Origin of the sequence: Erythrobacter sp. NE805, assembly GCF_046452355.1 — a bacterium.
Lineage (GTDB): Bacteria > Pseudomonadota > Alphaproteobacteria > Sphingomonadales > Sphingomonadaceae > Erythrobacter.
The window spans coordinates 1-95,446 of record NZ_JBKFDI010000006.1 but is presented as its reverse complement, the minus strand read 5'-3'; the positions used below and the strand labels follow the sequence as shown (position 1 = coordinate 95,446).

Annotated in this window: 78 protein-coding genes, 3 tRNA genes and 1 other RNA gene; 46 read left to right on the top strand and 36 right to left on the bottom strand. The window is 70.3% G+C overall.

Going from position 1 to position 95,446, the window contains the following annotated elements; genetic code table 11:
* Positions 1-145: 145 nt before the first annotated feature.
* Positions 146-1,438 carry an HD-GYP domain-containing protein gene (locus tag ACLBKU_RS17350; RefSeq protein WP_410180822.1) on the bottom strand — a complete coding sequence of 431 codons (1,293 nt, stop codon included), beginning with the start codon at positions 1,436-1,438 and terminating at the stop codon, positions 146-148.
* Between the two features lie 55 nt (positions 1,439-1,493).
* Here ACLBKU_RS17350 and ACLBKU_RS17345 point away from each other — a divergent pair, with 55 nt between their 5' ends.
* The 5 genes from ACLBKU_RS17345 (at position 1,494) to ACLBKU_RS17325 (ending at position 14,060) form a co-directional block, all read left to right on the top strand.
* Positions 1,494-2,093 carry a hypothetical protein gene (locus tag ACLBKU_RS17345; RefSeq protein ID WP_410180821.1) on the top strand — a complete coding sequence of 200 codons (600 nt, stop codon included), beginning with the start codon at positions 1,494-1,496 and terminating at the stop codon, positions 2,091-2,093.
* Between the two features lie 123 nt (positions 2,094-2,216).
* A complete protein-coding gene (locus tag ACLBKU_RS17340; protein ID WP_410180820.1) occupies positions 2,217-3,248 on the top strand; it encodes a response regulator in 1,032 nt (343 codons plus the stop codon).
* Positions 3,249-3,540: 292 nt separating this feature from the next.
* Positions 3,541-3,927, top strand: coding sequence for a hypothetical protein (locus ACLBKU_RS17335; protein ID WP_410180819.1), 387 nt, complete (start codon positions 3,541-3,543; stop codon positions 3,925-3,927).
* A gap of 146 nt (positions 3,928-4,073) precedes the next feature.
* On the top strand, positions 4,074-11,015 hold the full coding sequence (locus ACLBKU_RS17330; protein ID WP_410180818.1) for an autotransporter-associated beta strand repeat-containing protein: 6,942 nt from the start codon (positions 4,074-4,076) through the stop codon (positions 11,013-11,015).
* Positions 11,016-11,291: 276 nt separating this feature from the next.
* Complete coding sequence (locus ACLBKU_RS17325) at positions 11,292-14,060, top strand: TonB-dependent receptor (protein WP_410180817.1); 2,769 nt, start codon at positions 11,292-11,294, stop codon at positions 14,058-14,060.
* Between the two features lie 73 nt (positions 14,061-14,133).
* Here the strand turns inward: ACLBKU_RS17325 and ACLBKU_RS17320 are convergent, their stop codons facing one another.
* The 11 genes from ACLBKU_RS17320 to hisD form a co-directional block, all read right to left on the bottom strand.
* Positions 14,134-16,002 carry a CshA/CshB family fibrillar adhesin-related protein gene (locus ACLBKU_RS17320; RefSeq protein ID WP_410180816.1) on the bottom strand — a complete coding sequence of 623 codons (1,869 nt, stop codon included), beginning with the start codon at positions 16,000-16,002 and terminating at the stop codon, positions 14,134-14,136.
* Between the two features lie 68 nt (positions 16,003-16,070).
* Positions 16,071-21,215, bottom strand: a complete 5,145-nt coding sequence (locus ACLBKU_RS17315) for a hypothetical protein (RefSeq protein ID WP_410180815.1) — start codon at positions 21,213-21,215, stop codon at positions 16,071-16,073.
* A gap of 27 nt (positions 21,216-21,242) precedes the next feature.
* The gene (locus ACLBKU_RS17310) at positions 21,243-22,292 is read right to left on the bottom strand and encodes a hypothetical protein (RefSeq protein WP_410180814.1); all 1,050 of its coding nucleotides are present in this window, start codon (positions 22,290-22,292) and stop codon (positions 21,243-21,245) included.
* Between the two features lie 71 nt (positions 22,293-22,363).
* Positions 22,364-22,855 (bottom strand): hypothetical protein, encoded by a 492-nt coding sequence (locus ACLBKU_RS17305; RefSeq protein ID WP_410180813.1) that lies wholly within the window; start codon positions 22,853-22,855, stop codon positions 22,364-22,366.
* Between the two features lie 45 nt (positions 22,856-22,900).
* A complete protein-coding gene (locus ACLBKU_RS17300; protein ID WP_410180812.1) occupies positions 22,901-23,893 on the bottom strand; it encodes a hypothetical protein in 993 nt (330 codons plus the stop codon).
* Positions 23,894-24,104: 211 nt separating this feature from the next.
* Positions 24,105-25,343, bottom strand: coding sequence for an MFS transporter (locus ACLBKU_RS17295; RefSeq protein WP_410180811.1), 1,239 nt, complete (start codon positions 25,341-25,343; stop codon positions 24,105-24,107).
* Positions 25,340-26,110, bottom strand: coding sequence for an HpcH/HpaI aldolase family protein (locus ACLBKU_RS17290; RefSeq protein ID WP_410180810.1), 771 nt, complete (start codon positions 26,108-26,110; stop codon positions 25,340-25,342). Before ACLBKU_RS17290 ends, ACLBKU_RS17295 begins: the two co-directional genes overlap by 4 nt.
* A 2-nt stretch (positions 26,111-26,112) precedes the next feature.
* Positions 26,113-27,267 (bottom strand): cobalamin-independent methionine synthase II family protein, encoded by a 1,155-nt coding sequence (locus tag ACLBKU_RS17285; RefSeq protein ID WP_410180809.1) that lies wholly within the window; start codon positions 27,265-27,267, stop codon positions 26,113-26,115.
* Positions 27,268-27,271: 4 nt separating this feature from the next.
* A complete protein-coding gene (locus ACLBKU_RS17280) occupies positions 27,272-28,009 on the bottom strand; it encodes an alpha/beta fold hydrolase (RefSeq protein WP_410180808.1) in 738 nt (245 codons plus the stop codon).
* Positions 28,006-29,046: a LacI family DNA-binding transcriptional regulator gene (locus ACLBKU_RS17275; protein ID WP_410180807.1), complete on the bottom strand. Its 1,041-nt coding sequence runs from the start codon at positions 29,044-29,046 to the stop codon at positions 28,006-28,008. The genes ACLBKU_RS17280 and ACLBKU_RS17275 overlap by 4 nt, the downstream gene beginning before the upstream one ends.
* Positions 29,024-30,313, bottom strand: a complete 1,290-nt coding sequence (gene hisD / locus ACLBKU_RS17270; RefSeq protein WP_410180806.1) for a histidinol dehydrogenase — start codon at positions 30,311-30,313, stop codon at positions 29,024-29,026. Before hisD ends, ACLBKU_RS17275 begins: the two co-directional genes overlap by 23 nt.
* Positions 30,314-30,573: 260 nt before the next feature.
* On the opposite strand from hisD, the gene ACLBKU_RS17265 reads away from it, so the two are divergent.
* Positions 30,574-33,228: a TonB-dependent receptor gene (locus ACLBKU_RS17265; RefSeq protein ID WP_410180805.1), complete on the top strand. Its 2,655-nt coding sequence runs from the start codon at positions 30,574-30,576 to the stop codon at positions 33,226-33,228.
* Positions 33,229-33,312: 84 nt separating this feature from the next.
* Here ACLBKU_RS17265 and ACLBKU_RS17260 read toward each other — a convergent pair whose 3' ends face one another.
* Genes ACLBKU_RS17260 through ACLBKU_RS17245 form a run of 4 tightly spaced genes read right to left on the bottom strand, consistent with a single transcriptional unit; the run spans position 33,313 to position 37,105 of the window.
* The gene (locus tag ACLBKU_RS17260; RefSeq protein WP_410180826.1) at positions 33,313-34,368 is read right to left on the bottom strand and encodes an ester cyclase; all 1,056 of its coding nucleotides are present in this window, start codon (positions 34,366-34,368) and stop codon (positions 33,313-33,315) included.
* An 11-nt stretch (positions 34,369-34,379) separates the two neighbouring features.
* The gene (locus tag ACLBKU_RS17255; RefSeq protein ID WP_410180804.1) at positions 34,380-35,105 is read right to left on the bottom strand and encodes an SDR family NAD(P)-dependent oxidoreductase; all 726 of its coding nucleotides are present in this window, start codon (positions 35,103-35,105) and stop codon (positions 34,380-34,382) included.
* Positions 35,106-35,108: 3 nt separating this feature from the next.
* The gene (locus tag ACLBKU_RS17250; RefSeq protein WP_410180803.1) at positions 35,109-36,089 is read right to left on the bottom strand and encodes a cupin domain-containing protein; all 981 of its coding nucleotides are present in this window, start codon (positions 36,087-36,089) and stop codon (positions 35,109-35,111) included.
* Positions 36,086-37,105: an ester cyclase gene (locus ACLBKU_RS17245; RefSeq protein ID WP_410180802.1), complete on the bottom strand. Its 1,020-nt coding sequence runs from the start codon at positions 37,103-37,105 to the stop codon at positions 36,086-36,088. Before ACLBKU_RS17245 ends, ACLBKU_RS17250 begins: the two co-directional genes overlap by 4 nt.
* Before the next feature lie 224 nt (positions 37,106-37,329).
* Between ACLBKU_RS17245 and ACLBKU_RS17240 the strand changes: the two genes are divergently transcribed.
* A complete protein-coding gene (locus tag ACLBKU_RS17240) occupies positions 37,330-38,700 on the top strand; it encodes an L-serine ammonia-lyase (RefSeq protein ID WP_410180801.1) in 1,371 nt (456 codons plus the stop codon).
* 356 nt (positions 38,701-39,056) lie between these two features.
* Here the strand turns inward: ACLBKU_RS17240 and ACLBKU_RS17235 are convergent.
* The 4 genes from ACLBKU_RS17235 to ACLBKU_RS17220 all read right to left on the bottom strand — a co-directional run bounded on the left by ACLBKU_RS17235 (position 39,057) and on the right by ACLBKU_RS17220 (position 42,196).
* Positions 39,057-39,133: transfer RNA gene (locus ACLBKU_RS17235), tRNA-Pro, on the bottom strand.
* A 34-nt stretch (positions 39,134-39,167) separates the two neighbouring features.
* Positions 39,168-39,240: transfer RNA gene (locus ACLBKU_RS17230), tRNA-Ile, on the bottom strand.
* A gap of 94 nt (positions 39,241-39,334) precedes the next feature.
* Positions 39,335-40,336 (bottom strand): polysaccharide deacetylase family protein, encoded by a 1,002-nt coding sequence (locus ACLBKU_RS17225; RefSeq protein WP_410180800.1) that lies wholly within the window; start codon positions 40,334-40,336, stop codon positions 39,335-39,337.
* Positions 40,337-40,372: 36 nt separating this feature from the next.
* Positions 40,373-42,196 carry a histidine kinase dimerization/phospho-acceptor domain-containing protein gene (locus tag ACLBKU_RS17220; protein WP_410180799.1) on the bottom strand — a complete coding sequence of 608 codons (1,824 nt, stop codon included), beginning with the start codon at positions 42,194-42,196 and terminating at the stop codon, positions 40,373-40,375.
* Positions 42,197-42,393: 197 nt separating this feature from the next.
* On the opposite strand from ACLBKU_RS17220, the gene ACLBKU_RS17215 reads away from it, so the two are divergent.
* From ACLBKU_RS17215 to ACLBKU_RS17200, 4 genes are read left to right on the top strand one after another with little or no spacing between them, the layout of a single operon-like run.
* On the top strand, positions 42,394-42,855 hold the full coding sequence (locus ACLBKU_RS17215; RefSeq protein WP_068862764.1) for an Lrp/AsnC family transcriptional regulator: 462 nt from the start codon (positions 42,394-42,396) through the stop codon (positions 42,853-42,855).
* Positions 42,856-42,881: 26 nt separating this feature from the next.
* Positions 42,882-43,223, top strand: a complete 342-nt coding sequence (locus tag ACLBKU_RS17210; RefSeq protein ID WP_410180798.1) for a hypothetical protein — start codon at positions 42,882-42,884, stop codon at positions 43,221-43,223.
* Positions 43,224-43,266: 43 nt separating this feature from the next.
* Entirely contained in the window at positions 43,267-43,728 is a 462-nt protein-coding gene (locus ACLBKU_RS17205) for a GFA family protein (RefSeq protein ID WP_410180797.1), read from the top strand.
* Positions 43,729-43,751: 23 nt separating this feature from the next.
* On the top strand, positions 43,752-44,138 hold the full coding sequence (locus ACLBKU_RS17200) for a hypothetical protein (protein WP_410180796.1): 387 nt from the start codon (positions 43,752-43,754) through the stop codon (positions 44,136-44,138).
* Between the two features lie 214 nt (positions 44,139-44,352).
* On the opposite strand, the gene ACLBKU_RS17195 is transcribed toward ACLBKU_RS17200, so the two are convergent.
* Both ACLBKU_RS17195 and ACLBKU_RS17190 read right to left on the bottom strand, forming a co-directional pair.
* A complete protein-coding gene (locus ACLBKU_RS17195) occupies positions 44,353-45,663 on the bottom strand; it encodes an NAD(P)/FAD-dependent oxidoreductase (RefSeq protein ID WP_410180825.1) in 1,311 nt (436 codons plus the stop codon).
* Between the two features lie 142 nt (positions 45,664-45,805).
* Entirely contained in the window at positions 45,806-46,171 is a 366-nt protein-coding gene (locus ACLBKU_RS17190; RefSeq protein ID WP_410180795.1) for a hypothetical protein, read from the bottom strand.
* Between the two features lie 69 nt (positions 46,172-46,240).
* On the opposite strand from ACLBKU_RS17190, the gene ACLBKU_RS17185 reads away from it, so the two are divergent.
* Complete coding sequence (locus tag ACLBKU_RS17185) at positions 46,241-46,825, top strand: TetR family transcriptional regulator (protein ID WP_410180794.1); 585 nt, start codon at positions 46,241-46,243, stop codon at positions 46,823-46,825.
* A gap of 9 nt (positions 46,826-46,834) precedes the next feature.
* Here the strand turns inward: ACLBKU_RS17185 and accC are convergent, their stop codons facing one another.
* The 3 genes from accC to ACLBKU_RS17170 all read right to left on the bottom strand — a co-directional run bounded on the left by accC (position 46,835) and on the right by ACLBKU_RS17170 (position 49,257).
* Complete coding sequence (gene accC / locus ACLBKU_RS17180) at positions 46,835-48,184, bottom strand: acetyl-CoA carboxylase biotin carboxylase subunit (RefSeq protein ID WP_410180793.1); 1,350 nt, start codon at positions 48,182-48,184, stop codon at positions 46,835-46,837.
* Positions 48,185-48,188: 4 nt separating this feature from the next.
* Complete coding sequence (accB, locus tag ACLBKU_RS17175; protein WP_410180792.1) at positions 48,189-48,710, bottom strand: acetyl-CoA carboxylase biotin carboxyl carrier protein; 522 nt, start codon at positions 48,708-48,710, stop codon at positions 48,189-48,191.
* Positions 48,711-48,816: 106 nt separating this feature from the next.
* Positions 48,817-49,257, bottom strand: coding sequence for a type II 3-dehydroquinate dehydratase (locus ACLBKU_RS17170; RefSeq protein WP_410180791.1), 441 nt, complete (start codon positions 49,255-49,257; stop codon positions 48,817-48,819).
* A 90-nt stretch (positions 49,258-49,347) separates the two neighbouring features.
* Here ACLBKU_RS17170 and ACLBKU_RS17165 point away from each other — a divergent pair, with 90 nt between their 5' ends.
* A complete protein-coding gene (locus ACLBKU_RS17165; protein ID WP_410180790.1) occupies positions 49,348-49,791 on the top strand; it encodes a hypothetical protein in 444 nt (147 codons plus the stop codon).
* On the opposite strand, the gene ACLBKU_RS17160 is transcribed toward ACLBKU_RS17165, so the two are convergent.
* The 3 genes from ACLBKU_RS17160 to ACLBKU_RS17150 all read right to left on the bottom strand — a co-directional run bounded on the left by ACLBKU_RS17160 (position 49,772) and on the right by ACLBKU_RS17150 (position 53,337).
* Positions 49,772-50,185: a holin family protein gene (locus tag ACLBKU_RS17160; RefSeq protein WP_410180789.1), complete on the bottom strand. Its 414-nt coding sequence runs from the start codon at positions 50,183-50,185 to the stop codon at positions 49,772-49,774. The genes ACLBKU_RS17165 and ACLBKU_RS17160 overlap by 20 nt on opposite strands.
* A gap of 75 nt (positions 50,186-50,260) precedes the next feature.
* On the bottom strand, positions 50,261-51,163 hold the full coding sequence (locus tag ACLBKU_RS17155; protein WP_410180788.1) for an HpcH/HpaI aldolase/citrate lyase family protein: 903 nt from the start codon (positions 51,161-51,163) through the stop codon (positions 50,261-50,263).
* Between the two features lie 59 nt (positions 51,164-51,222).
* A complete protein-coding gene (locus tag ACLBKU_RS17150) occupies positions 51,223-53,337 on the bottom strand; it encodes a TonB-dependent receptor plug domain-containing protein (RefSeq protein ID WP_410180787.1) in 2,115 nt (704 codons plus the stop codon).
* A 250-nt stretch (positions 53,338-53,587) separates the two neighbouring features.
* Between ACLBKU_RS17150 and ACLBKU_RS17145 the strand changes: the two genes are divergently transcribed.
* The 3 genes from ACLBKU_RS17145 to ACLBKU_RS17135 are packed head-to-tail and all read left to right on the top strand — an operon-like array spanning position 53,588 to position 56,954.
* Positions 53,588-54,070: a (2Fe-2S)-binding protein gene (locus ACLBKU_RS17145; protein WP_410180786.1), complete on the top strand. Its 483-nt coding sequence runs from the start codon at positions 53,588-53,590 to the stop codon at positions 54,068-54,070.
* On the top strand, positions 54,070-56,349 hold the full coding sequence (locus tag ACLBKU_RS17140) for a molybdopterin cofactor-binding domain-containing protein (protein ID WP_410180785.1): 2,280 nt from the start codon (positions 54,070-54,072) through the stop codon (positions 56,347-56,349). Before ACLBKU_RS17145 ends, ACLBKU_RS17140 begins: the two co-directional genes overlap by 1 nt.
* Positions 56,346-56,954: an NTP transferase domain-containing protein gene (locus ACLBKU_RS17135; RefSeq protein WP_410180824.1), complete on the top strand. Its 609-nt coding sequence runs from the start codon at positions 56,346-56,348 to the stop codon at positions 56,952-56,954. Before ACLBKU_RS17140 ends, ACLBKU_RS17135 begins: the two co-directional genes overlap by 4 nt.
* Here the strand turns inward: ACLBKU_RS17135 and ACLBKU_RS17130 are convergent.
* Positions 56,867-57,871 carry an XdhC family protein gene (locus ACLBKU_RS17130; RefSeq protein WP_410180784.1) on the bottom strand — a complete coding sequence of 335 codons (1,005 nt, stop codon included), beginning with the start codon at positions 57,869-57,871 and terminating at the stop codon, positions 56,867-56,869. The two genes, ACLBKU_RS17135 and ACLBKU_RS17130, sit on opposite strands and share 88 nt — an antisense overlap.
* A 335-nt stretch (positions 57,872-58,206) precedes the next feature.
* Between ACLBKU_RS17130 and ACLBKU_RS17125 the strand changes: the two genes are divergently transcribed.
* From ACLBKU_RS17125 to ACLBKU_RS17065, 13 genes are all read left to right on the top strand, one after another.
* On the top strand, positions 58,207-59,145 hold the full coding sequence (locus ACLBKU_RS17125; RefSeq protein ID WP_410180783.1) for a sigma-54 interaction domain-containing protein: 939 nt from the start codon (positions 58,207-58,209) through the stop codon (positions 59,143-59,145).
* Between the two features lie 144 nt (positions 59,146-59,289).
* Positions 59,290-59,706, top strand: a complete 417-nt coding sequence (locus ACLBKU_RS17120) for a DUF3467 domain-containing protein (RefSeq protein ID WP_410180782.1) — start codon at positions 59,290-59,292, stop codon at positions 59,704-59,706.
* A gap of 3 nt (positions 59,707-59,709) precedes the next feature.
* Entirely contained in the window at positions 59,710-62,352 is a 2,643-nt protein-coding gene (locus ACLBKU_RS17115) for a papain-like cysteine protease family protein (RefSeq protein ID WP_410180781.1), read from the top strand.
* A 12-nt stretch (positions 62,353-62,364) separates the two neighbouring features.
* Positions 62,365-63,459: a hypothetical protein gene (locus tag ACLBKU_RS17110; protein ID WP_410180780.1), complete on the top strand. Its 1,095-nt coding sequence runs from the start codon at positions 62,365-62,367 to the stop codon at positions 63,457-63,459.
* Positions 63,456-63,716 carry a hypothetical protein gene (locus ACLBKU_RS17105; protein ID WP_410180779.1) on the top strand — a complete coding sequence of 87 codons (261 nt, stop codon included), beginning with the start codon at positions 63,456-63,458 and terminating at the stop codon, positions 63,714-63,716. Before ACLBKU_RS17110 ends, ACLBKU_RS17105 begins: the two co-directional genes overlap by 4 nt.
* Entirely contained in the window at positions 63,713-64,519 is an 807-nt protein-coding gene (locus tag ACLBKU_RS17100; protein ID WP_410180778.1) for a hypothetical protein, read from the top strand. The genes ACLBKU_RS17105 and ACLBKU_RS17100 overlap by 4 nt, the downstream gene beginning before the upstream one ends.
* On the top strand, positions 64,516-65,970 hold the full coding sequence (locus ACLBKU_RS17095; RefSeq protein ID WP_410180777.1) for a S8 family peptidase: 1,455 nt from the start codon (positions 64,516-64,518) through the stop codon (positions 65,968-65,970). Before ACLBKU_RS17100 ends, ACLBKU_RS17095 begins: the two co-directional genes overlap by 4 nt.
* 56 nt (positions 65,971-66,026) lie before the next feature.
* Positions 66,027-68,051 (top strand): hypothetical protein, encoded by a 2,025-nt coding sequence (locus ACLBKU_RS17090; protein ID WP_410180776.1) that lies wholly within the window; start codon positions 66,027-66,029, stop codon positions 68,049-68,051.
* Between the two features lie 26 nt (positions 68,052-68,077).
* Positions 68,078-69,130, top strand: coding sequence for a hypothetical protein (locus ACLBKU_RS17085; protein ID WP_410180775.1), 1,053 nt, complete (start codon positions 68,078-68,080; stop codon positions 69,128-69,130).
* Positions 69,131-69,163: 33 nt separating this feature from the next.
* The gene (locus ACLBKU_RS17080) at positions 69,164-70,495 is read left to right on the top strand and encodes a hypothetical protein (RefSeq protein WP_410180774.1); all 1,332 of its coding nucleotides are present in this window, start codon (positions 69,164-69,166) and stop codon (positions 70,493-70,495) included.
* Positions 70,496-70,498: 3 nt separating this feature from the next.
* Positions 70,499-71,707 (top strand): hypothetical protein, encoded by a 1,209-nt coding sequence (locus ACLBKU_RS17075; protein ID WP_410180773.1) that lies wholly within the window; start codon positions 70,499-70,501, stop codon positions 71,705-71,707.
* Complete coding sequence (locus ACLBKU_RS17070; protein ID WP_410180772.1) at positions 71,704-72,660, top strand: hypothetical protein; 957 nt, start codon at positions 71,704-71,706, stop codon at positions 72,658-72,660. The genes ACLBKU_RS17075 and ACLBKU_RS17070 overlap by 4 nt, the downstream gene beginning before the upstream one ends.
* Positions 72,661-72,663: 3 nt before the next feature.
* Positions 72,664-74,130, top strand: a complete 1,467-nt coding sequence (locus ACLBKU_RS17065; protein ID WP_410180771.1) for a hypothetical protein — start codon at positions 72,664-72,666, stop codon at positions 74,128-74,130.
* Between the two features lie 58 nt (positions 74,131-74,188).
* On the opposite strand, the gene ACLBKU_RS17060 is transcribed toward ACLBKU_RS17065, so the two are convergent.
* Positions 74,189-74,265: transfer RNA gene (locus tag ACLBKU_RS17060), tRNA-Pro, on the bottom strand.
* Positions 74,266-74,524: 259 nt separating this feature from the next.
* Between ACLBKU_RS17060 and yajC the strand changes: the two genes are divergently transcribed.
* Genes yajC through secF form a run of 3 tightly spaced genes read left to right on the top strand, consistent with a single transcriptional unit; the run spans position 74,525 to position 77,497 of the window.
* Positions 74,525-74,854, top strand: a complete 330-nt coding sequence (gene yajC, locus ACLBKU_RS17055) for a preprotein translocase subunit YajC (RefSeq protein WP_410180770.1) — start codon at positions 74,525-74,527, stop codon at positions 74,852-74,854.
* A 53-nt stretch (positions 74,855-74,907) separates the two neighbouring features.
* Entirely contained in the window at positions 74,908-76,506 is a 1,599-nt protein-coding gene (gene secD / locus ACLBKU_RS17050; RefSeq protein WP_410180769.1) for a protein translocase subunit SecD, read from the top strand.
* A 13-nt stretch (positions 76,507-76,519) separates the two neighbouring features.
* The gene (secF, locus tag ACLBKU_RS17045; protein WP_410180768.1) at positions 76,520-77,497 is read left to right on the top strand and encodes a protein translocase subunit SecF; all 978 of its coding nucleotides are present in this window, start codon (positions 76,520-76,522) and stop codon (positions 77,495-77,497) included.
* Between the two features lie 45 nt (positions 77,498-77,542).
* Here the strand turns inward: secF and ACLBKU_RS17040 are convergent, their stop codons facing one another.
* Positions 77,543-78,721 carry a glycosyltransferase gene (locus ACLBKU_RS17040; protein WP_410180767.1) on the bottom strand — a complete coding sequence of 393 codons (1,179 nt, stop codon included), beginning with the start codon at positions 78,719-78,721 and terminating at the stop codon, positions 77,543-77,545.
* Between the two features lie 17 nt (positions 78,722-78,738).
* On the bottom strand, positions 78,739-79,326 hold the full coding sequence (locus ACLBKU_RS17035) for a helix-turn-helix domain-containing protein (RefSeq protein ID WP_410180766.1): 588 nt from the start codon (positions 79,324-79,326) through the stop codon (positions 78,739-78,741).
* Between the two features lie 91 nt (positions 79,327-79,417).
* Between ACLBKU_RS17035 and ACLBKU_RS17030 the strand changes: the two genes are divergently transcribed.
* A complete protein-coding gene (locus ACLBKU_RS17030) occupies positions 79,418-79,900 on the top strand; it encodes a DUF6456 domain-containing protein (protein WP_410180765.1) in 483 nt (160 codons plus the stop codon).
* Here ACLBKU_RS17030 and ACLBKU_RS17025 read toward each other — a convergent pair.
* Both ACLBKU_RS17025 and ACLBKU_RS17020 read right to left on the bottom strand, forming a co-directional pair.
* The gene (locus ACLBKU_RS17025; RefSeq protein WP_410180764.1) at positions 79,893-80,489 is read right to left on the bottom strand and encodes a uracil-DNA glycosylase family protein; all 597 of its coding nucleotides are present in this window, start codon (positions 80,487-80,489) and stop codon (positions 79,893-79,895) included. The genes ACLBKU_RS17030 and ACLBKU_RS17025 overlap by 8 nt on opposite strands.
* Positions 80,486-82,330, bottom strand: a complete 1,845-nt coding sequence (locus tag ACLBKU_RS17020; RefSeq protein ID WP_410180763.1) for an ABC-F family ATP-binding cassette domain-containing protein — start codon at positions 82,328-82,330, stop codon at positions 80,486-80,488. Before ACLBKU_RS17020 ends, ACLBKU_RS17025 begins: the two co-directional genes overlap by 4 nt.
* Before the next feature lie 99 nt (positions 82,331-82,429).
* On the opposite strand from ACLBKU_RS17020, the gene ACLBKU_RS17015 reads away from it, so the two are divergent.
* The 7 genes from ACLBKU_RS17015 to ACLBKU_RS16985 all read left to right on the top strand — a co-directional run bounded on the left by ACLBKU_RS17015 (position 82,430) and on the right by ACLBKU_RS16985 (position 87,872).
* Positions 82,430-83,173 (top strand): SIMPL domain-containing protein, encoded by a 744-nt coding sequence (locus ACLBKU_RS17015; RefSeq protein ID WP_410180762.1) that lies wholly within the window; start codon positions 82,430-82,432, stop codon positions 83,171-83,173.
* Positions 83,174-83,221: 48 nt separating this feature from the next.
* Positions 83,222-83,530, top strand: coding sequence for a PepSY domain-containing protein (locus ACLBKU_RS17010; RefSeq protein WP_410180761.1), 309 nt, complete (start codon positions 83,222-83,224; stop codon positions 83,528-83,530).
* Positions 83,531-83,650: 120 nt separating this feature from the next.
* Positions 83,651-84,328 carry a response regulator gene (locus ACLBKU_RS17005; RefSeq protein WP_410180760.1) on the top strand — a complete coding sequence of 226 codons (678 nt, stop codon included), beginning with the start codon at positions 83,651-83,653 and terminating at the stop codon, positions 84,326-84,328.
* Between the two features lie 127 nt (positions 84,329-84,455).
* The gene (locus tag ACLBKU_RS17000; protein WP_410180759.1) at positions 84,456-85,799 is read left to right on the top strand and encodes a sensor histidine kinase; all 1,344 of its coding nucleotides are present in this window, start codon (positions 84,456-84,458) and stop codon (positions 85,797-85,799) included.
* Positions 85,800-85,833: 34 nt separating this feature from the next.
* Entirely contained in the window at positions 85,834-86,481 is a 648-nt protein-coding gene (locus tag ACLBKU_RS16995; RefSeq protein WP_410180758.1) for a sigma-70 family RNA polymerase sigma factor, read from the top strand.
* A complete protein-coding gene (locus ACLBKU_RS16990) occupies positions 86,478-87,410 on the top strand; it encodes a hypothetical protein (protein WP_410180757.1) in 933 nt (310 codons plus the stop codon). Before ACLBKU_RS16995 ends, ACLBKU_RS16990 begins: the two co-directional genes overlap by 4 nt.
* Before the next feature lie 72 nt (positions 87,411-87,482).
* Complete coding sequence (locus tag ACLBKU_RS16985; RefSeq protein ID WP_410180756.1) at positions 87,483-87,872, top strand: hypothetical protein; 390 nt, start codon at positions 87,483-87,485, stop codon at positions 87,870-87,872.
* Between the two features lie 6 nt (positions 87,873-87,878).
* On the opposite strand, the gene ACLBKU_RS16980 is transcribed toward ACLBKU_RS16985, so the two are convergent.
* Positions 87,879-88,199, bottom strand: coding sequence for a chorismate mutase (locus tag ACLBKU_RS16980; RefSeq protein WP_410180755.1), 321 nt, complete (start codon positions 88,197-88,199; stop codon positions 87,879-87,881).
* Between the two features lie 68 nt (positions 88,200-88,267).
* On the opposite strand from ACLBKU_RS16980, the gene ACLBKU_RS16975 reads away from it, so the two are divergent.
* From ACLBKU_RS16975 to ffs, 4 genes are all read left to right on the top strand, one after another.
* A complete protein-coding gene (locus tag ACLBKU_RS16975; RefSeq protein WP_410180754.1) occupies positions 88,268-89,278 on the top strand; it encodes a polyprenyl synthetase family protein in 1,011 nt (336 codons plus the stop codon).
* Positions 89,279-89,298: 20 nt separating this feature from the next.
* Positions 89,299-91,734, top strand: coding sequence for an ATP-dependent helicase HrpB (hrpB, locus tag ACLBKU_RS16970; protein WP_410180823.1), 2,436 nt, complete (start codon positions 89,299-89,301; stop codon positions 91,732-91,734).
* 15 nt (positions 91,735-91,749) lie between these two features.
* A complete protein-coding gene (locus ACLBKU_RS16965; protein WP_410180753.1) occupies positions 91,750-92,028 on the top strand; it encodes an ETC complex I subunit in 279 nt (92 codons plus the stop codon).
* Between the two features lie 35 nt (positions 92,029-92,063).
* An RNA gene (gene ffs, locus ACLBKU_RS16960) (signal recognition particle sRNA small type) lies at positions 92,064-92,158 on the top strand.
* A gap of 11 nt (positions 92,159-92,169) precedes the next feature.
* On the opposite strand, the gene ACLBKU_RS16955 is transcribed toward ffs, so the two are convergent.
* Positions 92,170-92,664: a DUF4188 domain-containing protein gene (locus ACLBKU_RS16955; protein ID WP_410180752.1), complete on the bottom strand. Its 495-nt coding sequence runs from the start codon at positions 92,662-92,664 to the stop codon at positions 92,170-92,172.
* A 125-nt stretch (positions 92,665-92,789) separates the two neighbouring features.
* On the opposite strand from ACLBKU_RS16955, the gene ACLBKU_RS16950 reads away from it, so the two are divergent.
* Positions 92,790-94,589 (top strand): DNA polymerase III subunit gamma/tau, encoded by a 1,800-nt coding sequence (locus ACLBKU_RS16950; RefSeq protein ID WP_410180751.1) that lies wholly within the window; start codon positions 92,790-92,792, stop codon positions 94,587-94,589.
* Positions 94,590-94,602: 13 nt separating this feature from the next.
* The gene (locus tag ACLBKU_RS16945) at positions 94,603-94,944 is read left to right on the top strand and encodes a YbaB/EbfC family nucleoid-associated protein (protein ID WP_410180750.1); all 342 of its coding nucleotides are present in this window, start codon (positions 94,603-94,605) and stop codon (positions 94,942-94,944) included.
* Positions 94,945-95,446 lie beyond the last annotated feature (502 nt).

Sequence of the window (95,446 nt, the reverse complement as noted above, 5' to 3'; positions counted from 1 at the left end):
AGCCAAAACGCGCAGGGGCCGGGCGCGCTTCAGCTTCAGGCCCCGGCGGCAGCCGCCTTGCGGTCTCGCCGGGCCGTGCCCGCTTCTCGCGTTGCGCTGCGTATGTTTCCGCAGGCTCGGGCGCTGCCTGCCGGGGTCAGGGTCCTCAGGCGTGGACGATGTTGCGGCAGGCGCTCAGGAACACCAGCTCGCGCAGCTGGTCGTCGGCGGGCAGGTCGTGCCCGGCAAGGTCGGCGATGCCCACGATGCGCTCCTTCTCCGAGGGCTCGGCGAGCGCGACGCGGTGGGGGAGGATCCGCTCGCGGGTCTCGAGCGAGTAGAAGGCCTGCACCACCGGGCGCAGCGGGTCCTTGCGATCCTCGTCGATCACCATCGCGATCTTGCGGCTGGCAAGCTCGACGAAGGCACCGACGGGGTAGAGGCCGACCGTCTCGACGAACAGGCGGAGGATCTCCTCGTCGAAGGCGCCGGTCTGGGCGCGCAGCGCGTCGACCGCGGCGGCCGGGTCCATCGGCGGCTGGCCGAGGCTGCCGGCGAGCAGGAACTCGAAGCTGTCGCACACCGCCGCCATGCGTGCGATCAGCGGGATGTCCTCGCCCGCGCGGCCCTGCGGATAGCCGCGCCCGTCGATCCGCTCGTGGTGGAGCAGGCAGGCATCGAGCACCGCCGGGGGCAGGTTGTCGTCGTTCTGGAGCGCGCGGTAGCCGAGCAGCACGTGGCTCTGCCACAGCCGCTCGTCGCGCGCGCGGTAGTCGCCGCCCGCCAGGCCCTCGGTCTGGGGGAGGTAGTTGACCCCGATGTCGAGCAGCAGGCCTGCCAGCCCGCTGCCGTAGATCTCCGGCCCGCTCAGCTTCATCCGGTCCGCGAGCGCCACCATCAGCGCGCTCACCGAGAGCGCGTGGCGGAAGATCGCCTCGTTCTTGAGCTTGCAGCGCATCAACCCGCTGAAGGCCTGCGGGTTGCGGCGCACCGAGGCGAGGATGTCGCTCACCACCGGCTCGACCTTGCGCACGTCGAGCGCCTTGCCGAGCCGCGCGTCGATGAACACCTTGCCGAGCCGCTCGCGGGCCTGCTCTGCGATCTGGGCGGCGGTCTCGACCTCCTGCGCAAGCGACACGGGCTGCGCAGCGACGAGCTGGGCGTCGGTGCGGCGCTTGATCGAGCGGATGCGCCGGGCGGCAGGCGAAGGCGCGCGCTCTGCCGCCTCCGCCGCCTCGCCGGGCTCGGCGGCGGCGGCGACAGCGGGAGGCGTCAGGTCGCGCCCCTTCGCGGTGTCGATCACCACGCCGCGCAGCCGGCTCTCGCGGATCGCCGCGAGCTTCTCGTCGTCGTCGACGACGAACTTCGCCTTCCAGAAGGGATGGTCGAACCAGCCGCCCTCGAACTTGTGGACGAACATGCCGATCTCGAGCTGCGAGACGGGGATCTGCTTCAACATGACGAGGCCCTGCTCCGCGAATGTGCGGCGAATCTAGGGGCTTGCGTCTTTGCATTTGGCGGAACACCGCATCGGGGAAATCCCCTATCCGCTGGCCGACCGCGCGAACGCCTCGCCTAGAATTCGCTCCGATCTCGTTGACCTGCGCGGTGACCGCGCCGACCTGCGCCACGACCTCGGCGAGCAGCGTGCCCGTCTCGTGCGCATTCGCGGCGATCCCGGCCTTGACCCGATCGTCGACTTCGCTCTGCGCCCAGCGCCGCTCGGCCTTCCAGAACACGGCCTCGAGCTTCGCCAGCGGCTTGTCGTCGATGTCGTAGGCATCGCGGTGGATGGTCATGATGCTGGCATTGGCGAAAGGTTCGACCAGGAACATCGGCGGCGGCAGGATGTCCGCGCGGAACGTGGACAGCAGTTCCTCCTTGCCGTCGAGCGCGCCGCCGTTGCGGATGGGATTCATGCCGATGCCCGCCACCAGCAGGATGGCTGCCACGAACCCGGCGAGCGCCATCGCGCCCGGCCGGGACATTGTCTCGATCGTCATGATGCCTGGTTCTCTTCGGCTGCGACGCGTCCTGCCGATCGTCCCACGCTGCGATTTCTACGTGTGAAGCGCAAGAAGGCTCTTGGCCGCCCTCTATGCGCAAGCCCCTAGGGCAGGGGCACGGATTTGTTCGCCGCTGCCCGCCTATCCCGATCGCCAACATCCACGCCCGCGAGCGTCCTTTGCAGGCCCCAGGCGGCCTCCTCGCGCGCGCACCGAGAGGCTGAGCGAACCATGGCCAATGTCAGAGTGCTGGTAGTCGACGATTCCGCCGCGATGCGCGCGCTTTTCTGCGACATCCTCGACAATGCCAAGGGCGTCACGGTGTGCGGCACGGCCAAGAATGCCGACGAGGCGCGCGGCCAGCTCGAGGCGCTGAGGCCCGATGTCCTCACCCTCGACGTCGAGATGCCGGGGATGAGCGGGATGGAGTTCCTCGAGGAGGTCATGGAGACCCGGCCGATGCCTGTCATCATGCTCTCCTCGATCACCCAGGCCGGGACCGGCACCGCGCGGCGCGCGCTCGAGCTGGGCGCGGTGCACTGCTTCCCCAAGCCGCTCCACACCTCGCGCGAGGAGTTCGACGCGACGGTGCGCACGCTCGGCGACATCGTGCTGAAGGCGGCCTCGGGCGAGCTCCAGCCCGGCGGCGGCGAGGGCGGGGAGGGCGGCGCGGGCGGCGCGCGCTACCGCAGCGACGGGCGGATCGTCGCGCTCGCCTGCGGGGCGGCCGGGATCGAGACCGCGCGCCAGGTGCTCGCCGCCTACGACGCCGCCTGCCCGCCGACGGTGGTGCTGTTCGACGCCGATCCGGCCGCAGTCGAGAACGCGATGCGGGCGATGCGCGCCTCGCTCGCCTGCCAGCTCGACAATGCGGTCGACGGCGTCTCGCTCGAGATCGGCAAGGTGTGGCTCGCGGCCGATCCGACCCGCCACGTGATCGTCGAGGCGGGCGAGCCGCCGCGCCTCAGGCTCGTCGAGCGCGATGCGGTGAACGGCGCGCGGCCTTCGGCGGACCTCCTGTTCGGAAGCCTTGCGCGCACCGGCCTGCCTGCGCTCGGGGGCCTTCTCACCGGCGGCGGCAGCGACGGGGTGCGCGGCCTCGGGATCCTCGCCGAGACCGGCAAGGTGTTCGTCCAACGCCCCGCCGACTACGCCCCGCGCGACCGCTACGACGCGGTGCGCGCGCAGGGGCTGGAGGCGGCGGATCTCAGGCAGGAGGCGATCCCGGAATGGATCCTCGGGCAGACCAATGCAGAGAGCTGATATGCAAACGATTTTCGCGGGATATCTCCTGATCGGAGCAAAATCCCGCTTGGCCGTGTGGATATCATAAGATAACAACTCCTCCGATTGGAAATCTGAGGGGGGAGTCGACTCATGGTCGAACTGCGTTCGCGTAAGCTTGTCGCTGGCAATGGTATTTCGTTCGGCAAGCTGGCGGCATCGGGGTTGTTGAGCTCGACGGCGCTCCTTCCCGCAATCACCGCAGTGGCGACGGCGGGCGTGTTGCTCGCACCTAGCGCTGCTTACGCGCAGGATGTAGGTTCTGGCGGCGATGGCGGCGGTAGCGGCGGCGCTGGCGGCACAAGCAGCGGCCCTGGCCTTGCTGGCGTTGCAGGCGCGGATGGCGTGGCCCCCGGTGCAGGCGGCGGTGGCGGCGGCGCGGGTCTTCCTGCCGGAGCTGGAGGATCAGGGTCGGGCGGTGCGGCGGGAGGTGCCGGCGCTCCAAGTTTTACCGCTGCTGGCGGTAATGGTGCAGATGCTGTCGTTGTCGATTCTGGCGGCGGTGGTGGCGGTGCCGCGCAGCTTTCGAGCTTTGGCACAGTCACAACCGCAGGTTCCAACTCCTTGGTTGCTTATGGGCGAGGAGGCGATGGCGGCGCCGGGCTTGGTAGCGGGTCGGGCGGCGGCGGCGGGGCAGGTGGCTCGCGCGGCGGGGTAAGTACGGTAAGTATCGTCTTCGGCGCGTCAACCAATCTTCGTGGCGGTGACGGCGGTAATGGTGGAGCGGGCGGTGCAACCGGCAACGGCGGCAACGGCGGCTCTGGCGGTCCTGGCTTCGTTATCAATCAGCTTGGTGTCACTGACATGGCCGCTGGATCCCAATTCACGGGGGGTAACGGCGGAAATGGCGGCGCAGGCGTCATTGCTGGTCTGGGCGGGGGAGGCGGAGCCGGTTATGTCCAGACCGGCGGCTTCCTCAACCATGCCGGCACTCTCACTGGCGGTAACGGTGGCACCGGTTCGGTTGCTGGTTTCGGCGGCGTCGGTCTCAATGCCACCAACATCACCCTCAACAACACCGGCACCATTATCGGGGGTCTGTCGGGCGACTTCTCGTCGCGCGCTCCGGCAATCCGCTTCTCGGGCACCAACACCGTCAACGCGATCGGCACGACGATCGGCGGGATCGAGATCGCCTCGGGCACGACCACTTTCAATCCCGGCGCCGGCTTCTTCAGCATCGACAACCTGCGGGGCACCGGCAACCTCGTCGTCACCTCGGGCGACCTCATCATCGGCAACGCCACCGGGGCGGTCGCCTATAGCGGGATCATCTCGGGCGACGGGCGGCTTGTGAAGACCGGCGCCAGCGTCCAGGTGCTGTTCGGCAACGCCCACACCTACACCGGCGGCACGCTAGTCGATGCGGGCTTCCTCAGCGTCTTCAACGGCAGCATCCAGGGCCCGGTGGTCAACAATGCCGGCCTCGCGATCGGCGGCGACACGCCGACGGGCGGCGCGATCTTCGGCGAGTTGACCAACAACGGCGTCACCACCCTGTTCGGCACCATCGACGGCAACGTGGCGAACAACAACCGCATCGTCCTGCTCGGCCTCAGCAGCATCACCGGCGTGCTGACGCAGCAGACCCTGCCGGGCGCGAGCTTCGAACTCGGCGGCTTCAATGCCAGCGTCGGCGGCCTTTCAGGTGGCGGTATCGTCGATCTCGGTTCGGGCTCGCTGTCCATCATCGCGACCGGCTCCAACGGCTTTTTCGGCACGATCACCGGGACCGGCGGGCTGAACCTGCAGGGCGGGGGCCAGCAGACCCTCAGCGGCGCCCAGACCTACACCGGTATCACCCAGATCGTCGACGGCTCGCTGACCATCTTCGATGGCAGCCTCGCGGGCTCGGTGGTCAACAGCGACGCGTTCTTTCTCGGCGGCTCGACCGCGGCGGGCAGCCGGATCTTCGGCGACTTCAGCAACACCGCGGGCGCGACCGCCGAATTGAAGGGCCAGATCGACGGGGGCGTGCTCAACGACGGCTCGATCAAGAACACCGGCGAGATGATCTTCCTCGGCCGGTTCACGCAAGGGTCGACCGGCAGCTACAATCTCGACGGGTTCAATGCGAGCGTCGGCAGCCTCGCCGGCTCGGGCACGATCACCCTCGGCAGCGCGACGCTTACCCTCGGCGGGGACGACACCAGCGATGCGATCTTCTCGGGCGTGATCTCGGGGAGCGGCGGGCTGACCAAGACCGGTCTCGGCTCGCAGTCGCTCTCGGGCGTCAACACCTATACCGGTCTGACCCAGGTCAACAGCGGCGAGCTCTGGCTGCGGATCGGCGGCGAGCTGGCGGGCAATGTCACCATCGACACCTCCGGCGCCTTCGCCAATGACGGCACCGTCAACGGACTGGTGACCAACGGCGGCATCTTCGCCAATGGTGCCAGCGGCAACGCGGCGATCCTGCTCGGCGGCCTGACCCAGCTCGCCGGGTCGACCGGCTTCGTCTCGGGCACGATCAACGGTGCGATCAACAACGCCGGCGATCTGCTCGTCGAGGGCAACCTGTCGAGCAACGGCGTCCTCAACAACACCGGCGCCGGGCGGGTCAGCGTCGGCTCAGGGCTCTCGTGGACCGGGCTTACCGGGATCGACAACTCGAGCACCAGCAGCCAGGGCCTCGAGATTCTCGGCAATCTGAACGTCAGCGGCAACCTGACCAACTTCGGCGGCGCGACCACGATCGTCCGCGCGCAGGGCGTCCTCACCGCCAATTTCATCAACAACTTCGGCACCTTCACCAACCAGCTCGGCGGGACCGTCAACTCGGATGCCTTCAACGTCGGCACGCTGACGAATGACGGCACCTGGAACGGCAACATCACCGAAGGCGCCTCCACCACGACGATCAACAACGGCACGTGGAACGGCCGCTTCGCGATCGACCCGGGCGGCAACATCATCAACAATGCGACCGGCACCTGGAACAACAACACCTTGCTGGTGTCGACCATCAATGCCGGGACCTTCACGAACTTCGGCGCGCTGAACGGTCTCGGGGTTGAGGTGGGCGGCACGGGCGGCCTGCTCGCCAACCGCGCCGCTGCGACCATCACCCTCGATTCGGGCGAGCGCCTGGTCTCCTTCAACGGCGGCCAGATCACCAACGCGGGCACGGTCAACGGCGAAGGCGTCGCGGACTTCAACAGCACCATCGCCAACCTCTCGGGCGGCATCTGGAACGGCTTCCTCGGCGCCTACAACAGCGGCCTCGTCACCAACGCGGGCGAGGTCAACGGCAACGTGACCGCGGGAACGGGCGGCACCGTCCAGAACCTCGCCGGGGGCGCGATCAACGGCACGCTGTTCGTCGTCAACGTTGCGTCCAACGCGGGCACGATCACCGGCTCGGTCGAGAACAGCGGCAGCTTCACCTCGACCGGCACGATCAACGGCACGCTCAACAACGCGGAGACCGGCACGGTCCTCCTCGAAGGGGCGATGAACGGCAACATCAACAATGATGGGCTGATCACGCTCACCGGCATCACGACCGGGATCACCAACCTCAACCAGAAGACCCTGCCTGGCGCGGTCTTCGACATGGCGGGCTTCAACACCGCCATCGGCAGCCTGACGGGCGGCGGCGAGGTTCGGCTCGGCTCTGGCACTTTGACGATTGGCACGGCTGGGGGTTTTTACGGTTTCTTCGGTGTGATTTCGGGGAGCGGCGGGGTTACGAAGGTTGGGACGAGCCAGCAGACGTTGTTCGGCGACCAGCTTTACACTGGTCTGACGCAGGTTGATGGCGGGTTCCTGACGGTGTTCAACGGGAGCCTTGCGGGCTCGGTGGTGAACAATGCGAGCTTTGCGCTGGGTGGGGACACGCCGGCGGGGAGCCGGATTTTCGGGGACTTCACCAATCTTGCCACCACCAGCTTCGCCTCGATCTTCGGGCGGATCGAGGGTGCGACGCTCAACAATGGCGAGATCGTGCTGTTTGGCGACAGCACCTTTGCCGGGCGCTTCACCAATGGCGCTGTCGGCAGCTTCCGGCTCGAGGGCTTCGCCTCGAGCGTCGGCAGTCTTGCGGGGGGCGGGACGGTTACGCTGGGCAGCGGTCTGCTGACGGTCGGCACTGACGGGACGAGTGCGGACTTTGCCGGGGTGATCTCTGGCGACGGCGGCCTGACCAAGGTGGGCGCGGGCACGCAGACGCTCTCGGGCGCGAACACCTATACGGGGCTGACGACGGTCGACGGGGGCATCCTGGCGGTGACCGGCAGTCTTGCGGGCAATGTCGTCAACAACGCGATCCTCACCAACGGCGGGACGCTGGGCGGGACGGTGCTCAACAACGACAGCTTCACCAACGGCGGCACGGTCGTGGGCCTGGTGACCAATGCCGGGGGGCTTGTCTCGTCGGGTTCGCTGCTGGGCGGGCTGACCAACACCGCGAGCGGCACGGCCTTCGTGCAGGGCACGCTCAACGGGGCGATCGGCAATGCGGGCGCGCTGACGGTCGACGGCAACCTGTCGAGCGACGGGTTCCTCACCAACACCGGCACGGGCACGGTGCAGGTGCTGGCCGGGGTGACCTGGACGGGTCTGACGGGCCTCGACAATGCGAGCACGTTCCCGACCGGCGGGGTGCTGATCGGCGGCACGCTGACCACGGCGGGCACGGTGACCAACCGCGCGGGCGCGACCTTCGGGGTGGTGGCCGCGGGCACGCTCAATGCGGGCAACATCGCCAACGCCGGCAGCCTGGTCTCGCTGGGGACCGTCAACGGCACGCTGACCAACCAGACGGGCGGCACCGCCCAGCTGGCGGGCGCGCTGAACGGTCCGATCGGCAACGACGGGACGATCACGCTGGTGGGCACCACCACCGGGATCGGCGCGGTGACGCAAGGGGCGGGCGGGGTGTTCAACCTCGGCGGGTTCGACACTGTCTTCGGCAGCCTTGCCGGGGCGGGCACGGTGAACCTCGGCGCAGGGCTCCTGACGCTCGGCGGCAACAACGCCTCGACCACCTTCGGCGGGGTGATCGCCGGGGCGGGCGGCCGCCTCACCAAGGTCGGGACGGGGACCTTCACGCTCACCGGCGTCAACACCTACACCGGCCTCACCACGGTGAGCGCGGGCACGCTGGCGGTGACCGCGAGCGGGGCGATCGCGGGCTCGGTGACCAATGACGCGACCTTCACCAATGCCGGCAGCGTCGGCGGCAGCGTCACCAACACTGCGAGCTTCACCAACACCGGCACGGTGGCGGGCTCGCTCGTCAACAATGCGAGCGGCACGGCGAGCAACAGCGGCACGATCGGCGGCAACGTCACCAACGCGGGCAGCTTCACCAACACCAGCACCGGCACGGTGACCGGCGCGCTGTTCAACAATGCGACCGGCACCGCGACCAACGGCGGGACGATCGCGGGCGGGGCGAGCAACGCCGGGACCCTCACCTCTACGGGCACGATCGGCACGGGCCTCGAGAACACCGGCACGGCGCGGGTCCAGGGGGCGGTCAACGGCTTCGTGACCAACGCGGGCTCGCTCACGCTGACCGGGACCACCACCGGGATCACCGCCTTCAGCCAGACCGCGGCGGGCACCTTCGACCTTGCCGGGTTCAACACCACGGTGGGCTCGGTGGCGGGCGCGGGGAGCATCACGCTCGGCAGCGCGGTGCTGACCACCGGCGGGCTCAACACCAACACGCTGTTCAGCGGGGTGATCGGCGGCACGGGCAGCCTCGTGAAGGTCGGCACCGGGCGGTTCACCCTGACCGGCGCCAACACCTACAGCGGGGGCACCACCATCAGCGGCGGCGCGCTGCAGCTGGGTGACGGCGGGACCTCGGGCGCGATCGTCGGTCCGGTGCTCAACAACGGCATGCTGATCGTCAACCGCTCGGATGCCTACACCTTCGCGGGCGTGATCTCGGGCACGGGGATGTTCGCGCAGATCGGCACCGGCACGACCACGCTGACCGGGGCGAACACCTACAGCGGGGGCACGCTGGTCACCAATGGCCGCCTGGTGGGCAACACCACCGCGCTGCAGGGCGCGATCCAGATCGACGCCCCGGGCGTGCTCGAGTTCGCGCAAGGCACGGCCGGCACCTATGCCGGCGCACTGCTTGGCAATGGCCGCTTCGAGAAGACCGGGGCGGGCCTCCTCACCCTGACCGGCAACTCCAGCACCTTCACCGGCGGCAGCTTCGTCGTCGGCGGGGAACTGCGGGTCAACGGCGACCTCCGGCGCTCGGTGGTGACGGTGCAGACCGGCACGACCCTGTCGGGCACCGGGATCATCGGCGGGCTGGTCGCGCAGAGCGGCAGCACGATCGCGCCGGGCACCAGCCCGGGCACGCTGACGGTCAACGGCAATGTCAGCCTCGCGGCGGGCAGCAACGTGGTCTACGAGATCGCCGCGAGCGCCCCGTGGGACCGCATCCTTGCGACCGGCACCGCCTCGCTCGCCGGCAATGCCTCCTTCATCAACCTCTCGGGCGCCAATGCCTACGCCTTTGGCAGCGAGTACCTGCTGCTGCAGGCCGACGGCGGGCGGACCGGGACCTTCGCGAACGCCGCCGGGCTCGCCGGGTTCGGGATCATCTACCGGCCCGAGCTGGTCTACACCGGCACCCAGGTGCGGCTGCGCTTCGCGCCGAACCTGCTCACCAACATCGTCGGCAACACCCCGCTCACGCCCAACCAGCGCTCGGTGGTGACCCGCATCGATACCGCGGTGACCGCCGGCTACAACCCGCAGCCGCTGTTCAACATCTACATCCTGCCCAATGCCCAGCTTCCCGGCGCCTTCGACCAGCTCTCGGGCGAGGTCTATGCGACCGCGGCGGGCGTGGGGATCGAGCAGGAGCGGCTGTTCAAGGAAGCGGTGCTCGGGCGGATCGCCTCGGTTGCGGCCGATGCGCGCGCCGACGGGGCGACCGCCAAGCGCTTCGGCGCCTGGGGCCAGCTGTTCGGCGGCTGGGGCGATGGTGACAGCGACGGCAATGCCGCGAGCTTCGAGAGCGATCGCACCGGGTTCATCACCGGGATCGACTTCGGCGGCGGCAACGACACCGGCAGCTGGCGCCTCGGGGCCTTCGGGATGCACGTGCAGAGCGACGTCACGGTCGCGGCGCGCGTCTCGCGGGCCGAGGTCAGCCAGTCGGGCGGCGGCGTCTACGGGGCGTTCAACTCGGGGAGGCTCGGGATCGCGGTGGGCGGCTACCTCGCCGACGTCGACCTGCGGGCGTTCCGCGACATCGCGCTGCCGGGCTTTGCCGAGACCGACGTGGGCAAGACCGAGGGCACCGCGCGCCAGGCCTTCGCCGAGCTGTCCTACAGCTTCGGCTCGGGCAAGAGCCAGATCCGGCCCTTCGTCAACGGGACGATCGGCAGCTTCAAGCTCGACGCGCTGACCGAGGTCGGCGGGCCGGCGGCGCTGGTGATGCGCAAGCAGAGCTACTCGACCGGCACGGTGACGGGCGGGATCGACGGGGTGGTCGAGGTCGGCAAGAGCCTGAAGCTCGCCGGCACGCTCGCCGCGCGCCACCAGCTCGGCGACCGCGACCCCGAAGCGAGCCTCGCGCTCGCCGCGGCCCCCGCCTCGGCCTTCGCGATTGCGGGCACCCAGATCGACAAGACCGCGCTCGCCGCCCGCCTCGACGCCACCCTCGCCCTCGGCAAGAACCTCTCCATCGCCGTCGGCTATACAGGCCTCATCGGCGACACCGTCACAGACCACGGCGCCAGAGCTACCGTCCAAGTGCGGTTCTGAGCCGCGGCTCACGCCACGAGAGGGCCCGTCCCTGCCGACCGGCAGGGGCGGGCCTTCCGCGCTTCAGGGAGAAGTCGGCCGAAGTCTTCTCGCGAGATTTGAAGTTGTGTCCGAAAAGCGACACCGGACAACGAAATGCGCCAAGTCCCGCAGGGCGATTTCAAGTCAACAAAGCGTAACAGAGCCCGCTTAGCGCCAACGGCACAAACCCAGCCAAAGGGGGCTACCTTGTCTTACTCGAATTCCCTGGGCTTGCGCCTGTCGCGCAAGGCCCTGATGCTTGCTGCCGTCGCCGCGCTTCCGCAGGTTGCTTTCGCCCAGGAACAACAGAAGTCTGAGACGGAAGAAGAAACCACCGAAATCATTGTCGACGGAACGCGCCCGATCGCCGAGTCCGAGGCCGAGGCGCTGCGCATCCAGCGGCTTTCGGACAATCTCGTCTCGGTTCTCTCGGCAGACTCGGTGGGCCGCCTGCCCGACCAGAACATCGCCCAGGCCACCGGTCGCCTTCCCGGCCTCGCGGTCGAGCGTGACCAGGGCCAGGCGCGCTACATCTCGATCCGCGGTGCGCCCAACTACTGGACCTCGCTGAGCTTCGACGGGATCAACGTCGTCAGCCCCGAAGGGCGTGACGCGCGCTTCGATTCGATCCCCTCGGCAATCGCCTCGCAGATCATCGTCTCCAAGGCCGTGACCCCGGACATGCCGGGCGAGACGGTGGCGGGCAACGTCAACATCATCACCCGTTCGGCCTTCGACTATCCTGGCCTCAAGGTGCTCGCCAAGGCGGGCGGCGGCGTCGTCGAACTTGGTGACCGCCGCGAGTACGAAGGCAACCTCGTGCTCTCCGACCGCTTCGAGGCCGGCGGTCTCGGCGAGATCGGCCTGCTGTTCTCGGGCAGCTATTACGAGCGCAACATGGTCACCGACAACTTCGAGACCGACTGGGAGCGCGTCACCCGCGACGCCCGCCCTGGCAATGCCACCCGCTTCTGGGCGCGCGAGACCGAGAACAAGCTCTACCGCCTGACCCGCAAGAACTGGTCGGTCTCGGGCCGGCTCGACTGGCGCCCGGACGACGACAACCAGATCTCGCTGCGCTCGGTCTACACCATCTTCACCGACGACGAGGCGCGCGACAACTACATCTTCGACCTCGACGATCGCGAGGGCGACCTCAGCAACAGCGCCGACGCCTGCACGATCACCCCCAACAGCACCCCGACCACGACCGGCTATGCCGACGTCTGCATCGGCAACACGCCGCTGCTGGGCACGGTCTATGGCATCGACATCAACCAGCGATCGACCCTGCGGGCCTTCGAGCAGTCGATCTTCACGAACACGATCGAGGGCAAGCACACCTTCGGCGACAGCGGGGTGCGGCTCGAGTGGCTCGGCAACTACACGCGTTCGCGCGACGACCGCTCGGTGGTCGGCGAGGCACGCTGGAACAGCCCGGGCACCCGCACGCTGCGGCCCACGGTCGCATATGACTTCACCGATCCGCAGCTCGCCCGCGTGCAGCTCTTCAACACGGTCCAGCTAGCCAGCCCGACCCGCTTCCAGCGCGGCACGGCGGTGACCGCGATCGACACCTTCAACAAGCCGCTCGCGGACCTGCGCGTCAGCGACCTTGTCGACGATACCGACGCCTATACCGGCCGAGCGATCCTCGCCTACGACACGGGTTTCCTCGGCAGCGAGGCGACCTTCAAGGTCGGCTTCCAATACGACCAGCGCACCAAGATTTCGGTCAACGAGCGCATCACCGTCGGCGCCTCGGACGCCGGGCGCATCAACCTGTCGACCGATTTCAACCAGTTCGCGCTCGACATCCCGTTCCAGGGCGAGATCCCGCTCGGCTACACCTTCCGCTACTTCGATACCGAGAAGATGCGGGCAGCCTCGGCGGCGGCGCGGGCCAACTTCCCGCTCGTCCGGCTGACCGACGAAGACTACAACGTGCGCGAGACCATCTATGCCGGTTTCGTGATGGGCACGCTGCGCTACGACTGGGGCAGCATCCTCGGCGGCGTGCGCGTCGAGCGCGTCGAGAACCGCGGCATCGCCAACATTCCCGGAACCACCACGACGCTCACCGTCGAAAACGCCGACACCTTCTTCTTCCCCAGCCTGCACGTGAACTACAATGTGACGGACAACGGGAAGCTGCGCGTCGGCTACACCAGCGGCGCGGCGCGTGCCGATTATGACCAGCTGCGTCCCAACGTGCAGATCGACGACGTCAACGACACGATCTCGGGCGGCAACCCGTTTGCACGGCCCGAGCGTTCCTGGGGCCTCGATGCCTACCTTGAATGGTACATCATGCCCCAGGGCTTCATGTCGATCGGTGTCTTCTACCGCGACGTGCGCGACGTGCTCTACACCGACCGCCGCACCTTCGGCTCGACCGCGCTGAACTTCGGCGGTGTCGATCGCTCCGACTATGCCTTCAACGGCATCGCCAATGCCGGTGAGGGCCGGATCTACGGCGTCGAGATGGCGGCCCAGCTCCAGCTCGAACCCTGGACCGACGATCTCGGTCTGCCTTCGTGGATGGGCGGCTTCGGCATCACCGCCAACCTGACTCTGAACGACAGCAAGGCAACCAAGCCCGCCTTCCGCAACGCCGTGACCGGGGCGATCATCGTTCCCGAGCGCGAGGTGCGCCTGCCGGGCACCTCCGACACGGTCTACAACATCGGCGCCTATTACGAGAAGTACGGCTTCTCCGCGCGGCTCCAGTATCAGCGCCGCAGCGCCTGGCTCGACGGGATCGCCAACGACCTGACCGACGCGGGCGACACCTACTGGGCGGCGGACGAGGAACTCGACCTCTCGGTGCGCTATGCCATCACCCGCAATGTCGAGGTCTACTTCGACGCGTCGAACCTGACCAACCAGCCGGGCCGGCGCTTCTCCGATCCGGGCAACCTGCTCACCGCGACGGGCACCCCGACGCCCTTCACCGACAACCTGACGATCGAGTGGGAGCGCTTCGGCCGCCGCTATACCGGGGGTGTGCGCGTCAACTTCTGATCGCGCTGGTCTGCAATGACAGCGAAGGCCCGGCGGGACTGCTCCCGCCGGGCCTTTTGCTTTGCGCGCGGTGCTATTCGACCTGTGCGCGGAAGCGGATCGTGAAGCTCGGCTGCGCGGTCGCGCTCGTAGCGGCGGCCATCGTGCCGGTGGGTGCGATGCGGATGCCGGTCACCCGCCCGTCATAGGTGCCGGTCGGGGTGTAGGTGTAGGGCGCCGCCCCGCCCGCCGCCTGCGAGTAGGTCACCATTGTCGCCGCGTTGAAGGTGTTGAGCCCGCTCGCGGTGGTGCCGTTGGTGAAGGTGACCGGGGTGGTCACCGCGAAAGCCATCTCGGTCGGCATGACATCGAGGATCACGATCGAGCTCGAATCCACCGTCCCGGTCCCGGTGTTGCGCACCGTGATCGTGTATTCGACGACCGCGCCCGGGATGAGCTTGGGGTTGGTCGTGCCGTTGACCGGGTCGGAGATGACCGCGCTGGTCTTCTCGATCACGAGGAAGGCCGCGGAGCGGCGGGTGTTGGTGATGACGCAGGTGATCGTGTCGCCGGGCCTGAGCGTGATCGTTCCGCCGACCGCGGTAGGAAGGGTCGTGGTGCTGGTGACCGTGTTCGTGCAATTCATCGTCGCGGTATAGTTGCCGAGTACGGCAGTGCCCGCGGCGACCTCGTCGACCCGGTAGCTCTGGCCCGTCACGACCTGGACCAGGCCCGTATCGCCGGTGCCCGCGTTGATCGTGCCGGAGCTGCCCGTCGTCGTCGAGGAGGCGACCACCGTCGTGCCGTTCATGATCCTGACGGTGAACTGGTCGGTCCCGAACCGCCGCCCGCCGCTCCCCAGGGCCTTGCGCACCCTCAGGCGCGGCTGGGAGCCGATCGAATAGGTGCACACCAGCGCTTCGCCGAACTGCAACTGGCCGATATCGGCGCTGGTGGCCGCGAGGTTGCTGGGCAGCCCGGACCGCGTTGCGCCCGCGTTGTTCACGCAGGTCAGCGTCGCGGCGTATTGCGACAGGGTGCTTGTGCTGCCGGAGGCCATCGCGATGCGCAGGGTCAGCGCCTGCCCGGCCGACATATTGAGCGGTGCGACCGAAAAAGGGCCGGTGCCGGTTCCGCTGGTCACGCCGGTGCTCAGCGCCGTGCCGGTCGCGGTCGAGGCGATCTGGAACTGGAACTGGTCGGCGCTGTTGACGCGGCTGCCGAAGATCGTCGCATCGAGCCGGATCGATGCGAAGCGGATCGCGAACATCACCCCCTGGAGACCGCCCGCCTGGGTCTCCACCGTCACCGTGGTAGGGCTGTTGCTCCCGAGGATATAGGCTCCCACCGTTCCCGGCGTGCCGGCGATGTTGGCCGAGGCGGTTCCGGTGCCGGTGAGCGTGGGGAAGGCCGATCCGCTGCTCGGCGGCACCGAATCGAGGAGCTGCCAGCCCCCGCCATTGGTAGTCATGCGCAGGTATTCGTTGTCGTTCGAGCTCTCGCCGTCGGCGACCACGAAGGAATAGACCGTCGCGCTCGCGCCGGCGGGGGGCTGGACCGCAATGTTCGACAGGGTGATGGTGCGGTTGCCCGCGGCGGCGGTGTAGAGCACCGGGCGTCCCGGGATGCCGATGAAGGCGGTGTTGCCGACCGCCGAGCCGCTCCACGAGGGCGCGGTCACCGCGTTGTAGGCGGTGCCCGTGCCGGTCACCCGGGCGTTGAAGGTCAGCACCGAACCGTCGGGCAGCGTGAAGCTCAGGTTCTGCCCCGAGGCGCTGCGGGCGGTTGCATCGTTGTAGTCGGTGAGATCGAGCCAGCAATAGGTCTGCCACGTCGCCGGAGCGGTGCCCTGGCTGGCCGCCTGCGCGCAGTCCTGCGCCTGGGCCCCGGCGCTCCACATCAGCCCGCAGATCATCAGCATCGCCGCCAGCCAGCGGCGCAGGTCGAAGCGCAAGCCCGTCATGCGAGGGGGATAGCCCGCCATGGTAAACAGCCGGTTAGCCAAAAGCTTCTCACGCGCGCTCGCCATCCTCAGCGCCCCAGTCCGAGGAAGCCGAAGGTGTCGGCATCGATCTTCATGCGCACCGCAGCGAAGACCCCCTTGTCGGTGTTGCGCGCCGGACCGAAGTCGCGATCGCGGAAGCCCTCGATGTTGTAGCCGACGGTCACGAGCACGCCCTTCGCCGGGACCACGCCGAGGGTCGGGCCGAAGGCGAAGCGGGTCTCGCCGTCGGTGAGGTTGCTGCGCACGGTGGCGCTCGCGCCGAGTTCGAAGCGCTCGCCGATGCCGATCCGCCCGTCGGCGCCGACCAGCACCGAGGTGCCCTTGAACTCTTCGCCCTCGAGCTCCTCGAGGTTGTGGCGCGCGCCGAGGAACAGCGCGAGCTCGTGGCGGCGCACTTCGGCGCCGTCCTCGTCCTCGCCGCGAGGCGACCAGTTCGCCGAGAGGCTCGCGACGAGGCGGCGCGAGGTGGCGTTGCCGTCGACCGTCAGTGCGGTGCGGCCAGCGCCGCCGACCTCGCCCGCGACAGCGCCGGTGACCCGGTCGCTGCGGAACTCGAGCCGCCCGAGCATGGCGAGCGGCGAGGTGTCGGGGCGGTGCGCGAAGGCGATGCTCGCGTCGAGGATTTCGGTGGTCGCGCCGCCGAGAGTGGTGGCCCGCGTCCAAGTCGTGCCCGAGCCGACGATGCTGCCCGCGCCCAATTGCCGGATCGCGCCGAAGGTGAGGCCCTTGCGGTCGGCGCTCTCACCGTCGCGCAGCTCACCACGTGCGGCGATGCTCCACAGGTCCTTGCGCCAGGCGACGCCGAAGGTCGCTGCGGTGAAGTCCTCGAAGGACAAGCCGCCGGTCAGCTGACCGCCGCTCGCCGGGGGCTGGGCGGGGTTGACGATGCCGCCGCTGCCCGGATTGCCGCCGAGCGTGCGGCTGCCGTCGAGCGTCGCGTCGATGGTCAGCGCCGGGGTGAGCTGGAGCGTCTGGGCGAGGCCGAAGGCGGCGAAGCTGCGATTGCCGTTCTCGCCGATCGTCTCCTGCCCGAGGCTGGTGACCACGCGCCCGCCCTGCCACGGCGCGACCTCGATCCCGCCGCGCAGCTGGCGGGACTTGAGGTTGGCGCCGTCGGCAATCTCGTAGGTGCCGACCAGCCGCACGTCCTGGGTGATCGCATAGCGCGCGCCGAGGCGGTGCCTGGCGGGGAGGTCGAGGCTCTCGGCCTTCCCGAGCGCGATCGCCGTGCCCGCCGACAGCTCGAGCTTGTTGTCGAACAGGCGCTGCGTCGCCCCCGCCTCGAGCACGGTCGAGGTCGCGCTGCCGCCGTTCGCGAGGCGGTCGTCGAAGCGCACCAGGCCGATCTTGAGGTCGGTGCTCTGGCGGGTCAGCACGAACTGGCCCTGCGCGGCGCGGCGGCGCGCGGCGTCGGTGAGGCTCTCGTCCTGCCACAGGCTGCCGACGAAACTGAGGCTCTGGGTGATGAGCACCCGCCCGTCGGCGCCGATCTTGCGGCGCCCGCGCTCGGCGGCGTTCTGCTGGCCGATGCCGTAGTCGGCGTCGACCTGGCGGGCGTAGGCGATGAGGTCGACCGTGCCGGTCTGGTGCTGCGCCTCGACGAGCCAGCCGGTCGCCTGCTGGCCCTCGCGGCGGCTGATGCCGAATTCGGCGCGGATCTCGGTGCTGTCGCCCACCTTGGCGAGGAGGTCGACCGCCCCGATATCGGTGCGCTGCACCTCGCCGCTGCGGCCCTCGGTGCCGGCGTCGGTGATCGCGCTCGCGCCGATGCGCAGGCGGCCATCGGCAGTGGTAAAATCGGCGCGCACCCCGGCATTCAGCTCGGCCTTGCCGTTGCCCTCGGCCTCGAACTCGATGACGATGAACTGGGGGTTGAGCGCCTCATCGCGGCTCAGCACGGGCTGGGCGAAGCGGATCGTGCCCGAGAGGAGGTCGATGTCGTAGTCGGTGAAGCGCACCAGCTCGCGCACCGAGACGATCAGCTCGGGACGGAAGCGGTCGCGCACCTCGATGGTGACGCGCTCGGAATTGGGGAGAATGCGGCGGCTCGCGAGGGCATAGGGGCCGGTAATGCCCTGGCCCTGGATTTCCTGGCGCTGGAAGCGGCTTGCGATGTTCGCGGCAAAGGCCTCGGCGCGCAGGCGGCCGAGGCGCGCCTCGCCCTTCACGCCGGTTGCGGTGCGGTTGTAGGCGGCGAGGCGGCTCTGGTTCATCGCCGTCTGGAAGTCGCCGTAGATCGCGTAGAAGCTCGCCGTCTCGATGCGCACGTAGAGCTTCTCGCGGCTCGCGGCGTCGAACTGGCGGGCCGAGCCGTCGCCGAAGACGGTGTAGTAGGCGGCCGGGTCGATCGCGCCGAGCATGCGGTTGTCGCGGCGCTCCTTGGCGCTGTCATAGGCGAGGGTGAGGAGGTATTTCCCCAGCACCCGGCCTTTGGCGTAGAGCGCGACGCGGGCATTGTCGCCGAGGTCGCTGTCGAAGTGGCCGGCGCGTTCCATGTTCTTCGCCACCGAGCGGGCGCCGACGGTGCCCTCGGCGAGGCCGACGATGGTCCATTCGACCGCGCCCGGCTCGATCCAGCCCTCGAGTTCCTGGCGGCGGGTGATCTCGCCGTCGTCGAAGGTGAAGCCGAGGCGCAGCGAGCCGCTGACCATGGTCGGGGCGAGCTCGATCTTGGCGATCCCCTCGTTGCCCTCGACCGTCCAGCGCGCCGCCATCGGGGCCATGCCGGTGAGCTGGTTGAGCTGCTGGCGGTCGATCTGCTCGGCGCTCTGATAGGGCGCGTTGAGGGTGAAGCTGCCCGAAATGCCCTCGCGCAGCGGGCGGCCGTTGCGGTCGAGCACGCGGATCGCGACCACCGGGCGCGTGCGCCCGTCGGCGACCAGCCTGGAAAGCCCGGGGAGCAGCTCGACCTTGGCGGGGTTGCGGGTGAACCACACGTCGCGGGTGACAGTCTTGGAGACCTCGCCGAAGGAGTTGATGATCCGCGCCTCGAGCACGGTCTTGTCGTTGACGAGCGGCACGCCGCGCCAGGCGCTCACGGCGAACAGGCCGTCGGGGTTCTGGACGCCGTCGAAGGCGAGCGGATCGACGGGCTTGCCGTCGACGAAGAGCTGCACGCTCTGGCCGCCGCGGTGGCGCACCGCGACCTTGATCGACGGTGCGCGGGGGTTGGCGTCGGGGGCGGGGACGAGGAAGCCGTCCTCGCCGTCGCCGAGTGCGATGTAGTCGGTGATGGCGGGTGCCGTGGCCGCGGGCTCGGCCTTCGCGTCCTCCACGGTGGGCGCGACGTCCGCGGTGGCGGGGGCCTTCACCGGGACCACGGGGAGCGCGGTGCCCTCGCGCAGCACGGCGTGGAAGTCGGCGACGACGAGGCTCCCGCCCTGGCCGATCGCGAAGCGCGAGGAGGCGCTGCGGGCATTGCGGGTCGAGCGCGAGCAGTCGACCATCCGCGCGCCCTCGGGCAGGGTGATGCGCGAGACCTGCACGACGTGGGTGCCGGGAACGACGCCCTCGAAGTGGTAGCGACCGTCGGCGTCGGTCACCGCGAAGCTGCCGTCCTCGAGCATCACCCGCACGCCGGGGATGCCCTGACGCTCGGCCTCGGGCAGGCGGCAGCCGCCCGCGGTGATGCGGCCGATGATGGTCATGCGGTCGGCGATCGAGTCCCGCTCGATGTCGAGCGCGGTGCTGGCGCGGAAAGCTCGGCCGAGCGCGTCGCGCGCGACCGCCTCGTTGAGCACGCGGCCGGCGGGCGCGTCGGGGCGCACGCTCATCGCATAGGTGACGCGGACCGCGGCGCCGGCGTTCAGATCGCCCAGCGCAACGCTGAATTGGCGACCATCAGGAGAGATTGTAACCGCATTGGCAACTTTGTTCCCGTCGATCCGCACACTTCCCGCGCGCAGCCGCAGCCAGCGCGAGGGCGTGTCGACCAGCGTCACCCCGCGCCGGATCCGCGCGGGGTCGTCGTTGCGCAGGGTCACGGTGTAGAACACGACGTCGCCGGGCTCGGCCCGGTCGCGCGAGGCGCTCTTGCGGACGGCGAGGTCCTGCCCCGGCTGGTCGACGGGGATGTCGACCTCGAAGGGCGCAGGGTCGTCGAGCACGAAGTCATCGGCGAAGGAGCCCTCGCGGATCACGTAAGGTCGCCCGTCGGGCCGCCTGACCTGCGCGAGCAGCTCGCGCGGCGCCGCCGAGGGCGCGGTGAAGGGCGCGGGCGGGTCGACCACCAAGCGGAAGCGCCCTTGGGTGGTGAGCGGAAACCAGAACTCGCCGGGGCCCATGCGCGCCGTCCGGCCGGCGGCGTCGGTAATTGGCTGGCCCGAGATGACGGCGGAAGGCCAGCGCGTGACGCCGTCCTCTGCGAAGACGGTCGCGAGCGCACCTGTGTCGGCATTGACCAGCGCGACGCGGGCGCCGTCGACGGGCGCGCCGGTCTCGCTGTCGAAGATCACACCGAAGGGGTCGACGAGGACGGTGATGTCGGCGGAGATCATCACGTCCTCGCTGCCCGGGCGCATCGCGGCGATGGTGATGCGCGAATCCTTGCCGACGCTGAGGCGGCAATCCTCCTTGACGGGGTCGGGGGGGATGCGGGTGGTCTCGATGACGCCGGCGAAGATGCCGCTGTCGGGCGCGGTCTCGAAGACCGTCATCGTCTCGTGGTCGCCCTCCTCGCTGGTCAGCACGACGGCGATCGTGTCGATTGCGGTGCGGTCGCGGTTGGCGGCAGGGGCGATGATCTCGAAGAACAGCGGCTCGCCGCCGCGCAGCTTGTCGGTCTGCTGGACGACGGCGGTGGACACGGTGGAGACGGCGGGCCCGCCGGGCGCGACCGCGGTGGCGGTGCTGCGCAGCTGCTGGACGGGGCCTGGCGCGACGCCGCATCGGGGCGCGCGGAACACCAGTTCCGAACCGCCCGCGGCGCGGCGGTATACCTTGATGGAGGGCGGCGAAGGGGGGAGGGTGCTGACGTCGAACCTGACGGGATTGCTCGACACCCGGCGGGTCGAACCGTCAGCACTCCAGCTTGCCTCGGCAATATTGGTGACGGTGCGCACGCCGGCGCCGTCACCGCTTTGTGCGTTCGCCCCCTCCTGCGGCGCACCGAGGCACAGCACTGCTGCGAGCAGTGTCGCCGTCAGGCGCCGCAGGGAGGGGGCTACACGCAAGACCTAAGTCCGTTTCAGATCAGTGGATTACTTGATCGTGACCCGGAAATATGCCGAGCGAGTCTGGCTCGCGGCGACGTCGCTGAGCGAGCCGGTGATGCGGTCGCGGCCGCTCGCGCCCGCGCCCGCGGCGAAGGTCCCGCCGGCGGTGCCGTTGGCGCAGGTCGAGTCGCCGTTGACGAAGATCCCGAAGGACGAGAGGTAAGTCACGTCCGCCGGCAGATCGTCGAGGATCCCCACGTTGGTCGCCGTCGCCGCACCCGCGGCGTTCGCCACGGTGATGCAGTACTCGATCACCGCACCCGGGATCGCCTTGCGGGCGGCGCCGGTGCCGTTCACGGGATCGCTGATGATGCGGCTCGTCTTGGAGACGGTCAGCACCGCGCCCGCCACCGAGTAGCGGCCCTGCGCCGAGAAGGCGCCGTCATTGGCCGAATCCGAGACGCCCGCGCCGTCGAACAGCACGGTGTCGATGCCCGAGGTGTTCGCGCCCGCGGTCGCCGTCAGCCTGGTGCCGAGCGAGCCGGTCGTGCCCGCCCCGTGCGCCGCGGCGGTCAGCGCGACGTCAAAGTTGTCGCCGTTGCGCGCGTTGATGCTGATGTCGGAGACGACCAGCACCGCGACGGTCGCATCCTCGGCGACTTCGTCGAGATAGGTAATCGCCCCGGCCGACAGTTCGCCCGCATCAAGCACACGGTTGCCGTTGGTGTCGCGGAACACGCGGAAATTGCCGATGTTCGCGGCAGTCCCGGCGCGCAGCGCGACCGACAGGTTGAGGTCGACCGTGTTGTTCGACGAGTTGGTGACGTCGAAGGCGAGGACGCGGTTGGTCTGGTTCGGCGCCACGCTGGTCGCGCTGCCGACGTTGGTGACGGTGACGTTCACGCGCTGGTCGACGGTGAAGGTGTCGCTCGCCGTCGCGTCGGTCTGGCTCACGCCCGAGACGTTGTAGCTCACGGTCACGTTGTTGGTGATGGTATTGCCGGCCCGGGTCCCTGCGGCCATGGCCGGCGTGCTGGACATGGCGACGAGCGCAAAGACGCTCACCGCACCCAGCAGCTGCTTGGTGGTCTTCATTGGTCTGGTCCTGAGTGTATGCCCCGCGTGATGGTCGCCGCCCGCGGAACGTGGCGGTTATCTCCCGCCGGTCAGCGGATGATGGCTGGATAGGTGAGCCGGCCGCTCGCACCCGGCGCGATGGCGGGCAGCACCCAGCGGACGTGTGTCACGTCGCCGTGGGTGGCGGGACGCGTGGTCCCGTCGGGATTGGTCGCCGTCAGCTTCGCGAGCACGCCCCAGGTCTTGCCGCCGTCGACCGACAGCTCGAGCGCCGGATCGGCGTCGGGGGCGAGTTGCACCGCGGCGGGGAGGGGGTTGGTGACCACGAAGTTGGTCACCGGCTCGGTGCCCTTGTTCGTGTAGTCGGTCCCGAACACCAGGCGGTCGCCGGGCACAATCGTGTCCGGCTCGACCAGCTCGGTGCGCTGCTTGCCGTCCTTGTCGGTGACGATCTTCACCGCCTTGACGTCCCCGTTGAGGGCGATCGGGCTGGGCGTCGCTTGCGCCGCGAGCGGCAGGGCGGGCCCGGCAAGCGCCACGGCGGCGGCGAGGGAGAGCACCAGCTTGTTGATCGGCTTCATGGTCTTTGCCCCTGTTCTTTCTGTGTTTTTTGGTTGCTAGAGAAGTCAGTCGATGGTCACGTCGAAGGTGATCGAGCGGTTCGTTCCGGCGGCGATGTCGCCGAGCCCGACGGCGATGCCGCTGGCGTTGGTGGCGGTGCCGGCGTCGCTGTCGGCGGCGTCGGTGAGGCTCGTCCCGTCGAGCTTCAGCGTGCCGGGCGCGTAGGTCGTGCCGGTCGGAATGGCGTCGGTGACGTTGAGATTGCGGACCGTGCCGCTGCCCGAGACGCGCGCCTCGATGGTGAAGGTCGCGACCGTGCCGGGGACCGCCGAGGTGCCGCCGAAGGGATCGCGCAGGACCACCGACTTGACGAGCTGGACGCTCGCGACTGCGGAGGCGAGCGTGCCGCGCGCCGTTGCCTGTGCGCCGGTCATGCCGACGATCGCATCGCCGCCGCCTGCGCCCGCGTCCGCGAAGACGGTGCCCGCGGTGCCGCTGCCGGTCACCGCCGCGGCGGCGAGCGCGACGTCGCTGCGCTTTGCGTCGGCGACATTCTGCGGGACGGCGACCAGCACGAAGACCGTCAGACGCGCGTCGGCGGCGAGGACCGGGGTGGTCTCGGGGCCGGCGAGGATCTGGTCGACGCCCGCGTCGTAGGTGCCGTTGGCGTTGCTGTCGATGGCGATCGACTGGAGGGTCGTGTCGAAGTCGTTGCCCGCGACCGCGGGGTTGGCGGTGAGGCGGAAGGCCTCGGGGCCGTTACCGGTGTTGGTGAGCTCGAAGGTCAGCACCGCGGTGCCCGGGCGGACGGTGACGGGGCCCGGATCGAGCGAGGCGAGGGTCACGTCGAGCAGTTCGTCGACGCGCACGGTGACCGTGTTCGAGGCGATGTTGCGCGGGCCGCCGGCATCGTCGAAACTGGCATTGGCCGTGTTCTCGATCAGCGTCCCCGCGCTGACCCCCCCGGCATGGGCCGGTGCGGCAGCAACCAACCCGCCGAGCAGGGCGGGGCCGAGGAGGGTGGTGAACGAGGCGTAAAGGCGGGCATGGGTTTTCATGCCCCGGAGAACTACGCAGGAATGGTTAGCATTCCGTTAGCCAACCTTTTTTGGCACGTCCTTTGCCATCTTTCTTGCTTCCGGGACCATGGCGCTCGCGGCGATGTTTCAGGTGAAACGTCACCGCATCGCCCGGCTGAGAGGGGTCTGGAAGGGTCTAAGGGGGGTCTAACCGGGCGCGAAGCGAGGCTGCCGCGACCCTGGAACCGCGCTAGGCGACCTGCGCCGCCGCGCGCCCCGCGGTCTCCGGCAGCCGGAACCAGATGATCGCCCCCAGCAGGAAGCTCACCGAGGCGAGCGACATCACCGGCCCCAGCCCCGCCGCCTCGGCGAGCGGGGCGGTAATCAGCGGCGCGGTCATGCTGATCACGCGGCCCCAGTTGTAGATCGAGGCCGCGGTCGAGCGCAGGTGCGGCGGGTAGAGCTCGGACAGCCACGGCCCCCAGATCGCCGAGGCGCTGAGCATGATGCCATAGGCGAAGCCCAGCGCCTCGAGCAGGCCCAAGGGCAGCTGCACGAACAGATAAACCGGGATGATCGCCGCCGCGAGCACGAAGCCCGCCGCCCCGCTCCTCCGCCCGAGCCGGTCGCTGATCCAGCCCCACAGGAGGCCGCCCAAGGCCGCGCCGATGAACTGCCAGCCGAGCACGTCGCCGATCACCGTGTCGGGGATGCCGCGCTCGTCCCTCAGGTAGGTGCTCGCCCAGCCGGTGAAGGCCTGGTAGGCGAAGAAGTTGAGCCCCGACATGGTCGCGAGCAGCAGCGTCTGGCGCGCGACGCCGGGCCGGAACAGCTCGGCGATGGGAAGCTTCGAGGCGGCGGTGGTGCTGCCGCCCGGCGCGCCGCCGAAGGGGATGATCCGCCGGTCGTCGGGCACCACGAGGAAGGCGAAAAGCGCCAGGACCACCGGCACCGCGCCCGCGTAGAGCAGCGCCTTCCAGTCCGCCCCAGCGCGGAACGCCGCCGCCGAAAGGAACCCGAGCGCCGAGACCGCGACATTGTAGGTGCCGAGCACTATCCCTGCGATCAGTCCGCGCCGGTTCGCCGGGAAGAGCCCTGAATAGATGCCGACCGCGATCGGATACATCGCGCCCATGAAGAAGCCCATCAGCACCCTCTGGCCGACCAGCGCGGCGTAGTCGGCGACCACCAGCCCCGAGAGCAGCATCGTGCCGTAGCCGATCATCGCGATCACCAGCGCATTGCGCCGCCCGATGGTGTCGGCGACCTGCCCCATCACCACCGCCCCGAGGATCGCGCCCACCGCCTGCACGGTGTAGAGCGAGCCCGACTGGGTGAGGGTCAGCCCGAGATCGTCCTTGATATAGGGCCGCAGGATGTCGACCGTGTTCCAAGACCAGGCGTAGAAGAAATAGCCGATCAGCAGGAAGCCGAGCGCGGCGATGCGGCGGGTCTGACTGATGTCCTCGGCGCGGGTCACCGCGGTCATGCGGCGAAGCCCGCCGCGCGCGCGAGGCTCGCGGCGCCTTCGCGCAGGAAGCCGTGGTCCGAGCCGAGCAGGAACAGGCTCGCGCCTTTCTCGCGCCACATCGCCGCGTCGGCGGGCCTGCCGGTGAACATACCGCAAGGCCGTCCCGCGGCGCGGCAGGCGGCGAGGATGCGTTCCACCGCGTCCAGCACCTTCGGGTCGTCCGGAGAGGTGCAGCCCAGAGCTATGGTGAGGTCGATCCGGCCGATGAAGAGGGCGTCAATGCCGGGGACGGCGGCGATTGCGTCTATCGCGTCGAGCGCCTCGAGGTCCTCGATCTGGGCGATCACCACCGAGCGCGCGGCGCTGGCGGCGAGGTGGTCGGGGATGCTTCGCGTCCCGTATCCCGCCGCCCGGCTGGAGCCCGCATAGCCGCGCCGGGCAAGGCCGCCGCCGGGGCCGTAGTGGACGCTCGCCGCGACCGCTTCGGCTTCCTCCGCCGAGCGCACGTGGGGCACCAGCACCCCGTTCGCCCCGCAGTCGAGCGCATTGAGGATCTCGTGCGCGGCCGAGGAGGCGGGGCGCACCAGCACCGGCATCCCGCCCGCGCGCGCCGCCATGATGCCGAGGTCGAGGTCGCGGCGGTCGAAGGGGGCGTGCTCGGCATCGAGGCACAGGCAGTCGAGCCCGGTCGAGGCGAGCACCTCGACCACGTGCGGGTGCGGCGTCTTGACGAAGGTGCCGAGCAGCGGCGCACCGCTCGCGAGGCGGGTCTTGAAGTCGCCCATGCTCAGGCCGCCGCCCCGCGCCACAGGCGCTCGCTGGCGAGCGCCGCGCCCTCGGCGAGGGTCGCGAGCTTGGCCCAGACGATCTCGGGGTCGACCACCCCGAAGCCCGCGAAGGTCGAGAAGCCGCAGTCGGTCCCCGCGATCACCCGCTCGCGGCCGATGATGTTCGCATAGCGCTCGATCCGTTCGGCGACGACGCGGGGGTGCTCGATGAAGTTGGTGGTGCTGTCGATCACGCCGGGGATCAGGACCTTGTCCTCGGGGATGAGGTGCGCCTGCTCGACGAAACAGGTCCAGTCGGCCTGGTGGCGGGGGTTGCTGGTCTCGAACAGGAGCCCGGCGGGCTTGGCCTGCATCAGGGTGGGGAGGATCACCCCCATCTCGACATCGCAGCAATGCGGGCCCTCATAGTTGCCCCAGCACACGTGCATCCGCACGCGGTCGGCGGGGACGTTGCGCAAGGCGTGATTGAGCGCCTCGACATGGCCGCCGATGAGCCTGAGGTATTCCTCGTCGGAGCGGTCCTTGTACATCATGTGCCGCCCGAGCCCGAGGTCCGGGCTGTCGAGCTGGAGGATCAGGCCGGCGGCGACGATCGCCTCGTATTCGGGCCGCATCGCCTCGGCGAGCGCCTCGAGATAGGCGTCCTGCGAGGGGTAGTGCTCGTTCGGCTGGAACAGCGCGATGACGCCGGGGGAGGCGGAATTCATGAAGCCGCCGACCGGGGTGTGCTTGGCAATAGCGGCGGCCATGTGCGCGAGATCGGCCTCGAGCGGTGCCATCGACTTGACTGCGATGGGGCCGACGCACTTGGGACGCCGGTAGGTGGGGGTGCCGCCGCCCTTGGCCTGCCGCTCGAGGAAGCTCGGGAACATCTCGAGGTCCGCAGGGGGAGTGCGCGGGCTGTCGCCGTCGAAGCCGGTGATGCGGTCCTTGATGTAGGTCGCGTAGCTGATCTTCGACATCTCGCCGTCCGAGACGAGGTCGATCCCGGCCTCGACCTGGCGGCGCACCACCTCGTCGACCGCCGCGCCGATCACCGCGTCGAACTGCGCCTGGTCGATGGCCTCGCCGCGTTCCTGCGCGAAGACGAGGTCGGTCACGGCCGCGGAGCGGGGGAGCGAGCCCACATGGGTGGTCAGGATGTGGTCGGGCATGGGGTCAGGCGGTCCTCTCGTGAAGGGCGTGTGTCGCGGCGAGCCACGTGGTCAGCCGCTCGGCGAGCGCGCCGGGCGCCTCGAGCGGGAGCATGTGGCCGGCAGGCTCGATATGGAGCTGCGCATCGGGGACCAGCCCCTGCCAGCGGCGGTGCCACTCGGGCGGGCAGAGCGCGTCCTCCGCGCCCGCCATCAGCAGCACGGGGCAGCCGAGGCGGGCGAGCGCGCCGCGCCGGTCCTCGCGCCGTCGCAGCGCCTCGGACTGGCGGATGAAGACATCGGGGCCGAGCGCCATTCCCATGTCGCGCAGCAGGGCGAGGAGGGGCAGGTTGCCGCGGTTGGCGGCGGCGAGGTAGTTGGGCTTCAGCTCCTCGACGAGCACCCGCTCGAGGCCGCCTGCTCGCACCTCGGCCTGCTGGGCGGGGCGGTGCGCGGCCCGCTCGGGCAGGTCGGCGGTCGCGTTGTAGCCGATGAGGACGAGGCCCGCGATGCGCTCGGGGGCCTGCACCGCCATCTCGACCGCGACGATCGCGCCCATCGAGAAGCCGACCGCGAGGAGCGGGCCTTGCGTCGCTGCGAGTGCGCGCGCGGCCATCGCGGCGACGGTCTCGTCCTGCGTCGTGTCAGCATCGACCGGCGCGCGTCCGGTCGCCGACGCGAGGCTCTCCCGGACCTCCCCCGTCCACAGCCGCGCGTCGCACATGTTGCCGGGGATCAGCAGCGGGAGGGGGCGCTCGCTCATCCGAGCCTTGCCGAGCGGCCGGGGAGGAATTCACCGCCGAACAGGCGCTGCTCGGGGATCATGCCGGGCTGCTCGATCCGCTCGATCAGCATGTCGACCGCGGCCTGCGCCATGCGCCGCACCGGCTGGCGGATGGTGGTGAGCTGGTAGCCGCCCCAGGTCGCCGGGCCGACGCCATCGAAGCCCACGATCGAGAGCCGTTCGGGGATCGCGAGGTCGTAGGTCGCGCGCGCGCAGTCGATCGCGCCCATCGCCATTGCGTCGTTGGTGCAGATCACCGCGTCGAGCGCCCCGCCCGAGGCCTCCATCAAGGCGCGCAGGCCTTCTTCGCCCGAGCGGTAGTCGAAGCCGCCGCGGTAAAGGAAGGGCTCGATGTCGGCCGCGGCGAGGTGCCGGCGGGCGGATTCGAGGCGCTCCTCGCCGACATAGCTGTCCTCGGGTCCGGCGATGATGCCGAAGCGGCGGTGCCCGGCGGCGAGCAGCTGGCGGACCAGCTCGCGGGTCCCCGCCGCGCTGTCGCAGCACACGCTCGCGGCGGGCTCGGCCTCGCCGACGCGGTTGTAGAGGATGATCGGCACGCCGCGGTCGTTGAACTGGCGGATCTGCTCGTCCTTGAGCCGTGCCGCGACGATCGCCCCGTCGACGCGGTAGGGCCAGATCAGCCCGAGCACCGCGTCGACCTCGCTCTCCGAGGAGAGGCTGAACAGCAGCACCCGATGCCCGGCCTCGGAGAGGCGCTGCGTCAGCTCGGCGAGCACCTCGGGGTAGTAGAGGTTGGTGAGGTTCGAGATCACCACCGCGACGAGATTGGTGCGCCGGGTGATCAGCCCGCGTGCGAAGGCGTTGGGCTGGTAGCCGAGCTGGCTCGCCGCGCGCATGATCTTCTCGCGCGTCTTGGGCGCGATCGAGGCACCCTTGCGGAACGCGCGGCTGACCGCCGATTGCGAGACCCCGGCGAGCTCGGCGACGTCGTAGGACGTGGCGCCCTGGGCCCCCGCGCCCGTCGGTGCCGCCTCAGGCAGCTTCTTCTTTGGCATAGCGCCTCACCCGGATGTCCGCCTGTTCCTTGTGACCGGCAAAGCCCTCGATGGCGCACAGGCGCGAGCAATATTCCCCCACCATCGCGCTCGCCGCATCGGTCAGCACGCGCTGATAGGTACACGTCTTGATGAACTTGCCAACCCACAGCCCCCCGGTGAAGCGGGCGTTGCCGCGGGTGGGGAGGGTGTGGTTGGTGCCGATCACCTTGTCGCCGTAGGAGACATTGGTGCGCTCGCCGAGGAACAGCGCGCCGTAATTGGTCATGTGCTCGAGGAAGTAGTCGGGATCGCGGGTCATCACCTGGACGTGCTCGGAGGCGATCCGGTCGGCGATTGCGACCATCTCCTCGTAGCTGTCGGCGACGATCACCTGGCCGTAGTCCGCCCAGGCCTTGGCGGCGATCGGCGCGGTCGGGAGGATGGTGAGCTGGCGCTCGATCTCGGCCATGGTGTCGCGGGCGAGCTTTTCCGAGTTGGTGAGCAGCACCGCGGGCGAGTTCGGCCCGTGCTCGGCCTGACCGAGGAGGTCGGCGGCGCACAGCTCGCCGTCGACCGTCTCGTCGGCGATCACCAGCGTCTCGGTCGGGCCGGCGAGAAGGTCGATCCCGATCTTCCCGAACAGCTGGCGCTTGGCCTCGGCGACATAGGCGTTGCCCGGGCCGACGATCATGTCGACGCCGGCGATGGTCTCGGTGCCGAGCGCCATCGCCGCGACCGCCTGCACCCCGCCGACGCAGTAGATCTCGTCGGCGCCCGCCATGTGCATCGCGACGACGATCGCCGGGTTTGGCTGGCCCTGGTAGGGCGGGGCGACCGAGACGATGCGCTTGACGCCCGCCACCTTGGCGGTGACGACGCTCATATGCGCCGAGGCGACCAGCGGATACTTGCCGCCGGGGACGTAGCAGCCGACCGAATTGACCGGGATGTTGCGGTGGCCGAGCACCACGCCGGGCAGGGTCTCGACCTCGACGTCCTTCAGCGCGTCGCGCTGGATCTGCGCGAAATTGCGCACCTGCGCCTGGGCGAAGCGGATGTCCTCGATCACCTGCGGGTCGAGCGCGGCATAGGCGGCGTCGATCTCGGCCTGCGAGAGGCGGAAATCGGCCGGGTTCCAGCCGTCAAACTTCTCGGACCATTCGCGCATCGCCGCGTCGCCGCGGGCCTTAATGTCGGCGATGATGGTCTCGACCGTGGCGCGGACCTGCGCATCGGCTTCGGCGGCGGCATCCTCGGTGATGCCGGTCTTGAGGTAACGTGCCATGTCGCTCTCTCCGTGCGCGGGACGGGCAGCGGCCCTGTCCCCGATTGCGCTTAAGCCTATGTGCTTGTGACTTCGGATGCAAGAGCAAGCATGGCGGCTCTGGTGCACTCGCGAGCAGAAATTGCCACGAACTGTTGGCATTTGTGCAACATCTGACAATTGATGTGCGTCAAGATGCACTGGCCAGCACGATTCATGTTGCATCCGAAGTCAAAACGCGCATTCCTGCTCGCCGGCAAAGCAAACTCAGGGGAAACCACATGGCCGGTCAGTTCAAATCCGCCTTCGCCATCGGCGTCAGCACCATCGCGCTCGGCATCGCGGTGCCCGCCGCCGCGCAGGACAGCGCCGCGGGCGCCGAAGCAGCAGCAGATGCCACCGTCGATCAGGGCATCGGCGAGATCATCGTCACCTCGCAGCGGCGCGAGGAAAACCTCCAGGACGTGCCGATCTCGGTCTCGGCCTTCACCGGCGAGCAGATCCTCGCGCGCGGCACCACCGACATCGGCCGCCTCGAAGGTCTCGTCCCGGGCTTCACCTTCGGCCGTTCGGGCCAGGACGCGCGGCCCTCGATCCGCGGCGTGCGCACCGAGAACGTCGGCGTGAACGGCGACACCACGATCGGCTTCTTCATCGACGGCGTCTACCAGTCGCGCGCCGCGCAGGCGACGCAGGGCTTCGTCGACATCGAGCGGCTCGAAGTCCAGCGCGGTCCGCAGGGCACGCTCTACGGGCGCAATACCTTCGGCGGCAACATCGCCATCACCACCGCCCAGCCCAAGCTCGGCGAGACCCTCGCCGGGCTCGACGTGACGGTCGGCCAGTACGGGCGCTTCCGCACCGATGCCTTCGTCAACCTGCCTGTCAGCGACACCCTCGCGGTGCGCGTCGCGGGCTCCTTCGAGCGTTCGGACGGCTGGGTGGAGAACGTCAACCCGCTCGGCAACAACCTCTTCGACGACAAGAGCGAGTTCATCCGCGGCACGCTGCTGTGGGAGCCCAACGACCGGTTCTCGGCCGCGATCAAGGTCGAGCACGCCTCGCGCGGCGGGGCCGGGGGCTCGGCCTTCGGCTACAAGATCATCGGCAGCTATTTCGATGTCGGCTCGCGCCAGCAGCTTTACAATGCGACCCCGGTGCGCAACCTCAACACCCGCGGCGGCAACCGCGACGGGGTGAACGACGCGCTTCCCGGCAGCAGCGTAGCGACGAGCGACCTCGGCATCCCGATCTTCGCGCCGGGCGACGGCTACCGGATCGACACCGACCAGCCGACCATCCTCGACCTCGAGAACACCGCGCTGACCGCCAACCTTGCCTATGACTTCGGCGGCGTCACGCTGCGCTCGATCACCGGCTACACCGATTTCGGCGCGGTCCGCACCTCGGACTCGGACTTCTCGGGCAACCAGATCGCGATCGACTACCAGAACACCGAGGCCAAGACCTTCAGCCAGGAGCTCCAGCTGCTCTCGAGCGACAGCACCAGCCGGCTCCAGTGGGTGCTGGGTGCCTACTACTTCCACGACGAACTGCGCGGCGTGTTCATCAACCAGCAGCTCCCGCGCATCATCCGCAACGTGACGCCCAACCTCAACCTCGCGCAGAACGGCGCGGGCTTCTACGACGAGCAGCGCGCGACGACCGAGAGCATCGCCTTCTACGGCCAGGCGACCTACGAGCTCGCCGACGGCCTGCGCGTGACCGGCGGCCTGCGCTGGACCGAGGACACCAAGGACTTCGCCTTCGCCAACGCCAACGCGATCCTGCCCACGTCGGGCACGCCCCCGGTGCCGCAGGGCAGCGCGATCACGCTCGCGACCGGCCCGGTCCCGGCGAGCGCCTTCGGGGTCAAGGGCGCGCAGACCAACTGCACCTACACCAGCTTCCCGCCGCCGCGCGCGGGCTTCCAGTGCCTCGCCGCCAACACCACGGTGCTGACCGGCGCGACCTACGACACCGCCAAGTTCCGCAAGGCGACCTGGCGCCTCGCGGTCGATTACGACGTGACCCCCGACAACCTGCTCTACGCGAGCGTCTCGACCGGCTTCCGCTCGGGCGGGTTCAACTCGGGCCAGGGCCCCGCCGCGCTCCAACCCACCTTCGATCCCGAAGAGGTGACCGCCTACGAAGTGGGCTCGAAGAACCGCTTCGCGGGCGACACCGTCCAGCTCAACCTCTCGGCCTTCTACAACCGCTACAACTCGCTCCAGGAACAGCGCCAGGTGCCGCAGGGCTCGACCACGCTGTCGATCATCGAGAACAGCGGCAAGGCGCGCGCCTATGGTGCCGAGGCCGAGGCGCTGTGGCGCCCGGTGCCGGGGCTCGAGATCGGGGCGAACCTCGCTTACCTCAACGCCAAGTACACCGAGTACGATCAGGTCCCCGCGCCGTTCGGCACCAGCATCCTCGTCAACGATGCGAGCGTGACCGCGCCGACCATCGTCAACGGCGTGCAGATCGCCGCGGCCGGTCAGCGCCGGGTGTTCGCGCCGGGCTACAGCTGCGGCCTCATCCCCGGCACCGGCGGCACCGGCCAGGCGGCGGCGGCCTTCGGCTGCGACATCAGCGGCAACCGCATCCCGCACTCGCCGCAATGGACCGGCGCGGTCTTCGCGAGCTACGAGATCGACCTCGGCAGCCTCGGCAAGCTGACGCCGTTTGCGATCATGAACTTCTCGTCGAGCTTCTTCGGCCAGCCGTTCAACTCGATCCTCGAGCGGCAGGAATCCTTCCAGAAGCTCGACCTGCGCCTGACCTATGCGCCGAGCGAGAACATCTCGGTGCAGGCCTTCGTCAACAACGTCACCGACGAGCGGACCATCAACCGCTTCGTGTGGGGCGGGGGCGGGGCGCTCCAGGCGAGCTACGCGCCGCCGCGCCAGTGGGGCGCGCTGCTGAGCGTGCGGTTCTGAGGCCACCATTCAGGTCAAAAGGAAAGGGGCGGGAGATCACTCCCGCCCCTTTTGCTTTGCCTGCCGTCGGCGCGGGACTGAAACCTAGCGAACGGCTCCCACGATCTGGCGCAGCACGGCGATGTCGTCCCAGACCGTGACTTCCTCGCGGGCCCGGCCCTCGATCACCCGGAAGTGGCTGACCGCCATGACGAGCAGCGGCGCCCCCGTCGGCGCGCCGTAGCGTCCGTCGCCCTCGTGCCAGCCGGCGAGCGACCAGCGCACCGCGACGTCGCGCGCCTCGCCGAGGTAGGGCACCTCGGCGATGTGCTCGATCCTGAGCCGCGCGCGCGGGCCGAAGGCGGCGCGGATCGGGGCGGACCATTCGGCGAGCTGGTCGGGACCATAGAGGAAGCGCCCGCCCGGCATCCAGGCATTGCAGCGGAAGTCCGAGAGCGCGGCGGCGCGGGCCGCGTCGCCCGCCTGCCAGCGGGCGCGCAGCAGGTCGGTGGCGATCCGCTGCGCCTCGCTCTGCGGCGCGGCATCGGCGCCCGCGAGCGCCTCGGCATGATAGGGCGCGAGCACTTCGGTGAGCGGCCTGCCCTTCTCGGCATCGCGGGCGGCCTGCCGCGCGGCGACCTCCTGCGCATCGAAGCCGAGCTGTTCGACCAGCGCGAGATTGTCGCGCACCAGCCATTCCTCGACGATGCGGTTGTCGCGGCACAAGCAGTCGGCGATGGTCCGCACCAGCACCTTCTCGCCGGTTGCCGGGCCGAAGTCGCTGTCGCCGAGGTTGGTCATCTTCGAGGTGATGAGGTGCGAGGAGAGGAAGCTGCCGTCCCCCTCGTCGGACCAGATCACGTTGTCCCCGTCGAGGCGCCGGTCGGGGAAGGCCGCGAGGGTCGCCCAGGTGTTGTCGACGACGGTCTGCGCCCCGGTGATCGGCCCCGCGAGCGTATGGATCGCGCAGTCCTCGGAGTACCACTTCAAGCACAGCTCGACCTCGCGGTCGTGCCAGATGCGCTCGGTGATGCGGATGATGTAGTGGGGGAAGTCGACGAACTCGGGGTCGAAGCCCGGCAGGTCCATGCGCCGCTCGGGGCCGGGGTTCATCATCTCGGTAATGTCGGTGGTGGCGACGCGCATCACGGGGGGCGGCATCACGGGGTCTCCTATTGCGCGGTCCAGCCGCCGTCGATCAGCAGGCTGTGCCCCGTTATCATGCCGGCGGCGGGCGAGGCGAGCCAGACCACCGCCGCGGCGACCTGCTCGGCCGTGGCGAGTTCGCGCATCGGGATCATCCGCTCGACGAAGGCGGCGAAGGCGGGGTCGGCGAACATCGTCTCGGTGAGCGGCGTCTTCACGAAGGTCGGGGCGACGCAATTGACCCGGATCCCGGCGGGAGCGAGCTCGACCGCCATCGCCTTGGAGAGCCCCTCGAGCGCGTGCTTGGTCATGCAGTAGACCGTGCGGTTCGGCGAGCCGACATGGCCCATCTGGCTCGTCATGTGGATGATCGCCGCGCCGCGCTCCATCCTGCGGGCGACCGCGCGGGCGATGCGGAAAGGCGCCCGGACGTTGAGACCCAGCATGAGGTCGAGCGCCTCGTCCTCGACTTCGGCGAAGGGCTGGGGGCGGTTGGTCCCGGCGTTGTTGACGAGGATGTCGAAGGGCGGCGCGGCGTCGATCGCGGCGAGCACCGCCTCGCCGGTGACGTCATGGGGCCACGGCTCGAAGTCCGGGCCGAGTTCCCCGGCGAGGCTGTCGAGTTCGGGCGAGGGGCGGGCGACGCCGCTGATATGGGCACCCTCGGCGGCGAGGGCTCGGGCGATCGCGCGGCCGAGGCCCTTGCTCGCGCCGGTGACCAGCGCGCGCTTGCCCTCAAGCACCCCGGTCATCGCTCAGGCCGGCAGGAGCGCCGGAAGCGCGTCGCCCCCGCGCACCTGCACCACCTTGGCCGCGCCGCTCCCGCGGTTGGCGAGGCCGCGCGTCATGCCGACCGGCACGGTGATCGTGTCGCCGGGGCCGCACAGCGCAGTCTCGTCGCCGATGGCGACCTCGACCGCGCCCTCAGCCACGAACCACACGTCGGGCACCTCGAGCCGGTGCCGGGCGAGCGCCGCACCCTCGGCGAGCGTCACCTCGGCGAGGGTGAAACCATGCGCCCAGTCGATCGGCGCGGGGCCGATCAGCCAGCGCTCGGTCACGCCGGGGGTGGCCGGATGGAGCGCCGCAGGGCAGGGCGTGTCGGCGGGGATCACGCACTTCGCCAGCGCTGCCGAATCCGCGCGGGTCAGCGCCGCGACCTGCGCCGGCGTGGTCTCGGGCATGGGCCGCGCGCCCGCGGGCACCGCCTCGCCCTTCGCGGTGTCGATCAGCATCCCGTCCTCGAGCAGCACGAGGCCGTAGTCGCGCGCCATGTCGAAGACATAGGGCGCCCACAGCACGTGCCCGGCATCGTCCCCGCCGAGCACCGCCCACAGGAAGCCCTCCTCCGTGCCGACGTTCTCGAAGCCGCGGAACAGCCGCGTCGGGATCGAGATGAGGTCGCCCGGCCCCATGAACACCTCGCCGTCGGTCCCGCGCTCGCCGGTCATGAAGCGCCAGCGGCCCGAGTGGACGTAGAACACCTCGACCGTCTCGTGGCTATGCTGCGAGTTGAGGCAGCGCGGCGGCTGGCGCGCGCCGCCGATGTTGAAGCCGTGGGGCTCGGAAATGTGCACGTGCTGGTTGGGGTTCTCGGCCACCCCGGGCCCGATGATCGTGAAGTTCTCTTTCCGGTCCGACCCTGGCGAGCGGGTGTCGATGAAAGCGTCTCGGCAGGGCACGAGATCGGCATAGCGCACGATCCGGCTCGCGATCGAGGGGAGGGCGCTCGTCACAGGCTGGTCCGCGGATTGCCGCCGAGATGGGCGAGCCGGGCGAAGATGTCGTAGCCCATCTGGAGCAGCAGGTGGGTGATGTCGAGCGGCACCCAGTTCTCGGCGATGAGCCCCCCCTCGCAGCGGTAGAAGTCCATCACCCGCATGCCCACCCGGCGCCCGGTCGCGGGCATGCCGCAGAAGCCGTTTCCGGTGTGGGTCGCGGTGACGCTCGGCCAGCCGCCGGTGACGACGAACTCCCCGTCGCCGATGCGCCCGATGTGCTGGCCGCCCTGGCGGTCGGGAAAGGCGGTGAGGAAGGGGATCTGGTGGACGCTGCGGAAGCCGTCGAGGCCGAAGGCGGTGCCGATCCCGGCGGGGCCGTACCAGGCGAAATCCTCGGTCCAGTAGGGCGCGAGGTCCATGCTCTCGAGGCTCTTGCCGTCGAAGGTGCCGAGCGCCGCGTGCATCGCCCGCACCAGCGCGAGGTTGGCATGGCCCGCGTCATGGTCCGTCGGCGAGAGCGCGCGGGCGTTGCCGCCGGGCGTGGGCCACTGGTGCTCGGCGCCGAGGCTCGGGGCGAGCGGCCAGAGCCCGACCTGGCGGATCAGATCGAGCATATCGGGCAGCATCCAGCTCTCGGCGATGCGCCCGTCCTCGATGCGGTGAATCTCGCCGAAGCGGATCCACACCGGCTTGTGATGCGCGGGGATGCCGACGAGGTCGCGGGTGAGGGTGCCGTGGTAGTGGCCCATCACCGCGACGAGCCGCGCACCCTCGAACAGGTCGGTCGCGACGATCGCGTGGGTGCGGCCGGCATGGTCGAGGCTCGCGAGCAGCGGGTCGAAGAATCCCGCGAGGGCCTCGCTCAGCCCTGCGAAGTCGTTGAAGGGATGCGCAACGTGGAAGCGGCAGCCGGGCGCGAAGACCTCCGCCGCCACGGTGGCGCGCGCGGCGGGCGGGGCGGCGGCGAGGCGGCGCAGCCCCGCATCGACCGCCTGCTTGGCGGCGTCGCCGTCGATGCTGTGAGCTGCCACGATCATCCCTCCTTCAAACCCTCACGAATAAGGCCTGTTTTGCATTCGCAGTCAATGGAAATCCCGCGGCTTCTGCAATTTGCCGCTGCCGCCGCGGCCCGGCTTTCGCAAGGATCAACCTCGGGAAAACGCAGCGGCTTGAGGGGCGGCCGCTTTGCGCCTAGGGTCACAGGGCGTGCCGGTGTGACGGCGCTTCCTTGCATTCGCATTCATCGGGCCGCCCCATGCTCTCCATCCTCCAGCTGTTCCGCATCGGCATCGGGCCGTCGAGTTCGCACACCGTCGGGCCGATGCGCATCGCTCGGCGCTTTGTGGTCGCTCTCGCCGACGGGGGCAAGCTCGCGCAGGTGCGCCGGGTGGCGATCGAGCTCCAGGGCTCGCTCGCGCTGACCGGGGTCGGCCACGGCTCGGTCGATGCCTGCGTGCTCGGCCTCCTCGGCCTCGATCCCGAGGCGGTCGACCCCGACGCGGTGCCGGGCCTGCTCGCCGCGGCGGGCGGCGGGACGATCGCGCTGTTGGGGCAGCACGCGGTTCCCTTCGAGCGCGCCCGCGACATCGTGCTCGCCTGCGATATCGTGCCCGAGCTTCACCCCAACGGGATGCGCCTCAGGGCATGGGGCGAGGGCGATATCGTGATCGCCGACGAGACCTGGTATTCGACCGGGGGCGGCTTCATCGCCTCGGCCCGCCAGTTGGCGACGCCCAAGGCCGACGACCTGGTCGCGAGCCCGGTGCGCGCGGTCCATCCTTTCGCTTCGGGTGCCGAGCTGCTCGCGCTGTGCGAGGCGCACGGCACCGACATCGCCGCGCTGGTGCTCGCCAACGAGGGCGCGTGGCGGCCCGAGGCCGAGACCCTCGCGGGGATCGACCGGCTGGTCGCCGCGATGCTCGCCTGCATCGCGCGGGGCCTCGCGCAGGAGGGGCACCTGCCCGGCGGCCTCCAGGTGCGCCGCCGCGCGCCCGAGCTGTGGCGCAAGCTCCTCGCCGCGCCCGCCAACGAGACCGAGGTGCTGCTCGACCGATTGAACCTCTTCGCGATGGCGGTGAACGAGGAGAACGCTGCCGGGGGCCGCGTCGTCACCGCGCCCACCAACGGCGCGGCGGGGATCATCCCGGCGGTGCTGCGGCAATACTGCAGCGAGGGCGAGCAGGCCGCCGAACAGGCGCGGCGCTTCCTGCTGACGGCGGGGGGCATCGGGCTCCTCTACAAGCAGCGCGCCTCGATCTCGGGGGCGGAGATGGGCTGTCAGGGCGAAGTGGGCGTCGCCTGCTCGATGGCGGCGGCGGGCCTCGCGGCGGTGTGGGGCGGCACCCCCCAGCAGGTCGCGGCGGCGGCCGAGATCGGGATGGAGCACAACCTCGGCCTCACCTGCGATCCGGTCGGCGGGCTGGTCCAGATCCCCTGTATCGAGCGCAACGCGATCGGCGCGGTCAAGGCGGTCAACGCCGCGCGGCTCGCGCTGCACAGCCACGAGGTGCCCAAGGTCTCGCTCGACCAGGTGATCGAGACGATGCGCCAGACCGGGATCGACATGTCCTCGAAATACAAGGAGACGAGCCTCGGCGGGCTGGCGGTGAACGTCGCCGCCTGCTGAGCGGGTCGAGCACCATCCCCGTTCGTGTCGAGCCCTTGGCAGGCCCGGGATGAACTGCCGACTTCGTCGTCCGCGCCCCGAAGCGTGACCGCCAGCCGATCGAGGCGATGCGCGTCAAGGCCGACCTCCAAGAGCGCCGCAACCAGCTGCCCGAGAGCCTTGCCGCCGCCGAGGTCACGCCGGAAATCCCGTGTTCGACGGGTTGCGCGCGAAGACCTTGTCGAGTGTCACGCTGAGGTGTCCTCAACCGGCCCTTGAGGACACAGCGGAATCGCGCTGCCTCCATTCGAAACGCTAACGCGCGCGAGGGGTGATCGGGGCGCGCGGCCGGAGGCGGGGGCATGGACGGGGACGAATGGTCGGGGAGACAGGATTCGAACCTGCGACCCTCTGCTCCCAAAGCAGATGCGCTACCAGGCTGCGCTACTCCCCGACGCTTCTCGTTCCGCCCCTCCGCGCCCGCCCGGTGGGCCCGGCAGGATTCGAACCCGCGACCTAGCCGTTATGAGCGGCCAGCTCTAACCGCTGAGCTACAGGCCCCTTGGGTGCGGGCGCCGGAGGGCAGGCGATTGCCAGCCCCTACTCCGCAGGGCGGGACGGGGCAAGCGCGTTCGCTTCGCCGTTCCCGGGGGGCTCACCCGCCGGTCGCGGCGATGACCTCGGCGATGGTGCAGGGGCGCACCCCCTGCTCGGCGAGGCGGGCATAGACCGCCGCGAGCCAGGCATAGAGGCCGTCGACCGCCGCCGGGGTGGCGGCATAGGGGGTGTGGCCGGGGGCGAGCGAGGGGCTGTGGAGCGAGAGCACCAGCACCGGCAGCCCGCTCGCCACGGCGATGTCCACGCCGCGCAGCGCCTCGCCGATCGAGACGCCCTCCGGGGTCAGCGGGATGCGCTCGAGCAGCCCGAGCCGCGACAGCGCCCCGAGCGCACGCGGCAGCCGCGCCGCGGGGCGGCGCAGCCGGCGGCCGAGCGCGCTGAGCGCCCCGGCGTGCACGCTCGTCACGGGCAGTTCGAGCAGCGTGCGGTCCTCGTCCGCCCAATAGGGGTCGAGCGGGTGGCCGATATAGTCGGGGCCGCCTTGCGGGCTGTAGTCGAACAGCGGCCGCACCGAGGTGTCGATGCGGATGCCGTGGCGGGTCAGCAGTTCGGCGGTGTGGGGCCCGAGCCCGTAGCGTCCGGCGCGGTAGACCAGCGGCGCCGTGCCGAAGGCCGCGCAGATCGCGCCGTGCAGCGCCCCGAACTTGGCCGCCTCGAGCGCGCGGGGCAGGTTCCCGGCGAAGGAGTTGGCCATCGTCACCTCCTCCTCGAAAGGGGGATTGACCCAGGGGTGGAGCTGGATGCCGACCTCGGCCCTGCCGCGGCCGATGGCGTCGCGGATGATCTCGACCGCGCGGGGCTCGTGCACCACCGGCCAGTCGACGAGGTAGACGGGCACGACGCCGAGCCCCTCGCAGAAGGCCTGGAAGCGCGGGATTGCGGCGACGTGGCTGAGGCCGTGGCCCTCGCGCCGGAAGGGCCCGCGCCAGTCGAATTCCTCCTCGGTGTCGACCGTCAGCAGCACGCGCTGGCCGAAGGCGGGGGCAAAGCCCGCGCGGCGCCCGGGGGGCGGCACATCCAGCATCGAATTGGCGATCATGATCCCCCAGAGTTCCCCGGCGCCCGCGTCTCGGCGCTATCCGCCAAGGGCGCCGGGCAGCACCGGGCTATCGCCGAGCAGCGGCAGGGTCAACTCCAGCGCCCTGTCGCTGCGCCTGAGGTCGCCCCCCGCGGCGCGCGCCTCGGCCCGGGCGAGGCGCAGCGCGAAGCCGGTGCCGAACAGGCCGGCGTTGATCGTGCCCTGTGCAGGCCTGATGGTGGCGGCGAAGAGGTTCTCCTCGGCCGCGAGCCGCGCCGGGAGCGCCGCGCGCAGCCGCACCACCGCGCGCCCGCTGCCGCCGATCAGCGGGTCGAGTGCGACCGCGATCCGCTCGCCCGGGGCGCAGGCCGCCGCGAGGCTCGCGAGCAGGCGCCAGACCAGCGCCTCGGCATCCTCGGCGTCGATCGCGACGATGAGGCTCGGTGCCTCGCCGAGAGCAAGGGCGAGGCCCGCCTGCTGGCCCCCCAGCACCGCGTCGAGTTGCACGGCGGTGCGGCGCACCAGCGCGGCGAGGTCGCTCTCGCCCGGCGCGATCGCCAGCGCCCCGGTCTCGAGCCGCGCCAGCCGGTCGAGCTCCTCGAAGCCCGCGAGGATGCGCGCGGCATCGGCAGCGATCGCGGCGGCGAGCGCGCGGTATTCGTGCGGGGCGGGGCCGAACAGCTGCTGCTGGATCACCTCGGCATAGCCCTGCACCGCGGTGACGGGGGTGCGCAGCTCGTGGAGGAGCTGGCGGATCCGGTCGGCCTCGCGCGCCGCGCCGCCCGCTGCTCCGACGGCGGCGTCCGCGGGACGGCGGAAGCGCCCGACATAGCCCGCGAAATGGCCTTCCTCGGAGAAGCGCGGCTCGGCATCGACGATCCACTCCCCGGAGATCGCCGGCGCGCCCTCGAGGCGGACGGCGCCGCGCGCGATCGGCTGGCGGCGGGCGAAGGCGCGGGCGAGCGGGTCATCGCTCCCGGCGGCCGAGGCGACGAAGAGCCGCGTGCCGATCACCATCGGCGCGACCTCGGCCGCGGCCCAGGCGATGCGGCCCGCGGTGTCGGCGGCGAAGCCGAATCCCGACAGCGCGCGCGCCGGGCGCTCGGCCACCTCGCCGAGCGGCAGGCGGGGCGAGCGCTCGAGATCGGCCGGGCTCTCGCCGCGCTCGCGCCGGAACTGGGCGATGCGCTCGACGAGCGCGGAGATCTCGGTGCGCCCGGTCTCGTCGGCGCTGCGCGGCGGGACGGGCGCCGAGGCGGCGGGGGCGGGGACGCGGCGCAGCGGGATCGGGGCGGGCGGGTCCGCAGGCGGGGGCGCTGCGGGCTCCGAGCGGGGCGCCTCGGAGCGGGGCGCCTCGGCGGGGGGCGGCAGCCCGCGATCGTGGACCCCGAGCCGGGTCAGCAGCGCCTCGACATCGAGCGGCAGGTCGCGGCGCAGGCGCAGGAAGCCGCGCGCGCGCACCGGCAGGCGCGGGATCAGCGCGTTCCAGTCCTCCACCGCGAGGTCGGCGCGGGCGAGTGCGGCGGCGGCGACCTCGGGCTCGTGATCGGCGAAATGCGCGGCGAGATCGGGGTTGCGGAACCGCCAGCCCGGCTCGCGGATCAGCCGCGCGCGGGTCGCGGCGGGGATCGCGTCGGCGAGCGCCTCCATCCGCAGCCACGCCGCCGCGATGAGGCTCGCATCGCTCCCCGTCCCCTGCGCGCGGTCCCTGCCGAGCAGGTCGAGCAGCTGCCGGAACTGGGTGCGCAGGTTCGCCTCGCCGGTGGCGCGCTGGCGCAGCACGGTGGCAAGGCGATCGTCGAAGAACAGCGGAAAATCTCCCTTGGCGCGAAGCGCGCGCGCGAATCGGCGGGGCTGCGGTGATCGGATGATAACCCGCACCAAGCTCCGTGTCTTATCAGGCTCTTGCAATTGTCACAGTCTGACGCAAATGGCGCGTTGCAAAGCGGGACAATTGCTGGCAGACCTAATAATATTAGCCTGGCGAGCCGTCCGGCGCGCTGCTTGTTTCTTGGGATCATGTTGCACGCGCGCCGCCCCGGCCGGACGGGGCCGCTCGCGAGAGGAGTTTCAGCCACGTGGCCAATCTCGACGATATCGACCGCCGCCTGCTCGCGGAACTGCAGGCGGAGGGCCGCGTCACCAATGTCGAACTCGCCCAGCGCGTCGGCCTGACTGCGCCGCCGTGCCTGCGCCGGGTGCGCGGCCTCGAGGAGGACGGGGTGATCCGCGGCTACCATGCCGATCTCGACCCCTCGAAGCTCGGCTTCGCGATCACCGTCTTTGCGATGGTCAGCCTCAAGAGCCAGGCCGAGAGCAGCTTGCGCGAGTTCGAGGAGCACATGCGCGCGCTCCCCGAGGTGCGCGAGTGCCACATGCTCAACGGCGAGATCGACTTCATCCTGAAGATCGTCAGCAAGGACCTGCAGAGCTTCCAGGAGTTCCTGACCGGCAAGCTCACGCCCGCGCCCAATGTCGAGAGCGTGAAGACCTCGCTCACGATCCGCACCGCCAAGCAGGAGCCGGGGGTTCCCCTCTGAGGGCGCGGCTCGCGGGACTGCTCTCCGTGATGGCGGGGGTGGCGGGGTGCTCGGCAGGAGCGGGCGGGCCCGAGCGCTTCGATGCGATGTCGAGCGAGGAACACCTCGCCTGCGCGGTGGACATCAGCGCCTACACCTATCTCGCCGCCGAAGGCCGCGTCGCAGCCGACGCCGCGATGCTTGCCCAGGCCGGCCTCGCGCTCGGCTGGCATCACAACGCTTACGCCATCCCTGAAGGCAAGGGCGAACGCGCCGACCTCATCAACAAGGAGCGCGCCGCGGTGATGGCGAGCGACAAGCCAGAGGCGATCGCCGAGCGCGCCTCGGCCTGCATCGCTTCCGCGGTTGCAAGAAGCGCGGCGGGATAGCACTCTTGCCGGCGATCCGGAAATGCCGCAGCGGGAGCCTGTCATGAGCCAGTCGCCGAACACCGAGCCGCCTAGACTTGCCGAGCCGGTCACGGGCCGCTGCCTGTGCGGCGCGGTGACGATCACCGTCGCGGCGATGGAGGCGCATGTCGACATCTGCCACTGCGCCATGTGCCAGCGCTGGGGCGGGGCCTTCTTCGCGGGCGTCAAGGGCGAGAGCGTCACCGTCGAGGGCGAGGACTCGGTCACCGCCTACCGCTCGAGCGACTGGGCCGAGCGGGCGTTCTGCGGAACCTGCGGGAGCAACCTGTGGTACCGCTTCCTGCCAACCGGGAGCCGCACCTTCCTCGCCGGGCTCTTCGACCTGCCGAAGGGCTTCGGGATCGAGCAGCAGATTTTCGTCGACGAGAAGCCCGACTGGTATGATATCCTTCAGCAAAGCCCGATGAAGACGGGTCCCGAGGTGATCGCCGAGGCGATGGCGCAGGGGCTGAGCTTCGACTGAGCCGCGAGGGAAGGGGTGCCGCCGTGATCGATGAGCCGCCGCCTCCGCCGCCGCCCGCCGCACCCGCCGCCGACGCCGCTGCGCCTGCCGCCTCTCCCTATGCCGAGCGCCCCGACGGGACGCTGGTGATCGACCTCACCCGCCTCGCCCCGCCGCCTCCGGCGGAAGAATGCCCAGAGGACGCGCCCGATCCGTTCCAGCCGGAGGAGATCGTGGTCTGCACCGCGACCGCCAATGCGCCGCGCCTCGGCCCGCAGGTCGGCCCCGTCGACGACGGCTTCGCCAGCGCCATCCCGCGCGCGCGGCTCAAGCTCTCCGAGAATGCCGAGGCTAAGGCCAACCTCGCCAAGACCCCCGTCGGCGGCTTCGATGCCGACGGCGCCGAGGTGCGGGTCAAGATCGACTTCTGACCGAAAGGTCGGCCTGCGCTGCCCCCGGCGCTTTCCTACGCGAGGGCGCGGGATTATGCCGTCGAACCGCTCTTTTGCATCGTGAAGGCGCACCGCGTGTGCAGGCGAAAAAATCGCAGGCGCGCAGAGTGTCAACTTTGTTTCGGCGATAAGTGATTGCTGACAAATGATTTGTCGATTGGACGAAGTTGACAGCGTCAACTTCGCCCGCGCCTCAGTGCAGCTTCAATCGGGGCCGCACGATGCGGTTCACCCGGCCGACCGCCATCAGGAAGGTCGCCTTCACCCAGCCGTGGATGCCGATCAGGTGCAGGCGGTAGAGCGAGGTGTAGATGAACCGCGCCAGCCGCCCCTCGATCGCCATGCTCCCGCCGATGAGGTTCCCCATGAGGCTCCCCACGGTCGAGAAGCGCGAGAGCGAGACCAGCGAACCCTTGTCTCGGTAGACGAAGTGCGTGAGGTCGCGGCCCTGCTGCATCCGCACGATGTTGGCGAAGACCGTCTCGGCCATCTGGTGCGCGGCCTGGGCGCGGGGCGGGACCGGGCGGTCCTCGCCCGGCGGGGTGTAGCTCGCGCAGTCGCCGAGCGCGTAGATCGCGGGGTCGACGCTCGTCTGGAGCGTGTCGGTGACGAGGATCTGGTTGCGGCTGTTGGTCTCGAGCCCCAGCCCCGAGAGGAACTCCGCGCCCTTGACCCCGGCGGCCCAGACAATGAGGTCGGCCTCGATCACCTCGCCCGTCTTCGTGACGAGCTGGCGCGGCCGCGCCTCGACCACCTGCACGCCGGGCCGGACGTTGACCCCGAGCACCTCGAGCTCGTGCTTGGCGGCGGCGGCGAGCTTGTCGGGGAGGGCGGGGAGGATGCGCGGACCGGCCTCGAGCAGGGTCACGTGCATCCGGCTCTCGTCGAACACCTCGAGCCCGTAGTGCCTGAGGGCCCCTGCGGCATTATAAAGCTCGGCGGCGAGTTCCACCCCCGTCGCCCCGCCGCCGACGATCGCGACGCGGACCTGCTCGTTGGCGGTCGGGTCCTTCATCATCGCCCGGCTGACCCGCAGGCAGTGGTTGAGGAGGCGGGTGCGGAAGCGGTCGGCCTGTTCGCGGCTGTCGAGGTAGAGGCAGTGCTCCTTGACGCCCGGCACCCCGAAGTCGTTCGAGACCGAGCCGAGCGCGAGCGCGAGGATGTCGTAGCGGATCGTGTGGCCCGCGATCAGTTCGCTGCCGTCCTCGTCGTGCACGGGCGCGAGGCTGATGGTCTTGGCCGCGCGGTCGATCCCGTCGAGGCTGCCCTGGAAGAAGCGGTAGCCCCAGCGGAAGCAGTGCCCGCGGTAGCCGACCTCGTCAAGGTTCGCGTCCAATGATCCGGCCGCGACCTCGTGCAGCAGCGGCTTCCAGATGTGGCTGAGGTTCTTGTCGACGAGGATGATGTCGTGCCTGCGCCGCCCGTACTTGGCGCCCAGCCGGCGCACCAGTTCGAGGCCTCCCGCGCCGCCACCGACGACGACGATCTGGGTCTTGCGCCCGATCGTGCGGGAGCCGCGCGATGGCAGGGCGCTGGCGGCGGCAACCGCGGCGGGCTCGAGGGTGACATGCTGGTTCACATTCACGGCAACGAGCCATAGCAGCTTTTGTGCCCTCGAAGGACACGGAAGTTTGCGTGGCGCGCTCTCAATCGCCCGGATCGAGGCGGCCGAAGAAGCCGATCACCTTCACCACCTTGCCCGAGTCGTTGACCTCGGTGACGTCGAAGCCCTCCATCGCGGTCCGCTCCCCGACGTCGATCGCCCAGTGGTGGCGGCAGAAATTGTTCTGCATCTCGATGCGGCTGGCGTGGCGATAGACCGCCTGCGGGAAGGCAGCGCGGGTCTCTTCCACCATCTTCAGGAAGGGCTCGCGGCCGACGATGTTGTGGCGCGGATCGACGAAGTGGACATTGTGCTCCATCGCGGTCTCGCACATCGCGCGGCGCTCGGCGGGGTCGGGCGTGTTCCAGATCGCGAGCATCGTCTTGAGGTTTGCTTCGTAGGGCTGCATTGTGGGACCCCATAAACCGACCGGCGGTTTGTTTTTAGCGAAAGCGCGGCGGGCGTAAAGGGGCAAGGCATGCCGACACAGCAGGAAAGGTCCGACGCGACGCGCGAGGCGTTGGTGGGCGCGTGCCGGAAACTGCTTCTGGAACAGGGGCTTGAGGCAACAACGATGGCCGCGGTGCTCGCCGAGGCGGGGCTGAGCAAGGGCGCGCTCTACCACCACTTCGCGAGCAAGACCGAGCTCGTCGAGGCGATCTACCGCGCCGAATCGCGCGGCGCGATCGACCGCGCCCTCGCCCGGGCGGAGCGCGAGGCCTCGCCGCTGGGCGAACTCACCGCGATGTGCGCCGCGTGGCTGGGCGAGATCGGCGCACCGGAGGTGGCGGCGATCCTGTTCCGGATCGGCCCCGCCGCGCTCGGCGTCGAGGCGGCGCAGCGCATCGAGAATGCGCACAGCCTCGCCCTGTTCGAGGACCTGCTGGCCCGCGCGCGCAACGCCGGAGAGGTGGGGGCGATCGACGTCGCCCTCGCCGCGCGGCTGATCAACGCGCTGATGGCCGAACTCGCGCTGGCCCGGCTCCGCACGCGCGGCACGCCCCAGCCGGACGCGCGCGCGCTGATCCTCGGCCTGCTCAGGGGGATGGCAGGCGAGGCCTAGCCGAAGGGCTCAGCCCTCGCGCTCCTCAAGCCAGTTCTCGAGCCACTTGATCGAGTAGTCGCCGTTGAGGACGTCGTCCTGCCGCAGCAGCTCCTGGTGGAGCGGGATGTTGGTCTTGACCCCCTCGACCACCATCTCCTCGAGCGCGCGGCGCAGGCGCATGATGCAGCCCTCGCGCGTCCGCCCGTAGACGATCAGCTTGGCGATCATGCTGTCGTAATATGGTGGGATCCGGTAGCCTGCGTAAAGCCCGCTGTCGACGCGCACATGCATGCCGCCCGCGGCGTGATAGTAGGTCACGAGACCCGGCGAGGGCGCGAAGGTGAAGGGGTCTTCGGCGTTGATCCGGCACTCGATCGCGTGGCCCTTGAACTCGAGCTCGCTCTGCTTGACCGAGAGCGGGCGGCCCTCCGCGATGCGGATCTGCTCGCGCACGAGGTCGACCCCGGTGATCGCTTCGGTGACCGGGTGCTCGACCTGGAGGCGGGTGTTCATCTCGATGAAGTAGAACGCGCCGTTCTCCCACAGGAACTCGATCGTCCCCGCGCCGCGGTAGCCCATGTCGCGCATCGCCTGCGCGCAGACCTCGCCCATCCGGTCGCGCTCGGCCGCGCTGATCACGGGCGAGGGGGCCTCTTCCAGCACCTTCTGGTGGCGGCGCTGGAGCGAGCAGTCGCGCTCGCCCAGATGGATCGCATTGCCCTGGCCATCGCCGAAGACCTGAAATTCGATGTGGCGCGGGTTGCCGAGGTATTTCTCGATATAGACGGTGGCGTCGCCGAAGGCCGCCTTGGCCTCGGAGCCGGCTTGCTGCATCAGGCTCTCGAGCTTGTCCTCGCTCTCGCACACCTTCATGCCGCGCCCGCCGCCGCCGGACGCCGCCTTGATGATGACGGGGTAGCCGATCTCTTTCGCGATCCGGCGCGCTTCGTCGAAATCGCTGACCGCGCCGTCGGAGCCCGGCACCAGCGGAAGGCCCAATGCGCCCGCGGTGCGCTTGGCCTCGACCTTGTCGCCCATCGTGCGGATGTGCTCGGGCTTGGGGCCGATCCAGATGATGTCGTGGGCCTCGACGATGTCGGCGAACTTGGCGTTCTCCGAGAGAAAGCCGTAGCCGGGGTGGATCGCGTCGCACTGCGCGATCTCGGCCGCCGAGATGATGTTGGCGATGTTGAGATAGCTCTCGCCCGCGGGCGGCGGGCCGATGCACACCGCGTGGTCGGCGAGCCGCACGTGCATCGCGTCGGCATCGGCGGTGGAGTGCACCGCCACCGTCTCGATCCCGATTTCATGGGCCGCACGGTGGATGCGCAGCGCGATCTCGCCGCGATTGGCGATCAGGATGCGTTTGATGCCCATGATCTTACGAGATCACCACGAGCGGCTGGTCGAACTCGACCGGCTGGGCATTCTCGACGAGGATCGCGCTGACGGTGCCCGACTTCGGCGCGGTGATCGGGTTCATGACCTTCATCGCCTCGACAATGACGAGGGTGTCGCCCTCCTTCACGGCCTGCCCGACCGTGACGAAGTTCGCCGCCCCCGGCTCGGGCGCGAGGTAGCAGGTGCCGACCATCGGCGACTTGACCGCGTTCTTGAGGTCGGGACCGGCGGGCGCGGCAGGCTCGGCCGGAGCCGGCGCGGCGGCAGCGGGCGCCGGGGCGGCGGCCGGGGCAGGCGCGGCCGGAGCGGCGGCATAGACGGGCGCGGCAGCGGCCACGGCGCCACGCGAGACGCGGATCTTGCGATCGTCGTCCTCGACCTCGATCTCGGTCAATCCGGTCTCGTTGAGCAGCTCCGCGAGCTCGCGGACCAGTGCGGTGTCGATGTTCATGCCCGACTTGCGCCCGTTTGCCTTGCCGGATTGGCCAGCCTCGTTTGCCATGTATGCCCCTTGGAGAGTTGCTGCACTCGTGAAGCGCGAGGGACTATTGCCGCGAATTGCGGCTGGCAAGTGGCAAGGGTGCAAATTGTGAACGGGGGGTGACGATTCAGACCTGACCTGACGCTACGGCTTCGAGCGCGATGCGGTAGGAATCCGCCCCGTGGCCCTCGACGGTAAGCGCGGCGGCCATGCCGACATAGGAGAGGTGGCGGAAAGCCTCGCGGGTCTTGGGATCGGAAAGGTGAACCTCAATCACCGGCGTGCGGATCGCCTTGATCGCATCGAGGATGGCGACAGAGGTGTGGGTATAGGCGGCCGCATTGAGCAGCACCGCGCGCGCCCCTTCCGCCTGCGCCTCGTGCAGCCAATCGACCAGCATCCCTTCGTGATTGGTCTGGCGCATCTCGATTTCGAGCCCCAGTTCGCGGGCGCGGTCTTCGAGCATTCCGGCGATGTCGTCCAAGGTGGTGGTGCCGTAGATCTCCGGCTCGCGAAGCCCAAGAAGATTGAGGTTGGGGCCGTTCAAGACGTAGACGAGGTTGGTCATGCGCTCGGGCTTAGCGGGAAGGCGCGGGGCGGGGAAGAGCGCGCGGCGCCTCGCATTGTGCGCGTTCCATGCCGCTGGTAGGATCTTGGCATGACCATCGCCGCCCGCACCCCGCTCGTGCTGCTGCTAGTGCTCGGCGGCTGTGCGCGGCCCGACAGCCTCTCGGTGAGCGAATGCGCGGCGCGCCCGCCAGGCTTTCTCACGCAAGGCGAGTTCCTAGCCGCGCATCCGGCCAGCTTTCGCGCCGATCTGGTGAGCAACAGCCTGCGACTGGATGCGGCAGGCGGCCTGGCGTGGAACGGCGCGCGTGTGTCGGGTGCCGAGGCCGAGGCGTTGCTGCGCCAGGTCGCCGCGCAGGATCCGCCGACCTCGTCCTACCTGCACTTCACGTGGGACAGGAAGGCGCCATGCGCAAACGTCGCCGGGGCTCGCACAATGATCGACCGCCACCTCGCCTGTGCGGCGTCAGGGCGGTGCATCGAGGGCCCGGCGCCGCGCCTCTTCCCGCCGCCGCCTACCGGTCGACGCCCTTGACCTTCCCCCACTGCCGCGCGGCGGTGTAGCCGAGGTAGCCGGTTCCGAAGAGCGCGTAGAGCGGCTCGGGGAGGCCGGCGAGGTAGGCGTTCATGCCCGCGGCGATGTCGCGTGCGGCGGCGGGGTTGAAGGCGCTGAGCACCCCCATCGGCAGCGCGGTCAGCAGCAGGACGTACATCACGTAGAGGAAGCTCGGCCGGGCGCGGCTCGTCCAGGGGTCCTTGGAGTTCGCCTCGGCGACGATCGCCTGCAATTGCGCCTCGATCATCTGCATCTCCTGCGTGCCCTGCAGCGCGAGCAGGTCGAGCTTGGCCTTGGCGCGGGCTTCCTTGTCGGGGATGATCTTGTCGATGATCGCGGTGAGGGGACTGATGAGGCTTTCGATCAGGGGCATGGCGCGCGCTCCTCGCTGGGCATGAGTCGCGACAGTCAATGACCGGATTGGTTCAAGTAGGAAAAGGAAAATAACCTAATCCGCCTGCGCCTCGGCAAGCAGCCGCTGTGCGAGCGCGAGGTGCGGGCGGTCGAGCATCGCGCCGTCCAATGCCACCACGCCCGCGCCGGGGTGCTCGGCGAAGGCCTGGACCACGGCGCGGGCATGGGCGAGTTCCTCGGCGCTTGGGGAGAAGGCGGCATTGATCGGATCGACCTGCGCCGGGTGGATCGCGAGCATCCCGCGGAAGCCCTGCGCGCGCACCGTCTTGGCGCGGGCCTCGAGCGCGGCGAGGTCGCGGAACTCGGGCTGCACCGTCTCGATCGGCGCGACGCCGGCTGCCGAGGCGCCGATCAGGCACAGGCTGCGCGCCATCTCGTAGGTGTGGGAGTATTGCCCGTCGGGCCCGCGCTGCTCGCGCGCGCCGAGCGCCGAGGAGAGGTCCTCCGCCCCCCAGCTCATCGCCACCAGCCGCGCCTTGCCCGGGTAGTCGCCCGCGTAGTCGCCGGTGCGGAACATCGCCGCGGCGGTCTCGGTGACGAGCGCGGCGATCAGGGTGCGGCCCTGCGGGATGCCGTGCGCAGTCTCGAGAGCGGTCAGGTAGTGGTGGAGCTGGGTGATGTCGGCGGCCCCTTCCGCCTTGGGCAGGAACACGCCGCCGGGCTGCGCGGGGATCACTGCGGCGAGGTCGGCGATGCAGTCGTGGGTCGTAAGCGGATTGATCCGCACCCACAGCCGCCTGGCGTCGGCGCTGGCCGCGATGTGCTCGGCGACCATCGCGCGGGCAGCGGGCTTGTTCTCGGGTGCGACCGAATCCTCGAGGTCGAGCAGCGCGATGTCGGCGTTGCTCGCTTCCGCCTTGCCCATCTTCTTTTCGCTGTCGCCCGGCGCGAACAGCCAGGAGCGCATGCGGGGATGGGCGGGAGCGGTGTGGGCCATCGGACGATCCTCGTGTGTCGCCCGCCCGCTTACGGAGCCGTCCCCCGCGCGGCAAGTCCCTAGAACGAGCCCTCGATATCGAGGCTGAAGATCGTCCCGAAGCGGCGCTCGCGGCGTTCGCTGAAGGCGACGATCCCCGCGGCACGGTCGGCAAAGACGGTGCGGCGGAAGCGGTCCTTCTGGTTCATGAGGTTGCCGATCCGCCCGCGCAGGGTCAGTCCGGCGACGTCCTTGTTCTCGAGAAAGGCGAAGCCCTGCGCGAAGCTCGGCTGGTCGAGCGACACCTCGTCGAGCCGCACCGAGGGCGCGACCTTCTTCCAGTCGCCGCGCACTCCGAAGGCCCAGGCGCTGTCGGGGATGTCCTGCCGGAACCGGAATTCGACCGAGAGGAGCTCGTTGCCCGAGATCTCGCGCCGCGTGCCGAGCAAGGGGTCGCGCACATCGCTGCGCGCAAGCTCGGCGCCGAGGTCGATGCGGGTGCCCTTCCAGCCGAGCCCGTCGGAAAGCAGCGTCGTCTGGAGCTCGATCCCGTAGAGCCGGGCGGAGGGGAGGTTGCCGGGCGCCTGCCCGCCGCTGGGCAGCGGGATCTGGTCGACGACGTCGGTGAGCGCTTCGTAGTAGCCGCTCAGAGTCAGGTTTCCGAGCCGGCCCATCCGCCAGCTCGTCTCGAGATCGAAGACCCAGCTCTGCTCGGGACGCAGGTTGGCGTTGCTGTCGTCGGTGCGGTCCTGGTCGAGGTCGACCGAGGCGATGAAGTCATAGAAGTCGAGCTGGCCGACGACCCGCTCGATCCGGCCGGCAATGTTGAGGTCGGCATTCGCCTTCCAGTCGAGCGAGGCGAAGCCCTTGGGGCGCCAGAAGGTGCGGGTGAGGCCGAGCGGCCCCGACTGGCTGATCCGTGAATACTCGCCCCCGGCTGAGACCTGGAGCTGGAGGTTGCTCGCAAGCGCACGGCTCCAGGTGAGGCCGCCGTCGACCCGGTCCTCGCCGACCCGCGCGGTCGCGCCGGCGAGGTCGACCGGCTGGAGCACGCCCGCCGCGTCGCGCTCCGCCAGCGACGAGACGATGGCGAGGGTGTTGCGCGCCCCCTCGAGCGCGGCGACGAGGTTCCAGCCCCAGGCCTTGAGCGTGTATTCCGAGCGCAGGATCGATTCCGCGCTGTCGGCATCGCGCAGGAACAGCGAGCCCCCCGGCGCCCGGCCGTCGGTGAAGTCGGTGCGGACGGCGTTGGTGAAGGGGCTGTCCTCGTAGCGGTGGTAGCCGATCAGCTTGAGCCGCCCGGGGCCGAGCGCGAACTCGTAGTCCGCGCCGATCTCGATGTTGAACTCGTCCTCGGTGCGCCTGAGGTTGCGGGTGCGCTCGAGCGTGCCGCCGGGCGGGCGCTGAAGGGAAACCTCGCGCTCGCGGTAGAAGAAGGCGCCGGTCTGGCCGGTGAGGTTGAGGACGTTGCCGTTGGCGGCGGTGCGGCTGTAGGAGCCCGAGAGGGTGGGGCGGTCGGTGTTGAAGTTGGATTGTTCGTCACGCAGCGCGACAAGCATTCCCGCGCCGTCGAAGACCTGCTCAGGCCCCAATGCCCCGCGCCGCCCCGCCTCGTTGCGCAGCGCCAGCGTCCACTCGCTCTTCGCCCCGCTCCCGGCGAGCGCGACGTTGCCGCCCCACAGCCGCGCCGGCGTGCCGAAGCTGCGCCATTCGGGCTGGTAGCGGAACTGCCCGCTGATCCGCCCGCTCCCGCTGGTGACGACATTGAGCACCTGCCCGGTGAGCCCGCCGATGCCGAGGCTCGCCCCGTCGACCAGTTCGAGCCGCACCACGTCCCTCGCCGGGATGCGCCGCAAAGCCTCGACCGGGCCGTTCGCCTTGCCCGGAATGCGCCGCCCGTTGATGAGCACGTTGGCGTCGGCCTGGCCGAGCCCGCGGGCATCGTCGCCGCCGCGGATCGCGAAACCGGGCACGTTGCGCGCCATGTCGTAGGCGCTGCGCGGGGCGAAGCGGGCGAAGTCCTCGGCGGCGAAGATGCTGCGGGTGGTCGCGTCGGGCGACGGGGCTCCGGCCTCGGTCTCGGCCCCTCCGGACGAAGGCGCCGCCTCGTTCTGCGCCGCGGCGGGCACGGCAAGGCCCGCGCTGGCGAGCGCCAGCGCGGCGGCGGTGCCGGAAAGGAGGGACCTGAAGGACAAGGGGCGGGGCATCGCCGCCGCGCTTGGCGGCAAACGCCCGGAGCTGTCGAGGTCGTGTCACCTCGCATTCGTCGAACCCGCTTCCTCGCTCGACGAGGGTCGAGCACACTCAGCGGAAGCGCATGGGGCATCTGCCCCCTTGACGCCGCGGCCCGCGGCGGGATGCTCCGTGCCGACGTCTTTCCGTTGGCCCCGCCTCACATGGGTTGCTATAGAAGACGCAAACCAATCAAAGAGCGGGGGAGCCAAGGTGGCAATCGCATTCTCAGTCAACGGCAAGCCGGTGGAGGTGGAGGCCGAGGCCGACACCCCGCTGCTGTGGGTCTTGCGTGACGATCTCGGGATGACCGGGACCAAGTTCGGCTGCGGCATCGCCGCCTGCGGCGCGTGCTCGGTGCACGTCGACGGCGCCATCACCCGCTCGTGCAGCGTGCCGCTCTCCGATATCGCGGGCAAGTCCTTGACGACCATCGAGGGTCTCAAGGCCGCCGACGGGACGCTCCACAAGGTGCAGGCCGCGTGGATCGAGGCGCAGGTGCCGCAATGCGGCTACTGCCAGTCGGGCCAGATCATGGCCGCGGTGGCGCTGATCGAGCAGGTCGGCACGCCGTCGGACGCGCAGATCGACGAGGCGATGACCAACATCTGCCGCTGCGGCACCTATCCGCGCATCCGCAAGGCGATCCTCGCGGCGACCGGCGCTGCCGCCGCAGCCCAGACGGGAGACGCGTGATGGCCGACAATCCCAATCCCGATCTCGACCTCCCGGAAATGAAGGGGCCCGAAACCGCCGCTCCGGCCGAGAAGCCCAAGCGCAAGGGCGTCAAGCGCCGCATCTTCCTGATCGGCTCGGCGCTGGTCGTCGGCGGCGGCGTGTTCGGCGTGTGGTGGACCGACAGCAGCGCCCGCGCGCGCGGCAACAGCCTGATCGGGGGCGAGGGCAAGTCGGCCTTCGGCAGCGTCGTCACCATCGCCGAAGACGATACGGTCACGGTCTTCTCGCCGCACATCGATTTCGGCCAGGGCTCGCAGACCGCGCTCGGCCAGATGCTCGCCGACGAGCTCGATGCGGCTTGGGACAAGGTCACGATCGAACAGGCCCCCGCCGACCTCGCCTTCGCCAACACCGCGCTCGCCAAAGGCTTCCTGCCCTCGATGGCGGGAGATTTCGCCGCCGGGCTGCTACCCGATGCGGTGATCGGGATCATGGCGCGCTCGATGCCGCTGATGATCACCGGCGGCTCCTCGGCGGTGCGCTTCACCGGCGAGCTCGCGATGCGCCGGACCGGCGCGGCGGTGCGCGCGGCGCTCGTCGCCGAGGCGGCGGACCGGCTGGGCGTGCCCGAGAGCGAGCTCACCACCGCGGACAGCAAGGTGGCCCACGCCAAGTCCGGCAGGTCGCTGCGCTACGGTGAACTCGCGGCCGGAGCGGCGGAGCGGTCGCTGTCCTCCGATCCGGTGCTCAAGACCCGCGAGCAGTGGAAGCTGATCGGCAAGCCCGTCCCGCGCCGCGACATTCCGGCGAAGGTCGACGGCAGCGCGGTCTACGGCATCGACTTCAAGCTCCCCGAGATGCGCGTCGCGACCATCGCGGCGGCGCCGGTGCGCGGCGGCAAGCTGCAATCGGTCGACGAGGCCCCGGCGCTCGCGGTCAAGGGCGTCGAGAAGGTGGTGAAGCTCGATGACGCGGTGATCGTCGTCGCCAAAGGCTACTGGCCGGCGAAGAAGGGGCTCGAGGCGCTGAGCCCGCAATTCTCCGACGGCGGCCACGCGGCGATCTCGACCCCGGCGATCTACGCGGCGCAGGCCAAGCTGATCGACGGCGGCAAGCCCGACGGCGCCTTCGGCGAGGGCGATGTCGACGCTGCCTTCGGGTCGCCGGGCGCGAAGCTCGTCGAGGCCGAATACCGCGTCCCCTTCCTCCACCACGCGATGATGGAGCCCTTCGCGCTCACCGGCCACTTCAAGGACGGCACGCTGCACCTGTGGGGGGGCTTGCAGGACCCGCTCACCACCCGCAGCCGCGCCGCCAAGGCCGCCGGGCTCGAGGTCGACCAGGTGGTGTTCCACCCGATGATCATGGGCGGCGGCTTCGGCCGGCGCTTCCCCGACATCGTCGAGATCATCGACCAGGTCGCGGTGCTCGCCAAGCAGGTGCCCTATCCGGTCAAGCTGGTGTGGAGCCGCGAGGAGGACGTCACCCACGGCACCTATCGCTGCCAGTCGCTCGCCAAGCTCAAGGGCTGCGTCAAGGACGGCAAGATCGCCGCGCTGCGCATCGACTACGCGCAAGGCGACAGCGCCGAGGGCGAGGTGCCGTTCATCTACGACCTGCCCGCCACCTCGCGCCGCCATTTCGCCTACCGGACCAACCAGATCGACGGTCCGTGGCGTTCGGTGAACGCGACGCAGCTCGGGTTCTACACCGAGAGCTTCATGGACGAGCTCGCGCTCGCCGCGGGCGAGGATCCCTACCAGTTCCGCCGCAAGCACCTTGCCCCGGGCGGGCGGCACCTCAAGGTGCTCGACGAGGTGGCCAAGCGCTCCGGCTGGGGTAGCCCGTTGCCCGAGGGTGTCGGGCGCGGCATCGCGATCGTCGAGAGCTTCGGCACGATCGTCGCCGAGGTGGTCGAGGCGGGGGTGAAGGAGGACGGCAGCCCGAAGGTCCTCAAGGCCTTCGCGGTGGTCGATTGCGGCACCACGGTGAACCCCTTGAACGCCGATGCGCAGATCATGGGCGGGCTCATCATGGGGCTGTCCTCGGCGATCGGCGAGGCGGTGACGCTCGACAAGGGCGCGGTCGTGCAGAGCAATTTCAGCGACTACCCGATCCTCAAGGCGGCCGACGCGCCGCCGGCGGTCGACGTGCACTTCATCGAGAGCGGCGCCAAGACCGGCGGGATCGGCGAGCCGGGCCTGCCGCCCGCAAGCCCTGCGCTCGCCAACGCGCTCGCCGCGGCGACGGGCAAGCGGATGCGCAACCTGCCGCTGTTGACGCAGGCCAAGGCCTGAGCCTCGCAGGCTGGTCGGCGCTGATCCTCGCCGGCGGGGCGGGGCAGCGCTTCGCCGGTGAAGGAGGCGGGGGCAAGCTCCTCGCCGACCTTGCTGGCGCGCCGGTGATCCGGCGGGTGGCGGAGCGTGTGCTTGGGGTTGGATTTGCCGAGGTGATTTCCGTCACCGGCGCCGCAGACGCGCCGATAAGGCGCGCGCTCGCGGGGCTGGATCTGTCCGTAAGCCACGCCCCCGCCTGGTCCGAGGGCATGGCCGCCACCCTGCGCAGCGGGATAGCCGCACTTGCGCCGGAGGCCGAGGGGGTGTGCGTCTTCCTCGGCGACATGCCCCTCGTCCCGGTCGAACTCTGCCCGCAGCTCGCCGAGGGGGTGCGGCGCGCGGGCTACGCCGCGCGGCCGCGGGTCGCGGGCACGCCCGGCCACCCGGTCGCCTTCACCCGCGCGGCTTTCGCCGACCTGCTGGCCTTGCAGGGTGACAGGGGTGCGAACGCGCTCCTCGCGGGGCGGTCCGACGTGGCCTATCTCGACACGGCGGACCGGGGCGCGCTGCTCGACATCGACACGCCCGCGGACCTCGCCGCCGCCGCGCGCGCCTGGAAGGCCTGAGCGACCTCGGCGACCAGCGAGAGCGCCACCTCGCGCGGGGCCTTGCCGAAGCCGTTCAGGCCGATCGGGGCCCTGAGCCGCGCCAGCTCCGCCTCGCCGACCCCGTGCCCGCGCAGCCGCGCAATCCGCCCCTCGAGCCGCACCCGCGCACCGATCGCGCCGACGTAGAAGGCCGCGCTGCGCAGTGCCGCCGCGAGCCCGCGCTCGTCGTCCTCGCGATCGTGCGAGAGCACCGCAATCGCGGTCCAGGGGTCGGGCGCGAGCACGGCGAGCGCGTCCGCCGGATCGCCGCGATGATAGGCGAGGCCGGGGAAGGGCGGCGCCTCGGGACCCCCGGGGGCGATCAGCACCGCCTGCCAGTCCAGCTCGCGCGCCAGCGCAATGGTTGTGAGTGCTGCGCCATCCTCGCCGATCACCACCAGCCGCAGCGGCGGGGCGAAGGCCCGCGTGTAGCGCGTGCCGTCCCAGCCCTCGACCACGCCCTCGCTCGCAAAAGCCGCGCGGCGCTCGCGCCCGTCGCTCGACCATGCGAGCGGACGGCGTTCGTGCCAGCCCGCGAGCAGCGTCGCCACTGCCGGTTCTTCGGCGGCGACCGGCTCGACCAGCACCGTGATCCCCGAGCCGCAGGCGAGCCTGATGTCGATCCACGGACTGCCTTCGCCATAGCGCAGCAGGCGCGGCGCACCATCGGCGAGCACCGCACGGCCGTGACGCGCGACATCGTCCTCGATGCACCCGCCCGAGAGGAAGCCCCAGTGCTCCTCCGGCGTGATCAGCATCTGCGCTCCCACGTCGCGCGGGGCCGAGCCGTCGACCTCGACCAGCGTCGCGATGGCGAAATCCGCAGGGACCGCGGGCCGGCCGAGCAGCGCCTCGCGGATATCGTCGATCGGAGCGGCGAGACGCCAGCGGCTCATGGCAGAGAGGGCGACCTTCGAAAGGGAAGAGGGAGCCGCGAGCCTAGACCAGCGTGGCGGGCGGGGCAATCGGCAGCGGCTCGCCCGCGCGACTCCGGCAATGCGCCTTTGCTTTACTGTCGGGACTCTGGTAAATTCTGGCGACTTCTTACAAGGGCCCAAGTATTAACTCGACATTTACCTTTTTATATTGAGAGGCTTACGCCGACTAACCCCTCATCTTGCCCCGCAAAGCCGTCGCCTCGCCGCAAGCCTTCGACGCGTCCGGTTGACCGCACCGGGCGCATCCCGGACCCTCCCCACTTCTGCGCCGTGGGAGACGGGGGAGCGCAAGGATGCCGGGCGGTGCCGCCGAAATCCTGGGGAGGAGCAGCGCGATCGCGCACCTGCGCGACTTCGTGCCCAAGCTCGGCCGCTGCGATGCCGCGCTGCTGATCACCGGCTCGACCGGGACCGGCAAGGAGCACATCGCCCGCGCCGTCCACGCGCACAGCCCGCGCGCGCGCAAGCCCTTCGTCGCGATCAACTGCGGGGCGATCCCCGACAACCTGTTCGAGGCCGAGCTGTTCGGCTTCGAGCGCGGCAGCTTCACCGGCGCCTACCAGGCGCAGAAGGGCAAGGCGGTGCTCGCCGAGGGGGGGACGCTGTTCCTCGACGAGGTCGGCGAGCTCTCGCCGCTCGCGCAGACCAAGCTGTTGCGGATGCTCGAGGAGCGCGAGGTCCAGCCGCTCGGCGCGGCCAGGCCGGTGAAGGTCGACGTCCGGATCGTCGCCGCCACCAATCGCGCGGTCGAGGAACAGGTCGAGGAGGGGCGTTTCCGCTCCGATCTCTACTACCGCCTCAACGTCGCGCGGATCGTGCTGCCCGACCTTGCCGAGCGGCGCGAGGACATCGCCGTCTATCTCCAGCACTTCATCCGCCACTTCAACGAACGCACCGGGATGAGCGTCGGCGGGCCCGACGAGGAGCTGCTGGGCGTGCTGCGCGATTACGACTGGCCGGGCAACATCCGCGAGGTGCGCAACTTCGTCGAGGGCGTGTTCATCGACCCGCCGTGCGGCAAGATCGGGATCGACGACATTCCGCAGGCCTTCGTCCAGCTCCAGCGCTCGTGGCGGCGCACCGGCGCGGACGAGCGGGCGCGGATCCTCGAGGCGCTCGAGGCGACCGACTGGAACAAGGCCGAGGCGGCCAAGGCGCTGCGCTGGTCGCGCATGACGCTCTACCGCAAGCTCACCAAGCATCACGTCACGCGCGGCGGGCTGGGGCTGTGATACCTGTGACACCTGTCGCACGTCCCGCGTAACATGTGACAGGCAGTGGCGCGCCGGGGGGTGCGCAACTCTCTGCAATTCCAGAATTCCGCGCTTTGGCACACGGCTTGCGACACCTTGCCCGATGCAAGGAGCCGGGTAGCGATGAAGCGCTTCAGAACAGCTCACGAGACGGACCGCCCGGCTGGCGGCGAGCTTCCTGCGGCGCTCTACGTCAACTATTTCGAGATGGGGCATAACCCCTTCGAGTTCCTGCTCGACTTCGGCCAGTTCCGCCCCGCCACCGGCCTCGCGGAGGCCGAGGGGGAGGGCGGCACCACCGTCATCCACTCGCGCCTCGCGATGGCGCCGCCCTATGCCAAGATGCTCTGCGAGATGCTCGTGCGCTCGCTGCGCGACCACGAGGCCGAGCACGGCGAGATCGTCCTGCCGCGCAGCCCCGATCCGCTTCCCCCGGCCGTCAGCGAGGACCTCCTCGCCCCGCTCGGCGACTTCGAGGCGCGCGCCCGCGCGCTGCGGGCCGCCGCGCATTCGCTCCGTCCCTCCAGCAACAAGGGTTAGCCCATGACCGCGCAAATCTCACCCAATCGCATGGAAGTCTCCGACCGCTTCCCGATGCTCGGCTTTGCCGTTCGCACCAGCCGGCCCGATGTCGAGGCCGAGGTGGTGATCGCGAACGACATCGCGCTGTTCAGTCCGCAGAACCGCCAGCTGCGGAACGCGGCGAACTTCTACACCAGCGCGGAGCACGGCACGCTGAGGGTCCCGCGCGGCGACGGCGTATTCGTCGTCCCGCCCGAGGTGCTGGCGCGCTTCATCGGCAGCGAGAAGCTCTATTTCGGGTTGGCCACCGGCAGCGGCAGCGGCGGCGCGATGCAGGTCGATGCCCTGCCGCGCGAGGGCAGCCCCTATGTCTCGCTGCGCGGCTTCACCGGGCGCACCCTGCGGCGCGGCTTCGGCGGGATGCGCGCGAGCGCGCCGCGGCTCGAATGGACCGGCGACCAGCCGCGGCCGGGCAGCGAGACCGCGCCGCCCGCCGCGCGCCCCGCGCCCGCCCCGGCGAGCGTCGGCGGCGAGGGCGGCGGCGCTCCGCTTCCGCCGGTGCCCTATGACGACGGCTTCGGCCCGATGCCCGAGATCCCTGCCCGCGAGAGCGCGCTGCGCCCGGCGCGCGCGCTCGGTGCGCTGCCCGGCCGGGTCAGCCTCACCCTCGAGGCCGGGACCACCGCGGAGAGCGCACTCGCCTGGCTTCGGCGCATGATCGAGCAGGGTGTGCAGGCGGCGGGCAGCCAGGTCTCGCCGCCCGCGATGGTCTATCTCGGCGAGAACAGCGGCACCTTCACCACCGTGTGGCAGGCGGTGTTCGGCGTCACCGCGCTGATCTCGCCGGTCAACGCCTTCCTCGCCGCCGTGCCCGAGCTGGCGCGGCGCTCGGGCGTCACGCTGTCGATCGGACCGGCGCTCGACACCCCGCTGTTCGGCGGCGGGATCGGCGCGGTGTTCGCCCCCGACGGGCAGGCCGCGCTGTTCGGGCAGGGCGAGATCAGCGCCGACTTCGAGGGGCTGACCGAGTTCGCGCACTCGCTCAAGCTCGCCCTCGCGGCCAAGATCAAGCTCGGCTACAACAGCGGCGGGCTTGCGAGCTTCGCCAACATCGGCACGGTCGCCTCGGTCATGGTCGGCGAGGAGTTCGTCGGCGGGGCGGAGGTCTGGCTCGACAGCGCCGGCCACGGGATCGGCGGCGCGGTCTCGATCGGGGTCGGCTTCGCGCTGCAACTGGCGGCGCAGCAGGAGGCGCAGGACGCGCTGGTGCGCCCTGCGACGGGCGAGGACCCGCGCGCCCGGGCGACACGCATCGGCGGTGCCTTCGCCCCGCGCATCCACGAGGCGCTCGACACCGGGCTCGATCCCGCCGCGCTCCAGCGGCTGCTCGACACGCTCGATCCGCCCACGACCGCCAAGCCGCTCGGCGCGATGCTCGGCAGCCCGAACTTCTCGATCCACTGGGACGGCGTGAACGTGATCGGCCAGCCGACCAACGTCGCCTGCTGGGCCACTGCCGCGGCGATGCTGATCGGCTGGCGCGACCAGGTGAGCATTTCACCGGAGACCATCGCCCGCCAATGCGGCCTGTCGATCAACCAGGGTCTCGATCCCGCGGCGGTCGAGACGGTCGCAGCCGCGCTCGGGCTGACCCCTGCTCCGGCCGCCTGCTACACCCCGGACGCCTTCCGCACGCTCATCGAGAACCACGGTCCGCTGTGGGTCGGCAAGATGATGGGCGGGAACACCGGCAATGCCGCGCATGCGGTGCTGGTGGTCGGGATGTACTCGGACGAGAGCGACATCTTCCTGCGCATCGCCGATCCCTGGGACCGCCAGCCGGGCACGCCCGGGGCGCCGGAGAATTACCCGACCACGCACCAGACGGGCAGCAGCTACATCATGCGCTACGCCGATTTCCAGGCGGAGTACGAGATGCTCCCGGCGCTGGCGCCTTCGGCCAACGTGCTGATCCTCCACGGCGGCGTTCCCGCCGGGCGCGCGATCAACCGCTCGCTTGCGGCCCCGGCGGGCTTCGCGATGAGCCTCTCGGGCAGCGCGCCCAAGCTCGCGCCCCCGCCGCCGCCGCAGGTGCGCGCGATGGGCGCGGCCGAGATCGCGGGGATCGCCGTCGAGGTGATCAGCAGCGCCTCGGGCGACATCAAGACCAACCTCACGAACTGGCCCGGGGTCAAGCACCCGCGCGACCAGGCCCCCGCGTCCGAGGCCGCCTACCAGGCCGGCGAGATCGAGCTGCGCGACTGGCCGGTGGTCGGCGGCACCTTCGGGGTCGACGACATCTACTGCTGGCTCAAGATCCGCTGGCAGTACAACGGCACCTCGCTGGGCCGCATCTACATCGACGACATCGGCCACGACGATGCGGCGGGCTGGGGCCTGACGGTCACCACCACGATCGAGGACGACAGCCGCCTCTACGCCCGCTCCTCGCAGGCGCGCGCGGCGGGTGCGGAGCAGGTGCCGGCGCTGCACATCAACATCAACTACGTCTTCGACGAGGTGCTCGCCGACGACCAGGTCGCCAACACCCGGGTGTCGCTGTTCGCCGACGGGACGCATCAGGTCGAGAGCCGCTGGGTCCAGCATTCGCGGCCCGGGGGCGGCAATCCGACCCATGCCGTCCGGCCCTTCGAAGCTGCCTGAGCCGAGCGGGCAATGAGCGACAGGCGCACTCTTCCCCCACCGCCGCCCGCATCGGGTCGCAGGGCCGCGACCGGCCCGGTCCCGATGCCGCAGGCGATGGCCGGGCTGTGGGACCGCGGCGGCGGCGGGGACGGCGCGGCGGCGACCGACGAGCCCCCGACCCCCGGCGCCTCCGGGGCGCCCGGCGGCGGCGCGGCCCGCCCGCCCGCCACCGAGACCCTCGGGCGGCGCGCGGGCGCGGTCACCGACGAGCTCGACTTCCCCGAGTTCGTCGCCTCGCTGATCCACGGCACGTGGGACGCGATGGTCGACAGCTCGATCCGCCAGATGGATGCCTATGCCGACCTCGTGGCGGCGATCTCCAAGCCCGCCGCGCAGTTCCGCGACGAGAACGTCACCGCCAACCAGGCGCGCGACTGGCTGGTGGCGCAGTACCCCGGCGATCTCGCGCTGGCCCGCGGCGAGAGCGAGCCGCGGGTGGTGGCGCGCGGCACGGTGGACGAATTCGGCGATGCCCCGTCCCCCGCCTGGCTGCGCGACTTCGGCGTGGCGGACGGCCAGCCCTTGAGCGAGGAGCTGATCGAGGAGGTGCTCGTCCCCGCCGCCCGCGACCGGCTGGCGGGCGACCGGATGCAGACCCTCGCGACGCTGGTGATGCTCGGGATGAACCGCATCGTGGTGCGCGACGGCTCGATCACCGCGCGGCTGAAGTTCCGCGCCTCGGCCGCCGACAAGACCGCGGTCGATTACGCGGTGAGCGACGATCCGGCGAGCGCCGCGCCCTCGGGCAGCTGGTCGACGCGCGGGAGCACCGCCTATGCGCAGGCGGTCACCAAGGTCTCGACCGTGGGCGTCAACGCCCAGACCGACACGACGCTCAACGCCGAGCTGTTCGGCGAGGTGAAGATCAACTTTGCGAGCGAGACGATCCCGCTCGAGCGCTTCGTCGACGACGCGCGGCGCACGCTGCTCGAACGCGCCGCCAAGCCCGCACAGGTCCTCGCCCCGGCTCCGGTCGCGGCGCCCGTGCCGCCGCCCGCGCCCGTAGCCCAGCCCGCACCGGTTGCAGCCCCGGCGCCCGCCGCCCCGCCGGAGGTGCGCGCATGACCGCCCCGCGCCGGAGCCTCGAGGAGATGATCGGCGAGCTTGCCGAGGGCCTCCTGCCGCAGCTCGGGGGCGGCGCGGTGCGCCCGGTGTCGATCGACCTCACCCTGCCGGTCGAGGCGGGGCTCGAGGCGCAGGCGGACGCGGGCCTCAGGGTGATCGCCGACCTGCCGCGCACCCACACCCGCACCGACTTCGACCTTCCGGTCGGCCGCCTCACCCTCTCGCTCGGCGTCGCTGCGCCCGGGGGGCTGGCATGAGCCTGCTCGGGGCCAATCAGGCGGTCGCGCTCGAGGACTTCATCCAGGCGGTGCAGTCGCAGCTCGACACCGCGCAGACCCGGATGAGCCTGCGCGCGCAGAACGACAAGCTGCCGCTGACCTTCGCGATCAAGGACATCGCGATGGACTTGAAGGCCCATGTCGAGCTCGCCGACGGCGAGGTGCGCATCCGCCCCGCGCAGCCGCAGGACAAGGACACGACGGTCCTCCGGCTCGGTTTCACCGCGATCACCAAGCCGATGATCGAGGAGAATGCGGTGCAGCTCGCGGTCGACGATGCCGAGGACCTGACGCTCGATGCCCTCGGCGACGATCTCGCCCCCGAGGAGCGGCGGCGGCTCGAGGGGATCGGCATCCGCACCGTCGCCAAGCTCGACGAGCTGCGCAAGCAGGGCCTCGCCGGATCGGTCGGGCGGATCACCCGGCTGCCGGTGGACAAGCTCGAAAGCGTGCTCTCGCGCGCCACGCGGCCGATGGTCTCGGAGGTCTCGAGCGAGGAGAGCGGAGGCAGCTCGGACGCGCTGCGCCAGCGGCTCAGGGTGCGCGGGCGCAACTTGCTGCGCGACGGGGTGCCGCCGCGCGTCGCGATCGGCGGGCGCGAGGTGGGGGTGGTCCATGCGAGCGACGATGCGATCGTGCTCGAGCCCGGCCCCGACCAGTTCGCCGGCCAGATGAGCCTCGAATACGACCCGCGCGCGCGCACCGAATTGTGGTTCGACCAGAGCCAGGCCGCGAGCTTCGGCATGGGACTCGCCCGGCCCCGCGAAAGAGGCGTGCAATGAGCGCCGCGGGCCGGCCCCTGCTCCCCTGGGCGCACCGCTCGGGCGCCTATGCGCTGCCGACCAGCCTGCTCGTGCGGCTGAGGCTCGGCGAGGTGCCCGAGCGCATCCCCGCTGTCATGGACGTGCGCCGCGGCGCGCGCGCGGCGGCGCCGGCGAGCGGGCACGGCGCGCTCGACCGGGTGGCGGCGACCTTCGGCACCGCGATCCGGATCTCGCGCCTCCACGCCGCCGCGCGCGCGCTGCGCACCGTCGGCGAGCGGCACCGCGGCTACAGCGAGGACGAAGAGGTGAGCGGCGTCGCGCGTATGCTGCGCATCGATGTCGAGCCGGGGACGCACGTCGGCTCGCTGGCGCTGTCGCTGATGCAGCTCGACCTCGTCGAGAGCGCGATACCCAATTACGTCACCACCGTCGGGCTCGACGCGCCCCCGATGCCCGCGCCGCGCGACGAGGATGACCCCGACGGCTGGGCGGCGCGCGATCTCGTCAATGCGCGCCGGGCGCTCGCCTATTCGAGCGGGCGGGGGGACGTGGTGGTCGGCGTGGTCGACAGCGGCCTTGCGCTCGGTCACCCGGAATTCGGCCAGCGGCTGCGGCGCGGGGTCGACACGGTCGAACTCGGACGCGGCGACTTGGCCGGGGGGATCCGGCTGCTCGGCGACAATGCCGGGGCGGACACCGACCCCTCGGACCGCTTCGTCGGCCACGGCACGGGCTGCGCGGCGATCATCGCCGGGGATGGCCTCGACATCCCGCCCGGTCTTGGGGGAGGGTGCACGCTGATCCCGGTCCGCTCGCTCGGCGCGGCGCTCTTCCCGGGGCGCAGCAATGCCGTCGGGGTAGGGGCCCTGAGCGATCTCGACATGGGCCTCGTCCTTGCCGTCCAGCTCGGGGCGAAGATCGTCAATTGCAGCTTCGGCACCGACGACGAGGCGCTCGAGCCCGGCGCGCCCAAGCCGCATTCCGAGGCGGTCGCCTTCGCCGAGGCGCGCGGTACGACGCTGGTGGTCGCCTCGGGCAATTCCGGCGACGCGCGCACCTACTGGCCCGCTGCCGACCCGCGGGTGATCGCGGTCGGCTCGGTCGGGCTCGACCGCCAGGTGAGCCCCTTCTCGACCAGCGGCGAGCATGTTGCCCTGTGCGCCCCGGGCGAGCGGATCCGCACCGCCGGGCTCGGCGAGAGCTACCAGCACGCGACCGGCACCAGCTTCGCCGCGCCTTTCGTCAGCGGCGCCGCCGCGCTGCTGGTCGAGCGCGCGCAGGCCCGCGCCGCCGCGCTCGACCCGGCACAGATCAAGGCGCTGCTGATCGGGAGCGCCACCCCGCACCGCGCAGGCACGCCCGGCGGCAACGGCAGCGGCGTGCTCGACGCCGCGCGCGCGCTCGAACTGCTCGATGCGGCGATCGACGCCGACGACACCACCGACCTCGGAGGCGCCGATGACGGATGACTGCTGCCTCCCGACTTCGACCGATGTTGCAACTTTTCCGAATGGAAGGACCGATCATGGCTAAATCCACCTCTTCCGGCTCCGGCTCCGGCTCCGGCACCACCCCGACCCCCGTCACCGTCACCGTCGCCCCCGGCGCGGCGCCCGCCTCGGTTGCGGCCCCGGCGAGCCCCGCAGCCGCGGCCGGGGGAGGCGGCACCGCCCCGCCACCGCCCCCGCCGCCCACCGGAGGCTCCGGCTCCGGCGCGGGATCGGGCTCCGGCCCCAGCGGCAGTTCTTCAGGTTCGGGAGGTCTCAAGATCATGAACGTCAATTTCTTCGACATCGCCCAGCGCGAGGTCAGCGCGCGCGCACGGATCGCGAACGATCTCCAGGCGCTCGAGAACCGCCTCACCAAGACCGGCGGCCTCGGCGACGTCGACCGTGCCGAATACAACCGTCTGACCGCATTGAAGGCGATCGCCGAGGACCCTGCGCCGCGCACCCCGCAGTTCCTCGACCCGCTGTTCGCCGCGGCGCGCAGCCTTCTGAAAAACAACGACTTCGGCCTCGCGTCGATCGACGTCGAATATGCCTTCGACGAGCGCAAGCCCGCGACCGTCCTCAAGCTCCCGAGCAGCGCGGCCAAGGGCAGCGATGCCGACCGCGAGGTGGTGCGCGTGGCGCTCACCCTCGGGTTGCTCCAGACCGGCGATGCGCCCGTGCCGCCGCTGGTCGCCGACAAGGCGGGCAACGCCATCCCCGACCGGCGGCACGAGAACTACAACCGCTTCGGCGAGGCGCTGGTGCGGGCGATGGCGCGCGCCTCGGCGCACCAGCAGCTCGCCCAGCACACGCTCAAGACGCTGGTCGAGGCGGTCAACGTGCGCGGCGACCGCCGCTCGCCCGAGATTACCACGGTCGACTTCGCGCGCACCTTCGAGAAGCTGCTCGAGCGCGACGTGCGGGTCACCGACCCCTCGCTCAAGCTCCAGATCGAGGACGCCTTCGAGCGGGTCCAGAGGATCGGCGCCGAGACCCCGCTCCACGAGTTCGTGCTCAACCTGCCCGACCTCGAGGCGGCGACCGACATCGAGGTGATCCCCGATCACTGCCGGTTGATGGGCTCGTTCATCTTCGCCTCGGCCTTCGAGGAGCTCAAGGCCTTCCAGGTCGTCGACAAGCTGATCGAGCTCTCCCAGCGCGGCGAGATCCCGCTGATGCGCGGGCCGGCAGGCACCCAGCTCTACAACTACTGGCGCGAGGCGCCGAACCGGATGAGCGAGGTCGAGCGGCAGAACTTCTACGCCATGACCCTCGGCCTTCCCACCGGCCAGCCGGGGATCGCGGTCAACAGCGACTTCCAGGACCTGTGGCTGCGCTTCGTCTCCTCGGTCTCGACGCTGGTGCGCGAGAGCCGGGTGGAGAACCTGCTGCGCTCGAATATCCCGCTCGCGGTCAACCAGCAGCACGTCAAGAAGGCGGCGCGCGACCTTGCGCACAACATGTCCTCGCGCGGCTACGGCATGGCCTTCTACGCCGCGGCCGACCTCAACCAGCAGATCAACGAGATCATCTCGCTGCTCAGCAACAAGGAGCTGATGCGGGTGTTCGGCGCGACCAGCCCCTATGACGTGATCGAGCAGGTCGCCCAGACCGAGCTCGGGGGCGCGCGCAACTCGTCGAAGTACCGGATGCTCGCGACCTCGGGGGCGATCATCACCAACTGGCTCGCCGACAATGCCGCGCGGCTGCGCGATCCGACCCTGCCGATGATCGACCTCCAGACCGTCGCCTACCCGCCCGCGCGGGCTTCCGGAGCGACGGCGGTGTCGAACCCGACCGACTACGACCTCGTCAATGCCTGCGAGATGTGGCTGGCGGATTCGGCGATGGGCGATGACCGGGTGGCGATGCTCGCCGAACCGCGCGAGAGCCCGCAGCAGGCCAGCCGCCCGATCCAGATCCCCTCGATCGCCCGCGACCTGCTCGAGGGCACCGGGCTCGGGCTCGGCATGGGCTTCGGCGGAGGCGGCTACAACGCGGCCAACGGTCACGCCCCGCAGCGCGCCAACGGCCGGGCGGCCTACGGCGTCTACTGAGGCCCCCCGCGCAAAGGAGAAAGCTCATGCCCTTCGAACCCCTGAGCGCCCCGCTCAAGTCGCGGCTGGCGTCCGCCGCCCGCACATTGCGGACTGCCAATCCGATGAACTACGTCGGCGGGCTGATCGAGGACAGCTTCGCGCTGCCCGCGGGCGACAGCCGCTACCTGAGGAACCACCTCGTCCAGGGCGCGGCGCCGTTCCTGCCGAGCTTCACCTCCTCGCAGGCCCGCGCGCTGACCTTCGCGATGGAGCCGCTCGGCCCCGATGCCACGCCCAACGACCGCCGCGACGGGGCGACCCGCGAGATGCGCCGGCTGGTGAGCGACAATTTCGGCGCCGGCGCCCTCAGATGGTACGACCGGGCGAGCGAGAGCGAGCGCTCGCTCGCCCGGCGCGGGGCGATGAACTACGGTGCCTTCTTCGGCTCGAGCTTCGACGGCGACGGCCTCCAGAGCGCCACCATCACCTACGAGGGCGGGGTGAGCGCCAACTCGAGCATCAACCCCGAGCTCGCCCGGCTCGTCATGTCCTCGATGGCGGCGATGCCGGGCCTGCGCCCGCTGTTCACCACGCTGGTGGCGGGGCGCGACTACGGGAGCCAGTGGGTGACGTTCCTGCTCACCAACGGGTTCCGGCTCGTCGAGATGCAGCCGATGCTCGACGAGCTCGGCCTCGGCCAGCGGCTCGCGGGCATATTGCAGGTGATCGGCGTCGCGCTCGGCGGGCGCTTCGACATCCCCTCGGGCGCGGCGCTGGTCGCCTTCGGGCGCGGGCCGGAGGGGGTCAGCCTCGAGCTCCAGGTGATGCTCGACGCGATCCCCGATGTGCCGCCCAACTTCCTGCAATTGCTGACGATGAACCTGCGCGAGCGCCCGCGCGAGCTGGCCTCGCTCGAGCGCTTCCTCGAGGCCTTCACGCCCGAGGACAACATCTGGCCGGGCCGCTTCAGCATCCTGACGATCCGCATCGGCCCCTCGGGCCCGCCACGCATCGGTCTGTCGCTCAGGCCCATCGAGTTCGAGATCAGCCCCGCCGCCGCGCTCGTCGCCAGTCCCCCGATGCCCGCCACCGCCTGACCTCGAGGCCGCAAGCCAGCAAGGAGCACCGCCATGTCCGCGCCCGCCACCGCCGTCCCACCCGCCAACGACGCCGCGCCCCCCGCGCCGCGCCCCGAGGTGCGCGCCAAGGTCCACGACCTGCTGACGGCCTCGCCCTCGTTCCACCAGCTGCCCCCCGATCGCCAGCAGCAGGTCGCCCGCGACACCGCGCTGATTGCCGACGCGCTGGTCGGACGCGAGGTGCCTGGGGCCGCCTCGATCGCCTCCGAAGCGATGGCGAGCGGCGACAAGCAGTGGGAATCCAACCTCGAGGCGGTCAACGCGATCGGCGAGGATCCCTTCACCGCCGGCGCCGCGCGCGAGGGCGCCGCGGTCGCGGGCGAGTTCATGAAGCAGGTCCAGTTCGTCGAGTTCGTCTCCGGGCTGATCGACGGGGTGTTCAACTCGATCGTCACCTCGAACATCCAGCAGATGGAGGCCTATTCGAAGATGGTCTCGGACGTCTCGAAGACCCTCAACCAGTTCCGCGACGACAACACCACCTCGAACGACGGCAAGGACAATCTGCTCGACACCTTCCCGGACGTCTTCGACCTCGGGATCGACATGATGAGCGGCGGGGCGGAGCCGACGCTGAAGCTCAAGGACGGGGTCGACCAGGACGCGGCGCTCGCGCAGGTGCAGCAGGCGCTCGGCCAGCATTCGGACAAGCCGATCGAATCGATCGACGTCTCCGACCCCGAGGTCGCCCAGACCCTGATCCTCGCCTCGCGCCAGCAGATCGCGACCTCGCGCCAGCAACTGCTTGCGACGATGGTGCTGATGGGACTGTCGCGGATCGTCGTCACCAACGGCAAGATCCAGGCGAAGATCATGTACGACTTCAACGCCTCGAGCCAGCGCACCCTGTCGCGCACGGCACAGGCGATGGACTTCGCGCGGCAGAAGGGCGGCAATCTCGTCCTGACCTCCGAGTTGGAGGGCGAGAGCGAGACCAGCAGCAAGTACAAGGGCGACTACGACAGCAGCTACGAATCCGGGAAGGGCAGCTACACCGGCAACTACGATTCCGACTACTACACCAAGGGCAAGTACAAGTACGCCCAGAAGCCGATCATGACCGCGACCTCGATGGCGGGAGAGACCCAGAGCGACGCCTTCTCGGCCAAGGCGAGCCTGATGGGTGCGGTCGAGGTCAACTTCAAGTCGGACTACCTGCCGCTCGAGAAGATGGCGACGCCCGAGATGATGGCGGCGATCCAGATGCGCTCGAAGCCCATCGATCACAACAAGCCGCAATACGCGCCGGGGCCTGCCCCTGCTGCCGGCGCGCCGGCGCCCGCCGCTCCGGCCCCCGCGGCACCCGCCCCCGCGAAGGCCTGAGCCATGGCCGCTCCCGGCACACCGGCCGAAACGCCCGCTGGGATCTCGCCGCAGTCGCTCGCGGCGGTGCGCCCGCAGGTCCAGGCGATGCTCACCCGCGTGCCCGCCTACGCCCAGCTCTCGCCCGAGGAGCAGGGCCGGCTCGCGCACGACATGGTCAAGGTGCTCGCCTACATGAACGACCCGAACCGGGTGGTCGAGGAGGCCGCGGCGACCCCGCCGCCGCCGCTCGCCGAGGCGCAGAGCAAGGCCAACGAGCAGACCCGCCAGAACCTCTCCAGGTCCCCCGGCTTCGCGGGCAAGGACTTCGAGGCCGGCGCCGCCCGCCAGGGCACCGAGCAGTTCGTGAACATGGTCAACAAGGTCGACTTCGCGGCCTTCGTCGGCGGCCTCGTCAACAATGTCTTCAAGGTGATCGTCGAGACCTCGATCGAGCAGATGAAGGCCTATGGCGAACTGGTCGCCGCGGTCGCCAAGACGGCCGACGAATACATGGCCGAGAACATCGGCATGGGGCAGGGCCGCGACTATCTCGCCCAGCGCTTCCCGGACCTCGTCGACGTGGACATCGACAGGGACGGCGCTTCCCGGCTGAAGGTGACCAGTGGCGACGAGGAAGCCGCGCTGAAGGAGATCCACGAAACCCTGGGCATCCCCGGGGAGGTGCCGGGCGACATCTCCGACGACGAGACCGAGGCCGCCCTCGTCAATGCCGCGCGGCTCCAGATGGCCAAGTCGCGCCAGCAGCTGCTCGCCTCGATGGTGATGCTCGGGATCAACCGCATCGTCGTCACCGACGGCCAGATCAAGGCCAAGGTCAAGTTCGACCTCGACACGACCGACATCGCGCACCGCTCCTACCAGGCCGCCGCCTTCGATCGCCAGACCAGCCGCAACCGCAACACCTCGGCCTTCGGGGGCGGCTTCCTCGGCTTCGGCGGCGGCACGGTCAACGTCAACGAGCAGTCCCATGTCGCGACGGTCAGCACCAAGCTCAACGAGACCAGCGATTCCAGCGTCGAACTGAGCGCCAGCCTGATGGGCGAGGTGCGCGTCAACTTCAAGTCGGACTACCTGCCGCTCGAGAAGATGGCGACGCCGGAGATGATCGGCGCGATCCAGGGCAATGCCCAGCCGACGACGCCGCGCGGTCTGGCGCGGCCGGCGGGCAGTCCGGCGGCGGCGCCCGCCCCGGCGGGAGGTGCGGCGTGAACGCGCGGCTCGTCGCGGCCTTCGGGGCGACCGCGCCGCTCGCGCTGCGCCGCGCGCTCGAGGACGCGGGCGCGCTGCTCCTCTCTTGCGAGATGCAGGCGGGGCTGTTCGCCGAGCTGGGCCTCCCGGACCTTCCCCCCGCCAACCGCGCCGATGCCATGCAGCTGCGCGCCGCGGCGAGCCTCTACCTCGCCTCCACGCTCGAGGCGGCGGGGGTGATCCAGGCCGCCGACGATGTCGTCCGCCTGCTCCGGAGCGGCGCGCTGCGCGGCGATCCGGGGGCGGCCGCGCCGCTCGTCGAGGCCTTCTGGGATGATCGCCACCAGCGCGCCAGCGAGCCCGAGCGGCTCGCGCTGTTCGACCGCCTGTTCGGCGCGCCCGCAGGGCCGCAGGACCTCGCGGCGGGCTCGAACCAGGAATTCGAGGAACTGCTCCTCGACCTGTGCGACGCGCTGATGAAGGCGGTCGAAGGCGGCAGCCAGGCCCGCGTGCGCGCGGCGGCACTGAGCCTCGCCGACAACCTTGCCGGCGCGGCCGACGGGATCGTCCAGGTGCTTGCCGGAGAGATCCTTGCGAGCCTCTCGGCGGCGGTGGCGATCCTCAACCACGAGGACCTGAGGACCATGCTGCGCGCGCGGACCATGTGGGAGGCGGTCGCCGAGGTCGACCGCAAGCTCCGCCGCCCGCCGCGCCCGATGCTCGTGCACCTCAGGCGCGGGCGGGCGGGGATGGCGCTGCTGGCGTGGCTCGCCGACCAGGTCGAGCGGCTCGAGGACCTGGGCGGCTCGCCGCTGGTGGCGAAGGACGACCTCGTCGTCGATGCCGCGATCGACTGGATCGACGAGACGCTCTCGCTGGTGCGCGCCGCGCCGGAGGGGCCGGCGGCGGCCAGCGCGCCCGGCACCCCGTCGCGCGCGCCGGTGCCTTCGGGCTGGCACGAACTGGGGCGCTAGGCGGTGGCCGGCGCCGCCGCCCTCGCGCAGCCGCCCGACGCGGTGCGGCTCGCGGTGCGCGAGGCGCTCACGCAAGGGGGCGCAGCGCAGGCGCTCGGCGAGGAGGAGCGGCGCGACATTGCCCGCGCGCTGGTGCGGATCGCCCACGCCGCGCAGCTGCTCGACGCCGTCAGCACCCCTGCCAAGACACCGCTGGCAGGCGGGATGGCCGCGGCGGATTCCTACTCCGGCCGCGCGGTCGACGACGTCGCCGACACCGCACGGCGCACGATCCAGGCGATCAGCTTCCCGCGCTTCGTCGCCGAGCTCATCCAGGGCGTGTTCCGGGCGATGCTCGAGACCAATCAGGTGCAGCTCCAGCAATATCTCGACCTCGTGCGCGCGGTCTCGCAGTCGCTGGACGGTTACGCATCGCTGGGCGGGGGCGGGGACGATGCGGCGAAGCGCTGGCTCGCCGAACGCTTCCCGGCGAGCTACGCGATCGAGGAGCCCGACCCGCGCGACCGGCGCCCCGGCGAGGAGCCCGAGCCGATCGAGCTCGTCACCGCCGGCTCCCCGCCCACGCCCGACGCGCTGCGCGCCGCGCTCGGGCTCGAGGCCGACGCCGAGGTGCCGACGAGCACCGAGCAGCTGGTCGGCTTCGTCAAGCGCTCGCTCGCGCGCAACCGCCAGGGGATGCTGGCGACGATGGTGCAGATGGGGATGCAGCGGATCGTCATCGATGCCGGGCGGATCAACGCCGCGATGCGCTTCCACATCGACGCGACCTCGGCCGCCGCCGAACAGGCGCACAGCGGCTTCGATACGCGCACCTCGGCCTCGGCGAGTGCCTCGGGCGGGTGGGGGCCGTTCAGCGCCTCGGCCTCGGTCAGTTCGACGATCGGCTACGTGCGCACCACCGACACCCAGACCGAGGAGCGCACCCGCGTCTCGGCCGAGCTCGATTCCTCGGTCGAGCTGCAGTTCCGCACCGACCAGGTGCCGCTCGACCGGATCGCCTCGGCGAACACCGTCGAGCGGCTGCGGCTCAACACCCTGAACCCGGCGCGCGAGCTCGAGATCGCCGGGGAGACCGAGCGGGCGCGTGTCGCGGCGGATCAGGCGGTGGAGACCGCGCGGGCCAGCCGCCAGCGCACCGAACTCGCGCCTACGCTTGCTCCTCCGGCCCCTCCGGCGGCCACGACCCCGACCACCCCGCCGCAGCGCCCGCCAGCGGCCACGACCCCGCCGCCGACAGGCAGTACCGGGACGGGCGGTACGGGGACAGGCGGCTCGGGGACCGGCGGGTCGGCAACGGGCGGTTCCGGCACCGGCACCTCCGGAACCGGCACCTCCGGCACCGGCACCTCGGGCACGACCACCGCAGGCACCGGCGGATCGGGCACGACCGGCAGCGGGGGGAGCGGCACGAGCGGCACCACGGGAAGTGGCGGCGCTGCCTTGCGCACCGCACCGCCGCCCGCGCGATGAGGGGCGAGCCCGCGCGTCGCCGGATGGTCGATCGTCGACAGCGAAGGGGGAAAACCACTGGTCGGGACGAGAGGATTCGAACCTCCGACCCCCACACCCCCAGTGTGATGCGCTACCAGGCTGCGCTACGTCCCGACACCAGTGGAGCGGGGCCTATAGGGTGGCGCTCGAAGGCTGGCAAGCCGGTTTGGGGGAGAATGTTGGGTCTGCGAGAGTCCCTCCCCATCCTTGCGGGACGGGGAGGGACGGGACAGCGAGCACCCACCTGTGGCCGGCGCACAACGCTTCCGGCTGGAGCGTTGCCGCACGCTTGCATTGCTGCTAGGCGCGCCCACTTGAACGCTCGGGGCGCACGTCTCGCGCCGGAAACACGGGATCTGACAGGCTTTACCGCATGACCATCGACCTTCTCGCCGCCGCCGGTGCGGGTGCTGCCGGAGCGCCGCCCGCCTGGATCAGCTTCCTGCCGATCGTCGGCATGATCGCGATCTTCTGGTTCCTCATCATCCGCCCGCAGATGACCCGCCAGAAGGAGCACCAGGCCAAGATCGCCGCGGTCAAGAAGGGCGACCAGGTCGTCACCGCGGGCGGGCTCGTCGGCAAGGTCATCAAGGTCGACGACACCTATGCCGAGCTCGAGCTCGGCCCCAACGTCCGCGTCAAGGCGGTCAAGGCGACGATCGGCGACATCATCCCGCCCGCCGGCAAGCCCGCGAACGACTGAGCCCTCTGCGGTTCGTCCTCCCACACTCCCCTTGCGCGTGAGACCCTGACGCAATGCTCGACTTTCCCCTCTGGAAGAAGCTCTCGCTGTGGGCGGTGACGCTGGCGGCCTCGCTGCTGGCGCTGCCCTCGCTCGCCAGCGTCGCGGGGCTGCCCTGGCCCTCGGCGCTGCCCGACCCGCAGGTCAACCTCGGGCTCGACCTCGCCGGCGGCTCGCACCTGCTGCTCGAGGCCAAGGCCGGCGACGTGCGCGCGCAGCGGCTCGAGAACATGGAGGAGACGGTCCGCCAGCTGATGCGCAACGCCAATCCGCGCATCCGCATCGGCGACGTCTCGACCGCGGACGGCAAGCTTTCCTTCATGCTCGAGAACGCCGCCGACATCGACCGCGCGCGCGGGCTGATCGAGCCCGCGATGCAGGGCGCGACCACGGTGCGCGAGTGGGAGCTGGGCGTCGTCGACGGCCAGCGCGTCGTGCTCACCCAGACCGAGGCCGGGGTCACCCAGGCGATCGACGACGCGATGGACAGCGCGACCGAGGTTGTGCGCCGCCGCATCGACGAGCTCGGCACCCGCGAGCCGACCATCATCCGCCAGGGCGACACCCGCATCGTGGTGCAGGTGCCCGGCCTCCAGGACCCGGCCGGTCTCAAGAAGCTGCTCGGCCAGACCGCGCAGCTCGAATTCAAGCTGGTCGACCTCAATGCCCTGCCGAGCAACGTGCAGGCGGGAATCGCGCCCGCGGGCAGCCAGATCTTCCCCTTCGCGCCGGGCTCGGGGCAGGAGGGGCAGGCGCTTGCGGTGCGGCGCTTGGGCGGCATCCGCGGCGACAACCTGACGGGCGCGCAGGCCGGGGTCGACCCGCAGACCAACCGCAGCGTCGTCAACATCACCTTCGACGGGCAGGGCGGGGCCAAGTTCGCCAAGCTCACCACCGAGAACGTCGGCAAGCCCTTCGCGATCATCCTCGACGGGCAGATCCTCTCGGCGCCGAACATCAACGAGCCGATCCAGGGCGGGCGGGCGCAGATCTCGGGCAACTTCACCCCCGAGAGCGCCAACACGCTGGCGATCTCGCTGCGCTCGGGCGCGCTGCCGGTGCCGCTGGCGGTGGTCGAGGAACGCACCGTCGGGCCGGACCTCGGCGCGGACTCGATCCGCAAGGGCCTGCTGGCGATGGGCATCGGCAGCCTCGCGGTGATCGTGCTGATGATCGCGACCTATGGCCGCTTCGGCATCTATGCCTGCGCGGCGCTGGTGTTCAACGTGCTGATGCTGCTCGGGCTGATGGCGCTGGGGGGCTTCACCCTGACCCTGCCGGGGATCGCGGGCTTCGTCATCACCATCGGCGCGGCGGTCGACGCGAACGTGCTCATCAACGAGCGCATCCGCGAGGAGCGCGCGCGCGGCCGCAAGGTCGTCGCCGCGGTCGAGGCGGGCTACAAGGAAGCCAGCCGCGCGATCGCCGACGCGAACATCACCAACGTCATCTCCGGCGTGGCGCTGTTCGCCTTCGGCTCGGGCCCGGTGAAGGGCTTCGCGGTGGTGCTGGTGATCGGGATCATCACCTCGGTGTTCACCGGCGTCACCCTGACCCGCATGTTCGTCGCCGGGTGGCTGCGCAAGGCGCGCCCCAACGACATCACGATTTGAGGAGGCCGGAGCGATGAAACTGCTGAAGCTCGTCCCCGACAACACCAACATCAAGTTCCTGAAGCTGCGCGTGCCGTTCTTCGTGCTCAGCATCGTGCTGATCGTCGGCAGCTGGGTGGCGGTGGCGGTCAACGGCCTCAACTACGGCGTCGACTTCGCCGGGGGACAGGAAGTGCGCATGACCTTCACGCAGGAGAAGGAAGCGCCGATCCCCTCCTTGCGCGAGCTCGTCGGCTCGCTCGGCTACGGCGAGCCGGTGGTGCAGGAATTCGGCGCGCCCAACCAGGTCTCGATCCGCGTTGCGCTCCCCGAGGGTGCCGAGGACACCCCCGGTGCGGCGACCGCGATCGGCGACAAGGTGATCGCGACCGTCGTCAAGGCCTATCCCGACGCGCGCAGGGACGGCAACGACACCGTCTCGGGCAAGGTCGCGGGCGAGTTCCGCAACCAGGCGATCATCGCGCTCGCCGCGGCGATGGCGGCGGTGGCGGCCTATATCTGGATCCGCTTCGAGTGGCAGTTCGGCGCGGGCGCGATGTTCAGCCTCGTCCACGACGTGTCGATCACGCTCGGCCTGTTCGCGATCACCCAGATGGAGTTCAGCCTCCAGATCGTCGCGGCGATCCTCGCGATCATCGGCTATTCGCTGAACGACACCATCGTCGTCTACGATCGCATCCGCGAGAACCTCAAGAAATACCGCAAGATGCCGCTTGCCGAGCTGCTCGACCTGTCGGTCAACGAGACGCTGGCGCGCACGATCATGACCTCGCTGACGCTGTTCCTGGCGCTGATCCCGCTCTTGTTCTTTGGCCCCGAGAGCCTGTTCGGCATGGTCGCGGCGATCACCGTGGGCCTGTTCATCGGGACCTATTCCTCGATCTACATGGCGGGCGCCCTGCTGATCTGGATGGGGGTGACCTCGAACAGCTTCGTGCCGACCGAGGACGCGGCCGACCGCCAGCAGAAGCTCGCGCGCGGCGAGGGCTGAGGTTGCCAGAAGTCCCTCCCCATTCCTTCGGAACGGGGAGGGACTCTACCCCACCACCCTCTCGTAATGCGCCGCCAGCGCCGCGGCGTTGGCGTCCCAGCTGAAGCCTTCGGTGAGGGCGGCCACCGCCTCACGCGCCGGCGGGTTGTTGAGCACGGCGTTGATCCCTGCGGCCACCGCCGCGGGGGTGCGCGCGACCAGCCGCCCGGCGGTCTCGGAGTTGATAAGCTCGCGCGCCCCGCCGACGTCGCTCGTCACCACCGGGGTCCCGCAGGCGAGGCTCTCGACCCAGGCATTGGCGAGCCCCTCGGCGACCGTCGGCAGGACCATCACGTCGGCGGCCGAGAGGATCAGCGGCATAACGTCGTGATCGAGCGATCCGGCGAAGAACACCCTCTCCGCGACCCCCTCGCTCGCCGCCAGCGCGCGCAGGCGCCCCTCGTCCTCGCCCTTGCCGACGAGCACCAGCCGCGCGCCCGGAATCGCCTTGAGCGCCTGGATCGCGATCCCCTGGCCCTTGCGCTCGATCAGCGCGCCGACGCAGGCGAGCAGCGGGGCGTTGTCGGGCATGGCAAAGCCGAGCTCCTCGGAGAGCTGGCGGCGCAATTGCGTGTGCTCGTAGGGACGGAAGCGGTCGCGATCGAGGCCGGTGTAGTGGACGGTGATCTTGCCCGCCTCCATGCCCATCATCGCCATCTGCCGGGCAAGGTCGCGGCTGACCGCGAGCAGCCCCCGCGCCTGCCGCGCCGCGGCGAGCATCTGCGCGCGGGCGAAATCGCGGGTGCCCCAGAAAGCGATGTCGCTTCCCCGCGCCTTGATCGACAGCGGCAGACCGAGCGCGCCTGCGACCTCGGCCGCGGCGGGTCCGTCGGGAAAGAAGAACTGCGCGTCGACGAGGTCGATGGGCGTCGCGGCATGGAGCCGGCGCGCCAGCGGCAGTACCGCGCGCGCGATCGCGGCGGCGTTGCGGCGCGCGCCGATCCGCGGGATCAGGGTGAAGCGCGGGCGATGGACGGTGATCCCGCCCTCGACGCCCACCTCGGGCAGCTCGGCGAGCGGGCGGTAGCGCCCCAGCGCGAGGGGGGGCAGGCCGATCGGGCTCACCACGCTCACCCGCCAGTCGCCGCGCTTCGCCAGCGCCTCGATCGAGCGCGCGACGAAGGTCCCGAACCGCGGATTGACCGGGTTGGGATAGAGCGTCGAGAGGACGAGGACGTGTTTCATGGGTCGCGGGGCCGGCCTCAGATCGCGCGGACGAGCATGAAGGCTACCGCGATCCACGCGGGCTTGTCGACCACCACCTGCTTCTGCCCCGCGCCGGGCGGGAGGAGGCGGACCCGCGCGCCCTCGCTCTCGATCAGCCGCCCGAAGGCGAAGCGGCCGCCGGGGCGCGGCACGAGGCAGTCGCGGTTGACGGCGCGGGCGAGGACCCTGGTCTCGCCGGGCTCGAGCGGGCGCAGCCAGACGAGGTCGCCGGGGCGGTATTCGCCGATGCTGGCGGTGACCGCGAGAACCAGCGGGGCCGGACCTTCCTCCTGCGCGAGCGCGCTCGGCGCAAGCGCCTCGCGCGGGGTGGCGAGGGCTTCGGGGCCGGTGGCACCGAGCTCGGCGACGATCCGCGGCGGTTCGACCGCGGCGTCGCGCATCAGGCTGGCAGGCTCGACGCCGAGCGCGGTGGCGATGCGGTTCATCCAGCCGAGCGACAATTGCCGCGTGCCGGTCTCGAGCCGCCCGATGGTCTGCGCGGTGGTCGGCGGCGAACAGGCGGCGGCGAGGTCGGCGAGGGTGAGGCCCTTGGCCTTGCGGATGTCGCGGATGCGGTTGCTCATGCGTCCTCGAAAGATAACCGGATTGGTTTGTTCTTTCCTACAGATGTGCGCTCTTGGCAAGAGTCGTCGCCACGCCAAGGGAGGACACACCATGCACCGCCAGCTCGTCGAACGCGAACTCACCGCCGAAGGGCCCCGCCGCACCCGGGCCAAGCCCGGCGCGCGGCGCCCGGTGCGCAGCGTCACCGTCAACCTCGCCGAGAGCCCGCTGGTGTGGCTCCACGCGCGCGGACACCTCACCGACCGGCTGCTCGATGCGGGCGAGGCGCTGCGCAGGGACTACGAACGCAGCGCACTTCCGGCGAGCATCACCATGCGCTGGGACCCGGTGCGGGTGAAGACCACGGGCGAGCGCGGCCTCGCGGCGAGCGAGCGGCAGGTCGCGGCCCGCCAGCGCTTCGACGGGGCGATTCGCGCGGCGGGACGCGGGCTCGAGGACATATTGTGGCGCGTGGTCTGCGCCGGGGAAGCGCTGCCGGAGGCGGAGAAGACCCTCGGTTGGCCCGCGCGCTCGGGCAAGCTGGTGCTGCGCATCGCGCTCGAGCGGGTCGCGGAGTTCTACCGCATTAGGTGAGCCTTTCGCGCACCATCTCGCGCAAGCGCGGCAGGATCTCGGCCTCGAACCAGGGATGCTTGGCCATGAACAGCCGCGAGCGCCAGGCGGGGTGGGGGAGGGCAATGAAGGGCAGGTCCTCGCCGAAGCGGCTGACCCGCTCGGCGAGAGTGAGCTTCTTGAGGTGCGGGAGGTAGCGGCCTTGCGCGTGGATGCCGACGAGGAGGGCGAGGCGGTCCTCGGGCAGGACCCCGAGCACCGCGTCGTGCCATTGGGGCGCGCATTCCCTGCGCGGCGGCAGGTCGCCGCCGCTCGCCTTGCCCGGATAGCAGAAGCCCATCGGCATCTGCGCGACCTTGGCCTCGTCGTAGAAGGTCGGTTTGTCGAGCCCGAGCCAGCCGCGCAGCCGGTCGCCGCTGTCGTCGTCCCACGGGATGCCGCTCAGGTGGACCTTGCTCCCCGGCGCCTGCCCGATGATGAGGATGCGGCTCGTCGCCGAGAACCGCGCGACCGGGCGCGGCCCGAGCGGGAGGCTCGCGGCGCACAGGGTGCAGGCGGCGATCCGCTGCCTCAGTGCCTCGACGTGATCCCCCGATGCGGGGCCGCTCACCCCTCGACCATTTCGGCGAGCATCAGCCAGCGCTCCTCCGCCGCGTCCTTCTCCGCGCGCGCATTGGCGATCCCTGCGCTGATCGTGGCGAAGCGCCGGGGGTCCTTCGTGTAGAGGTCCGGGTCGGCCAGCAGCGCCTCGCCTTTCGCGATCGCCGCTTCCAGCTCCTCGATCCGCTTTGGCAGGATCTCGTAATCCCGCTGGTCCTTGTAGGAGAGCTTCGGCGCCGCCGGGGCTCGTGTTGGAGGCGGCGCAATGGTGGTCGTTGACCCCCCCGAAGTGCCCCTGACACCCCTCTGAGACCCCCCTTTGACCCCTCCTTGGGGCGTTTTGCGCCGCGCTTCCCAATCGGCGTATCCGCCGGCGACAATGTCCACCTTGCCCGACCCGTCGAGGCCGAGGGTGATGGTGACGGTGCGGTCGAGAAAGTCGCGGTCGTGGCTGACGATCAGCACGGTGCCTTCGAAGTCGGCGATGACTTCCTGAAGAAGATCAAGCGTTTCGAGGTCGAGATCATTGGTCGGCTCGTCGAGCACGAGGAGATTGGCGGTGCGCGCGAACTCGCGGGCGAGCAGGAGGCGGGAGCGCTCGCCGCCCGAGAGGATGCCGACCTTGGTGTCGACGAGGCCGGGGTCGAATAGGAAATCCTTGAGATAGGCCTGGACGTGCTTCCTCACCCCCCGCACGTCGATCCAGTCGCCCCCTTGCGCGAGGATCTGGCGGACGGTCGCCTGCGGCTCGAGGATCTTGCGCTGCTGGTCGATCATCACCCCCGAGAGGGTGCGGGCGTGGGTCACCGATCCGGTATCGCTCTCGAGTTCTTTCGTGAGCAATTTCAACAGGGTGGTCTTGCCCGCCCCGTTCGCGCCGACGATCCCGATGCGGTCGCCGTTCTGAATGCGCAGGGAGAACGGCTTGATGATCGCCCGATCGCCGTAAGTCTTTGAAATATTGTCGGCAACGATCACCGATTTGGACTTGAAGTCATCGTCCGAGGCAAGCTTGAGCTTGGCCGTCCCCGCGCCGGAAATCATCGCCGCCCGGACCGCGCGCATCTGATGGAGTTTTTCGAGCCGCCCCTGGTTGCGCTTGCGCCTTGCGGTGACCCCGCGCTCGAGCCAGTGCGCCTCGATTTTCAGTTTCGCATCAAGGCGTTCCGCGGCGCGGGCCTCCTCGGCATAGACCTGTTCCTCCCACGCCTCGTAGCCGCCGAAGCCGATCTCCTTGCGCCTGAGGGTGCCCCGGTCGAGCCACAGGGTCGCCCGGGTCAGGCGGGTAAGGAAGGTGCGGTCGTGGGAAATGGTGATGAACGCCCCCCGGTAACGCGACAGCCAATCCTCCAGCCAGTCGATCGCGCCCAAGTCGAGGTGGTTGGTCGGCTCGTCGAGTAGGATGAGATCGGGCTCCTGCGCCAGCGCCCGGGCGATCGCCGCACGCCGCCGCTCGCCCCCGCTCGCGGTCGCGGCGGGGCGGCTCATGTCGATGCCGAGCTGTCCGGCGATGGCTTCCACCTCGTGCACGGCGGGGGCATCCGCGCCGCCGGTCGCGAACTCCATGAGCGTCGAAAAAGGCGTGAAATCAGGCTCCTGCTCGAGGAACACGATCTTCGTTCCCGGCTTCACCCGGCGCTGTCCGCGGTCCGCCTCGATGCGCCCGGCGATGAGCCGCAGGAGCGTCGTCTTGCCCGCCCCGTTGCGGCCGATCAGCGCCAGCCGGTCGCCGGGGAGCACGTGGAGGTCGATCGGCGCGGCTCCGCTGGTCGGGGTCGGCCCGCCGAACAGCCAGCGGCCGCCCTGCTGCAGGGCGAGGCCTTCGAAGGAGAAGATGGGGGGCTGGGCCATGGCAGGCGCACCTAGGGGCTGGGGGGCGGGGCGGCAAGAGCGCGCGGTTCAGTCCCGCGAAAGCCGCGGCGCGCCATCAGGGGAGGAATGGAGGACAACATGATGAAGACTTTGGCCTTTGCTCTCCCCGCTGGCGCGCTCGCGCTGCCCGTCGCTGCCGCAGCCGCGCCGCAGGTCACGCTCCAGCCGACCGGGCCGGTGGTCGAACTCTCGGTCTACGAGAGCGTCGACGTCGCCCCCGACACCGTCACCATCGGGGCAGGCGTAACCACCTCCGCCGCCACCGCCAGCGAGGCGCTGCGCCTCAACGCGGCGGCGATGCAGTCGGTGATCGCGCGGATCAAGGCGCTGGGGATCGCACCCAAGGACATCCAGACCACCGGCATCAACCTCAACCCGCAATATGACTACGACCAGGCGAGCCAGCGCCAGGTGTTCCGCGGCTATCAGGCATCCAATCGGGTGAGCGTGATCCTCCGCAAGATCGAGGACACCGGCAAGGTGCTCGACGCGCTGGTCGCGGCCGGGGCGACCGACCTCAGCGGGCCGTCCTTCAGCATCGCCGACGATACCGTCGCGACCGGGCAGGCGCGCGCCCGCGCCGTCGCCCGCGCCGATGCGCAGGCCAGGGCCTATGCGGCGATGCTCGGGTACCAGGGCGCAAGGGTGCTGGCGATCAGCGAGGGGCTCGCCGCCGGGCCGCGTCCTTACGAGATGGCGAAGGGCCGCAACTTCGAGGCACAGGCTGCCGCCGCTCCGGTCGAGCCCGGGATGGTCGCGGCGGGCGTCAGCGTCACGGTCACCTACGAACTCACCGGAACCGCCGGCAACCCCGCCGGTTGACGCCATTCACGGCTTGTTCAATGGAACCGCGCTAGGCACCAAGGCACCATGAAACCGCTCGCGTCCCTCCTGCTGATCCCGCTCGCCGCCATGACCCTGGCGGGCCTGCCTGCCGCGGCGCAGGAACAGGCGCGCGGCGAGCAGGGCGAGGCGCGGCGCGAGGCCCAGGCGGGCAACATCATGCGCTCGGGCGAGATCGAGGCGCGCATCCTGCCCTCGATGCGCGACGCCGAGTATCTCGGTTTCGCCTATGATTCGACCGCCAAGGCCTATCGCCTCAAGTTCATCAAGGACGGCCGCGTCACCTATGTCGATGTCGACGCCCGCACCGGCCGGATCATCGGCCGTTCGCGCTGACGCCGCCGCGATGGGCGCTCGCTCGGGGACAGTGCAAGGCCGGGCGGCGGCGTCTCGCTTGACGCCCCTGTCGCAAAAGGCCACGACCCGGCGCATCGAAAAGCAGGGAATTGGTGGACCATGCGCATTCTGATCGTCGAAGACGAACCGACCCTCGGCGCGCAGCTCAAGGCGACGCTGGAGGGGCAGGGCTATGCGGTCGACCTCTCGACCGATGGCGAGGACGGGCATTTCATGGGCTCGACCGAGGCCTATGACGCGGTAGTGCTCGACCTGGGCCTTCCCGAGATCGATGGCCTCACCGTGCTCGGCATGTGGCGGCGCGAGGGCCGCACCTTCCCGGTGCTGGTGCTGACTGCGCGCGACAGCTGGTCGGACAAGGTGGCGGGCCTCGACGCGGGCGCGGACGACTACCTCGCCAAGCCCTTCCAGACCGAGGAACTGATCGCCCGCCTGCGCGCGCTGATCCGCCGCGCCTCGGGCAACACCTCCTCCGAACTCACCGCCGGCGACGTGCGGCTGGATACCCGCTCGGGCCGCGTGACGCTCGACGGCGAGCCGGTCAAGCTCACCGCGCAGGAATACAAGCTGCTGAGCTACCTCATGCACCACAAGGGCAAGGTGGTGAGCCGCACCGAACTGATCGAGCACATCTACGATCAGGATTTCGACCGCGATTCCAACACCATCGAAGTCTTCGTCACGCGCATTCGCAAGAAGCTCGGCGCAGACGTGATCACGACCATCCGTGGCCTCGGTTACAGCCTCGACGACCCCGCCGAGCCCCCGCGCGCCTGAGGCGGAACCTGCGGCGGCGGCGGGCGGCGATGCGTCGGCGACCTTGCCTGCTGGCGAGGGTGACGCCGCGCCCGGTGACCAAGCGTTGGCGACAGACGTCAATGCCCGCACCAGCCTCGCGCGGAGAATGGGGCTCATCGCAGCAGGATGGATATTCGTTCTGCTGCTTGGCGGCGGGCTTGCGCTCGAGCGCACGCTGACCACTCAGGTCGAGGCTAATTTCGACAACCAGCTTGACTACATTCTGACTGCGATGATTTCGTCCGCCGAGATCGACGCCTTCGGGGAGGTGCAGTTCTACCGCACCCTCGGCGACCAGCGCTTCCTCGAGCCGGGGAGCGGGCTCTACTGGCAGATCAGCGGCGGCAATTTCGAGCCCTGGCCCTCGCGCAGCCTGTGGGACCGGACGCTCAAGCTGCGCGGGGCGAGCAGCAAGACCGGGCACTTCGACAGCGAGGTGCACTTCTACAACTCCGACCAGTTCCCCGGCGAGCCGCTGCGCATTGCCGAGCGCACCGTGATCCTCCCCGGCAGCGAGACCCGCTGGACCTTCGCGGTCGCCAGCGCGACCGAGCAGATGGACACGCAGATCGGCCGGGTGCGGCTGATCCTGATCTGGAGTTTTCTCGTTCTCGGCCTCGGCCTCCTCGTCATGGCGCTGCTCCAGATCCGCTATGGGCTCTCGCCCTTGAGGCGGGTGCGCGCGGCGATCCAGAAGCTGCGCACCACGGGCGCGAACCGCATCACCGATCCGCTCCCGCTAGAGGTGCAGCCGCTGGTCGAGGAGCTGAATGCGCTGCTCGAGCACTCGGAACGCCAAGCCGAGGAGGCGCGGCGGCACGCGGGCAACCTTGCCCATGCGCTGAAGACGCCGCTCACCGTGCTGACCAACGCCGCGACCGCGCGCGCGCCGGACCTCGGCGACGCCGTGATGCGCGAGACCCGCACGATGCAACGCCACGTCGACCACCACCTCGCCCGCGCCCGCGCGGTGGGACGCCGCGCGGTCGGCCATGCGCGCACCAACGTCATGGCAAGCGCCGAGGCCGTGCGCCGCGCGGTCGAGCGGCTCTACCCCGAAGGTCGCCTCGACATCGCCGGCAATCGCGCCGCGACCGTCGCCTGCGAGCGGCAGGATCTCGACGAATTGCTCGGCAATCTCATCGAGAACGCGGCGAAGTACGGAGGGGGCTCGGTCTTTGTCACCGTCGATCCCGACGAGGCCGCGGGACCGCAGGACCCGAAGATGTGCCTCATCTGGGTCGAGGACGACGGCACCGGCATCCCCGAGGCCGAGCGCACCCGCATCTTCGACCGCGGCGTCAGGCTCGACACCGACAAGCCGGGCACCGGGCTCGGCCTCGCGATCGTCCGCGATGTCGCGGAGATCTACGGCGGAAGCGTGACGCTCGGCACAAGCGAGGACCTCGGCGGGCTGCTCGTCGAACTGCGGCTGCCGCGCGCGGACTGAGCGTCCGCGAAGGGTTTCGGAGCGAGCGCCGTTGATGGCTGAGGAGCTTTCGAACGACCACCCGATGAACGCCGCCAGCACGCCTCTCGCGCTCCCTTCGGAAACCGCCGATGGCGGGGCGGACGCTGCGTGGGCCGCGCGCCTTGCCGCGCGCGATCCTGAAGCCCTGCGCGAGGTGATCGCCGCCCACGCGGCCCGTCTCCACCGCATCGCTTGGCGGATGACCGGCGACACGGCGGAGGCCGAGGACATCGTGCAGGAGGCGCTGCTGCGTCTGTGGGACCAGGCTCCGCGGATCGCCGAGCGCCATCCGCCGGGGAGCCGCGTGGCGGCAGGGCTGAGGCTCGGCGGCTGGCTGCAACGGGTCGCGACCAACCTCGCAATCGACCGCCTGCGCCGCGCTCGGCGCCTTGCCGAGGGCGAGGTGCCCGAGCGCGCGGACGAGGCACCGCTTGCCGACGCGACAGTCGCGGCGCGGCAGGAGGGCGCGCTCGCCCGCGCGCTGATCGCCGCGCTCCCGGAGCGGCAGCGTGCGGCGATCGTGCTGACCTACTACGAGGAGCTGCCCAATGCCGAGGCGGCGGCGGCGTTGGACATGAACATCAAGGCCTTCGAGAGCCTGCTGCACCGCGCCCGCGCGGCCCTGCGGCAGGTGCTCGCGGCGCGGGAAGGTGGCGAATGACTATCAAGACCCTCGACCAGGACGGCGGCCCGATCCGGCCGGACACCCCGCTCGCCCGCGCGCTCGAGGGCGGCGCGCCTCCGGGCCTTTCCGCCGGTTTCGCCGACCGCGTGGTCGCTGCAGCCGAGATCCGCGCTGCGCCGCTTCCCGAGCTCCGTCGCCGTCCCGGGCGCTGGCCCGGCTGGCGCACCGGGCGGCGGCTCGCCTTCGGCCTCGCCGGAGTGGTGGCGCTGGGCAGTGCGGCGGCGGCGACCGGCCTGTTCCAGCAGCTCGCACTGCCCTTGCCTGCCGCCGAAACGGTCTGGGCCAGTCTCGGTGCTTCCGCGAAGGCCGCCCCCGCAGGGGGGGCGGATGTCGCGGTCCCCGCACCCGCCCCAACCCCCGCCGCCGCGCCCGGGCCGGTCGGGATCGCCGGACCGATCGACACGCCCGAAGAGCTCGGCGAAGCCTTCCGCCGGGTCGACACCATGCGCGACAAGCGACGCGAGCTGCGCCGCGCCTGGATCGAACAGCGCATCGCCGACGAACTCGCCCGGCGCCGTGCTGCCGGCCTGCCCGAGCCGACACCCGAGCAGCTCGCCGCCGTGCGCGCCCGCATCGAGGCGGCGCAGGCGCGGCGCGAGCAGGCGGTCGACGCGCAGGTCAAACAGCGCCGCGAGGAGCTGCAGCGACGTCTCGAGGCCGGCGAGGCGCTGACTCGCCGCGACCTGCTCCGCCCCGCAATCGAGCTGCCCCCGGGCAGCGAGGCCTTCGAGGCGCTGCGGCGGATGCCGCCGCGCGAACGCCGCGAGGCCTTGCGCGCCATGCCGCCCGAGCAGCGCGCCGCGATCCTCGCGGAGTACCGTGCCCGCCGAGAGGCGCGGCTGGCTCCGCCGCCCGCGCCGACACCCGCGGTCGAACCTGCTCCCGAGGGCACGCCCGAACAGTAGCCTCGCAATCGTTTCACCGCGCGTTCACCTGCGGCGAGCGATTGTTTTCGCGCCATCAGGGGAGCAGCGGTCATGCGTTCAGCGCGATACGGTTTCGTGATTGCAGCGCTCGCGCTGGCGGGTTGTGCCAGCGACGATCCGCTTGCCGGTCAGCGCACCGTGTTCAGCAATCCGGTCACCGGCACGGTCATCGACCCGACCGGCGTCGGCCCGCAATGCGAAGTCTACCCGCGCGGAGACACGACCTGCGTCGGCGTCCCCCTGACGCGCTCGGGGCGCGGGACGACCATCGGCGAGCATCACGGCTTGCAACTGACCGATGCGCAGCGACGCGTCGGCCGCCAACAGGCCGAGCTTCTGCGCGAACGGATCGAGGCGCTGCGCAACCCTCCGGCGCCGGCTCCCTTGCCCACGGCGCCGCCCATCGCCGAGCCCGCCGCAGAACCCTCCGGCGAGCGCTGAGCCGCCTCAGCCGGCCTGCGCGCGCTCGTGGTGGCGGATTACCTCGTCGATGATGAAGCGCAGGAACTTCTCGGAGAACTCGGGGTCGAGATCGGCCTCTTCCGACAGCTTGCGGAGCCGTGCGATCTGGCGCGCCTCGCGGTCGGGATCGGCGGGGGGAAGCGTCGCCTTGGCCTTGTACTCGCCCACCGCCTGAGTGATCCGGAACCGTTCGGCGAGGATGTGGATCAGCGCCGCATCGATATTGTCGATGCTCTTGCGGAAGGCGGCCAATACGGGATCGGGCACCGGATCGGGCGCGGCGGAGGCTTGCGGTTCATGCGGCATGGAGCGCAAAACTAGCAGCAATTCTGCGCTTGCCAAGCACGCGCGGGCCGCCCTAATGCCGCCCTGAGATGAGTGCCGATATCGTCCCTCTGCCGCGCAAGGCACCGACACTCGACCCGATGCTGTCGCTGACCGCGGCGGGCATGAATTCCGTGAACGCCGTGATCCTCGCGCGGATGCAGAGCGAGATCCCCCTGATCCCGCGCCTCGCCGGGCACCTCATCTCGGGCGGGGGCAAGCGGCTGCGGCCGATGCTGACTCTCGCAGGCGCGGAGCTGGTCGGCTACAAGGGCACCCGCCACCACAAGCTCGCCGCCGCGGTCGAGTTCATCCACACTGCCACCCTGCTGCACGATGACGTGGTCGACGGCAGCGAGCTCCGGCGCGGGAAGGCGGCGGCCAACATCATCTTCGGCAATCCCGCGACCGTGCTCGTCGGCGACTTCCTGTTCAGCCGCGCCTTCGAGCTGATGACCGAGGACGGCAGCTTGCGCGTCCTCTCGATCCTCAGCCGGGCGAGTGCGATCATCGCGGAGGGCGAGGTCTCGCAGCTTTCCGCCCAGCGCCAGATCGCGACGAGCGAGGAGCAGTACCTCCACATCATCGGCGCCAAGACCGCCGCGCTCTTCGCTGCCGCCAGCCAGATCAGCGCGGTCGTCGCCGAATGCAACGAGGAGCAGGAGCGCGCGCTCGAGGCCTATGGCCGCAACCTCGGGGTCGCCTTCCAGCTGGTCGACGACGCGATCGACTACGCATCCGATGCGGCCGAGATGGGCAAGGACCAGGGCGACGACTTCCGCGAGGGCAAAATGACCCTGCCGGTGATCCTCGCCTATGCGCGCGGCACCGAGGAGGAGCGGCGCTTCTGGAAGGACGCGATCCTCGGCCACCGCACCTCGGACGATGACCTTGCCCACGCGATCCACCTGATCGGCAAGCACAACGCGGTCGAGGACACCCGCGAGCGGGCGCGCCACTTCGCGCACCGGGCGATCGACGCGATCTCGATCTTCCCCGACGGCAAGGCCCGCGCGGCGATGGCGGAAGCGGCGCAATTCGCGGTCGCACGGGGGCATTGAGCACGCTCGCGGGTGGAGCGATGCGCTCCGACCTCCCGATCCACGCCGTTCTTCCCGAAATCCGTGCCGCGCTGGCGGGCGAGGGCGCGGGCGTGCTGATCGCGCCGCCGGGGGCGGGCAAGACCACCGCTGTCGCCCCCGACCTCCTCGGCGAGGCGTGGTGCACCGGCCAGATCATCCTCACCTCGCCCCGCCGCGTCGCCGCTCGCGCCGCCGCCGAGCGCATCGCCGAGCTGCTCGGCGAGGCTCCCGGCGAGACGGTCGGCTACATGACCCGGCTCGACAGCAAGGTCTCCGCCAGGACCCGCATCCTCGTGGTCACCGAAGCGATCCTCGTGAACCGGCTGGTCGAGGACCCGGAGCTCCCCGGCGTTTCGGCGCTGCTCTTCGACGAGGCGCACGAACGCGCGCTCGACAGCGATCTCGGCCTCGCGCTTGCGCTCGAGACCCGCGCCGTGCTGCGCGAGGACCTGCGGTTGCTGGTCATGTCGGCGACCATCGACGGGGCGCGCTTCGCCCGGCTGCTGGGGGATGGCGCACCTGTCATCGAGAGCGAAGGGCGCAGTTTTCCCCTGACAATCAAGTGGCTTGGCGGCGATGGTTCGCAAGGCATCGAGGATCGCATGGCCGCCGCGGTGATGACTGCCTGGCGCGAGGAGGCCGGCGACGTCCTGGCTTTCCTCCCCGGCGTGCGCGAGATCGAGCGGGTACGCGAGCGGCTCGAACCCCGGCTCTCGGGTGTCCCGATCCACGCGCTCCACGGCCAGGTCCAGCCCGCTGCGCAGCGCGCCGCGATCCGCCGCGATCCCGAGCGACGCCGCCGTATCGTGCTGGCGACCGCGATCGCCGAGACCTCGCTGACCCTCGACGGGGTGAGCGTGGTGGTTGATTCCGGCCTCGCGCGGCTCGCCGAGTTTGACCGCGCCGCGGGGACGACGCACCTCGTCACCCGGCGCGCCTCGCAGGCCTCGGCGGCGCAGCGCGCGGGCCGTGCGGCGCGGCAGGGGCCGGGGGTTGCCTACCGACTGTGGGAGGAGGCGGGGCACGCCGGCCGTCCGGAGTTTGCGCCGCCCGAGATCCTCAACGCCGACCTCGCGCCGCTGCTGCTGCGGCTGGCGAAGTGGGGCACGGCCGATCCGGCGAGCCTGCCGTGGCTCGACCCGCCGCCGGAGGCCTCGGTCGCGGCCGCCGGAACCGCGCTCAAGGCACTGGGAGCGCTCGACGAAGCGGGGCGGGTTACGCCGCTGGGTGAGGCGATCGCCGCCCTGCCGATGGCGCCCGACCAGGCCGCGGCGGTGCTCCACGGCGCGTGTGCGGGCGTCGGGGAGGACGCGGCGCGCCTCGTCATGCTGCTCCAGGAACGCGGCCTCGGCGGGCGCGGCGAGGACCTCGTCCAGCGTCTTGCCCGGTGGCGCGGCGACCGCGCGGCGCGGAGTGTCTCGGCGGGGCGCATTGCGCAGGGTTGGGCACGCCAGGCGGAGAGGCTCTGCACCGTCGTCGGCAGCGCCCCCGCGACCGACCCTGCCGAGGCTCTCGCGCTCGCCCGCCCCGACTTCGTCGCCCGCCGCCGCGATGCCTCGGGCCAGCACTGGCTGAGCGCGGGCGGGAGGGGCTACATCCTCGATCCCGCCTCGCCGCTCGCGCGGGCGGAATGGATCGTCATCGCCGATGCGCAGGGCCAGGCGAAGGGCGCCCGCATCACTGCCGGGGCCGAGCTGGCCCCCGAGCGCATCCCCCAGCTGTTTGCCGAGGAACTGCAGGAGCGCGTCACAACTCGCTGGAATGGCGAGAAGGATCGGGTCGAGGCCCGGCGCGAACGGCGCCTCGGTGCGATCGTGCTGGCGAGCATCCCCGAGCCTTCCCCGGATCCGTCGCTGCTTGTGGATATCCTCGTGGAAAAGGCGCTGGAGAAGCTGGGGGAACTGCTTCCGGAGGGCTTCCTCGCCCGCGCCCGCTTCGCCGGCATAGCGGCACTTGCGCCCGAGGCACTGCGCGAGCGGGCCGGGGAGTGGCTCGCCCCGCTGCTCGCCGGGCGGCGCGACCTCGACCTGCCGTCGCACCGCTATGCCGAGGCCGCACTGGGCCTGCTCGACTGGCACGCCCGCCAGGCACTCGACCGCGCCGCCCCGACGCACTTCACCTCGCCCGCCGACACCCGTCACCTCATCGACTATGCCGGCGACGACGCCCCCAGCGTCGAGGTCCGCGTGCAGGCGCTGTTCGGGCTCGACGCCCAGCCGATGATCGGGGCGACGCCGCTGCTGCTCAAGCTCACCAGCCCCGGCGGGCGCCCGGTCCAGTCGACGCGCGACCTCCCCGGCTTCTGGCGCGGCAGCTGGGCCGACGTGGTGCGCGACATGAAGGGCCGCTATCCCAAGCACCGCTGGCCCGACCGCCCGTGGCTCGAAAAGCCGAGCCTCAAGACCAAAAACGCCTTCAACCGCGGCGATTCGTGATCTAAGGCGCGCGCCATGAGCGCGAGAATTTACCAGAAGCCCAAGCACACCATGCAGTCCGGCAAGGCGCATACCGACGAGTGGGTGCTCGAATTCGAGCAGTCGCAGGCGCGCTTCGCCGACCCGCTGATGGGCTGGACCGGGACGGGCGACACCCAGTCGCAGGTGCGCCTGACCTTCCCCGACAAGGACGCGGCCCGCGCCTATGCCGAGAGATACGGCATCCCCGCGCGCGTCATTCCGACCCCGCCCAAGCGGCTCAAGCTCCAGGCCTACGCCGACAACTTCCGCTGAGTTGACGAACCGCCCGGGTGAGGCCATATGCCCGCCCGGGAGTCGGGTGGACGTTTGCGTCTGCTCACCGGGTCAGGGCCGGAAGGCAGCAGCCCAGGTGGATTGCGACGGGTCGCCCGGCTCCTTCCAGCGCGCCAGAACTCATGCCTCGCTTGTTCCTGCGCTGGTCCGCATCCGCTCGCGCGCCGCGTTGCGCGATCCGGTGGCGGGAACCACCCCCGCGAAGCGCCCGAGGCCGAAGGGCGGCATATTGGCATAGACGCTCTCGTGCGCGCCGCCCGCGACGGCATAGGTCTCGTGATAGATCCCCACCGTCCCGTCCTTGCCGATGTTGCGGTTGAACGCGGTCCATGCCGGCCAGTGCTGCGCGTCGCGGTTGCGGGCGTAATCCTCGAGCGCGTCGAAATCGCGCCAATATTGCAGCAGCAGGACCTGGCGGAAGGAGCAGAAGGCGAATTCGCTGCCGATGAAGCCGCTCTCCGGATTGGCGGCGAGCTCTGCCAGCATCGGCCCCATCGCGCGGAACACCGGGAGCCATTTGCCGAGCTTGTGGAAGTGGTTGATGCGCATCCCGATCACGAAGACCACCAGCGGGCCGGAGTGGTTGTCGGTCATGCGGCCCGGAATGATGCTCATCGGCGCTCTCCTCTGCTCCCGCTATTTAGATTGCAAATTGAAACCTATCTGTCAAGCGCCCTGCCGGTGAAGATCGCCTCCAAGCCTTCGACATTGGCGGGGAGCGCGCCTAAGATGCCCCGGTGATGAGCGATTCCGATCCCGAACTGCCCGAAGAAGAGACCGGCCCGACCGCTGCGGAACTCGAGGCGGCGGGTCAATCGGCGCTGTTCGGCGATCCCGCTCCGCGCGCAGCCGCGCAACCGCCAGCGGCCACGCCCGACGCTGCGCCAGCAGCGCCCGCTCAGCCCCCTCGGGCTGCCGCTGGCGCCGCGCAGCCCTATCGCGTGCTCGCGCGCAAGTATCGGCCGCAGACCTTCTCCGAGCTGATCGGGCAGGAGGCGATGGTTCGCACCCTCGCCAACGCCATCGCCCGCGACCGGCTCGCCCATGCCTTCCTGATGACCGGGGTGAGGGGGGTCGGCAAGACCTCGACCGCGCGGCTGATCGCCAAGGCGCTGAACTGCGTCGGCACCGACGGCCAAGGCGGCCCGACGATCGACCCCTGCGGGGTGTGCGAGCCCTGCACCGCGATCGCGGAAGGGCGCCACATCGACGTGATCGAGATGGACGCGGCCTCGAACACCGGGGTCGACGACGTGCGCGAGATCATCGAGCAGGTTCGCTACGCCGCGGTCTCGGCGCGCTACAAGATCTACATCATCGACGAAGTCCACATGCTGTCGCGCAATGCGTTCAACGCCTTGCTCAAGACACTTGAGGAACCGCCGCCACACGTAAAATTCCTGTTCGCCACCACCGAGGTCGACCGGCTGCCGGTCACGGTGCTGAGCCGCACCCAGCGCTTCGACTTGCGGCGCATCCCCGCGCCGCTCCTCGCCGAGCACTTCGCCAAGGTCTGCGCGCTCGAAGGAGTCGAGGCCGAGCCCGAGGCGCTCTCGATCATCGCCAACGCCGCCGAAGGATCGGTGCGCGACGGGCTCTCGATCCTCGACCAGGCAATCGCCCATGCCGACTTGGGCGGCGAGGGCAAGGTCGCTGCGACCCGCGTGCGCGACATGCTCGGGCTCGCCGACAAGAGCGCGCAGCGGCGCCTGCTCGGCCACCTCCTCGAGGGCGACGCCAAGGCGATGCTCGCCGCGGTCGAGGAGCAATATGCCCTCGGCGTCGAGCCGGTCGCGCTGATCCGCGCGCTGATGGACCTCACCCACCGCGTCACCCTCGCGCAGGTCGCCGGCGGCGAGCCCGATGCGCCGACCGAGGACGAACGCGCAGCGCTCGCCGGTTTCGCCGCGCGGCTGGGGGCAGGCGAGCTGCACCGGTTGTGGCAGCTCCTGCTCAAGGGCCATGACGAGGTGCGCACCGGCCCCGATCCGCTGGTCTCGCTCCAGATGGCGCTGCTGCGCATCCTTCACGCCGCGCAGATGCCCGATCCGGGCAGACTAGCGAAGCGCATCGAGGAACTCGCCGCGAACGGCCTCGCCGCCGCGCCCGAGGGTGAGGGCGCTCCCTCCGCACCGGCACCTGTCGCCGCCGCGCCATCCCAGAGCTGGGCCGCGCTGGTCGACGAGGTCGACGCCGCGGGCCAACTGCGCGTCGCCCAGATCATGCGCGACCGGGTGCGGGTGATCGAGCTTGCGCCCGAGCGGCTCGTCTATCAGCCCGCCGACAGCTTCCCCGACGATCCCGCGCCCGATATCCGCGAGGCGCTGTTCAAGGTCACCGGCAAGCGCTGGCAGATCGAGCGGGGCACCGGCCCCGCGCAGCCGAGCCTGCGCGAGGCCGCCGAGGCTGCTGCTGCCGCCGAGGATGCGCGCATCCGCTCCGACCCGCTGGTCAAGGCCGCCTTTGAAGCCTTTCCCGATGCCGAGCTGATCGCGGCGGAACCGCTGCGCGCCGCAGCCGGTAGTCCCCCCTGGAATTGATGGAGACCCCCTCATGAAGTCGATGGAAGAAATGATGGCCGCCGCCCAGAAGGCCGCCGAGACCATCAGCAAGCAGATGAACGAGATGCAGGTGAAGCTCGATGCGATCGAGGTCGAGGGCAGCGCCGGCGGCGGCCTCGTCAAGGTCCGCGCCAGCGCCAAGGGCCGCATCCTCGGCGTGAGCATCGACGACAGCCTGATGGTGCCCGACGACAAGCAGATCCTCGAAGACCTCGTCGCCGCCGCCTTCAACGACGCCCGCGACCGCGCCGACCGCGTCTCGGAGCAGCAGATGCGCGAGATGCAGGGCTCGATGGGCCTGCCGCCGGGGTTCAACCTGCCCGGGCTGGGATAAGCCTCGCCTGCAAGCGCCCCGCTTGCCTTGCGAGCGGCGGCTCTCGATCGGGACTCCGCCGGGGTTCAACCTGCCGGGGCTGGAGTGACCACAGCCTATCTCTAGCGTCGCCCCGGACTTGATCCGGGGTCCCGCTGTTGAGGCGCGGCGAGTGGCCGAAAGGGGGCGGATTGACCACAATACCGTCATCCCAGCGAAAGCTGGGATCCAGGGCCTCATGGTGCAAGACTTGCCGCCCTGGGCCCCAGCTTTCGCTGGGGTGACGATTGGTCCTGATGTGGGACTGGAACTTGAAAGGCAGTGAATCCATAGCGGGCAGGGCGAAGCCGCAATGCCGCTTTCGGGATCGCGCATCGGCCCCGCTTATGTCTGGCGATGGGTGGTTTCCGGACGCTCCCTCATGCCCACCCCGCTGCGACTAAGCGCACCTACGGCGCGCTAAGTCTCGCTCCCCTCCCGCCTGCGGGAGGGGCTGGGGGTGGGCCCGTGCGATGTCCGCAAC

Coding starts and splice junctions, on each gene's coding strand:
- ACLBKU_RS17350 (WP_410180822.1), bottom strand. CDS start 1,438: ATGTTGAAGCAGATCCCCGTCTCGCAGCTCGAGATCGGCATGTTCGTC.
- ACLBKU_RS17340 (WP_410180820.1), top strand. CDS start 2,217: ATGGCCAATGTCAGAGTGCTGGTAGTCGACGATTCCGCCGCGATGCGC.
- ACLBKU_RS17335 (WP_410180819.1), top strand. CDS start 3,541: ATGGCGGCGGTAGCGGCGGCGCTGGCGGCACAAGCAGCGGCCCTGGCC.
- ACLBKU_RS17330 (WP_410180818.1), top strand. CDS start 4,074: ATGGCCGCTGGATCCCAATTCACGGGGGGTAACGGCGGAAATGGCGGC.
- ACLBKU_RS17325 (WP_410180817.1), top strand. CDS start 11,292: ATGCTTGCTGCCGTCGCCGCGCTTCCGCAGGTTGCTTTCGCCCAGGAA.
- ACLBKU_RS17320 (WP_410180816.1), bottom strand. CDS start 16,002: ATGACGGGCTTGCGCTTCGACCTGCGCCGCTGGCTGGCGGCGATGCTG.
- ACLBKU_RS17310 (WP_410180814.1), bottom strand. CDS start 22,292: ATGAAGACCACCAAGCAGCTGCTGGGTGCGGTGAGCGTCTTTGCGCTC.
- ACLBKU_RS17305 (WP_410180813.1), bottom strand. CDS start 22,855: ATGAAGCCGATCAACAAGCTGGTGCTCTCCCTCGCCGCCGCCGTGGCG.
- ACLBKU_RS17300 (WP_410180812.1), bottom strand. CDS start 23,893: ATGAAAACCCATGCCCGCCTTTACGCCTCGTTCACCACCCTCCTCGGC.
- ACLBKU_RS17295 (WP_410180811.1), bottom strand. CDS start 25,343: ATGACCGCGGTGACCCGCGCCGAGGACATCAGTCAGACCCGCCGCATC.
- ACLBKU_RS17290 (WP_410180810.1), bottom strand. CDS start 26,110: ATGGGCGACTTCAAGACCCGCCTCGCGAGCGGTGCGCCGCTGCTCGGC.
- ACLBKU_RS17285 (WP_410180809.1), bottom strand. CDS start 27,267: ATGCCCGACCACATCCTGACCACCCATGTGGGCTCGCTCCCCCGCTCC.
- ACLBKU_RS17280 (WP_410180808.1), bottom strand. CDS start 28,009: ATGAGCGAGCGCCCCCTCCCGCTGCTGATCCCCGGCAACATGTGCGAC.
- ACLBKU_RS17275 (WP_410180807.1), bottom strand. CDS start 29,046: ATGCCAAAGAAGAAGCTGCCTGAGGCGGCACCGACGGGCGCGGGGGCC.
- hisD (WP_410180806.1), bottom strand. CDS start 30,313: ATGGCACGTTACCTCAAGACCGGCATCACCGAGGATGCCGCCGCCGAA.
- ACLBKU_RS17265 (WP_410180805.1), top strand. CDS start 30,574: ATGGCCGGTCAGTTCAAATCCGCCTTCGCCATCGGCGTCAGCACCATC.
- ACLBKU_RS17260 (WP_410180826.1), bottom strand. CDS start 34,368: ATGCCGCCCCCCGTGATGCGCGTCGCCACCACCGACATTACCGAGATG.
- ACLBKU_RS17255 (WP_410180804.1), bottom strand. CDS start 35,105: ATGACCGGGGTGCTTGAGGGCAAGCGCGCGCTGGTCACCGGCGCGAGC.
- ACLBKU_RS17240 (WP_410180801.1), top strand. CDS start 37,330: ATGCTCTCCATCCTCCAGCTGTTCCGCATCGGCATCGGGCCGTCGAGT.
- ACLBKU_RS17225 (WP_410180800.1), bottom strand. CDS start 40,336: ATGATCGCCAATTCGATGCTGGATGTGCCGCCCCCCGGGCGCCGCGCG.
- ACLBKU_RS17205 (WP_410180797.1), top strand. CDS start 43,267: ATGAGCCAGTCGCCGAACACCGAGCCGCCTAGACTTGCCGAGCCGGTC.
- ACLBKU_RS17190 (WP_410180795.1), bottom strand. CDS start 46,171: ATGCAGCCCTACGAAGCAAACCTCAAGACGATGCTCGCGATCTGGAAC.
- ACLBKU_RS17185 (WP_410180794.1), top strand. CDS start 46,241: ATGCCGACACAGCAGGAAAGGTCCGACGCGACGCGCGAGGCGTTGGTG.
- accC (WP_410180793.1), bottom strand. CDS start 48,184: ATGGGCATCAAACGCATCCTGATCGCCAATCGCGGCGAGATCGCGCTG.
- accB (WP_410180792.1), bottom strand. CDS start 48,710: ATGGCAAACGAGGCTGGCCAATCCGGCAAGGCAAACGGGCGCAAGTCG.
- ACLBKU_RS17170 (WP_410180791.1), bottom strand. CDS start 49,257: ATGACCAACCTCGTCTACGTCTTGAACGGCCCCAACCTCAATCTTCTT.
- ACLBKU_RS17165 (WP_410180790.1), top strand. CDS start 49,348: ATGACCATCGCCGCCCGCACCCCGCTCGTGCTGCTGCTAGTGCTCGGC.
- ACLBKU_RS17160 (WP_410180789.1), bottom strand. CDS start 50,185: ATGCCCCTGATCGAAAGCCTCATCAGTCCCCTCACCGCGATCATCGAC.
- ACLBKU_RS17155 (WP_410180788.1), bottom strand. CDS start 51,163: ATGGCCCACACCGCTCCCGCCCATCCCCGCATGCGCTCCTGGCTGTTC.
- ACLBKU_RS17140 (WP_410180785.1), top strand. CDS start 54,070: ATGGCCGACAATCCCAATCCCGATCTCGACCTCCCGGAAATGAAGGGG.
- ACLBKU_RS17130 (WP_410180784.1), bottom strand. CDS start 57,871: ATGAGCCGCTGGCGTCTCGCCGCTCCGATCGACGATATCCGCGAGGCG.
- ACLBKU_RS17125 (WP_410180783.1), top strand. CDS start 58,207: ATGCCGGGCGGTGCCGCCGAAATCCTGGGGAGGAGCAGCGCGATCGCG.
- ACLBKU_RS17120 (WP_410180782.1), top strand. CDS start 59,290: ATGAAGCGCTTCAGAACAGCTCACGAGACGGACCGCCCGGCTGGCGGC.
- ACLBKU_RS17115 (WP_410180781.1), top strand. CDS start 59,710: ATGACCGCGCAAATCTCACCCAATCGCATGGAAGTCTCCGACCGCTTC.
- ACLBKU_RS17110 (WP_410180780.1), top strand. CDS start 62,365: ATGAGCGACAGGCGCACTCTTCCCCCACCGCCGCCCGCATCGGGTCGC.
- ACLBKU_RS17105 (WP_410180779.1), top strand. CDS start 63,456: ATGACCGCCCCGCGCCGGAGCCTCGAGGAGATGATCGGCGAGCTTGCC.
- ACLBKU_RS17100 (WP_410180778.1), top strand. CDS start 63,713: ATGAGCCTGCTCGGGGCCAATCAGGCGGTCGCGCTCGAGGACTTCATC.
- ACLBKU_RS17095 (WP_410180777.1), top strand. CDS start 64,516: ATGAGCGCCGCGGGCCGGCCCCTGCTCCCCTGGGCGCACCGCTCGGGC.
- ACLBKU_RS17090 (WP_410180776.1), top strand. CDS start 66,027: ATGGCTAAATCCACCTCTTCCGGCTCCGGCTCCGGCTCCGGCACCACC.
- ACLBKU_RS17085 (WP_410180775.1), top strand. CDS start 68,078: ATGCCCTTCGAACCCCTGAGCGCCCCGCTCAAGTCGCGGCTGGCGTCC.
- ACLBKU_RS17080 (WP_410180774.1), top strand. CDS start 69,164: ATGTCCGCGCCCGCCACCGCCGTCCCACCCGCCAACGACGCCGCGCCC.
- ACLBKU_RS17075 (WP_410180773.1), top strand. CDS start 70,499: ATGGCCGCTCCCGGCACACCGGCCGAAACGCCCGCTGGGATCTCGCCG.
- yajC (WP_410180770.1), top strand. CDS start 74,525: ATGACCATCGACCTTCTCGCCGCCGCCGGTGCGGGTGCTGCCGGAGCG.
- secD (WP_410180769.1), top strand. CDS start 74,908: ATGCTCGACTTTCCCCTCTGGAAGAAGCTCTCGCTGTGGGCGGTGACG.
- secF (WP_410180768.1), top strand. CDS start 76,520: ATGAAACTGCTGAAGCTCGTCCCCGACAACACCAACATCAAGTTCCTG.
- ACLBKU_RS17040 (WP_410180767.1), bottom strand. CDS start 78,721: ATGAAACACGTCCTCGTCCTCTCGACGCTCTATCCCAACCCGGTCAAT.
- ACLBKU_RS17035 (WP_410180766.1), bottom strand. CDS start 79,326: ATGAGCAACCGCATCCGCGACATCCGCAAGGCCAAGGGCCTCACCCTC.
- ACLBKU_RS17030 (WP_410180765.1), top strand. CDS start 79,418: ATGCACCGCCAGCTCGTCGAACGCGAACTCACCGCCGAAGGGCCCCGC.
- ACLBKU_RS17020 (WP_410180763.1), bottom strand. CDS start 82,330: ATGGCCCAGCCCCCCATCTTCTCCTTCGAAGGCCTCGCCCTGCAGCAG.
- ACLBKU_RS17015 (WP_410180762.1), top strand. CDS start 82,430: ATGATGAAGACTTTGGCCTTTGCTCTCCCCGCTGGCGCGCTCGCGCTG.
- ACLBKU_RS17010 (WP_410180761.1), top strand. CDS start 83,222: ATGAAACCGCTCGCGTCCCTCCTGCTGATCCCGCTCGCCGCCATGACC.
- ACLBKU_RS17005 (WP_410180760.1), top strand. CDS start 83,651: ATGCGCATTCTGATCGTCGAAGACGAACCGACCCTCGGCGCGCAGCTC.
- ACLBKU_RS17000 (WP_410180759.1), top strand. CDS start 84,456: ATGGGGCTCATCGCAGCAGGATGGATATTCGTTCTGCTGCTTGGCGGC.
- ACLBKU_RS16995 (WP_410180758.1), top strand. CDS start 85,834: ATGGCTGAGGAGCTTTCGAACGACCACCCGATGAACGCCGCCAGCACG.
- ACLBKU_RS16990 (WP_410180757.1), top strand. CDS start 86,478: ATGACTATCAAGACCCTCGACCAGGACGGCGGCCCGATCCGGCCGGAC.
- ACLBKU_RS16985 (WP_410180756.1), top strand. CDS start 87,483: ATGCGTTCAGCGCGATACGGTTTCGTGATTGCAGCGCTCGCGCTGGCG.
- ACLBKU_RS16980 (WP_410180755.1), bottom strand. CDS start 88,199: ATGCCGCATGAACCGCAAGCCTCCGCCGCGCCCGATCCGGTGCCCGAT.
- ACLBKU_RS16975 (WP_410180754.1), top strand. CDS start 88,268: ATGAGTGCCGATATCGTCCCTCTGCCGCGCAAGGCACCGACACTCGAC.
- hrpB (WP_410180823.1), top strand. CDS start 89,299: ATGCGCTCCGACCTCCCGATCCACGCCGTTCTTCCCGAAATCCGTGCC.
- ACLBKU_RS16965 (WP_410180753.1), top strand. CDS start 91,750: ATGAGCGCGAGAATTTACCAGAAGCCCAAGCACACCATGCAGTCCGGC.
- ACLBKU_RS16955 (WP_410180752.1), bottom strand. CDS start 92,664: ATGAGCATCATTCCGGGCCGCATGACCGACAACCACTCCGGCCCGCTG.
- ACLBKU_RS16950 (WP_410180751.1), top strand. CDS start 92,790: ATGAGCGATTCCGATCCCGAACTGCCCGAAGAAGAGACCGGCCCGACC.
- ACLBKU_RS16945 (WP_410180750.1), top strand. CDS start 94,603: ATGAAGTCGATGGAAGAAATGATGGCCGCCGCCCAGAAGGCCGCCGAG.